General features: G+C 66.5%; 101 protein-coding genes, 1 tRNA gene, 3 rRNA genes, 1 other RNA gene, 2 pseudogenes and 1 riboswitch (1 of these 109 cut by a window edge). Of the genes and pseudogenes, 42 read left to right on the top strand and 66 right to left on the bottom strand.

Features of this window, described 5'->3' with window-relative positions; all coding sequences use genetic code 11:
• Positions 1–592, top strand: the 3' portion of a protein-coding gene (locus CAURIS_RS03250) for a DUF3239 domain-containing protein (protein ID WP_353959245.1). The gene continues 65 nt to the left of window position 1, outside the view; 592 of the gene's 657 nt are visible here — the last part of the coding sequence; the start codon falls outside the window, past its left edge; it ends in the stop codon at positions 590–592.
• Positions 593–766: 174 nt separating this feature from the next.
• Positions 767–2,890, top strand: a complete 2,124-nt coding sequence (locus CAURIS_RS03245) for a YhgE/Pip family protein (RefSeq protein ID WP_290342794.1) — start codon at positions 767–769, stop codon at positions 2,888–2,890.
• A 74-nt stretch (positions 2,891–2,964) separates the two neighbouring features.
• Here the strand turns inward: CAURIS_RS03245 and CAURIS_RS03240 are convergent, their stop codons facing one another.
• The 4 genes from CAURIS_RS03240 to CAURIS_RS03225 form a co-directional block, all read right to left on the bottom strand.
• Positions 2,965–4,791, bottom strand: coding sequence for a purple acid phosphatase family protein (locus CAURIS_RS03240; RefSeq protein ID WP_290342793.1), 1,827 nt, complete (start codon positions 4,789–4,791; stop codon positions 2,965–2,967).
• A 597-nt stretch (positions 4,792–5,388) separates the two neighbouring features.
• Positions 5,389–5,506 (bottom strand): 5S ribosomal RNA (rrf, locus tag CAURIS_RS03235).
• A gap of 123 nt (positions 5,507–5,629) precedes the next feature.
• Positions 5,630–8,714 (bottom strand): 23S ribosomal RNA (locus CAURIS_RS03230).
• 344 nt (positions 8,715–9,058) lie between these two features.
• Positions 9,059–10,574: ribosomal RNA gene (locus CAURIS_RS03225) — 16S ribosomal RNA — on the bottom strand.
• The 16S, 23S and 5S rRNA genes sit together here, the layout of an rRNA operon.
• Positions 10,575–10,596: 22 nt before the next feature.
• Between CAURIS_RS03225 and CAURIS_RS03220 the strand changes: the two genes are divergently transcribed.
• Positions 10,597–11,085: a hypothetical protein gene (locus tag CAURIS_RS03220; protein WP_290342792.1), complete on the top strand. Its 489-nt coding sequence runs from the start codon at positions 10,597–10,599 to the stop codon at positions 11,083–11,085.
• A gap of 81 nt (positions 11,086–11,166) precedes the next feature.
• On the opposite strand, the gene CAURIS_RS03215 is transcribed toward CAURIS_RS03220, so the two are convergent.
• From CAURIS_RS03215 to CAURIS_RS03155, 13 genes are all read right to left on the bottom strand, one after another.
• Positions 11,167–11,922, bottom strand: coding sequence for an iron ABC transporter ATP-binding protein (locus CAURIS_RS03215; RefSeq protein WP_290342791.1), 756 nt, complete (start codon positions 11,920–11,922; stop codon positions 11,167–11,169).
• Positions 11,919–12,932 carry an iron chelate uptake ABC transporter family permease subunit gene (locus CAURIS_RS03210; RefSeq protein WP_290342790.1) on the bottom strand — a complete coding sequence of 338 codons (1,014 nt, stop codon included), beginning with the start codon at positions 12,930–12,932 and terminating at the stop codon, positions 11,919–11,921. Before CAURIS_RS03210 ends, CAURIS_RS03215 begins: the two co-directional genes overlap by 4 nt.
• Positions 12,922–13,887, bottom strand: coding sequence for an ABC transporter permease (locus tag CAURIS_RS03205; protein ID WP_290342789.1), 966 nt, complete (start codon positions 13,885–13,887; stop codon positions 12,922–12,924). The genes CAURIS_RS03210 and CAURIS_RS03205 overlap by 11 nt, the downstream gene beginning before the upstream one ends.
• Complete coding sequence (locus CAURIS_RS03200; RefSeq protein ID WP_290342788.1) at positions 13,887–14,906, bottom strand: siderophore ABC transporter substrate-binding protein; 1,020 nt, start codon at positions 14,904–14,906, stop codon at positions 13,887–13,889. The genes CAURIS_RS03205 and CAURIS_RS03200 overlap by 1 nt, the downstream gene beginning before the upstream one ends.
• A 127-nt stretch (positions 14,907–15,033) precedes the next feature.
• Positions 15,034–16,023, bottom strand: coding sequence for an LLM class oxidoreductase (locus CAURIS_RS03195; protein ID WP_290342787.1), 990 nt, complete (start codon positions 16,021–16,023; stop codon positions 15,034–15,036).
• Between the two features lie 103 nt (positions 16,024–16,126).
• Positions 16,127–16,506: a transfer-messenger RNA gene (gene ssrA / locus CAURIS_RS03190) on the bottom strand.
• A gap of 51 nt (positions 16,507–16,557) precedes the next feature.
• Positions 16,558–17,190: an SDR family oxidoreductase gene (locus CAURIS_RS03185; protein WP_290342786.1), complete on the bottom strand. Its 633-nt coding sequence runs from the start codon at positions 17,188–17,190 to the stop codon at positions 16,558–16,560.
• Complete coding sequence (gene smpB / locus CAURIS_RS03180) at positions 17,187–17,678, bottom strand: SsrA-binding protein SmpB (RefSeq protein WP_290342785.1); 492 nt, start codon at positions 17,676–17,678, stop codon at positions 17,187–17,189. The genes CAURIS_RS03185 and smpB overlap by 4 nt, the downstream gene beginning before the upstream one ends.
• Before the next feature lie 21 nt (positions 17,679–17,699).
• Positions 17,700–18,602, bottom strand: coding sequence for a permease-like cell division protein FtsX (gene ftsX / locus CAURIS_RS03175; protein ID WP_290342784.1), 903 nt, complete (start codon positions 18,600–18,602; stop codon positions 17,700–17,702).
• The gene (locus tag CAURIS_RS03170; protein ID WP_290342783.1) at positions 18,602–19,294 is read right to left on the bottom strand and encodes a cell division ATP-binding protein FtsE; all 693 of its coding nucleotides are present in this window, start codon (positions 19,292–19,294) and stop codon (positions 18,602–18,604) included. Before CAURIS_RS03170 ends, ftsX begins: the two co-directional genes overlap by 1 nt.
• 116 nt (positions 19,295–19,410) lie before the next feature.
• Complete coding sequence (locus tag CAURIS_RS03165) at positions 19,411–20,784, bottom strand: NAD-dependent succinate-semialdehyde dehydrogenase (protein ID WP_290342782.1); 1,374 nt, start codon at positions 20,782–20,784, stop codon at positions 19,411–19,413.
• Between the two features lie 46 nt (positions 20,785–20,830).
• Entirely contained in the window at positions 20,831–22,063 is a 1,233-nt protein-coding gene (locus tag CAURIS_RS03160; RefSeq protein ID WP_290342781.1) for an oxygenase MpaB family protein, read from the bottom strand.
• A 35-nt stretch (positions 22,064–22,098) separates the two neighbouring features.
• Entirely contained in the window at positions 22,099–23,475 is a 1,377-nt protein-coding gene (locus CAURIS_RS03155) for an oxygenase MpaB family protein (RefSeq protein ID WP_290342780.1), read from the bottom strand.
• 398 nt (positions 23,476–23,873) lie between these two features.
• On the opposite strand from CAURIS_RS03155, the gene CAURIS_RS03150 reads away from it, so the two are divergent.
• Positions 23,874–24,833, top strand: a complete 960-nt coding sequence (locus tag CAURIS_RS03150) for a PDR/VanB family oxidoreductase (RefSeq protein WP_290342779.1) — start codon at positions 23,874–23,876, stop codon at positions 24,831–24,833.
• Between the two features lie 16 nt (positions 24,834–24,849).
• Here CAURIS_RS03150 and accC read toward each other — a convergent pair whose 3' ends face one another.
• From accC to CAURIS_RS03135, 3 genes are read right to left on the bottom strand one after another with little or no spacing between them, the layout of a single operon-like run.
• A complete protein-coding gene (gene accC / locus CAURIS_RS03145; RefSeq protein WP_290342778.1) occupies positions 24,850–26,217 on the bottom strand; it encodes an acetyl-CoA carboxylase biotin carboxylase subunit in 1,368 nt (455 codons plus the stop codon).
• A gap of 7 nt (positions 26,218–26,224) precedes the next feature.
• Positions 26,225–26,737: an acetyl-CoA carboxylase biotin carboxyl carrier protein gene (accB, locus tag CAURIS_RS03140; protein WP_290342777.1), complete on the bottom strand. Its 513-nt coding sequence runs from the start codon at positions 26,735–26,737 to the stop codon at positions 26,225–26,227.
• A gap of 2 nt (positions 26,738–26,739) precedes the next feature.
• Complete coding sequence (locus CAURIS_RS03135) at positions 26,740–28,302, bottom strand: hydroxymethylglutaryl-CoA lyase-like TIM-barrel protein (RefSeq protein WP_290342776.1); 1,563 nt, start codon at positions 28,300–28,302, stop codon at positions 26,740–26,742.
• Positions 28,303–28,674: 372 nt separating this feature from the next.
• On the opposite strand from CAURIS_RS03135, the gene CAURIS_RS03130 reads away from it, so the two are divergent.
• The gene (locus CAURIS_RS03130; protein ID WP_290342775.1) at positions 28,675–30,003 is read left to right on the top strand and encodes an MFS transporter; all 1,329 of its coding nucleotides are present in this window, start codon (positions 28,675–28,677) and stop codon (positions 30,001–30,003) included.
• Between the two features lie 57 nt (positions 30,004–30,060).
• Here the strand turns inward: CAURIS_RS03130 and prfB are convergent, their stop codons facing one another.
• Complete coding sequence (prfB, locus tag CAURIS_RS03125) at positions 30,061–31,161, bottom strand: peptide chain release factor 2 (protein WP_290342774.1); 1,101 nt, start codon at positions 31,159–31,161, stop codon at positions 30,061–30,063.
• 37 nt (positions 31,162–31,198) lie between these two features.
• Between prfB and CAURIS_RS03120 the strand changes: the two genes are divergently transcribed.
• Both CAURIS_RS03120 and hisN read left to right on the top strand, forming a co-directional pair.
• Entirely contained in the window at positions 31,199–31,996 is a 798-nt protein-coding gene (locus tag CAURIS_RS03120; protein WP_435384020.1) for an inositol monophosphatase family protein, read from the top strand.
• A complete protein-coding gene (gene hisN, locus CAURIS_RS03115) occupies positions 31,989–32,786 on the top strand; it encodes a histidinol-phosphatase (RefSeq protein WP_290342772.1) in 798 nt (265 codons plus the stop codon). The genes CAURIS_RS03120 and hisN overlap by 8 nt, the downstream gene beginning before the upstream one ends.
• An 82-nt stretch (positions 32,787–32,868) precedes the next feature.
• Here hisN and CAURIS_RS03110 read toward each other — a convergent pair whose 3' ends face one another.
• Positions 32,869–33,963: a S1 family peptidase gene (locus tag CAURIS_RS03110; RefSeq protein WP_290342771.1), complete on the bottom strand. Its 1,095-nt coding sequence runs from the start codon at positions 33,961–33,963 to the stop codon at positions 32,869–32,871.
• A 126-nt stretch (positions 33,964–34,089) separates the two neighbouring features.
• Between CAURIS_RS03110 and CAURIS_RS03105 the strand changes: the two genes are divergently transcribed.
• The 8 genes from CAURIS_RS03105 (at position 34,090) to CAURIS_RS03070 (ending at position 41,588) form a co-directional block, all read left to right on the top strand.
• On the top strand, positions 34,090–35,391 hold the full coding sequence (locus CAURIS_RS03105; protein ID WP_290342770.1) for a DUF418 domain-containing protein: 1,302 nt from the start codon (positions 34,090–34,092) through the stop codon (positions 35,389–35,391).
• 3 nt (positions 35,392–35,394) lie between these two features.
• A riboswitch (TPP riboswitch) is annotated at positions 35,395–35,508 on the top strand.
• Positions 35,506–37,305 (top strand): phosphomethylpyrimidine synthase ThiC, encoded by a 1,800-nt coding sequence (thiC, locus tag CAURIS_RS03100; protein WP_290342769.1) that lies wholly within the window; start codon positions 35,506–35,508, stop codon positions 37,303–37,305. (Overlaps the previous riboswitch by 3 nt.)
• Before the next feature lie 20 nt (positions 37,306–37,325).
• The gene (locus tag CAURIS_RS03095; RefSeq protein ID WP_290342768.1) at positions 37,326–37,616 is read left to right on the top strand and encodes a DUF7218 family protein; all 291 of its coding nucleotides are present in this window, start codon (positions 37,326–37,328) and stop codon (positions 37,614–37,616) included.
• Complete coding sequence (locus CAURIS_RS03090) at positions 37,606–38,283, top strand: thiamine phosphate synthase (RefSeq protein ID WP_290342767.1); 678 nt, start codon at positions 37,606–37,608, stop codon at positions 38,281–38,283. Before CAURIS_RS03095 ends, CAURIS_RS03090 begins: the two co-directional genes overlap by 11 nt.
• Positions 38,276–39,433, top strand: a complete 1,158-nt coding sequence (locus tag CAURIS_RS03085) for an MFS transporter (RefSeq protein ID WP_290342766.1) — start codon at positions 38,276–38,278, stop codon at positions 39,431–39,433. Before CAURIS_RS03090 ends, CAURIS_RS03085 begins: the two co-directional genes overlap by 8 nt.
• 64 nt (positions 39,434–39,497) lie before the next feature.
• On the top strand, positions 39,498–40,583 hold the full coding sequence (gene thiO / locus CAURIS_RS03080; RefSeq protein ID WP_290342765.1) for a glycine oxidase ThiO: 1,086 nt from the start codon (positions 39,498–39,500) through the stop codon (positions 40,581–40,583).
• 16 nt (positions 40,584–40,599) lie between these two features.
• On the top strand, positions 40,600–40,803 hold the full coding sequence (thiS, locus tag CAURIS_RS03075) for a sulfur carrier protein ThiS (RefSeq protein WP_290342764.1): 204 nt from the start codon (positions 40,600–40,602) through the stop codon (positions 40,801–40,803).
• A gap of 2 nt (positions 40,804–40,805) precedes the next feature.
• Positions 40,806–41,588 carry a thiazole synthase gene (locus tag CAURIS_RS03070; protein WP_290343293.1) on the top strand — a complete coding sequence of 261 codons (783 nt, stop codon included), beginning with the start codon at positions 40,806–40,808 and terminating at the stop codon, positions 41,586–41,588.
• Positions 41,589–41,977: 389 nt separating this feature from the next.
• Here CAURIS_RS03070 and CAURIS_RS03065 read toward each other — a convergent pair whose 3' ends face one another.
• Positions 41,978–43,792 (bottom strand): BCCT family transporter, encoded by a 1,815-nt coding sequence (locus CAURIS_RS03065; RefSeq protein WP_290342763.1) that lies wholly within the window; start codon positions 43,790–43,792, stop codon positions 41,978–41,980.
• 41 nt (positions 43,793–43,833) lie between these two features.
• On the opposite strand from CAURIS_RS03065, the gene CAURIS_RS03060 reads away from it, so the two are divergent.
• The 3 genes from CAURIS_RS03060 (at position 43,834) to CAURIS_RS03050 (ending at position 47,034) form a co-directional block, all read left to right on the top strand.
• Complete coding sequence (locus tag CAURIS_RS03060) at positions 43,834–44,946, top strand: ThiF family adenylyltransferase (RefSeq protein WP_290342762.1); 1,113 nt, start codon at positions 43,834–43,836, stop codon at positions 44,944–44,946.
• A 284-nt stretch (positions 44,947–45,230) separates the two neighbouring features.
• Positions 45,231–46,100, top strand: a complete 870-nt coding sequence (locus CAURIS_RS03055; RefSeq protein ID WP_290343292.1) for a cation diffusion facilitator family transporter — start codon at positions 45,231–45,233, stop codon at positions 46,098–46,100.
• A gap of 37 nt (positions 46,101–46,137) precedes the next feature.
• Positions 46,138–47,034, top strand: a complete 897-nt coding sequence (locus CAURIS_RS03050; RefSeq protein ID WP_290342761.1) for a hypothetical protein — start codon at positions 46,138–46,140, stop codon at positions 47,032–47,034.
• A 2-nt stretch (positions 47,035–47,036) separates the two neighbouring features.
• Here the strand turns inward: CAURIS_RS03050 and CAURIS_RS03045 are convergent, their stop codons facing one another.
• Together CAURIS_RS03045 and CAURIS_RS03040 are read right to left on the bottom strand one after the other, a co-directional pair.
• Positions 47,037–47,942: a 3-hydroxyacyl-CoA dehydrogenase gene (locus CAURIS_RS03045; RefSeq protein ID WP_290342760.1), complete on the bottom strand. Its 906-nt coding sequence runs from the start codon at positions 47,940–47,942 to the stop codon at positions 47,037–47,039.
• A 180-nt stretch (positions 47,943–48,122) separates the two neighbouring features.
• A complete protein-coding gene (locus CAURIS_RS03040) occupies positions 48,123–49,001 on the bottom strand; it encodes a 3-hydroxyacyl-CoA dehydrogenase (protein ID WP_290342759.1) in 879 nt (292 codons plus the stop codon).
• A gap of 300 nt (positions 49,002–49,301) precedes the next feature.
• Between CAURIS_RS03040 and CAURIS_RS03035 the strand changes: the two are divergent.
• A pseudogene (locus CAURIS_RS03035) lies at positions 49,302–49,475 on the top strand (transposase); the annotation flags it as partial.
• Positions 49,476–49,698: 223 nt separating this feature from the next.
• Positions 49,699–49,991: pseudogene (locus tag CAURIS_RS03030) on the top strand (integrase core domain-containing protein); the annotation flags it as partial.
• Positions 49,992–49,997: 6 nt separating this feature from the next.
• Here CAURIS_RS03030 and CAURIS_RS03025 read toward each other — a convergent pair.
• A complete protein-coding gene (locus tag CAURIS_RS03025) occupies positions 49,998–50,339 on the bottom strand; it encodes a pentapeptide repeat-containing protein (RefSeq protein WP_290342758.1) in 342 nt (113 codons plus the stop codon).
• Between the two features lie 665 nt (positions 50,340–51,004).
• Here CAURIS_RS03025 and CAURIS_RS03020 point away from each other — a divergent pair.
• On the top strand, positions 51,005–52,354 hold the full coding sequence (locus CAURIS_RS03020) for an IS256 family transposase (protein ID WP_290342757.1): 1,350 nt from the start codon (positions 51,005–51,007) through the stop codon (positions 52,352–52,354).
• 61 nt (positions 52,355–52,415) lie between these two features.
• The gene (locus CAURIS_RS03015; protein WP_290342756.1) at positions 52,416–53,555 is read left to right on the top strand and encodes an IS1249 family transposase; all 1,140 of its coding nucleotides are present in this window, start codon (positions 52,416–52,418) and stop codon (positions 53,553–53,555) included.
• A 135-nt stretch (positions 53,556–53,690) separates the two neighbouring features.
• Here the strand turns inward: CAURIS_RS03015 and CAURIS_RS03010 are convergent.
• Together CAURIS_RS03010 and CAURIS_RS03005 are read right to left on the bottom strand one after the other, a co-directional pair.
• A tRNA-Met gene (locus CAURIS_RS03010) sits at positions 53,691–53,764 on the bottom strand.
• A 99-nt stretch (positions 53,765–53,863) separates the two neighbouring features.
• A complete protein-coding gene (locus CAURIS_RS03005; RefSeq protein WP_435384019.1) occupies positions 53,864–56,857 on the bottom strand; it encodes a UPF0182 family protein in 2,994 nt (997 codons plus the stop codon).
• A 90-nt stretch (positions 56,858–56,947) separates the two neighbouring features.
• Here CAURIS_RS03005 and CAURIS_RS03000 point away from each other — a divergent pair, with 90 nt between their 5' ends.
• Complete coding sequence (locus CAURIS_RS03000) at positions 56,948–57,472, top strand: PPA1309 family protein (RefSeq protein WP_290342754.1); 525 nt, start codon at positions 56,948–56,950, stop codon at positions 57,470–57,472.
• Positions 57,473–57,513: 41 nt separating this feature from the next.
• Positions 57,514–58,176, top strand: coding sequence for a hypothetical protein (locus CAURIS_RS02995; protein WP_290342753.1), 663 nt, complete (start codon positions 57,514–57,516; stop codon positions 58,174–58,176).
• Here the strand turns inward: CAURIS_RS02995 and CAURIS_RS02990 are convergent.
• Positions 58,173–59,264 (bottom strand): YlbL family protein, encoded by a 1,092-nt coding sequence (locus tag CAURIS_RS02990; protein WP_290342752.1) that lies wholly within the window; start codon positions 59,262–59,264, stop codon positions 58,173–58,175. The two genes, CAURIS_RS02995 and CAURIS_RS02990, sit on opposite strands and share 4 nt — an antisense overlap.
• Before the next feature lie 103 nt (positions 59,265–59,367).
• On the opposite strand from CAURIS_RS02990, the gene CAURIS_RS02985 reads away from it, so the two are divergent.
• Complete coding sequence (locus CAURIS_RS02985; protein ID WP_290342751.1) at positions 59,368–60,771, top strand: zinc-dependent metalloprotease; 1,404 nt, start codon at positions 59,368–59,370, stop codon at positions 60,769–60,771.
• On the opposite strand, the gene CAURIS_RS02980 is transcribed toward CAURIS_RS02985, so the two are convergent.
• Positions 60,768–61,286, bottom strand: a complete 519-nt coding sequence (locus tag CAURIS_RS02980; protein ID WP_290342750.1) for a M48 metallopeptidase family protein — start codon at positions 61,284–61,286, stop codon at positions 60,768–60,770. The two genes, CAURIS_RS02985 and CAURIS_RS02980, sit on opposite strands and share 4 nt — an antisense overlap.
• A gap of 64 nt (positions 61,287–61,350) precedes the next feature.
• On the opposite strand from CAURIS_RS02980, the gene CAURIS_RS02975 reads away from it, so the two are divergent.
• The gene (locus tag CAURIS_RS02975; RefSeq protein WP_290342749.1) at positions 61,351–62,187 is read left to right on the top strand and encodes a hypothetical protein; all 837 of its coding nucleotides are present in this window, start codon (positions 61,351–61,353) and stop codon (positions 62,185–62,187) included.
• Between the two features lie 14 nt (positions 62,188–62,201).
• Here the strand turns inward: CAURIS_RS02975 and CAURIS_RS02970 are convergent, their stop codons facing one another.
• From CAURIS_RS02970 to CAURIS_RS02940, 7 genes are read right to left on the bottom strand one after another with little or no spacing between them, the layout of a single operon-like run.
• A complete protein-coding gene (locus tag CAURIS_RS02970) occupies positions 62,202–64,250 on the bottom strand; it encodes an ATP-dependent DNA helicase UvrD2 (RefSeq protein WP_290342748.1) in 2,049 nt (682 codons plus the stop codon).
• 11 nt (positions 64,251–64,261) lie between these two features.
• Positions 64,262–65,350, bottom strand: a complete 1,089-nt coding sequence (locus tag CAURIS_RS02965; protein WP_435384035.1) for a potassium channel family protein — start codon at positions 65,348–65,350, stop codon at positions 64,262–64,264.
• Positions 65,351–65,390: 40 nt separating this feature from the next.
• On the bottom strand, positions 65,391–68,669 hold the full coding sequence (locus CAURIS_RS02960; protein ID WP_290343290.1) for an ATP-dependent helicase: 3,279 nt from the start codon (positions 68,667–68,669) through the stop codon (positions 65,391–65,393).
• 19 nt (positions 68,670–68,688) lie between these two features.
• The gene (locus tag CAURIS_RS02955; RefSeq protein ID WP_290342747.1) at positions 68,689–71,757 is read right to left on the bottom strand and encodes an ATP-dependent DNA helicase; all 3,069 of its coding nucleotides are present in this window, start codon (positions 71,755–71,757) and stop codon (positions 68,689–68,691) included.
• Positions 71,758–71,775: 18 nt separating this feature from the next.
• Positions 71,776–72,483: a hypothetical protein gene (locus tag CAURIS_RS02950; protein WP_290342746.1), complete on the bottom strand. Its 708-nt coding sequence runs from the start codon at positions 72,481–72,483 to the stop codon at positions 71,776–71,778.
• Positions 72,484–72,505: 22 nt separating this feature from the next.
• Positions 72,506–73,420: a DUF3152 domain-containing protein gene (locus CAURIS_RS02945; RefSeq protein WP_290342745.1), complete on the bottom strand. Its 915-nt coding sequence runs from the start codon at positions 73,418–73,420 to the stop codon at positions 72,506–72,508.
• A gap of 22 nt (positions 73,421–73,442) precedes the next feature.
• Positions 73,443–73,667: a DUF3107 domain-containing protein gene (locus CAURIS_RS02940; protein ID WP_290342744.1), complete on the bottom strand. Its 225-nt coding sequence runs from the start codon at positions 73,665–73,667 to the stop codon at positions 73,443–73,445.
• 147 nt (positions 73,668–73,814) lie between these two features.
• Between CAURIS_RS02940 and CAURIS_RS02935 the strand changes: the two genes are divergently transcribed.
• Entirely contained in the window at positions 73,815–75,134 is a 1,320-nt protein-coding gene (locus CAURIS_RS02935) for a DEAD/DEAH box helicase (RefSeq protein WP_290342743.1), read from the top strand.
• Entirely contained in the window at positions 75,131–76,348 is a 1,218-nt protein-coding gene (locus tag CAURIS_RS02930) for an Rv3212 family protein (protein WP_290342742.1), read from the top strand. Before CAURIS_RS02935 ends, CAURIS_RS02930 begins: the two co-directional genes overlap by 4 nt.
• 6 nt (positions 76,349–76,354) lie before the next feature.
• On the opposite strand, the gene CAURIS_RS02925 is transcribed toward CAURIS_RS02930, so the two are convergent.
• Positions 76,355–76,831 carry a hypothetical protein gene (locus CAURIS_RS02925; RefSeq protein ID WP_290342741.1) on the bottom strand — a complete coding sequence of 159 codons (477 nt, stop codon included), beginning with the start codon at positions 76,829–76,831 and terminating at the stop codon, positions 76,355–76,357.
• Between the two features lie 524 nt (positions 76,832–77,355).
• On the opposite strand from CAURIS_RS02925, the gene CAURIS_RS02920 reads away from it, so the two are divergent.
• Both CAURIS_RS02920 and CAURIS_RS11680 read left to right on the top strand, forming a co-directional pair.
• Positions 77,356–77,613 carry a WhiB family transcriptional regulator gene (locus tag CAURIS_RS02920; protein ID WP_019194451.1) on the top strand — a complete coding sequence of 86 codons (258 nt, stop codon included), beginning with the start codon at positions 77,356–77,358 and terminating at the stop codon, positions 77,611–77,613.
• Positions 77,614–77,731: 118 nt separating this feature from the next.
• A complete protein-coding gene (locus CAURIS_RS11680; protein WP_100227335.1) occupies positions 77,732–77,806 on the top strand; it encodes a 50S ribosomal protein bL37 in 75 nt (24 codons plus the stop codon).
• Between the two features lie 76 nt (positions 77,807–77,882).
• Here the strand turns inward: CAURIS_RS11680 and rsrA are convergent, their stop codons facing one another.
• Together rsrA and CAURIS_RS02910 are read right to left on the bottom strand one after the other, a co-directional pair.
• The gene (gene rsrA, locus CAURIS_RS02915; protein ID WP_290342740.1) at positions 77,883–78,158 is read right to left on the bottom strand and encodes a mycothiol system anti-sigma-R factor; all 276 of its coding nucleotides are present in this window, start codon (positions 78,156–78,158) and stop codon (positions 77,883–77,885) included.
• The gene (locus CAURIS_RS02910; protein ID WP_290342739.1) at positions 78,158–78,766 is read right to left on the bottom strand and encodes a sigma-70 family RNA polymerase sigma factor; all 609 of its coding nucleotides are present in this window, start codon (positions 78,764–78,766) and stop codon (positions 78,158–78,160) included. Before CAURIS_RS02910 ends, rsrA begins: the two co-directional genes overlap by 1 nt.
• Positions 78,767–78,855: 89 nt before the next feature.
• Between CAURIS_RS02910 and CAURIS_RS02905 the strand changes: the two genes are divergently transcribed.
• A complete protein-coding gene (locus CAURIS_RS02905; protein ID WP_290342738.1) occupies positions 78,856–79,323 on the top strand; it encodes an aminoacyl-tRNA deacylase in 468 nt (155 codons plus the stop codon).
• Here the strand turns inward: CAURIS_RS02905 and CAURIS_RS02900 are convergent.
• Positions 79,296–79,955 carry an SOS response-associated peptidase gene (locus CAURIS_RS02900; RefSeq protein ID WP_290342737.1) on the bottom strand — a complete coding sequence of 220 codons (660 nt, stop codon included), beginning with the start codon at positions 79,953–79,955 and terminating at the stop codon, positions 79,296–79,298. The two genes, CAURIS_RS02905 and CAURIS_RS02900, sit on opposite strands and share 28 nt — an antisense overlap.
• Before the next feature lie 21 nt (positions 79,956–79,976).
• Between CAURIS_RS02900 and aroA the strand changes: the two genes are divergently transcribed.
• Positions 79,977–81,251 carry a 3-phosphoshikimate 1-carboxyvinyltransferase gene (aroA, locus tag CAURIS_RS02895; RefSeq protein ID WP_290342736.1) on the top strand — a complete coding sequence of 425 codons (1,275 nt, stop codon included), beginning with the start codon at positions 79,977–79,979 and terminating at the stop codon, positions 81,249–81,251.
• 5 nt (positions 81,252–81,256) lie between these two features.
• On the top strand, positions 81,257–82,282 hold the full coding sequence (rsgA, locus tag CAURIS_RS02890) for a ribosome small subunit-dependent GTPase A (RefSeq protein WP_290342735.1): 1,026 nt from the start codon (positions 81,257–81,259) through the stop codon (positions 82,280–82,282).
• Here the strand turns inward: rsgA and CAURIS_RS02885 are convergent.
• The gene (locus tag CAURIS_RS02885) at positions 82,256–82,753 is read right to left on the bottom strand and encodes a DUF6912 family protein (RefSeq protein ID WP_290342734.1); all 498 of its coding nucleotides are present in this window, start codon (positions 82,751–82,753) and stop codon (positions 82,256–82,258) included. The two genes, rsgA and CAURIS_RS02885, sit on opposite strands and share 27 nt — an antisense overlap.
• Positions 82,754–83,167: an HAD family hydrolase gene (locus CAURIS_RS02880; protein ID WP_290342733.1), complete on the bottom strand. Its 414-nt coding sequence runs from the start codon at positions 83,165–83,167 to the stop codon at positions 82,754–82,756.
• 147 nt (positions 83,168–83,314) lie between these two features.
• Here CAURIS_RS02880 and CAURIS_RS02875 point away from each other — a divergent pair, with 147 nt between their 5' ends.
• Positions 83,315–83,686 (top strand): hypothetical protein, encoded by a 372-nt coding sequence (locus tag CAURIS_RS02875; protein WP_290342732.1) that lies wholly within the window; start codon positions 83,315–83,317, stop codon positions 83,684–83,686.
• 16 nt (positions 83,687–83,702) lie between these two features.
• On the opposite strand, the gene secA is transcribed toward CAURIS_RS02875, so the two are convergent.
• From secA to CAURIS_RS02830, 9 genes are all read right to left on the bottom strand, one after another.
• Positions 83,703–86,252 (bottom strand): preprotein translocase subunit SecA, encoded by a 2,550-nt coding sequence (secA, locus tag CAURIS_RS02870; protein ID WP_290342731.1) that lies wholly within the window; start codon positions 86,250–86,252, stop codon positions 83,703–83,705.
• A gap of 205 nt (positions 86,253–86,457) precedes the next feature.
• A complete protein-coding gene (hpf, locus tag CAURIS_RS02865) occupies positions 86,458–87,120 on the bottom strand; it encodes a ribosome hibernation-promoting factor, HPF/YfiA family (RefSeq protein ID WP_290342730.1) in 663 nt (220 codons plus the stop codon).
• 97 nt (positions 87,121–87,217) lie between these two features.
• Complete coding sequence (locus CAURIS_RS02860) at positions 87,218–87,823, bottom strand: ComF family protein (protein WP_290342729.1); 606 nt, start codon at positions 87,821–87,823, stop codon at positions 87,218–87,220.
• A 12-nt stretch (positions 87,824–87,835) separates the two neighbouring features.
• Positions 87,836–89,545: an LpqB family beta-propeller domain-containing protein gene (locus CAURIS_RS02855; protein WP_290342728.1), complete on the bottom strand. Its 1,710-nt coding sequence runs from the start codon at positions 89,543–89,545 to the stop codon at positions 87,836–87,838.
• Positions 89,535–91,127: an MtrAB system histidine kinase MtrB gene (mtrB, locus tag CAURIS_RS02850; protein WP_435384034.1), complete on the bottom strand. Its 1,593-nt coding sequence runs from the start codon at positions 91,125–91,127 to the stop codon at positions 89,535–89,537. The genes CAURIS_RS02855 and mtrB overlap by 11 nt, the downstream gene beginning before the upstream one ends.
• Before the next feature lie 28 nt (positions 91,128–91,155).
• The gene (mtrA, locus tag CAURIS_RS02845; RefSeq protein ID WP_290342727.1) at positions 91,156–91,839 is read right to left on the bottom strand and encodes an MtrAB system response regulator MtrA; all 684 of its coding nucleotides are present in this window, start codon (positions 91,837–91,839) and stop codon (positions 91,156–91,158) included.
• 13 nt (positions 91,840–91,852) lie between these two features.
• On the bottom strand, positions 91,853–92,455 hold the full coding sequence (locus CAURIS_RS02840; RefSeq protein WP_290342726.1) for a dTMP kinase: 603 nt from the start codon (positions 92,453–92,455) through the stop codon (positions 91,853–91,855).
• Positions 92,456–92,461: 6 nt separating this feature from the next.
• Positions 92,462–93,913 (bottom strand): adenosylhomocysteinase, encoded by a 1,452-nt coding sequence (gene ahcY / locus CAURIS_RS02835; protein ID WP_290342725.1) that lies wholly within the window; start codon positions 93,911–93,913, stop codon positions 92,462–92,464.
• 186 nt (positions 93,914–94,099) lie between these two features.
• Positions 94,100–94,450 carry a hypothetical protein gene (locus CAURIS_RS02830; RefSeq protein WP_290342724.1) on the bottom strand — a complete coding sequence of 117 codons (351 nt, stop codon included), beginning with the start codon at positions 94,448–94,450 and terminating at the stop codon, positions 94,100–94,102.
• A gap of 256 nt (positions 94,451–94,706) precedes the next feature.
• Between CAURIS_RS02830 and CAURIS_RS02825 the strand changes: the two genes are divergently transcribed.
• Positions 94,707–95,417, top strand: coding sequence for a hypothetical protein (locus tag CAURIS_RS02825; protein WP_290342723.1), 711 nt, complete (start codon positions 94,707–94,709; stop codon positions 95,415–95,417).
• Between the two features lie 14 nt (positions 95,418–95,431).
• On the opposite strand, the gene manA is transcribed toward CAURIS_RS02825, so the two are convergent.
• The 4 genes from manA to CAURIS_RS02805 are packed head-to-tail and all read right to left on the bottom strand — an operon-like array spanning position 95,432 to position 99,474.
• A complete protein-coding gene (gene manA, locus CAURIS_RS02820; protein WP_290342722.1) occupies positions 95,432–96,613 on the bottom strand; it encodes a mannose-6-phosphate isomerase, class I in 1,182 nt (393 codons plus the stop codon).
• Between the two features lie 33 nt (positions 96,614–96,646).
• Positions 96,647–97,609 (bottom strand): hypothetical protein, encoded by a 963-nt coding sequence (locus CAURIS_RS02815; RefSeq protein WP_290342721.1) that lies wholly within the window; start codon positions 97,607–97,609, stop codon positions 96,647–96,649.
• A gap of 19 nt (positions 97,610–97,628) precedes the next feature.
• On the bottom strand, positions 97,629–98,999 hold the full coding sequence (locus CAURIS_RS02810) for a phosphomannomutase/phosphoglucomutase (protein WP_290342720.1): 1,371 nt from the start codon (positions 98,997–98,999) through the stop codon (positions 97,629–97,631).
• A 10-nt stretch (positions 99,000–99,009) separates the two neighbouring features.
• Complete coding sequence (locus CAURIS_RS02805) at positions 99,010–99,474, bottom strand: DUF3499 domain-containing protein (RefSeq protein ID WP_290342719.1); 465 nt, start codon at positions 99,472–99,474, stop codon at positions 99,010–99,012.
• 98 nt (positions 99,475–99,572) lie between these two features.
• Between CAURIS_RS02805 and CAURIS_RS02800 the strand changes: the two genes are divergently transcribed.
• Positions 99,573–100,061, top strand: a complete 489-nt coding sequence (locus tag CAURIS_RS02800; protein WP_290342718.1) for a metallopeptidase family protein — start codon at positions 99,573–99,575, stop codon at positions 100,059–100,061.
• Between the two features lies 1 nt (position 100,062).
• On the opposite strand, the gene CAURIS_RS02795 is transcribed toward CAURIS_RS02800, so the two are convergent.
• The 3 genes from CAURIS_RS02795 to CAURIS_RS02785 form a co-directional block, all read right to left on the bottom strand.
• Positions 100,063–100,311 (bottom strand): WhiB family transcriptional regulator, encoded by a 249-nt coding sequence (locus CAURIS_RS02795; RefSeq protein WP_172812420.1) that lies wholly within the window; start codon positions 100,309–100,311, stop codon positions 100,063–100,065.
• 360 nt (positions 100,312–100,671) lie between these two features.
• The gene (manB, locus tag CAURIS_RS02790) at positions 100,672–101,751 is read right to left on the bottom strand and encodes a mannose-1-phosphate guanylyltransferase (protein ID WP_290342716.1); all 1,080 of its coding nucleotides are present in this window, start codon (positions 101,749–101,751) and stop codon (positions 100,672–100,674) included.
• Between the two features lie 5 nt (positions 101,752–101,756).
• A complete protein-coding gene (locus CAURIS_RS02785; protein ID WP_435384018.1) occupies positions 101,757–102,680 on the bottom strand; it encodes a glycosyltransferase family 2 protein in 924 nt (307 codons plus the stop codon).
• 70 nt (positions 102,681–102,750) lie between these two features.
• Here CAURIS_RS02785 and CAURIS_RS02780 point away from each other — a divergent pair, with 70 nt between their 5' ends.
• From CAURIS_RS02780 to CAURIS_RS02755, 6 genes are all read left to right on the top strand, one after another.
• A complete protein-coding gene (locus tag CAURIS_RS02780; RefSeq protein WP_290342714.1) occupies positions 102,751–104,349 on the top strand; it encodes an LCP family protein in 1,599 nt (532 codons plus the stop codon).
• A gap of 52 nt (positions 104,350–104,401) precedes the next feature.
• Positions 104,402–105,070, top strand: a complete 669-nt coding sequence (locus tag CAURIS_RS02775; RefSeq protein ID WP_290342713.1) for a TIGR03089 family protein — start codon at positions 104,402–104,404, stop codon at positions 105,068–105,070.
• A gap of 123 nt (positions 105,071–105,193) precedes the next feature.
• Positions 105,194–106,462, top strand: a complete 1,269-nt coding sequence (locus tag CAURIS_RS02770; RefSeq protein WP_290343288.1) for an ABC transporter substrate-binding protein — start codon at positions 105,194–105,196, stop codon at positions 106,460–106,462.
• A 77-nt stretch (positions 106,463–106,539) separates the two neighbouring features.
• Positions 106,540–107,538, top strand: coding sequence for a carbohydrate ABC transporter permease (locus tag CAURIS_RS02765; protein WP_290342712.1), 999 nt, complete (start codon positions 106,540–106,542; stop codon positions 107,536–107,538).
• A complete protein-coding gene (locus CAURIS_RS02760; RefSeq protein WP_290342710.1) occupies positions 107,535–108,356 on the top strand; it encodes a carbohydrate ABC transporter permease in 822 nt (273 codons plus the stop codon). Before CAURIS_RS02765 ends, CAURIS_RS02760 begins: the two co-directional genes overlap by 4 nt.
• 15 nt (positions 108,357–108,371) lie before the next feature.
• A complete protein-coding gene (locus CAURIS_RS02755; protein WP_290342709.1) occupies positions 108,372–108,563 on the top strand; it encodes a PEP-CTERM sorting domain-containing protein in 192 nt (63 codons plus the stop codon).
• 184 nt (positions 108,564–108,747) lie between these two features.
• On the opposite strand, the gene CAURIS_RS02750 is transcribed toward CAURIS_RS02755, so the two are convergent.
• The 7 genes from CAURIS_RS02750 to nrdI form a co-directional block, all read right to left on the bottom strand.
• Positions 108,748–109,248 (bottom strand): YdcF family protein, encoded by a 501-nt coding sequence (locus CAURIS_RS02750; RefSeq protein WP_435384017.1) that lies wholly within the window; start codon positions 109,246–109,248, stop codon positions 108,748–108,750.
• Positions 109,241–109,741: a 5-(carboxyamino)imidazole ribonucleotide mutase gene (gene purE / locus CAURIS_RS02745; protein WP_290342708.1), complete on the bottom strand. Its 501-nt coding sequence runs from the start codon at positions 109,739–109,741 to the stop codon at positions 109,241–109,243. Before purE ends, CAURIS_RS02750 begins: the two co-directional genes overlap by 8 nt.
• Before the next feature lie 2 nt (positions 109,742–109,743).
• Entirely contained in the window at positions 109,744–110,892 is a 1,149-nt protein-coding gene (locus tag CAURIS_RS02740) for a 5-(carboxyamino)imidazole ribonucleotide synthase (protein WP_290343286.1), read from the bottom strand.
• 48 nt (positions 110,893–110,940) lie between these two features.
• Entirely contained in the window at positions 110,941–111,387 is a 447-nt protein-coding gene (locus CAURIS_RS02735) for a hypothetical protein (RefSeq protein WP_290343285.1), read from the bottom strand.
• A gap of 20 nt (positions 111,388–111,407) precedes the next feature.
• On the bottom strand, positions 111,408–112,139 hold the full coding sequence (locus tag CAURIS_RS02730; protein WP_290342707.1) for a biotin--[acetyl-CoA-carboxylase] ligase: 732 nt from the start codon (positions 112,137–112,139) through the stop codon (positions 111,408–111,410).
• Between the two features lie 67 nt (positions 112,140–112,206).
• Positions 112,207–113,226 carry a class 1b ribonucleoside-diphosphate reductase subunit beta gene (gene nrdF / locus CAURIS_RS02725; RefSeq protein WP_435384016.1) on the bottom strand — a complete coding sequence of 340 codons (1,020 nt, stop codon included), beginning with the start codon at positions 113,224–113,226 and terminating at the stop codon, positions 112,207–112,209.
• Positions 113,223–113,711, bottom strand: coding sequence for a class Ib ribonucleoside-diphosphate reductase assembly flavoprotein NrdI (gene nrdI, locus CAURIS_RS02720; RefSeq protein WP_290342706.1), 489 nt, complete (start codon positions 113,709–113,711; stop codon positions 113,223–113,225). Before nrdI ends, nrdF begins: the two co-directional genes overlap by 4 nt.
• Positions 113,712–113,743: the final 32 nt, after the last annotated feature.

The raw sequence follows: 113,743 nt of genomic DNA, 5'->3' as shown, positions 1-113,743 counted from the left end.
GCTGCGCGACACCCGCTACCTCGTCATCTCGGGGGTCGCGCTCTTCGTGCTCTGCCTCGTCGGCGCCGTGGCGGTGTGGTTTTTCGTCGACCCCGCCTCGCCCTGGCGCCTCCTCGGCTCTCTCGGCCTCGCGCTGTTCGGCGTCATGATGCTCATCGTCGGTCTGCTCATCCCCCGCTCCGTGGGCACGGCGCAGTCCCTCTACAGCGCCCACCCCCTCGCCCCGGCCATCATCGCCGAGCACAAGGGAACCGACTACACGCTGCTCGCGCTGGTGAACACGACGGTGGACCCGGACGAGCCAGCCCAGTGGGCGCTTACCACGCAGAACGTGCGTTCGCTGCCACACACCCCGGAGACCGTGGGCGCAAAGGTCCCGGTCGCGGCCGTCGGGGGGCGCCGCTCGGTTCACGAAAAGGGCCGCTGGCAGGTCATCACCCCCATGCCTATTGCCTGGGGCACCCCCAACACCGCGGTGGTGGACGCCGCGAAGAAGGCCGTGCCGCGCGAGCAGTGGCACATCCTTGATCAGGCCCGCCCCCGGCTCGGGGAGGTCAAGGGGGCAAAGAACCGCCTCCTGCCGCTGGAGTAACGGCCCAGGTCACCGCGTTTTGTGACCCGCGATACAATTTTTTCCGGAATATTCCCCGATTCACTTCCAATCCGGACCATTTTTCGATTAATTTAGTTTCCTAAGCAAAAAGCGACCCGCCGGCTATATCAGTTATTGATCACAACGGCGGGTGTGATGTGAAAGGAAACGGCTTTGTCGACGTCCACCACCGCACCTTCTTCGGGAGGCAGGTTCCACCGCGTCCTGGACTGGCGCCCCGCCAGCATCCTGGCGCGCATTCTCATCGTCCTCGCCCTCGTCGTCCCGTTGCTCATCTCGGCGACCTACATGTGGGCCATGTGGGACCCCAGCAAGACCCTGCCCAACGTCCCCCTCGCCATCGTCAACGAGGACGAGGGGGCCGAGAACAACGGCGAGTTCATGGCGGTCGGCGACCAGGTGGTCCAGGGCCTGCTTGAAACCGAATACCTGGACTTCCGGGAGACCGACGCCGAGGAGGCGCGCCTGGGCCTGACCAAGGGCGACTACCTCTTCGTGGTCACCATCCCCAAGGACTTCTCCGCGCGGACCGTCTCCCTCATCTCCGATAACCCGCAGCAGTCCGAGGTCCGGGTCGACTACAACGACTACGGCGGGACAAACGGCGCCGTCCTTACCGCCGGCCTCGTCCCCCAGCTGCAGGCTGAGATCGCAGCGCAGATCACCGAGACCTACGCCAACGAAACGCTCTCCGGCATGAACCAGCTTGGCGACGGCATCCGCCGCGCCGCCGACGGCGCCACCCAGATCGACGACGGCCTCGGCCGCCTCCAGGACGGTACCGGACGCGCGGTCGACGGTATCGGCCAGCTCGACAACGGTGCCACCCAGCTCAACGACGGCGCCAGCCAGCTCGACAACGGCGCCACGGAGCTCAACAACGGCGCCGGGCAGCTCAACGACGGCGCGAAACGGCTCGAGGCCGGCGCCCACGAGCTGAGCGACGGCATGGTCACCCTGAAGGACGGCACCCGCCAGCTTGGCGACGGCGCCGCCCAAATCGACGGCGGTGTCCAGCAGCTCACCGGCACACTGATCCCGCTTCTGGAGCGCGTCCAGGGCGTCGTCGGCCAGGCCGGCCCCATCGTGGACACCCTCTACGCGGTGGGCCTGACCGCGCAGGCCGATCAGCTTGCCGGCACCCTGTCCAAGCTCGATCCCGCCAACGCCGAGAACATGGTGGCGCAGCTGAACCGCCTGCGCGACGGCACGGCGGAGCTGAGCTGGAACCTCAACAGCCCCGAGGCCCCCTACCTCGACGGCGTGAACCGCCTCCTCGACGGCTCCCAGCAGCTCGCCGACGGCTCCACCGAGCTGCGCTCGGGCACCGACCAACTACTCGACGGCACGGTGCGGCTGAAGGACGGCACCGTCCAGCTCAAGGACGGCACGGTGCGGCTGAAGGACGGCACCGTCCAGCTCGTCGACGGCGGCGCACAGCTCAGCGACGGCGTCGCCCAGCTCAAGGACGGTTCCACCGAGCTTTCGGACAAGCTCGTCGAGGGCGCCGAGAACGCCCCGGTCGTGTCCAAGCTGTCCGATTCGGCGCGCCAGATGGCTGTTCCGATCATCTTCGAGGAAGCCAATATGCACCCGACGCAGGCGGTTGTCGACGAGTCCAACCCCACCGTCAAGACCGTCGAAAGCGGTTTCTCCCTCATCATCATGCTCATCTTCGGGTACCTCGTCATGGCCGTCCTGTCCGCGCTGCTGCCCCACATCGTGGGCCGCCGCTCCGACAGCCGTACCGACGCCGGCCCCGTCCTGCGCGCCTTCGGCCTGATCTTCCTGATCAACCTGGGTGTGCTCGCCGTGTTCACCGCCATCTCGGTGATTACCGGGTGGCGCCCGGACAACTGGGCCACGATGGCGCTCGTTGTCGCGCTCATCGCCGCGAACGGTGCGGCTCTGTTCCAGTTCTTCCGCGTCCTCTTCGGCCGCCTCGTCGGCGGGTTGTTCTCCATCGAGTTCTTCGCCCTCGGCTTGTTCGTCTTCGGCGGCGTCTGGCCGCTGCCGACGATCCCGGGCCCGCTGCAGTTCTTCCACGCCCTGCACCCGATGAGCTACGCGCGCTACGCCTTCATCCGCGCCACCGACGGAATCTACGACAGCACTTTCTGGGTCGCGCTCGTGGTTCTGCTCGCGTTCATTGTGGTGCCGCTGATCGCCTCGGTGGTTATCTACAACGCCCGCCGCCACGGCGCCGCCGAGGAGCTGGAGGAGGACCGCCGCGAGAAGCGCCTCGGCGAGGAGCCGCTGACCTCCGTGACCTACTAAGTACCCCGGGGACACTCCATCACCACAGAAAAGCCGGGCAACAGCCCGGCTTTTCTGCGCGCGTCGTGCGTAAGTTACTCCTTCGTGATGCCGTAGGAGTTGTACAGCGTGACTTCGCGGTCCTCGCCGTTGTGCAGGTCGCCTTCGACTTGGTAGAAGTCGATCTTAAAGGTGGTCGGCGTGACCGAGTAGACCGCAAAGCTCTGGATGGTGGACTGCCGGTAGTTCTCGTGCTTGTGGTCGAACTTGGGGCTGTCCTCCGGCTGCTCCGCGACGTCGAAGAGGCTGTTCCACAGGTCAACGTCGTCCTGGGTCATCCAGTCCAGCTTCGGGCGGACGTTGTGCACGTGGTCGGCGCCCTTCTGGTAGATCGCGTCGTAGGTCTTGGTGCCGGAGGTGTTCGGGATGACGTAGGTGACCCCGTCCGGGTTGACGTGGTGCTCCACGCCGTCGATGTCGCGCTTCTCGGTCTCCTCGACCTCTCCGTAGGAGAAGTTATCGGGGCTGTACGTCAACGACTTGGTACGGGTCAGGTTGTGGTCGTGGCCCTGGAGGACGATGTCGACATCGAGCTCGTCGGCCATCTGCACGAACTCCTCGCGGGTGACCTGGACGTCTTCGTCCTGCAACGAGTGGTAGGACGCGGAGTACACCGGCTTGTGGTAGGCCAGGATGATCCAGTTGGCGCCGTTCTCACGCGCCTGGCGGATGTCTTCCTTCGCCCATTCCATCTGTTCGCGGCCAACGGCGCCCTGGTCCGGGTTGTCCTCGGACTCCTTGTTGTCGTTGGTGTTCATCACCACGAAGTGGGCACCGGAGTAGTCGAAGGAGTAGTAGGAGCCACCGTCGATCTTGTCGTTGGTGACGGGAACGTTGGTGTGCTCGTTGAACGAGGTCTCGTGAACGCCGTCCTCCCAGCGCAGGTTGTACTCGTCGTGGTTGCCGGGGGTGTAGGCGTGCGGCAGGTTCAGGTTGGCGTCGCGCGAGGCGTTCAGGTTGTCCACCCACTCGTCCTCCACTGCGGCCGTCTCGACGAAATCGCCGGTGTGCAGCGCGAAGTTCGCGTCCGGGGCGACCTCCATCGCGTGCTCGAGGGTGTCGGCGCCGTAGGCGGCCTCGTTGTTGACGTGCTCGTTCCAGTACGCGTTCTGGGTATCCGTGTAGTGGATAAACTGGAAGGACTCCTCGTTAGGGTCCGAGGTGGTGAAGCTACCGGTCTCGGAGAAACCCTCGGACTCGGAGCCGACCTGAAAGTAGTAGGTGGTGCCCGGCTGCAGGCCGGTAGCGGTCGCCTTATTGGAGTGCTCGGTGACGTCGACGAGCGACAGGTGCGCGAGCTTCGAGCCCTCCGAGGTCCACTGCGAGTTCTCGCGATCGATCTGCTCGTCGGTGAAGTAGCCCTGGATCTCCTCGGGGTTGCCCTGGTCGTCGACAAGCATGTCCCCTTCCTCGTCGAAGGTGACGGCGGCGTAGATGTAGTAGCCGTCTTCGTCGCGCTCCGCGTAGCGGTTGGTCACCTCGGTGGCCTCGGCGACGAACTCCATCGCGCTGGACATGTCCTCCTGCTCGGAGACGCGCAGCATCGAATCCTCGAGGGCGTCCTTGGTGTACCAGTTGAAGCCCATCTCCGTGGAGGTGTCCTCCATGAGGTTCATGGCGATGCGATCGGGTTCGTTGTCGACCTCAACCTCGGCGACCGCCGGCTTCGTGTCCTGCAACTCGATGAGGTCCAGCCCGTTTTCCTCCCCGTACACCGGGTCGACCTCGACGGCCTCGGTCTCCGTCACCGTCTCCTCAGCTTGGTTCTCTGTGTCCTCCCCTTCATCGGCGCACGCCGCAAGGAACAGCGCTGAGCCGGTGAGGAGAGCAATCGTTTTCACGTACTTGGATTTCGTAAACACGTTAGGCCCTTCACAAAGTTATTGCCGAGCTTTTCACTTTTGTTCACTCGGCCCGGTCGCCCCCCACCGTAGAGTGAACGAGCGAACTGGCGGTGGCCACGAAGTTAACCCCGCTCAATTCCAAATAACATTCCCATAACTTTGTCCAAGCGCACGAGGTGCTTCACGACGCCCCCCCCCCCGGCCCCGCACGACTCGCGCGTCCTACCAGCGGCGTGGGCTTAGCCCGGCACCGATGACGTGTCACTTCAGCCCCAAAATGGTCGACCGCAGGGCGCTCTTTACGAGGAGCGCTGACGTGCTAGCGGTTTTTGGGAGCGACCGCCGTATCACGAACAAGACCAGCGCGCTCCTCGTGTTGCATCGAGGTTTCCTTCAGCGCGCCAATGATGAACGTGTCCCCACGGTGCGTGGTTTCGGTGAGGAGGACTTTTCCGCACCGATGCTTCTGTGCGCGGTGGGCCTTTCTTTTACCGACCCGCTCTCAGGTGAAAACGTTAGCGTGTCGACACCCGGCTACGCGGGGTGAGACACAACAAAAGGCAGCGGTCACCCGGTTGGGGTTTTCCGCTGCCTTGTGTTTTTGTGAAGTTGTTGGGTCGGCGGTAACTTACTCTCCCACCCCCTCCCGGGGGCAGTACCATCAGCGCGGGCGGGCTTAGCTTCCGGGTTCGGAATGGGTCCGGGCGTTTCCCCGCCGCCATCAACCACCGACACAGTCGTGGGACTCTATGAACACCATGATGTGTTTTTTGTTGGCCCGCGTGTGTATAGGGGTGGTGTGTCAGATACTGCATAGTGGACGCGTGCACGGTTCGTCGTGTTCTTTTTGTTTGGGTTGTGTTGGTTTTTGGTGTATTAGTACCGGTCACCTTCACGCATTGCTGCGTGTCCAGATCCGGCCTATCAACCCCATCGTCTGTGGGGAACCTCGAATGAAACCTCATCTTAAAACAGGCTTCCCGCTTAGATGCTTTCAGCGGTTATCCCTTCCGTACGTAGCCAACCAGCCGTGCTCCTGGCGGAACAACTGGCACACCAGAGGTACGTCCGTCCCGGTCCTCTCGTACTAGGGACAGCCTTCTTCAAGTTTCAACGCGCGCGGCGGATAGAGACCGAACTGTCTCACGACGTTCTGAACCCAGCTCGCGTGCCGCTTTAATGGGCGAACAGCCCAACCCTTGGGACCTACTCCAGCCCCAGGATGCGACGAGCCGACATCGAGGTGCCAAACCATCCCGTCGATATGGACTCTTGGGGAAGATCAGCCTGTTATCCCCGGGGTACCTTTTATCCGTTGAGCGACACCACATCCACAAGTAGGTGCCGGATCACTAGCCCCGACTTTCGTCCCTGCTCGACTAGCCAGTCTCGCAGTCAAGCTCCCTTGTGCACTTACACTCGCCACCTGATTGCCAACCAGGCTGAGGGAACCTTTGGGCGCCTCCGTTACTCTTTGGGAGGCAACCGCCCCAGTTAAACTACCCACCAGGCACTGTCCCCAACCCAGATCATGGGCCAAGGTTAAGGTATCCACTACGGTCAGAGTGGTATTTCAACAACGACTCCACAACCACTAGCGTAGCCGCTTCACAGTCTCCCACCTATCCTACACAAACCGCACCGAACACCAATACCAAGCTATAGTGAAGGTCCCGGGGTCTTTTCGTCCTGCCGCGCGAAACGAGCATCTTTACTCGTACTGCAATTTCACCGGGCCTGTGGTTGAGACAGCAGGGGAGTCGTTACGCCATTCGTGCAGGTCGGAACTTACCCGACAAGGAATTTCGCTACCTTAGGATGGTTATAGTTACCACCGCCGTTTACTGGGGCTTAAATTCTCCGCTTCGACCACAAACGGCCTAACAGGTCCTCTTAACCTTCCAGCACCGGGCAGGCGTCAGTCCATATACATCAACGTGAAGTCTTCGCATGGACCTGTGTTTTTGATAAACAGTCGCTCCCCTCTATTCTCTGCGACCACACACAGCACCACCACCGTACAAGCAGCGCACCGCACATGGTCCCCCTTCTCCCGAAGTTACGGGGGTAATTTGCCGAGTTCCTTAACCACAGTTCACCCGACCGCCTTAGTATTCTCTACCTGACTACCTGTGTCGGTTTCGGGTACGGGCCGTGTACACACTCGCTAGAGGCTTTTCTCGACAGCATAGGATCACCACCATCACCCACCAGGGGCTACGCATCACGCCTCACACATAAAGGGCCCCGCATTTCACAAAGGCCCGTGCCACACGCTTACACCGCAATCCATTAAACGGCGTGGCTACCTTCCTGCGTCACCCCATCACTGCACTACTACGGATCAGGCCCCACATCACACCACACCACACACAACCAAAGGCCGTGTAAATAGTACAGCGCAACATGGTTAGTATCACCGCCTCGCACTTGGGCGCGTATACACGGGTACGGGAATATCAACCCGTTAACCATCGACTACGCCTGTCGGCCTCGCCTTAGGACCCGACTCACCCTGGGAAGACGAACTTGACCCAGGAACCCTTAGTCATCCGGCGGATAAGATTCTCACTTACCACTCGTTACTCATGCCTGCATTCTCACTCGCACACAGTCCACAACCCCTTACGGTACTGCTTCACCCCATGCACGACGCTCCCCTACCCAAACACACCACAAGGTGTGCCTGCCGCGGCTTCGGCGGTGTACTTGAGCCCCACTGAATTGTCGGCGCGGAACCACTCGACCAGTGAGCTATTACGCACTCTTTCAAGGATGGCTGCTTCTAAGCCAACCTCCTGGCTGTCTTCGCGATCCCACATCCTTTTCCACTTAGTACACCCTTAGGGGCCTTAACCGGCGATCTGGGCTGTTTCCCTCTCGACTATGAAGCTTATCCCCCACAGTCTCACTGCCATGCACCACTTCAACCGGCATTCGGAGTTTGGCTGACATTGCTAAGATGATAGTCCCGCTCAACCAACCAGTAGCTCTACCTCCGGCAAGCTAACATGACGCTGCACCTAAATGCATTTCGGGGAGAACCAGCTATCACGGAGTTTGATTGGCCTTTCACCCCTACCCACAACTCATCCCCTCAGTTTTCAACCTAAGTGGGTTCGCGCCTCCACAACCTCTTACAGCTGCTTCACACTGGCCATGGGTAGATCACCCCGCTTCGGGTCCAGGACATGCCACTAACAACACCCCATGAGGATTCGCTTTCGCTACGACTACCCCACCAACGGGTTAACCTCGCGACATGCCGCTGACTCGCAGGCTCATTCTTCAAAAGGCACGCCATCACACACAAGAGATGCTCTGACGGATTGTAAGCGCACGGTTTCAGGAACTATTTCACTCCCCTCCCGGGGTACTTTTCACCATTCCCTCACGGTACTATCCACTATCGGTCACACTGAGTATTTAGGCTTACCGGGTGGTCCCGGCAGATTCACAACAGATTCCACGAGCCCGCTGCTACTCGGGAAACACAAAACGCCTCCATGCATGCCTTCACGTACAGGGGCTCTCACCCACTACGGCGCACCATCCCAGGCAACTTCCGCTAACACACACACAAACGCGCAGACATGACAGTGCCTGCCCATGCATCCCCACAACCCCACATGCGCAACCCCTGCCAGGTATCACACACACATGGTTTAGCCTCATCCGCCTTCGCTCGCCACTACTAACGGAATCACACTTGTTTTCTTCTCCTACGGGTACTGAGATGTTTCACTTCCCCGCGTCAACCCCCACACAGACTATGAATTCACCTGCGGGTAACACCACACAACCGGTGCCAGGTTTCCCCATTCGGACATCCTCGGATCAACGCTCAGTTGGCAACTCCCCGAGGCTTAACGCAGCCTCACACGTCCTTCATCGGCTCAGCATGCCAAGGCATCCACCGTACGCCCTTGAACAACAAACACAACACAAAAAACACAAGAATAAAGATGCTCGCGTCCACTATACAGTTCTCACACACCACACCCACACCCCCGCACCACCACACAACAGCAGCAGCACACAAGAGCGCAAGCCATGAAACAACACACAACGCGTGAAGTCCCAGACACCCAACAGCGCACCAACACACTCACAATGCTTGCAGGAACAGGTCGCACACCACCCACACAACGCGCGAAACCTATCCTTCCGCGCCGGCATGTGTCCACCCGGACTTTACAAACAGTGGCAGCACCACACACGGGCACTCAACCACCCACACCCCACAAAACCCTTGCAGGGCACACAAAAAACAAAAACTCCTTAGAAAGGAGGTGATCCAGCCGCACCTTCCGGTACGGCTACCTTGTTACGACTTCGTCCCAATCGCCGATCCCACCTTCGACAGCTCCCATGACAGGCCACTGGCTTCGGGTGTTACCAACTTTCATGACGTGACGGGCGGTGTGTACAAGGCCCGGGAACGTATTCACCGCAGCGTTGCTGATCTGCGATTACTAGCGACTCCGACTTCATGGGGTCGAGTTGCAGACCCCAATCCGAACTACGACCGGCTTTCTAGCGATTAGCTCCACCTCACAGTATCGCACACGCGCTGTACCGACCATTGTAGCATGTGTGAAGCCCTGGACATAAGGGGCATGATGATTTGACGTCATCCCCACCTTCCTCCGAGTTAACCCCGGCAGTCTCTCATGAGTCCCCAACCAAATGCTGGCAACATAAGACAAGGGTTGCGCTCGTTGCGGGACTTAACCCAACATCTCACGACACGAGCTGACGACAACCATGCACCACCTGCACACCAGCCACAAAGGGAAAGACCATCTCTGGCCCGATCCAGTGCATGTCAAGCCCAGGTAAGGTTCTTCGCGTTGCATCGAATTAATCCACATGCTCCGCCGCTTGTGCGGGCCCCCGTCAATTCCTTTGAGTTTTAGCCTTGCGGCCGTACTCCCCAGGCGGGGCGCTTAATGCGTTAGCTACGGCACGAACCCCGTGGAAGAGGCTCACACCTAGCGCCCACCGTTTACGGCATGGACTACCAGGGTATCTAATCCTGTTCGCTACCCATGCTTTCGCTCCTCAGCGTCAGTTACTGCCCAGAGACCTGCCTTCGCCATCGGTGTTCCTCCTGATATCTGCGCATTTCACCGCTACACCAGGAATTCCAGTCTCCCCTACAGCACTCAAGTTATGCCCGTATCGCCTGCAGTCCCACAGTTAAGCCATGGACTTACACAAACGACGCGACAAACCACCTACGAGCTCTTTACGCCCAGTAATTCCGGACAACGCTCGCACCCTACGTATTACCGCGGCTGCTGGCACGTAGTTAGCCGGTGCTTCTTATCCAGGTACCGTCACAAAACGCTTCGTCCCTGGCGAAAGGAGTTTACAACCCGAAGGCCGTCATCCCCCACGCGGCGTCGCTGCATCAGGCTTGCGCCCATTGTGCAATATTCCCCACTGCTGCCTCCCGTAGGAGTCTGGGCCGTATCTCAGTCCCAATGTGGCCGTACACCCTCTCAGGCCGGCTACCCGTCGACGCCTTGGTAGGCCATTACCCCACCAACAAGCTGATAGGCCGCGAGCTCATCCCATACCGCAAAAGCTTTCCACCACCAGCACCAACCAGCAGTCCTATCCAGTATTAGACCCAGTTTCCCAGGCTTATCCCGAAGTACAGGGCAGATCACCCACGTGTTACTCACCCGTTCGCCACTCGAGTACCCCCGCAAGCGGGAGCCTTTCCGTTCGACTTGCATGTGTTAAGCACGCCGCCAGCGTTCATCCTGAGCCAGGATCAAACTCTCCACAAAAAGTTTCGACAAGAAACAGGCCGTGAAAAGCCCAAACCCAACCAAAACAAACCAACACCACCACAACCCCACCAACACAGGCAGGACTACAGCAGAACTGGCCATCCAAAAATTACCAACCACCCCCCAACCCGACGAGGGCACAACAAAAAACGGGGGGCGGCACAAAGTATCTGCAAAAACGCGAATCAATCACGCACCACAAACACCAACAAAGCAGCATCCCATCAATGGTTCAGACACCACCCGCCGGCACACACCAACCACCACCACAAAACAGCAGCAGCCAGCGCAAGCAGCACACAACCAACCCACAAACAAAAGTACATTGGCACACTATCGAGTTCTCACACAACACACGCACACCCAAGCAACCCAACCGGGCCACCCAAGCAGCAAAGAGTCAATCTACACAACCGGTAACCACAAGTCAAACTCAACGTTAACTCCGGCAACCAACTCTGTAATTATCAACCCTCACTCGCCTCACGGCGACGAAACAAAACACTAACCCCCACCCCACACACAACACAAACCCCCAGCACAACCCACAAAAAACAACACACCACACACCACGTCGACAAGCGAGGGCTCAGTGGTACGCGGCGATGGGGCCGTGCGGCCCGTCGATCACTTTGATCTCGGTGTTGAAGATCTCCGTGAGCAGGTCGTCGCGCATGATCTCGGCGGGGGTGCCAAAGGCGGCGATCTGCCCGTCCTTCGCCGCGCAGATGTAGTCGGCGTAGCGCGCGGCGTAGTTGATGTCGTGCAGCACGATGATGATCGTGCGCCCCAGGTCACGCGCCGCGTCGTAGAGGTGGCGCATCATGTCCACGGAGTGGGCGATGTCCAGGTTGTTCAGCGGCTCGTCGAGCAGGACGTACTCGGTTTCCTGGCACAGCACCATCGCTACGTAGGCGCGCTGGCGCTGACCGCCGGAGAGCTGGTCGAGGTAGCGGTTCTCCAGCGGCTTTAGCCCGAGGAAGTCGATGTATTTCGAGATGATTTGCTCGTCTTCGGCGTTGAGCCGCCCCTGCGTGTAGGGGAAGCGGCCGAAGCCGACGAGCTGGCGCACCGTCAGGCGGGTGACGAAGTGGTTTTCCTGCCGCAGGATCGAGATGATCTTGGCCAGGTCTTTCGACTTGGTGGACGTCACGTCCATCTGGGCGATCTCCACGGTGCCGGAGTCGACGGCGAGCAGGCGCCCGATCATCGTGAGCAGCGTCGATTTCCCCGCGCCGTTCGGCCCGACCAGGGCCGTGATGCCCCCGGCGGGGATCTGCAGGTTGACCGGCCCGATGGCGACGTCGTCGCCGTAGTCCTTGCGGACGTCGGTAAGCGTAATCACAAGCGGCCCTTTCTGAGGATGACGACGAGGAAGGTAAGGCCCCCGACGAGCTCGATGATGATGGACACCACGCCCTGCGCGTAAAAGATGTGGTTCATGATGAAGTACGCGCCCGAGAGGATGACGAACCCGAGTAGGAAGGCCATCGGCAAGATATAGCGGTGATCGTAAGTGTCGCTGAACTGGTACGCAAGGGTCGCCACGAGGAACCCGAGGAAGGTCATCGGCCCCACCAGGGCGGTGGAAACGGCCATGAGCACCGCGACGAGCACCAGTGTGAAAATCGCGTGGCCCCGGTGGTTAACCCCCAGGTTGAGCGCTACGTCGCGCCCCAGCGCAAGAACGTTGAGTCGGCGCGAGTTGGCGTACATCAGCGCCACCGCGACGATGACAAGCGGCACGGCGACCGGGTAGTAATCCGGGTCGGCGTTGTTGACCGAGCCGAACATCCGGGCCGTCAGCACGTCGAACTCGCTGGGGGTGAGCATGCGCTGCATAAACGTCGACAGCGAGGCCAGGCCGCCGCCGAGCACCACGCCGACCAGGAGCATGGCGTGCATGTTCGAGTTCGAATCCAGCAACAGCCACGTGTACAAGATCAGCGAAAGCCCCACCATGAGCACGAGCTGCACGACGAAGGTGGTCGTCGTACGGGCGTTGATCAGACCGGCGGCACCGAAGAAGTAGACGGTGGCTGTGTGGATGGTCACGTACAGCGCTTCGAACCCCATGATGGAAGGGGTGAGGATCCGATTGTTGGTCACGGTTTGGAAGGCCACCGTGGCCACGGCCTGGCACAAGGCCACGATCGCCATGGCCACCACCGAGTTCATCCGCCGCTCCACGATGAGCCAGTAGCCGGCGGTGCCGTACTCCACCGGGTTTTCGTACGCGATCAGCCCGACGACGAAAAACACGGCCAGGAGCACCAGGAGCCCGAAGACGACCCAGTACCGCCTCTTGCTTGTCGACGTCTGAAAGGCGCCGACATTCCTCACGCTACTTCCCACGACGCGTCTTCCTCACAATCAAGACGACGAACACGACAGCACCGACGACCCCGAGGATCACCGAAACCGGCATCTCGAAGGGGGCGATGATTGTCCTTCCGAGCAGGTCACACACCGTCACGATGGCGATACCGAGCAGGCACACCCACGGCAGGTTGGAACGCAGGTCGTCGCCACGCGCCATCGAGATGAGGTTGGGCACGATGAGCCCGAGGAAGGGCAGGTTGCCCACCACGACCGTGACCACGCCGGTGGCCACGGCGACAAGGCCCGTACCCACGAGCACCACGCGGTTGTAGTTCAGCCCCACGTTGGTGGCCACGTCCTCCCCCAGCCCGGCGACGGTGAGCTTGTCGGCGTAGAAGAACACGGCCACCACCACGATGAGCACGATCCACAGCACCTCGTACTGCCCGGTGATCACGCTGGTGAACGAGCCGGCGAACCACACGCCGAGCGACTGCAGCAGGTTCGTCTGCAGCGCGAAGAACGTGGACACCGAGCTGACCACGGCCCCGAGCATGATGCCCACGATGGGCACGATGAGCGAGGAGCGCAGCTTCACCCGGCGCAAAAACGCGAAGAACACCATCGTGCCCACGAACGCGAAGGCGACGGCCACGATCATGCGCGTGAGGATCGATGCCCCGGGCAGCAGGATCAGGGTGGTCAACAGGCCCAGCCCGGCCCACTCGGTCGTGCCGGTGGTCGTCGGCTCGACAAAGCGGTTCTGGGTGAGCATCTGCATGATCAGCCCGCTCATCGCCATCGCGGCGCCCGCGAGCACGAGCGCAATGGTGCGCGGGACGCGCGTGGCCTGGAACATCTCCCAGCCGTCGGCGTTACGCCAGATGTCGTACTGGCCCACGAACAGGGAGACGGCGAGCAGGGCGACAACAGCGGCAACACCCGCTGGAAGCTTCCAGCGGGTGTCGGTGGTGGTCGTGCGTGACATTAGTTAGCGGATTCGAAAGCCTCAGCCAGTGCGTTGAGGATCTCAGTGTAGGTGATGATCGACTCGTTGGTGTAGGTGTCGTTCGGGGCCACGTAGATCTGGCCATCCTGCACGGCGGTCACGTTCTGCAGCGGAGCGGAATCCGAGATGACCTGCAGGGCCGCCGGGGAGCCCTCGTCCGTCCGGGTGCCGGCGTCGCGGTCGAGGATGAGCAGCCAGTCCGGGTTGGACTGGGCGATGGTCTCCACGGAGATGTCATCACCCTGGTGATCGTCGGTGGCGTTTTCGACCTCGAGGGCCGGCGTCAGGCCGAGCAGGTCGAAGATCGGCCCCCAGGTGCGGCCGACGGTCGGGGCGACGTAGCCGATCTCGCCGCCGGAGACGTTCAGGGCCATGACGGTCTGCTCGGGGTTGTAGGCGTCCTTGGCTCGTTCGATGGCGGCATTGAAGTCGTCGACAAGCTTCTGGGCCTCCTCCTGCTTGTCGAAGACCTCGCCGAGGGCCTGGGCGTGGCGGATGAGCTCGGCGTCGAAGGGCTCGCCGTCGCGCGGCTCGAAGTCGATCACCGCGGTCTCGGGGACGAGGCGCTCGATCTCCTCGTTGTGCTGCTGGAAGCGCTGGCCGGAGACCACGACGTCCGGGTCGGCGGCCACGATGGCCTCCAGGTTCGGCTCGCGGTGGTTGCCGATGTCGACGATGTCCTCGTCGTCGCCGATGCCCGGGATCGTGGTGGGCACGATGGCGCGCGCGGCAGCGACGGGCTGGATGCCCCAGTTGTCGAGGATCTCGAAGGAGCGGTTATCCAGGGCGACGACGCGCTCCGGCGGGCTGGGCACCTCCTTGGTGCCGGTGTTGTCTTCGACGGTGACGGTGCCCTGGGCTTCGGCGCCCTGCTCCTCGGCGCTCGACGTGGTCGGCTCCGCCTGCTGCTGCGCACCATCGTCGGCGCAGCTGGCCAGGCCGAGCGAGGTTGCGACGGCAACCGCCAGCAGCGCCATGCGCTTAGGGAAACGAGACATGGATCGTACTCCTTCTTTTCGTACAGGTGAGTAGTAACTACCCAGCAAAACTTACAGCCCCGCCATAGCTAAGCCAAACCTTACCGCCGGCGGGATACGTATTTACAGTACACGAGTGTTTCTAAAATCAACGTGCGGGGGTAAAGGCCGGCAGGACGTGCTCGGCGAACTCCTCGATCTGCTCCTCCGCGTCACGCGCGGACGCCCGGAAGTTGACCATCACGTGGCTCATGCCGATCTCGCGCTGCGCCTCGAGCAGCCGCCGCAGCGCGTTGCGCCCCAGCCGGTACCCGAAGGTGTGCCCCTCCGCCGGCGCGTCGGGGTCCGGGTGGAGGTCCACCCACAGCGATTCCGCGAAGGGCTTCCACTGCCCGCCGGCCTCGACCACCGCCTCGTTCCAGTTGCGCACGTTCACCTTCTGCACCTCAAGGCCTTTGTGGTACATCAGCCAGCCGTGCGTATTCTCGGCGCGCCAGCGCATCGACTGCTGGAGCGAACCCGTTGCCAAAAGCGGCACCTCGCGCGCCAGGGGCTTCGGCACCACATCCGCGCCTCCCATCTTCCCGCCCGACCAGCGCAGCGGCGTCCAGCTGGTGGTCAGCGCCTCGGTGTAAACGCGCAGGTGCTCCGCGAGCACGTCGCCCCTGGTCCCCCGGTCCTGCCCGAACGCCGGGAACTCCTCGGGCCGGTCGCCGGTGGCGACCCCCATGAGGAAGCGCCCAGCGGAGAGGCGGTCGAGCGTCGCGGCCCTCTTCGCCAGCAAGAGCGGATGCTGGAAGGGCACCACGATCGCCGCCGTCCCCAGAGCGATCTCGCGCGTGCGCGCCGCTAGGTACGACAGGTACATCCACGGGTCCCACACCTGGCCGACGTCGCCGAAGGTCTCCACCCGCAACGGGATGTCGCGCACCCACACAGCCGCAAAGCCCGCCTGTTCCGCCTTGCGCACCAGCCGCACCTGGTTTTCCAGGCCGTCGAGCGGGTCCGCCTCCGCACCGGCCTCGATCGGCAGCGTCAGCCCCACCGTCAGCTCGCCGCGCCGGAACGTCCGGGCGAAGCCGGGCAGCTGCGTGTGCGAAAGGTCCGACAGCGTAAAAAGCGGGTTCGTCTCAACCATAGGGCCAGGATACGAGCAACCGGGGCCAACGCTTTTCGAAGTCTCCCCCGGCCGGCCCAAATAGAAGCAGCCCCAGGCCATTGCTGGCCTGGGGCTGCTTCACGCGTGGAGATGCCGGGAATTGAACCCGGGTCCTCCGTCACCGCACCAGGGCTTCTCCGTGCGCAGTTTGCACTGCGCCTCTACTCGGCCCTCCGGATCAGGCAAACATGTCCGGATGACGGGCCCAGTTGGCGTGAGGTGTCCCTTCCGAGCCCCACCAACAAGGCCGGAAGGCTAGTCCCCTAAGTCGATGCCAGGTACCGGGACGGGGACGAGCCCGGCCTGACAGACACGCGGTCGCTACTTAGGCAGCGAGGGCGTAGTCACGCTGAGAGTTCTTCTCTGCGTTTATTGTTTGCTGCGACGCTCACGGTGGTCTCCAGCCTGCACCGGCACGCTTCCCCTGGTTTGGTCAACGGAGTCGAAACCAAAATCATCCCCATTGCCTACGGCGGGTCATGCATGAACCGTAGGAGAGATAACTCTAACCCGTCAGGGAGCAATACGCAAGAACTCGACGGTCGCCTCCGCGTCAACCGCCAAGCGGGCGGCCTTGGCCACCTCTGTAGCCGACATCTTCGAGCCCGACTGATCGGCGGCGATCATGTCCGTATCCGTGCGGCCGGGGTGGAGGGACGTGACGCGGATGCGCCTCTTTTCCTCCAGGCGCAGCGCCTCGGTAAAACCGCGCAGCGCGAACTTGGAGGCGCAGTAGGCAGTCCCGCCGTCGACCCCCATAAAGCCCGCACCCGAGTTGATGGTGAGCAGCAGCCCGTTCGAGCGCCGCAGCGCGGGCAGCAGGGCGCGGGTGAGCTCGATACCGGCGAAGACGTTGACCTCGAAAGTCTCGCGCCATTGGGCGTCGGAAAGCTCTGCGAAGCTCCCCTTGGGAAACAACCCGGCGGCGTGGATAAGCACGTCGAGGGAATCTATGTCGGCGGCGGCGCGGCGGATGGCGGCCGCGTCGCGCAGATCCACCTCGAAGGGCTCCGCGGACGGCAGCGCGGCCACGATCTCGCTCGCGTCGCTGCTCGCCCCAGCGTAGATGTGGTGGTCGCGTCCCAGTTCCTCGGCGATCGCGCGGCCGATGCCTCGCGACGCCCCCGTGATGAGTGCCTTCTTCATGCCTTAATCCCCTTGAACTTGCGCCCGAGGTCGCGGGCGATCTCCCGGTCCTCGGTGCGGCGCTTGATGGCCTGGCGCTTGTCGTAGTCCTGCTTGCCTTGGGCGAGGCCCAGCTCGACCTTCACCTTGCCCTCCTTGAGGTAGAGGGAGAGGGGCACGAGCGTGCGGTTGCCGTCCTTGATCCTGCCCTCGAGCGAGTCAATCTCGCGGCGGTGCAGCAAGAGCTTGCGGGTCCGCCGCGGGCTGTGGTTCGTCCACGAACCGCGCGAATACTCCGGGATATGGAGATTGCGCAGCCACACCTCGCCCTTGTCCACAGTGGCGAAGGCCTCCACGAGGCTGGCACGTCCCTCACGCAGGGACTTGATCTCCGTGCCCACGAGCGCGATCCCTGCCTCGTAGGTGTCCAGGATGGTGTAGTCGTGGCGCGCCTTCCGGTTGGAGGCGATCACCGCCCCAGGCGTCTTCTTTATCTTCTTCTTGGCCATGGTCCGTGCCAGTTTACCGGCTTACTTGCGCACGTAACTACGCAGTGCCACCTGCGCTGCGACCCCGCCGATAACCACGGCGGCGAGGGTAACCAGCGGCATGATCACCCACACCGCTGAATCCGGGGTGGGAGCAATCAACTGTGCCGCGTACAGGTCGCTCAGCATAGGATCCACCACGAAACGCTTGCCCGCCCACGCCAGCAGCGTGCCCAGCACGCCGCCGATGAGCACGGAGAGAACCGCCTCAAGGACGAAGGGAGCCTGCGTGAACCAGCGGGAGGCGCCGACCATGCGCATGATGCTGATTTGCTCGCGCCGGTTAAACGCTGCCAACTGCACCATATTGGCGATGAGCAGGACCGCGGCGAGCGCCTGCGCCGCCGCGACGAGGAAGGCGACGTTGCGGAAGGTGTCCATGGTCCCCGCGGCTTCGCGCACCGTATCGGCCTGGTCGGTGACGGTGGCCACCTGGGGCAGGTCGCGGATCTCGTCGATGGGCGCCGTATCCGAGGGGTCCACCAGCCGCACGTGCAGCGCCGCCGGCAGAGCCTCAGGGCTCGTCTCGCGCACGAGCTCGGGCTCAGTATCTTGGAACAGCTCCACGAAGCGCTCGTAGGACTGCTCGCGCGAGCGGAAGGTCACCTGCTCCACGCGCTCGTCGCCCTGCAACTGGTCGCGCACTTCCTGGCACTCCGCGCTCGAGCACTCGGTGTCGGTGGCCGAGGTCGCCTCGTCGAGCTCGATCATGACCTCCACGCGGTCGAGGTAGAGGTCCTTCGTATCCGCGGTGGCCTGGGAGATCATGATGCCGGCCCCCACCAGGGTCAGCGACAGCGCCGTGGTGATCACCAGGGCGATCGTCATCGTGATGTTGCGGCCCAGGCCGCGCGCACCCTCGCGGAAGATAAACCCCCAGTTCATCAGCGTCCCTCCGTTCCGTAGACCCCGTGGGCGTCATCGCGGACCAGCTTGCCCAGGTGCAGCTCCATGACGCGCCGGCGCATGTCGTCGACGGCGCGCGCGTTGTGGGTGGACATCACCACCGTCGAACCAAGGCGGTTGATGCGCGCCAGAAGGACCATGATCTCGTCGGCGGTGGCGGGATCCAGGTTGCCCGTGGGTTCGTCGGCAAGCACGAGCGGCGGCCTATCGACGAAGGCGCGGGCGATAGCCACGCGCTGCTGCTCACCGCCGGAGAGCTCGTTGGGCATGCGTGTCGCCTTGGCGTCGAGGCCGACGAGCTCCAGCGCCTCGGGCACGAGCTTGGCGATCTTCGCCTTGGACTTGCCCGTCACCTCCAGCGCGAACGCCACGTTGTCGTAGACGCTGAGCTTGGGCAGCAGGCGGAAGTCCTGGAAGACGTAGCCGATGGATTGGCGCAGCCGGTTGATCTCGCGGCCCTTGAGCTCGTTGACGTGGAAGTCGTTGAAGTAGATGTCGCCGCTGGTGAGGTTCTCCTCACGGATCATCAGCTGCAGGAAGGTGGACTTTCCCGAGCCGGACGGGCCGATGAGGAAGACGAACTCGCCGTCCCCGATCTCGAAGGAGACGTTGTCCAGCGCCGGCCTGGTCGAGGTCGGGTAGATCTTGGTAACGTCCGAAAACCTAATCACCCGTTTCACCCTACCTGTTACGGGTGGGCCGGTAGTTAATTGAAAAGCGCCCCGCCCCCGGCACGTGACTACTTTTCAGTGCGGGAGGCGGGGCGCGCAGAAGCGGGCTGGCTGCTCTAGTCGTTGACGTAGAGGTACTGCTTGTTCACGAACTCGTCGAGAGCAAACACCGACAGCTCACGGCCGAAGCCGGAGCGCTTCACGCCACCGAAGGGCAGCACCGGCGAGAAGGCCTGGCCGAGGTTCACGTGGATCATGCCGGTCTCGATCTGGTCCGCGACCTTGACCGCGCGGTCAGTGTCCTCCGAGAACACGGCGCCGCCGAGGCCGTACAGGGAATCGTTCGCCAGCGAGACGGCTTCCTCCTCCGAGGAGACCTTGTAGATCTCGGCGACGGGGCCGAAGAACTCCTCGTAGTAGGACTCGCTGCCCACCGGCACGTCGGTGAGGACCGCCGGGGAGAAGTACGCCGTCGAGTCGTCGATCTCGCCGCCGGTGCGCAGGTTCGCCCCCGCGCCCACCGCGCGCTGCACCTGCTCGTGGAGCCCCTCGGCCGCGTGGCGCGAGGACATCGGGAAGTACTCGCCCGCGCCCGGGGTGCTGGGGTCACCCTTGGTGTAGCTCTGGGCGATGGCAACCATCTCATCGACGAACTGATCGTAGATGTCCTCCATGACAATGATGCGCTTGTTGGAGGTGCACGCCTGGCCGGCGTTGGAAACGCGCTTGTCCCACGCGTCCTGGGCCGCAGCCTTGACGTCTGCGGCGTCGAGGATGATGTACGGGTCCGTGCCGCCGAGCTCGAGGACGACCTTCTTCAGGTTCCGGCCCGCGATCTCCGCGATCTTCTGCCCGGCGCGCTCGGAGCCGGTGAGGGACACTCCCTGGACGCTCGGGTGCGCGATGATCGTCGAAATCTGGTCGTGCGTGGCGTAGACGTTGATGTACACGCCGTCCGGCAGGCCGGCGTCCTTCAGCAGCTGCTCGAAGGCTGCGGCGGACTTCGGCGTGATATCCGCGTGCTTGAGGATGATGCAGTTACCGTTCATGAGGTTCGGGCCCGCGAAACGCGCGATCTGGTAGATCGGGTAGTTCCACGGCATGATGCCCAGAAGCGTGCCCAGCGGCAGGCGGCGGACGACGGCCTTACCCCCGGGGATGTCCACCTTCTTGTCGGCGGAGTGCTCCGCGGCGTGGTCCGCGTAGAACTGCAGGATGTCGCCGGAGAACTCCATCTCCCACGCGCCCTCAGGGACGGGCTTGCCCATCTCCTTGGCCGCGATCTCCGCCAGCTCATTCGCGCGCTCCTTGAGAAGCTGCGCCGCCTTGCTGACGATCTGCGCGCGCTCCTCGTAGGAGGTCCGGCGCCACGTCTCGAACGCCTTCTCGGAGCGGTTCAGGATGTCTTGGATCTGCTCGTCGGTCGCGGTCTCGAAGGTCTCGAGGACCTCGTTGTTCACCGGGTTTTGGACGCGGTACTTGTGGGACATTGGTTTCCTTTCGGTAGGGAAAGTGGTCTTGGATGTGAACTATAACTCAAGATGCGGTCCGATATGACCCATCACTCATTTTTATGCCCTCGTCTTGCCCCATGTAGGGAGTGTCGTGGGTCAACGCGTCGAGCAATGCTTGGTGATTTCTCTGCACTTCCTCCCCCAGCGCCTGCGGGTTGGCGCGCAACAGGTCGAAGCGCTGCTGCACGAGAGGCAGCTCCAGCTCGGTGAACGGCCGCGAGGCGGCGTGCGGGACGTCGAACACGTCGGCTACGGCATCCCCGTGCATGATGCGGGTGGCCGCGTACATCCAGTCCTCGACGGCCTCGTCAGAGAAAGGCAACAGGGACTGGACGTTGACGCGGAACCCGTTGAACAGCGCCTGCACGAGGGCTCGCGAGGCGTCGTTCGGATCGCCGCCCACGAAGTGGATCGCGTCGATGGTTTCCTGGGAGGCGTCGATATCAGTCTCCGGCTCCAGGATGTCGCCCGGGATTCCCAGCATGAGGCCCACAATCTTCCAGAGGTAGAACAGGTCCTGCTCCTCCTCCAGGGTCAGCCTGTAACCGAGATTGCGCAGGTATGTAAAGGCGATGTAGGTGAAGTCGAACCACGTGCGGAGCATGTCTAGCTCACTGATCGGCGCACCCCAGTCGGAATGGTCTAGCCCGAGCTGCGTTTGCACGCGGCGCACATGGGCGTGCATGGCGCGGACCATGCCGGTATGTATGTAGCTCACGCTGCCTGGTTTCAACCCGTCCTTCAGATACACCGAGTAGATCCAGTTGGTGGTGTAGGCGAGGCGCTGTACCGCCCCCTCGGTCAGCTCGCCGGTGTTGACGAGGATGTTCGCGATCGGCGGCGTGGAGTAGGTATGCAGCAGCGCCCCAGGCCCCAGTGAGAGGTTCTGCGCCAGAACCGGGATTGCCAGCGCGGCCCTCTGCCCCCGCTCAAGGCGCTCCCAGTCGACCCCGTCGAGGGCGGCATTCATGTCGTCGATAAGCGCCTTTACTTCGGGCAGGGTGTCCTCGCCCGCCTCCCCCCGCGCCAGCGCCTCGCGCAGGTTCGGCATGATAATCCTGCTCTTGTTGCCGCTAGTGTATAGCGCGTCCGCAACGGGGTCCATCGCCCAGAACGCCTGCTCAAACCGCCGAGCGCGCGTCTCGCCGAACCGCGCCACGAAGTCTTCGCGGCTACCGCGAGCTGCTGGCCAGTCCGCGCGGTTGTAGTGGTCCCGCGCCAGCGGCTGTTCGGTGTATGTCTGTGTCGCAGTCATAGTTTTCCTCTTTTCCGTAGAGTCCTCGCCGCGCGCTAACGCAGGCCTTCCTTCGAGGTGTCGTGCAGGGTGTATTCGGCCTTTACGTGCGGGGCCTTTTCCGCGACGTAATCCTCGATCTGTTTGAACACGTCTGACCACGGCGGCTTGCCGTCGGCGGCCTTCGCTACCTTCGCCGCCCACGCGCCCGGCAGGGCATCCCGCAGCCGGTAGAGGGCGGCCTCCGCCTTCGCTTTCAGCAAGAACGGCACCTTCCAGTGCAGATACTTAGTCCCCTCAAAGCGGGAGCCCTTCACCATGAACTTCGTGTCCTCATCGCCAATGATCAGCGACAGCGCGCCAAGCACCTGCCCAGGCATCTTCGGATCCAAGTCCTCGAGAATGCCCATCAAAGCGGTAGCGACGCGCACGTGGTACTCGGAGGAATACCCGCCGTTGGCGTAGATAAAGTCGGTCATCTTGCGCATCTCATCACCCGTTTTCGGGATGAGGCGCTCCTCCGCCCCCATGAGGTAGAGCACCCAAGCCCAGTACATCGCGACGTCGTCCCACTCCTGCCCACTGTGGGGCCGACCAAAGAACTCATCCACGCCGATGGGCATGAGGGCAAACCAGCCCTCGCCCGAGACAAGGAAAGACGACCCGATCGGCCGACCGAACTCGTTGTAGTGTTCGGGCCCCCAGAGTTTTTCCAAGCCGCGGTTGGCCTGCGCGTGCAGAAGCCGCACGCGCACGGCCGCCTTCAGCCCGTCGCTGTAGCGGTGGAACACGCCGTCCCGGCCCAGGTCGACGAAGAACTTCACCGTCTCGATGATGCGGGTGAAGGACTCGATCTCAAACATTCCCGTCTCACCCGTCGCCGCCGAGGTGCGGTCCTCCATCGTCGTGGCCCAGAAGGCAAAGGCAATGGAGAGCAGCTCCGCCGACGGGGTGACGTTGTAGTAGGCGACGCGTCCGCGCTCCGCGGCCTCCAGGTCGATCCAGTCCGGGATGTTGTCCACCTCTGCGAAAAAGGCTACGAGCTCAGGCGAGGGGTCGTCGACGGTGTCGATCCCCTCGTTCAGCGCCTTTTCGAAGTCCGCGCGGGACTTCGCTGCGCCGTCTCGGCGGAACGCCTCGGCAAGCTTCCAGCCGGTCTCATCGGTCTGCCACATGTGGTCGTCGAGAAGCTTTGCTTGAAAGCTTGTGAAGTCTTCCCACTCAGAGGCGACGGCGTGCCACTTTTCGAAGAGGTTGCGGCGCAAAATAGCCCACCCCGGTTTGCGCGTCCGACGTTTCGGAGCTGGGCGCAGCGGCATGCCATCGCGGTAGAAGTAGCGGAAATCCCCGTAAGGGTTATCCGACATCGGAAGGATCTCCGGATTCTGCTGCAGACGATAATGACCGTCCCAGACACCCGTGCTGGCAGTCATATTTTTCCTTCCTCGGGAAAGGCCCGTTTCCGGCGCCGGCCCAGTGCGCAGCCGCCGCCTGCGAAGTATGTGATGGACGGAAAGCGGCTGTTGTTACCCAGAGCCAGAATCAACCCTGCTGTGTAGCAGATCACTTTTCCGTGGAGTTATGGTATCCCTTACATATAGTCTTGGCAAGCACTTCCGCTGGTCAATTGCCACGAACATTCCGCACTGGAGGGCACATGAGGCACGGCGCAGGAATCGGGCGTTTTTCGTCCTTGTTGCGGGCCACTCGGGACCGGTCCGACCCGAACGCCGCCGACCGCCAGGCAGCTTTGCAGGCCAGGCAAGGGCGCAGCCCCAGTGGCGCTCATATCGAGCTCGTAGCCACCCATGTCGAGCGCGCCCACGGCGTAGTGCTCATCACGTTCGAAACCGATGACGGCTCTCCCCTCCCCGGCTACGAGCCCGGCTGCCATGCCGACTTTTTCCTGCGGTCGCCCGATGGCGTAGAGATTGTCCGCCAATACTCGCTTTTCCCCATGCACCACCTCGGCTCGGAGGGGCAGACTCCCGCGCAGTACGGCATCGAGGTGACACTCGAGCGCGATTCACGCGGCGGCTCCCTCGCCGCGCACAGAATCCAGCCGGGGGACACCGTTCGCATCCTCCCGCCACGAAGCAATTTCCGCTTGGCGACGGGCGCTCAGCGCTCGGTCCTCGTGGGCGCCGGGGTGGGAATTGCCCCCATCTTTTCACTGGCCCGCGAACTACAGATCCAGCGGGCCGACTACGCGGTCCTCTACTTCGCGTCCAGCCGTGAACGGGCTCTGATGCGCCATCTCATCGACACCTACCTTCACGGGCAGACTCGCAGCATCTTCGCCTCTGGTGAACGCGAGAAGCAGTCCGCCTACATCGCGGAAGTGCTCGACGCATCTAGCGTTGCGCCCGAGAGCACTCATCTTTACGTGTGCGGGCCGCAGGGATTCATGGACGGCGTTATCGAGGCTGCGGCTTCCTTCGTCCCCCGAGCCAACATCCACGTAGAGGCTTTTCGCGCTACCCAGGAGACACTGGCGGGCAACCACCACGCGGATGGCCCCTTCGAGGTGAGTCTCAACGGGGAGAGCTACACCGTGCCGGCGGGCACGTCCGTCCTCGACGTGCTCGAGGACGAGGGCGTCCCGATCATGTCGCAGTGCGCCGAAGGAACCTGCGGAACCTGTGTCATGCGCGTGATCGCCGGGACCCCGGACCACCGCGACAGCATCTTCACGGAGGAGCAGCACGAAAACGGGGCCTTTGCCACGTGCGTCTCCCGCTCCCATTCCCCGGCACTCACCCTGGAAAGGTGGAAGAACGTGCGCGGATGACCCCGCCGGCCGGCCCCTAGCCTTTCTTCTCCAGCATCTTGCCCACGTAGCCGGTATTGAACTCCCCGCTGCGAAACTGCTCGCTGCCGATCAGCTGAGCCTGGAACGGTGCGGTGGTGACGACGCCCTCGACTGTGAGCTCGCCCAGGGCGCGCAGGGTGCGCGCTATCGCATCCTCTCGCGTCTCCGCCCAGCAGATTAGCTTGCCCACCATCGAGTCGTAGAAGGGCGGAATGGTGTATCCCGTCTCGATGTGCGTGTCCATCCGCACGCCGAACCCGCCCGGGGCGCGGTAGTGGGTGATGGTGCCGGGGCGCGGGGCAAAGTTTTCGTTCGGGTCCTCGGCATTGATGCGGCATTCGATCGCGTGACCGCGAATCCCGATGTCGTCCTGGGTGAGCCTGAGCTTCTGCCCGGAGGCGATCCGCAGCTGCTCTTGGATCAGGTCCACGCCGGTGATCATCTCCGTCACGGGGTGCTCCACCTGGATGCGTGTGTTCATTTCGATGAAGTAGTACTTGCGCTCGATGTTATCGAAGACAAACTCGACGGTACCGGCGTTGGTGTACCCCACCTCCTTGCACAGATTGATCGCGGCCTGCTGGAGGCCCGCCCGGAGCTCATCGTCGATTGCGGGCGAGGGCGCCTCCTCGATGAGCTTCTGGTTGCGTCGCTGGGACGTACAGTCGCGCTCGCCGAGTGCAATAGCATTTTCGCCGTCCGCGAGCACCTGGATCTCAATGTGGCGAATATCGGTGAGGTAGCGCTCGATGTAGACCGAGGAGTCGTTAAACGCCGATTGCGCCTCGTTCATGATCTCGTTGAGGTCCTTTTCCAGCGTCTCTTCCGCTTCCACCACGCGCATACCGCGGCCACCGCCGCCGGCTGCGGCCTTGATCAAGAGGGGGAAGCCAGTTTCTTTGGCCACGGCGAGGGCCTCGGCAAACTCGGTGACTACCCCGTCTGAGCCCGGCACGGTGGGTACTCCGGCAGCCTGGGCGATTTTCTTCGCCTCAATCTTGTCACCCATACGCCGGATGTGCTCCGACGATGGGCCGACGAAGCCGATGTTTTCTTCCTCGACCATTTTGACGAAGTCGGCCTTCTCAGAAAGGAAACCATAGCCGGGGTGGATGGCGGCAGCCTTGAACGCCAGCGCCGCCGAGACGATCATCTCGGGGCTGTTGTAGCTTTTTGCCGCGTTCGCCGGGCCGACGCACACCGCCTTGTCCGCCTCCCTCACCGGCAGCGAGTCCCGGTCTCCCTCCGAGTACGCGAGGATGCTCTTGATGCCGAGCTCCTTGCAGGCTCGGATAACGCGCAGCGCGATCTCCCCGCGGTTGGCGATGAGCACGCTGTCCAGCAGTTTTTCAGAATCCGCCATGAGTGACCTACTTCGGCTCGATGACCATGAGCGTCTGGCCGTGCTCGACTGCTTCCTCGTTGGCCACGAGGATGTCCGTCACGGTTCCGGCGGTTTTGGCCTCGATGTTGTTCATCAGCTTCATCACCTCGACGATGCAGAGCACCTGCCCGACCTCCACGGCGTCGCCGACCTTTACAAACGGGTCAGCGCCCGGCTTCGGAGCGGCGTAGAAGGTGCCCACCATCGGCGCCGTGACCGCAACACCGCTGCCGGTGGGCGCGGCGGGAGCCTGCCGTGCGGGCGCCTCCTCCTGCGTAGCTGGGGCGGGAGTTGGGGCGGGAGGCTCAGCCCGGGGAGCGTCCGGGGCGGGAGCAGCGGGCGCCGCCGGAGCAGCCGCGCGGCGGCTCAGCCCGCCCGGGGTTTTGGACATCGCCAGCTCGATATCGCCGTACTTGATGCTCAGCTCTTCGAGGTCACCGGATTGCTTAACCCACTCGAGGAGGGATTTCAGTTCATTGAAGTTGGTGGGGTGCGACACGTTTACTGCTCTCCTTTTTTGGTGAGGTTGATTTCGAGGTCGTTGGTCTTGAGGCGGAACACGCCTGTGGTGGCGGTGTCGTAGATCTGCTGCACCAGCTTGGTCAGCGCGCCGCCCGGCGCGCCTTCGCCCTGGCCAGCTCGGCCTTCGGCAACAAAGCGCCGCATCTCATCCACGTTGTTTCCCGGGATATTGGCGCGCAGCAGCAACGTATCGATGTCGTCGTCCGGATACTGCTCTTTCAGGCCCGGCAGGGCCGGTTCGAGGTCGGGTCGGCCCTCTTTAATTTCGGACGACCCGTTGGCCTTGATCTTTTCCAACGCCTCTGGGTCGAGCGGGGCGAGCGGTTCGCCGTAGTAGCCGAGCGCATACTTCTTGATCTCATTGGGCACCACCGAGTAGCGCTCGCCGGAAATCACGTTCATCACAGCCTGGGTCCCCACGAACTGGGCGAAGGGTGTGATCATGATCGGATATGCCAGCTCCTGCCGGACGCGGGCGGTCTCATAGAGCAGGTCCTCGAACCTGTCGGACAGGCCGGCGGTAGCCAGCTGGGACTCGAAGTTGGTGAGCATCCCACCCGGGAGCTGGTGCATGTAGTGGACGCCGTCAAAAGCGCGGGGCTTTCCCACAGGCTTGCCCTCGCGCTCCGCGATCGCCTCAAGCTTCTTGCTGGCGCTGTCCACGCGCTCGTCGTCAATGTTGACGGTGTACCCGAGAGCGCGGAGGTCGCGCGCGAGTGCCTGCGTCGCCGGCTGCCCCTGGCCATTTGCCAGTGGGGCGATGGAGGTGTGGATCGAATCCGCCCCGAGCTCGGCCGCGTAGATGTAGGTCAGCGGGGACAGGCCGGTCAGTGAGTGGGTGTGGATTTCCAGCGGCAGCTCATCCCCAACCGCCCCGCGGATAGCCGGAATCAGCGTCTTCATGCGGTCCGGGGTGAGCAGCCCGCCGGCGTCCTTGAGCATGATGCGGTCTACATCCGTGCGCTCCACCAGCTCCTGTGCTTTATCGATATAGAGCTGGTCGGTGTGTACCGGGCTCAAGCAGTAGGACAAACAGCCGTAGGTCTCGGCCCCAAGCTCCTTCGCCAGGATCAGGGTGTCCGCGATGTTGTCGATGTCGTTGAGCCCGTCGAAGGCGCCGATGACGCGGAAGCCGTGGGCGTAAAGGCGTTCAACCCACGTGTGGATGACGTCGTCCGGCAGGAAGTCGAAGGATGCGAGGTTGCGGGAGCGCACCATCGCGCGAAACTTCGTTCCCGGCGCCGCTTTCTCGTGAACGAGGCGCACGCGCTCCCACGGGTCTTCCCGGAGGTAGCGCACCGGCACGTCGAACTGGATCGGAGCAACCAGGTCCACGTGTTCGAAGCCAGCGTTTGTGACGTCGTCAAGCAGTTCGAGGATGTGTTCGGTGCGCATGCGCGTCGCCCAGATGGACTGGTGGGCATCGCGCAACGTGGTGTCGATGATCTTGATTTCGCGCTCGCTGTCGGCGGGTCGACCACCCGCGGCAAAAATTTCAGCGAGGCTTTCCGTGCTCAGTTCTTCCGGACTGAGTGCAGCCATGGTTCCTCCTTGGAAAAGCCGGACGGGGCAGTGCCGAATGGCAAGCCGCCGTTGCGCTAAATGTACGCGCACAAAACTGTGATGCGCGACTCATTCTGGAACAAAGTTGTCGGATCACACTCACTGCCCCCCGCCGAACTGAGGTGTCCACCCCCACATTAGGGTAGGGCAGGGGCCACGGAAGGGCTCTTCGTCCGCACATTTGCGCACGTAGAAATATTTCCGGGCGCTAAGGTTTCCTATCCCCCCAAAAAGACGCGCAACCAGCTCAAGAATGTGACATAAATCATTTTTGTCACATAACAGTGATGCGGTCTATACAGTTCCGCCGAAACACACCGTGGCGTCCAGAGGACGTCCAAAGGAGGACACATGAGCGTCACACAGCGCTTCGACATGGGCACCACACACATCGAGGCAGAACGCCCCGCCGACAAGAAGTCCCTCGGCGCCAGCCTCATCGGCCAGCTGCTCGAGTGGTTCGAATGGAGCTCCTACGCGGTCTTCGCCCCATTCATTGCCGCAGCTTTCTTCGACAAAACGGACCCCACCTCGGCCCTACTTTCCACATTCGGGGTCTTTGCTATCGGCTTCCTCGTCCGCCCGCTGGGCGGCATCGTCTTCGGGCGCATCGCCGACCGGGTGGGCCGTAAGAACGTGCTCCTGAGCACCATTGTCATCATGGCGCTGTCTGCAGTGCTCATCGGCGTCATGCCGACCTACGGGCAGATCGGCATCTGGGCCTCTGTCGTCCTGCTCTTCGCCCGAGTGGTGCAGGGCTTTGCCCACGGGGGCGAGTCCGCCACCGCAAACAGCTACATCCCGGAGATCGCCCCAAAAAACCGGCGCGGCATGTGGGGATCGATGGTCTACATGTCCATTTTCGGCGGCTCCGTCATCGCCTACACGCTCGGCGGCGTGATCACGCTCGTGCTTAGCGACGACCAAATCGGCGCTTGGGGCTGGCGTATCCCGTTCTGGCTGGGCGCAGCAGCGGCGCTCGTTGCCCTCTACCTGCGCCGCCATATGCAGGAATCCGAGCACTTCGCGGAGCTCCAAGAAGGAGGCGTTGACTCCTACGACAACCTCGCTGCAGCCCGCCCCAAGACACCGCAGCGCCCGAACTGGGTGAACATCCTGCTGGTCATCGGCATGGTTTCCGGGGTCACCTCAGCCCACTACACGTGGACCTCCTACATCTCCACCTACGCCATCACCCACGAGGGCATGTCCACCCAGGGAGCCTACTGGGTCTCGGTCTTCGCGCAGACCTGCGGTCTGATCGCCCTGCCCCTGTGGGGCGCGCTGTCCGACCGCATCGGCCGTAAACCGGTGATGTACACCTTCGCCATCGCAGTCGGCGTCCTGCAAATCCCGCTGATGGGGTTCATCGACGCGCAGCCATGGACGTTGCTTGTTTCCGCCACCGCCGCCGTCATCGCGGTCGCGGCCGGCGGAGCGCTACTTGCCCCGGTGATGGCCGAAGTCTTCCCCACTTCACAGCGCACCAGCAGCATCGGTTTCGCGTACTCGCTGTCGGTCGCTGTCTTCGGCGGTACCGCCCCGTACATCTTCCAGTGGTTTACCACCCATGACCTGACGCACATTTCCGGCACCTACGTCGTGGTGCTGTGCGTTCTCACCCTCGTCAGCATGAAGATCCTGCCGGAGACGAAGGGCATCGACCTGCGTGACGCCTAAGAAGCGGGGCGACACCAGGCGCGCGGAAGGCGTGTGCAGCGCAATGAGGAAGCTCCGCTAGCTCTCCTGCTGCTCCGCCATACGCCAGCGGATGCCGGACTCCAAAAAGCCGTCGATGTCGCCGTCGAGCACCTTCTGCGGGTCCCCCACCTCGTAGTTCGTCCGCAGGTCCTTGACCATTTGGTACGGGTGCAAAACGTAGGAGCGCATCTGGTTGCCCCAGGAGGCGTTGCCGCCCGCGCCCAGGGCGTCGAGCTCGGCCTTTTCCTCCTGGCGCTTGCGCTCCAGGAGCTTCGACTGCAGCACGTTGAGCGCCGAGGCCTTGTTTTGAATCTGCGACTTCTCGTTCTGGCAGGTCACCACGATCCCGGTGGGCAGGTGAGTGATGCGCACGGCGGAGTCGGTGGTGTTCACCGACTGCCCGCCGGGGCCCGAGGAGCGGTAGACGTCGACGCGGATGTCCGAATCTGGGATGTCGATGTGGTCCGTCTGCTCCACCACCGGCAGCACCTCCACCTCGGCGAAGGAGGTTTGGCGGCGGCCCTGGTTGTCGAAGGGAGAAATGCGCACCAGGCGGTGCGCGCCCTGCTCCACCGAGAGCTGGCCGTACATGTAATCGCCATGGACGACGAAGGTAGCGGACTTGATGCCCGCCTCCTCCGCGTAGGAGATGTCGTACACATCTACCTTGTGATCGTTCTTTTCCGCCCAGCGCACGTACATGCGCATGAGCATCTCAGCCCAGTCGGCCGCGTCGACGCCGCCCGCGCCGGAGCGGATGTTCACCACCGCCTCGCGCTCGTCGTACTCGCCGGAGAGCATGGTCTGGACCTCCAGGGAGGAGACCGCTTCTTCCAGGGCGGCGAGTTCGTCGTCGGCAAGCGATGCCTCCCCTTCTTCCTCGGCGAGCTCGTACATGACGGGGAGATCGTCGAGCCGGGAGCGCAGGGAGGTGACCTTACGCAGGCGGGCCTGGACGTTGGATAGCTCGGTGGTGACTTTCTGCGCGTGATCCGGGTCGTCCCACAGGGAAGGATCCCCCGCCTGCTGCTCCAGCTCGCGCGCCCGCGCCCCGAGGGCGTCAAGATCCATGACCTTCTCAATCGTCGTCAACGTCGAATCGAGGTCCTGAATGCGCGAAGAAGTCTCGGGATGCATAAGGCCCCACTGTAGCGGAGCACCCATAATGGGAATCATGCCAACCTCCCGAGAGTTCATCCGCGCCCACTCCTCCTCCACCGATGCAGAGCTCGCCGCCGCGCTGGTCACGCACGCGGGCTCGCTCGCGCTGCGCATGCGCGCGGCGGGTCTTGAGACCGACTACAAAACCTCCGTCTCTGACGTGGTCAGCGACGCCGACCGCGCCGCCGAGGAGTTCGTCGCCGAAGCGCTCGCCGCGCTGCGGCCGGAGGATGGCATCCTCGGAGAGGAAGGTGCCTCACGGGACTCGCGGAGCGGGCGGGTGTGGGTGATCGACCCGGTGGACGGGACCTTCAACTTCCTCCAGGGCTCGGACTACTTCTGCTCCGCTGTCGCGCTGACCCGCGACGACGATATTTTGCTCTCCGCGGTGCACCGCCCGGCGACGGACACCACCTGGGTCGCCGCAGACGGCACCGCCACCCGCAATGGCGAACCGCTCGCCCCGCTCCCGGAGGCACCGCTGCAGGAAAAGGGCCTGGCCACCTACCTCCACCCCACCTCCATGCGCGACGACGCCATCCGCGAAACGTGGCTGCGCGCCGCGCGGGATGCGGCCACGGTGCGCATGCTCGGCGCCGGCTCGGTTGACCTGGCCAACATCGCCTCCGGCCAGCTCGGCGCGTGGCTGCAGCACAGCGTCGCGGACTGGGACTGGCTGCCCGGCAAGGCCCTGGTCGAGGCGGCGGGAGGGGCTGCGATCAAGGTCGACGCCGGCGGGGTGACCTGGTGCGTCGCGGGCAACCGCCAGATCGTCGAGGACATTGCGGCTAGGCTTGGCGGGCATGTCTAACACCCCGAGTTACGCAGACGACCTCGCCCTCGCGCTCGAATTGGCCGATATCGCCGACGCGATCACCCTGGACCGATTCGAGGCCGCCGACCTGCACATTGAGGCCAAACCCGACATGACTCCGGTCTCGGACGCCGATCTTGCCGTCGAGAAGGCCCTGCGCGCCCGACTCGACGAGGCCCGCCCCGCCGACGCCGTGATCGGCGAAGAGTTCGGGGGCCAGGCCGCCTTCGAGGGCCGCCAGTGGGTCATCGACCCCATCGACGGCACCAAGAACTTCGTGCGCGGCGTTCCCGTCTACGCCACGCTCATCGCATTGCTTGTCGACGCCACCCCAGTCGTCGGGGTCGTCTCCGCGCCCGCCCTGGCCCGCCGCTGGTACGCCTCCTCCGGCACCGGCGCGTGGCGCACCTTCAACGGCGGGCCCCTGAAGCAGCTCGCCGTCTCCGGCGTCACCGAGCTTTCCGACGCCTCCCTGTCCATGTCCTCCCTCGCCGGCTGGGACAAGCGCGGGCTGCAGGAAAACTTCCTCGCCCTGACGGAAAAGACGTGGCGGCTGCGCGGCTACGGCGACTTCCTGTCTTACTGCTTCGTCGCCGAGGGTGCCGTGGACATCGCCGCGGAACCGGAGGTCTCGCTGTGGGACCTCGCCGCCCTGTCCGTCTTGGTAGAGGAGGCGGGCGGGCGCTTCAGTTCGCTGGAAGGTGTCGATGGCCCCCACGGCGGCGATGCCGTGGCCACCAACGGGCACCTGCACGAAGCCGCACTCGAGGCCCTTTCACGGCGCTAGCGCGCCTCTCCCTCTACCGTTTTGCGCGAGGCTTTCCGCTGCGTGGTCCGCTTCGTGGTCCGCGAGGCAGCGGGGCTTTTAATCAGTTCGGCAGGTGGAATCCCCGGCCCGGCGCGGGGCGCGCGTCCATGTCGCTGAGAACTGAATCCATGCGGGTACTCACCGTCGGGGCGTGCAGCGCGCCCTGCAGCGGGGTGTAGCACGCGAGGTTTGCCTCGGCTGGCAGGGCGCCCCCGGTGACCAGGCCCACCAGCCTGTCGCCGACCATGAGGGGGGCGCCGGAATCACCGTACATCGCGCACACCTGGCTAATGTTGGCACGGCCCCCCTCGTGGAAGGTCATGCCGCACGTGTGGCCCGAGGCGACGCCGTTTTTGCACACGATGGCACCCGGGCGTTGCGGCGCCCCGCCGAGGGAGTTGACGGTCACGCCGTTGTAGGTGCGGGTGACCTCGCTGTTCGACCCGAGCTCGATGACGGAGTAGTCGAGCGCCGGGTTGGTGGACACCACGGTCCCCGACACACCCACCTGCGGCGAGTCCGCCGAGGCGACCGGGGTGCCCGGCGCACCGCAGTGCCCGGCCGTGATGGCGACTTTGCGCCCGGCTTCGTCGTAGCCCGCCGCAGCGACGGTGCACATACTGTCCCCGACGTACACCGGGGTGCCCGGCCCGTAGAGGGAGGTACCGCGCCCGCGCGCCTGCTCCGACTCGGCTGGGATCGCCGGCGCGTCGTGGAAGGAGCCGGGGACGCGGTGGAGCACCCTCTCACTGAAGGGCTTGCCCGCCAGTATCCGGGCCGGCAAGCCGGTGCGCCAGACGTAGTTGGGGTCGACGAAGTCGGCCTCCTGGGCGCTGGCGGGCGCGGCGGGGTCCGCGTAGGTATCGGCAGCCGCCGGAACCTCCGGTTCGCGTGCCGGCTCAGGCGGCGCAGGCGGCCCCGGCAGCTCTGGCAGCGTGGGGAGTTCGGGCAGTGCGGGTAATGCGGGTAGCTCCGGCAGCTCAGGCAGCTCAGGAACGTCGAACGCGCCGTGAAGGGCCTCAACCACCTGCGACGCTGACGGCAGCTGTATCTGCTGCGCCTGCGCAGCGGGAGCGCCCGCCGCGCCGGTTGTAACTGTCGCAATTGCAGCGGCGAGCGCCAGCTTCAGGCTGCGCCCGCGGAAACGGTGGCCCATTGATCCCGCTTTCCTCGTTTGGTCTCCCGCGTCTGAACAACATTCACTTTGCCACACTCGGGCCACTTTGTTCCCCCTTTTCTCCCCCGGCTCCCCCCGCCTGAAAATCCTGTTAGGTTGTCCTTTGTGGAAGCAGCACGGAAAAACAGCCCCCGGCTTATCGTCCCCGACCTCGCGCGTGGCCTCGCACTCCTCGGCATCGCTGTGGCGAACGCAAGCCAGGCGTGGATTATCAACGACTACAGCATGGACTCCACCCCCGGCTCGACCCTCGGCGGGGTCCGCCCGGACAGCGCCCTAGATCAGGTGCTCGCGGTACTGTCCGCGATGTTCGTGCACGTGCGCGGCCTGCCGATGTTCTCCACGCTTCTCGGCTTCGGCATCGGGCTGATCGCCGCGAGCCTCTACCGGAAGAACTACCCGGCAAAGGCCGCGCGCTCGGTGTTGCTGCGGCGCTACCTCTGGCTCGCCGCGTTCGGCGTGATCCACCTCGTCGCGCTCTTCTACGGCGACATTATGACGACCTACGGCATCGCCGGGGCGATCGTCGCGCTCATGCTCACGCTTTCCACGAATGCGCTGCGCATCATCGCCTACGCCCTGATTGCCCTTTCGGTCGTGATGTTCACCGCCAGCGCGGGACTGCTCGCGGTGATGGACCTCGGCATCGTTCTCGACGAGATCATTATGCCCACCACCGAGATCGACTCGCTGCCGGAATACCTGCAGGAAAACGCCGCCTTCAGCCTCCTTGTCCTCACCAGCCAGCCGGTGAGCGCGTTCATGCTCGGCGGCCTCGTTCTCATCGGCTTCATTTGGGCCCGGGAGGGCTACCTTGTGGACGTCGACAAGCACCGCCGGGTCCTGGTCAACTGGGTGATCGTGGCTGCGGCGGTGGTCATCCTGGTGGGGCTGCCGCTGGGCCTGTCCGCGATCGGGGTGATCGACCCGGGCTACGAGCTCGCCTTCTCCACCCTCAACTACGGGTGGGGCCTATTGACCGGGCCGGGCATCCTCGCCGCGCTGGCGCTCGTGGTCAACCCGGTGCAAAAGGAGATGCACCGCCGATACGCGGAAAGCGGTGACGCCTCCGCCCCTGCGTGGGCCTACCCCTTTGTGGCGCTGGGCAAGCGCTCGATGTCGGGCTACCTCGCGCAGTCCTTCCTCTTCATCGGCCTGACCATGCCCTTCGCCCTGGGATGGGGCGCGGAATCCTCCATCGCCGGCAAGACCGCGGTCGGCGCGTTGATCTGGCTGATCACCCTGCTTCTCGCATGCGCGCTTGAAGCCGCGGGCTGGCAGGGTCCCTTCGAGAAGGTGCACCGCAGGCTCGCCTACGGGCGCGCCGAGCGGATCGAGCCCTACTCGGCTGAAAACTCGGCTGAACAAAACTCGGCTGCGCAAAACGACCCGAAGCAGCTACCCTGACCTATGACCGAACACGGGCGCCCCACGGCGAGGGGCTGAGACCGCGCTACTGCTCGCGCGGGCACCGTTTGAACCTGTCTGGTTAGCACCAGCGAAGGAAGTTGAAGGAGTGTCATGGCAGACATCTATGCGTCCGAAATCCACCCCAAGCACCGCTACGCGCCCGTAGTCAAAGACGGGCTTGAGGTCCCCGAGACGGCCATCGACCTGGATGATTCGCCCACCGGCCCGAACCCCCCGTTCAGCATCTACCGCACGCGCGGGCCCCACGCCGAGCCCGAGGACGGCCTGCCGGGCCTGCGCACCGAATGGGTCACGGCGCGCGGCGACGTCGAGGAGTACGAGGGGCGCGCACGCAATTTGCTTGACGACGGCACCCGCGCCGCCAAGCGCGGCGCCGCCAGCGAGGAGTGGCGCGGGGCGAAGCGCGCCCCGCTGCGTGCCAAGTCCGGCCAGCGCGTGACCCAGATGCACTACGCCCGGCGCGGCGAGATCACCCGGGAAATGGAGTTTGTGGCGCTGCGCGAGCACTGTGACGTCGAAAAGGTGCGCGAAGCGGTGGCGAGCGGTCGGGCGATCATCCCGAACAACGTCAACCACCCGGAGAGCGAGCCGATGATCATCGGCAACCAGTTCCTGACCAAGATCAACGCCAACATCGGCAATTCCGCGGTGACGAGCTCGATCCGCGAGGAGGTGGACAAGCTGCGCTGGGCCACCCGCTGGGGCGCGGACACAGTCATGGACCTGTCCACCGGCAACGACATCCACACCACCCGCGAGTGGATCCTGCGCAACTCCCCCGTGCCCATCGGCACCGTGCCCATCTACCAGGCTCTGGAGAAGGTGAACGGCGAGGCCGAGGCGCTGACCTGGGAGATCTTCCGCGACACCGTCATCGAGCAGGCCGAACAGGGCGTCGACTACATGACGGTCCACGCAGGCGTGCGCCTGCCGTTCGTGCCGCTGACCTCCAAGCGCGTCACCGGCATCGTCTCGCGCGGCGGCTCCATCATGGCCGGCTGGTGCCTCGCCCACCACAAGGAGTCCTTTCTCTACGAAAACTTCGACGAGCTCTGCGAGATCTTCGCCGCCTACGACGTCGCCTTCTCGCTCGGCGACGGCCTGCGCCCCGGCTCCATCGCCGACGCCAACGACACGGCCCAGTTCGCCGAGCTGAAGACCATTGGCGAGCTGTGCGCCCGCGCCTGGGAGCACGACGTCCAGGTGATGATCGAGGGCCCCGGCCACGTGCCGCTGAACAAGATCCAGCTCAACAACGAGAAGGAAGAGGAGTGGTGCGGCGGCGCCCCCTTCTACACCCTCGGCCCGCTGGTCACCGACATCGCGCCCGGCTACGACCACATCACTTCCGCCATCGGCGCCGCCAACATCGCCGCCGGCGGCACCGCGATGCTGTGCTACGTCACCCCGAAGGAGCACCTGGGCCTGCCCAACAAGGACGACGTGAAAACCGGCGTGATCACCTACAAGCTCGCCGCCCACGCCGCGGACGTGGCCAAGGGGCACCCGAACGCCCAGGCCTGGGACGACGCGATGAGCAAGGCACGCTTCGAGTTCCGCTGGCACGACCAGTTCGCCCTCTCCCTCGACCCGGACACCGCGCAGGCCTACCACGACGAGACCCTGCCCGCCGAGCCGGCGAAAACGGCGCACTTCTGCTCCATGTGCGGCCCGAAGTTCTGCTCCATGCGCATCAGCCAGGATATTCGCGACGAGTTCGGCGACAAGATCGACGAGGCGCTCGCCGACGAGCAGGCAACGCTCATCGCGGACCTGGGCATGCCCACCCTCAGCCCGCGGATGAGCCGGGCGGAGGGCGAGGAGGAAATGGCCGCCCAGTTCCGCGACCACGGCTCCCAGGTCTACCTCGCCGAGGGCAAGAACGCGTAAGCGCTCGTACACTTGCCGTCATGACTAAGGACACACACCCGGAAAACACCGCCGGCGGGCCGAGCGTCAAGGACGGCAAGCTCTACGAGAAGCTGCGCGACGAGGGAAACTCGAAGTCGAAAGCGGCGGCTATTGCCAACCAGGCCGCCGCCACCTCCCGCTCCGCAGTGGGCAAGAAGGGTGGCAAGGCGGACTCCTACGAGGACTGGACGCGCGACGAGCTCTACGAGCGCGCCCAGGAGCTCGAGATCGAGGGGCGCTCCTCCATGACGAAAGACGAGCTGATCAAGGCGCTGCGCGATGGTCAATAGCGGCCTTGACCTGCGCTGCTACTTTGTCACCGGCGCGGGCCCGGGCGCCGATGTAGTCGACCGGGCGCGCGCGGCGGCGCTTGGCGGGGCGGGCCTGATCCAGGTCCGCAGCAAGCCGATCTCGGCGCGCGATCTCTACCACCTCGGTCGCGAGGTGGCCACAGCGGTGCGCGAGGTCAGCCCGACCGCACGCGTGCTTATCGACGACCGAATCGACGTCGCCTTGGCCCTGCGCGAACACGGGGTGGCCGGCGTCCACTTGGGCCAGGACGACCTCGACGTCCGCCTCGCCCGGAAGCTGCTGGGCCCCGAAGCCGTCATCGGCCTGACCACGGGCACGCTCGAACTGGTGCGCGCGGCCAACGAGGTCGCAGGCCTCATCGATTACATCGGCGCCGGGCCCTTCCGCGCCACCCCCACGAAGGATTCCGGGCGCGCGCCCCTCGGGCTGAGCGGCTACCCGGAGCTGGTGCGCGCCTCGAAGGTCCCCGTCGTCGCCATCGGCGACGTGACCGCCGAGGACGCCGCAGACCTCGCCGCCACCGGTGTGTCCGGGGTGGCGCTCGTGCGCGCCATCATGCACGCCCCCGACGCGCGCGACTACGCGCAACGAGTCGTCAGTGAGTTCGAGCGCGGGCACCGGGTGTTAAATAGAACACATGAGTAGCCGCAGAGTCTTCGCCAGCGTCCTGGCTTTTTTGGTTGCCGCTGGCTGGGCGGCGAACCACTTCGCCTCCGTGATCGTCCTTTTGCGCGAGGAGCTTAACCTCTCCGCGCTGCTGGTCAACGGCGCCTACGGCATCTACGCTCTGGGCCTTCTTCCCTCCCTGCTGGTCGGCGGCGTGCTCGCCGACCGCTTCGGCGGGCGCCCCGTGGTGATCACCGGCAGCACCATCGCCCTGCTGGGCAACCTGGCGCTGATGATGTTCCACGGCCCCGCCGGCCTCCTCGTGGGGCGCCTCGTCGTCGGCCTCGGCGTGGGACTGGTGGTCAGCCCCGGCACCGCATGGGCGGCGCGCCTTCGCGGGGCGGGCGGCGCCACTGTCGCCGGCATCGCCCTGACCTCCGGGTTCGCCATCGGCCCCGTCGTCTCTGGCGCCGTGGCGACGTTCTCGGCCCCCATCTGGCTGCCTTTTGCACTCAGCATCGCGGCGTCCATCGCCGCCATCGCTTTCTCCGCCACCACGGGGGATCTCCCCCTCGGCGCGACGGGGGTGCAGGAGGGCGCCCCCACCCCGCTCGAGCCGGGGGCCTCGCCGGGTAAGGCTCTGGCCACCGCCGTGCCGGTTGCCATGTGGGTCTTCGCGGCGATCATCTCCTCCGTCGTCGTTTTGGCCTCCCGCGTCTCCGGCTACTTCTCCACCGGGGTCTTTTTGCCGGGCGTGGCGGCGGTGTGCGGCTTCGGCACGGGCATGATCGTGCAGGCGCTCGGGCGCGCCTACAACTGGGGCCCCCTTTCCGGGGTGATCGGTATCGTCCTGGCCACCGGCGGCTTCCTCCTCGTGGCCGCAGGCGGGCAGGAACCTTCCCTGCTGCTGTTCTTCGTCGCCACCGTGTTGCTGGGCGGGGCCTACGGCCTGTGCCTTCGCGACGGGCTCCTCGACGTCAACGCCTACTCCCCTCCCGCGTACCGCGGCCGCGTCCTCGGCGCCTACTACGCGGCCACCTACATTGGTTTCGGCCTGCCTCCGCTTTTGGAATCCATCGAGCCCTACACTGGCCCCACCCTGCCCTACTTCGTTCTCGCCGGCGGGGCGGCCGCGGCGGCTCTGCTGCGCACGTGGCAGATCCGCTCGGGTTACCTCGCGCGGGCGTAGAATAAGACGGGATGATTTCCTTATCTGCGCTTGATTGGTTTCACCCCCAGCGACGGTGGGGCGCATGACGCGCGAGCTCGACGTCGCGGTCATCGGGGCAGGCATTATCGGCCTATCCACGGCACTGACCCTCGCCGACCGCGGGCACAGCGTCACCGTCTACGACCCCGCGCCGCTGTCCGGCGCCTCGCACCACGCGGGCGGGATGCTCGCTCCCGCGGCCGAGGTGGTGTACAAGCAAGAGCCGCTGTTTCCGCTCATGCTGCGCGCCGCCGAGTGGTACCCGGAGCTCATTGAGCTGACGGGCAAGTACTCCCCCGCCCACACGGGCTACCGCATCGAGGGCACCCTCGTTGTCGCCCGCGACCGCGCCGACCGCGAGCACCTGGACAACCTGCGCGCCTACCAGCACGAGCACGGGATGGACGTGGACCCCCTGACGCTGCGCCAGGCGCGTTCTTTGGAGCCAGCGCTCTCCCCCGCCCTGGCCGGGGTGGTCCGGCTGCCCGGCGACCGCCAGGTCCAGCCGCGGCAGTTCACCCGGGCGCTTCTCGCCGCCTGCGCCGCGGCCGGTGTGCGCTTCGTCTCCGAGGCCGTCACGGACGTGCGTGACCTGCCCGCCGAGCAGGTGGTCATCTGCGCCGGCCTCGGCGCACGCGACATCACCGGGTGGTACGAAGGCTCCAACCCGCTGCGGCTGCGCCCCGTCTACGGCGACGTGCTGCAGCTGCGCGTGCCCGCCCACCAGCACCCGCTCCTCGGCCACGTTGTGCGCGGGTACGTGGAGTCGCGCCCCGTCTACCTCATCCCGCGCGGCGACGGCACGCTGACCATCGGGGCGACCAGCCGCGAGGACGAGCGCCCGCACCCCCAGGCGGGCGGGGTGCACCAGCTGCTTCGCGACGCCATCGAGATCGTCCCCGCCATCGAGGACTGCGACTTCATCGAGGCAACCACCGGGGCACGCCCCGGCACCCCCGACGACCTGCCCTACCTCGGCCGCGTCAACGACAAGGTAGTCGTCTCCACCGGGTACTTCCGCCACGGCATCCTGCTCGCCTCGGTGGCGGCCAGGTGCGGTGCTGAGCTCGTCGAGAAGCAGTCGCCCTCCCTAGACTTGGCTGCGTGTACCGTCGTGCGTCACGCGTAAACATTTGGAGGTTGTTGTGAAGATTACGTTCAATGATGAACCCCGCGATACGTCCGCACAGAACGTCGAGGAACTCGTGGCCGAGGCCCTCGGCGCCGTGCCCGAGGCGGGCACCGCGGTGGCCTTCGACGGCGCTGTCGTCCCGCGCTCCGCGTGGGCCGAGACCCCTCTCACCGACGGCGCGCGCGTGGACCTGCTCACCGCCGTCCAGGGGGGTTAATGGTGCTAAAGATCGCAGAGCGCGAGTTCGGCTCGCACCTCATCATGGGCACGGGCGGGGCAAGCTCCATGGACATGCTTGAAAAGGCGCTCGTCGCCTCCGGAACCGAGCTGACCACGGTGGCCATGCGCCGCCACGCCGCCACCGCGGGCGCGGGCGAGTCCGTCTTCGAGTTGCTCACGCGCTTGGGCATCGACGCCTTGCCCAACACCGCGGGCTGCCGCACGGCGCGCGACGCTCTCATTACCGCCCGCCTCGCCCGCGAGGCGCTCGGCACCGACTGGGTCAAACTTGAGGTCATTGCCGACGATCACACGCTGCTTCCCGACGTCGTGGAAACCGTCGACGCCTGCGAAACCCTCGTTGACGAGGGGTTCACGGTTCTCGCCTACACCTCCGACGACCCCGTCGCGGCGCAGCGCCTCGCAGACGTGGGCGCCAGCGCCGTCATGCCGCTGGGTGCGCCGATCGGCACCGGCCTGGGGATCCTCAACCCCCACAACATCGAGCTCATCTGCTCCCGCGCCGAGGTGCCAGTGCTTGTCGACGCCGGCGTGGGCACCGCCTCCGACGCCGCCCTCGCCATGGAACTCGGCTGCTCCGGGGTCCTGCTGGCCAGTGCGGTCAACCGCTGCCAGGACCCCGAAGCGATGGCGCGAGCGATGCGCCTGGCCGTCGAGGCCGGCGCGCTGGCCCGCGGGGCGGGGCGCATCCCGAAACGCGAACACGCCGTAGCCTCCTCGAGCTTCGAGGGTCTCGCCAGCTGGGCGGACCAGGTGCTGTAGGGGCTGGCCCTGGCGCGTGCCAGGTTTTCGTTACGGTCGACCTCAGCGTGTTTCTGGGTTCCGCCACCTGGGGTTTTGCCCCCGGGATTTCCTTGCGGTCGACCACGGTCGACCCCAGCGTGTTTCTGGGTTACGCCACCTGGGGTTTTGCCCCCGGGATTTCCTTGCGGTCGACCCCAGCGTGTTTCAAGGTCACGCCACCTGGGGTTTCGCCCCCAGGTTTTCCTTGCGGTCGACCACGGTCGACCCCAGCGTGCTTCAGGGCCACGCCACCTGGGGTTTTACCCCCGAGATTTCCTTGCGGTCGACCACGGTCGACCCCAGCGCATACCAAACTGCAGCGCCAACCCACACGAACAAAGCCCCCTCCCCACAGCGGGGAAGTACACCTAGTCGTGTTTGCGCGGGGACTGCTCGTTCACGATGGTGAAACCGGGGTCCGCCCCGGTGTTCGGGTCCCAGTCGTTGTCGACCTCACCGCCGATGGCGAGGTCGCCCTCGATGATGAGGGACTCGCTGAGCTTCCAGCGGCCCTGGTCCTCGTCGTAGACAAGCTCCGGCAGGTCGAGCTCGTTGCCGTCCGCGTCGTAGCCCGGGGCGGGCTTGTTCTCGCCCGCCTCCAGCTTCTCGGGGCTGTCGGTCTTCTCCCACTGGCGGGTGCGCACCCGGCGGTTGGCCGCCGAGTCGTCGTTCATGGCCTTGATGAGGGCGAACATGATGAAAAAGTAGGCGAAGAAGAACGGCAGGGCGATGATGATCACCACTTCCTGCAAAGCATCGATGCCGGAGTCGTTGATGAACAGCAGCGCGGCGGTGACCAACGCGATGGCAATCACCCAACCGACCCGGTAGTACACCGGCGTCTTGTTCTCCTCGCCGGCGGAGAACATGTCCATGACCATTGCGGCGGAGTCCATAGAGGTGACGAAGTACAGGATGAGCGTGATCAGCGCGACGGTGCCAACGATGCCGTAGAGCGGGTACTGCTCCAGCAGGGTGAACAGGGCCTGCGGGGTGTCGTCCTCGACGACGACCGGCTGGGTGAGGATACCCGGGTTCTGCTCCTCTTCCTCAATGGCGGCGCGGCCGAAGATGGAGAACCACACCAGGACGAAGGCGGTGGGCAGAAGCAGCGTGCCGCCGATGAAGGAGCGCACAGTGCGCCCCCTGGAGATGCGGGCGAAGAACATGCCCACGAACGGGGCCCAGCAGATCGTCCACGCCCAGTAGAACGCGGTCCACGTCGCGTGCCAGCCGGGGTTGTCGTTGAAGGAGTCCACCCAGAACATCAGCTCGGGCAAGGAGTCGATGTACATACCGAAGGACTCGGTGACCTGCCCGATGAGCCGCAGCGTGGGCCCGGTGAGCAGGACGAAAATCATCAGCGCGATGCTGGCACCAATGTTGACGTTGGAGAGGATCTTAATGCCTCGGTCCAGGCCCGACGCAACGGATATGCAGGCCGCGACGGTGATCGCGAGGATGATGAGCAGCTGGACCGGGGTGACCAGCGGCACGTCCCACATGATGTTCATACCGGCCGAGATCTGCAGGACGCCGAGGCCGACGGAGACGCCGATGCCGAACACGGTGCCGATGATGCCGAGGGCGTCGAGCAGCTTGCCCGGCCACTCGTAGATGCGGCGCCCCAGCAGCGGGGAGAACAGGGAGGACAGGCGGGCGGGCATCTTGCGCTTGTAGCTGAAGTAGCCCATGGCCAGGCCCGGCAGGGCAAAAATGACCCACATGTGGATGCCGAAGTGGTAGTAGGAGAACTCGAACGCCTGGGTGATCGCGCCGCGGCTCATCGACTCAACTTCCCCCCGCGGTGGGTTGAAGGCGTGGTGCAGCGGCTCGGCGGCACCCCAGAACAGCAGCGAGGCGCCCATGCCAGCAGCGAAGAGCATGGCGAACCACACAGGGACGCTATACTCGGGTTCCTCGTCATCCTCCCCGAGACGCAGGTTGCCGTACCTGGACACGAAGACCACGATGAGGAAGATGAACACCGCGGAGATTCCGCCGATGTAGAGCCACGCGAGGTTGTTCATCAGCACCTCGGAGACGGAGGAGTAAGCCTCGCGGGCCCGCTCCCCGAAAGCGAGGGTGATAATAACGAAGAGGGCGATGAAGCCCGTGGATGTAAATAGGATGAGCGGGTCGGCTTGCAGCCGCCGGCGCTTCCCTGCGTTCTGTGTTGCCATGACAGCGAAGCTTACCTAAGACCCGTACTAAGGTGGAACCGGTGAGTGACTTGCCGCATAGCGAGCTGCGCCGCACCGCTCGCCAGATGAACCTCCCGGGCTTCGGCCTGGACCAGCAAAAATCCCTGCACAACGCCCATGTTTTCGTCATCGGCGCCGGGGGCCTGGGGTGCCCCGTCATGCAGACGCTTGCTGCCACGGGGATCGGACGGATTTCCGTCATCGATGACGACCTTGTGAACATCAGCAACATCCACCGCCAGATCCTTTTCGGGGCCGCAGACGTCGGCCGCCCAAAGGTCGAGGTGGCCGGAGAGCGACTTCGCCAGCTGCAGCCTGGCATTGAACTGGGGCTTTACCGGGACCGTTTCACTCCCGCCAACGCCGTCGAGCTGCTCGAGGGCGTCGATGTGCTTATCGACGGCTCAGATACGTTTGCCACCAAATTCCTCGCCGCCGACGCCGCCGAGATCACCGGGACCCCCCTTGTGTGGGGGTCCGTGCTGCGCTACCGGGGCGACGTCGCCCTGTGGTGGACCGGCCCGGGCGCCCCTGACGGCGGGGCCGGTCTGCGCGATCTCTACCCCACCCAGCCGGCGGCCGACTCCGTCCCCGACTGCGCCACGGCCGGCGTGCTGGGCGTGACCACCTCCGTCGTGGGCGGGCTTATGGCCACCGAGACCGTCAAGCACATCGCCGGCGTGGGCGAATCGAAGGTGGGGCGGCTCCACATCTACGACGCGCTGACCGCGAGCGTCAGGGCGTTTACTGTTCCCCGCGACCCGCAGCGAGCGCTGGTCCGAGAGTTCTCCGAGTACGAGCCCGCGGCGTGCGCGATGCCCGGGGCGGACGAGGAGGACGTCGATAAGCTCCTGCTCCTGCCCTCGATCGACGTGCGTGAGCCGCATGAAAAGGCGCTGCGCGACATCGCGCGGCCCGGGGTGAACCTGCCCACGAGCGTGTGGGAGGACAACCCGCAGGAGGCGGTCGGTCTGGCCGCGCGCTTCGACGCGGGCGACGAGGTCACCGTCTACTGCGCCTCCGGGGCACGCTCGGCGCGCTTTGTCGAGCGGTTTGAAAAGGACTTCGCCGAACGCGGCATCACGCTGCGTAACCTGCCGGGCGGGGCGAACGCCCACGGCCACGACATCTGAGCGAGCGGGCCTTGACACGCGTGCTAGGATGACGCCCGATGAAGGGGAGTAGCTCCCTCCGCGCGGCAGCCAGCCGGGCGGTTGTGGCTGGTCGACACACTGGCGTTCGCGCCCGGCCCGCCAGCTCGACGCCGCCGCGCGGCGCGGGTGAACGAGACCTTCGGCCCGCATGACCGCGGCGCCGAAAGGTCATTTCCTGGCCGTGCGGCGCCCCGACCCGGAGGTTGCCCTTGTCAGACCCGGTACGCACGCCACAGCAGGAGCAGAAGCTCCTTGAACGCTTCATGTGGCTGTCCATCGCCGCCTCTCTGGCCACGATCGCGCTCAAATTCGCCGCGGCCCTGGTCACGGGCTCTGTCGGTTTTCTTTCCGACGCCATCGAGTCCATCATCAACGTCATCGCCGCGATCGTCGGCCTTTGGGCGCTGAAAGTCGCGGCGAAGCCCGCCGACGACAACCACAACTTCGGCCACGCCAAAGCCGAGTACTTCTCCGCGCAGGTCGAGGGGGCGATGATCCTCCTCGCTTCCGTCGTGATCATCTACACGGCCATCGAGCGCATCATCAATCCCCAGCCCATCGAGCAGCCTGGCCTCGGCCTCGTGTTCTCCGGCGTCGCGGCCCTCATCAACCTCGCGGTCGGCCTCATCTTGATGCGCGCGGGCAAAATCTACCGCTCCGCCACCCTCGACGCCGACGGGCGCCACCTCATCACCGACGTCTGGACAACAGCCGGGGTCATCGTCGGCATCGCTGTTGTCACCCTCACGGGGTGGCAGGTCCTCGACCCGATCATCGCCCTCGCCGTCGGCATCAACATCCTGTTCACCGGCTACAGCCTGCTCAAAAACTCCATCCTCGGCCTGCTCTCCCAGGCACTGCCCGAAGACGAGCTTTCGCTTATCGACGCCTTCCTCGAGCGCTTCGCCTCCGCCCACGGCGTCACCTTCACCAGCGTGCGCACCGTCGCCTTCGGCCGCGACCGCCTCGTCAACGTGGTCATGCAGGTCCCCGGGTCCTGGAGCGTGGAGCGCTCTCACGACTACGCCGACCTCGTCGAAGCCGGCATTGCCACGGAACTCGGCGGCGCCGAAACCGTCGTGCACATCGAGCCGCTGGGAGTAAAAACCCAGGTCGGTCCGATGTGGGCGTAACCCCCGGCCGGCAGAACTTCCCGCTAGGATAACCCCCATGTCCCGCCCCGCCATTGCTCTGCTCACGGCCGTCCTCGCTACCGCGGCCCTGGCCACCCCGGCCCAGGCCGCGCCATTCCCCGACCGCATCGGGCAGACCCCGCCGCGCACGGCCATCTCGTTTACGCACTCCCCCTCCGGCTTTCAGGCCGGCACCCCGAACCAGCACGAGGCCCGCTCCGGGCTATCCATAGTGAAGCTCTACATCGCCGACTACGTTTTCGACCACGGTTCGAGCGCCGACCAAGCAGCGGCCGTGCAGATGCTGCGCACCTCCGACGACGCGATCGCCTCCGCGCTGTACGCGCGCTACCCCGACTCCATCGCCGCCACCGCCCGCAAATACGGGCTGCGCAACACCCACGCGGGTGGCTCCCGGGGGTACAGCACAACCTCGACCCACGACGCTGCTGCGTTCCTCGAGGCCCGCAAGCGCAACCACGGACTCGGCGATCCGATCCTCGCCGCCCTAGCCACCGCGACGCCTGTCGCCGCCGACGGCTACCGGCAGGACTATGGCACCGCCCAACTCCCCGGGGTGATCGGCACAAAGTGGGGCTGGTCCGACGACCGCACCAGCGCCCACGCCAGCGTCTCCTACGGCACTGACTTCACCGTCGCTGCCCACACGTACGGCCCCGCGGCCCAGCTCACGGCCGACGTGGCCGCGGCCTTCGACGCCCCGCCCGCGGCGTCGCCAGCCGAGCGCGCGATCACGGACGTCGCCGCCGCGGCCCACGCCGCCGTGGATAACGCTACAGACGCGCTGGCCGGCGCGCTCGGCTCCTCCGCGCCCGCGGCCCGGACCGTGCGCGACGCAGCAAAGGGCCCGCACGCCAGCATCAACGATGCCGCCGCGCGGGCCCTTGACCTAGCCCAGCTCAGCTCACGCTAGGACTAGTTGCCCTTCTTCGGGTTGTTCTTGTCCGGGCCGGTCTCGTCGTAGAAGCCCTTGCCGGACTCCCAGCCGTAGCGGCCCTTGTCCAGGTATTCTTCCTTCAGAGTCTTGACGAGGCGCTCCTGCCACTCCTCCGCGTTGCCCTTTTCGACAGTGTTGGAGTTAATGGCATACAGCGTGCGCAGCCCGACCATGTCCATGAACTCGAAGGGGCCCATCGGTGCGCCCGTGGAGACCTTCCAGTCCTTGTCGATGTCCTCGATGGTGGCGTACCCCTCGATCCAGAGTTGCAGTGCAGCTCGGTGGAACGGGATGAGCAGGGAGTTGAGGATGTAGCCGCCCTTCTCCTTCTCCAGCACGGCCGGCACCATGCCGATCTCCTCGGCGAACTCCTTCATGATGTCCACCAGGCCGTCCTTGGTGCCCTCGTGCGGCATGACCTCAGCGATGTTGAGCACCCAGATGTTGTTAGCGAAGTGGAAGTTGAGGAAGTCCTCCTCGCGCCCGCTGGTCGGCGCAATCTGGGACGGCAGCATGGTCGAGGAGTTAGAGGCGAGGATGGCGCCCTCCTTGGCGGCCTTGCCCACCTTGGACCACACATCGTCCTTGATGTCGGCCTTCTCCGGCACGGCCTCGATGATGAGGTCGGCCTCCTTCACGGCCTCCTCCAGGTCCGTGGACTGGGTCAGACGCTCACGGGCCTCGGCGACGCCTTCCTTCGTCGCGTCCTCGACGTCGCGCAGGTAGCGATCCTCGAAAGAATCGAAGCGCTTCTTCGCAGCCTCCACCGCGTCATCGTCGATGTCCCACGACGTCACGTTGAAGCCCTTGTAAGCGATCTGGAAGGCAATCTGAGCGCCGAGGACGCCAGCGCCAAGAACGGTCACTTTCTTGATGTCAGTCATTAATCAGTCTCCTTAGCTTTGCTAATTTGTCGGACACTGCCACGCTATGTCCGTCATCGTGCACTCTGCAACGTTTTTAACGAAACGCCTGTTCAGTAAGCGCCAAACCGAGCGGGCCTTCGCCAGAGGGTGTCGTTTTTCCCTCTGCCAAAGACCCGCGCGTCTGCCTCTTTGGGGACATTACTTGGAGGCGTCGTCGTAGAAGCCCTTGCCGTTCTCCGAGCCGTAGCGGCCCTGGTCCAGGTAGTCTTCCTTCAGCGTCTTAACGAAGCGCTGCTGCCACTCCGGCGCATCGCCCTTTTCCACCGCATTGGACTCAATGGCGTAGTAGGTCCGCAGTCCAATCATGTCCATTGCCTCGAACGGGCCCTTCAGCATGCCCGTGGAGACCCTCCAGTCGGTGTCGATGTCCTCGATCTTTGCATAGCCTTCGATCCACAGCTGCGCGCCCGCCCGCAGCCACGGAATGAGCAGGGAGTTGAGGATATAGCCGTCCTTTTCCTTTTCCAGTACCGCCGGGATCATTCCGATTTCCTCGGCGAACTCGGTCAGCGTCTCCACGAGCCCGTCCTTGGTGCCCTCGTGCGGCATAATCTCGGCGATGTTGCGCACCCAGATGTTGTTGGCAAAGTGCAGGTTGAGGAAGTCCTCCTCGCGCCCGCTGGCCGGCGCAATGTCGGAGGGAACCATGGTCGAGGAGTTGGAGGCAAAGATCGCCCCCTCCTTGGCGGCCTTGCCCACCTTGGACCACACATCGTCCTTGATGTCGGCCTTCTCCGGCACGGCCTCAATAATGAGGTCAGCCTCCTTCACGGCCTCCTCCAGGTCCGTAGTCTGGCTCAGGCGCTCGCGAGCCTCGGCGATCCCTTCCTTTGTCGAATCCTCGACGTCGCGCAGGTAACGGTCCTCGAAGGAATCGAAGCGCTTCTTCGCTGCCTCCACCGCGTCATCGTCGATGTCCCACGAAATAACATCGAAGCCCTTGTAAGCGATCTGGAAGGCAATCTGGGCGCCGAGGACGCCGGCGCCCAGAACGGTCACTTTCTTAATGTCAGTCATGGATCAATCTCCTTGAATGCGTGTTTTTGCTTACACCACCACGCTAGGCGTGTCAGTCACCATCTCGCAACAACATCAGGACTTCCTTCACCTTCACACCGTCCACCATCGTGTCTGAGGTCGCCCCCGTATCGTGAGCGCCCCGCCACCGCGCCTTCCGGCAGGATGCTCACATCTCCCATAGGTCAGCGATGCCGCGAGCCTGGTCCCCGGTCGCGGGCAAAGGATCCGGGCGGCCGCCCCGCACCTCGGCCTCGGCGAGCAACTGCTCGCTCGCCGGGCCACACGAAGGGGCGGGGTAGGTTGCGTCTGTTGGCGTTTACGAACGCCCCGAAAGCGGTGTGGACGAAGGTGTGGTCACACAACCCCACCGAAAGGCTCAACCGGGAGATCAGACGCCGCACCGACGTCGTGGGGATCTTCCCCAACCGCGACGCCGTCATGCGTCTGGTCGGGGCGGTACTCGCCGAGCGACACAAGTGAGAAGGATCAAACAGAAACGCTGCATGTAACTGGCTAGTCTCGAGCAGACCACAGGCATCGCTGCTGCCGGCACGATCGATGCCGCCCCAGCAGAAGGAAACGAAACCGCCGCATGTTCACACCCCCACCCCAGCCCCGAGCCAGGCCGTGACAACAAGCCCCCAAACATCACCACAATTCGAAACCAGATACACCACCACCCAGGACTTGACCGATGATGACCGACAACGGTGCGTGCTACCGTTCCACGGCGTTCAACGCTGCCCTGGGCACGATTAAGCATATCTACACCAAGCCGTACCGCCCGCAGACCAACGGCAAGGTCGAGCGGTTTAACCGCGCCCTGATGCAGGAATGGGCCTACGCACGCCCCTACAGCAGCGAAAAAGCCCGACAGCAAACGTACGCGGAATTTATCCACGACTACAACTACCATGAGCCCACACCGCCACCGACGGCCTAACCCCCGCACAACGCGTTCACAACGTCACGGGAAAGTACAGCTAACACTCGCTATTTTACATCTGGACTGTGTATATCAACGGAGGCTGTGGCCAGTCCTATGCTGTTTCGAAACTGCTCAGGTTCAGCATAAACCGGTAGAAGACAAGCGCCGAAAAACTTCGCTCCATCGAGTACCGCACCCCGAAAATCAACCTCGTTAAGGAATGCGCCTTCAAAGTCTGCATCAATTAGATTCGCATTTCTCATACTAGACCACGCCAGCATTGCTCCCCGGAATGAGCATCCCTGGCACTGGGAACCTTCAAAATCAACGGCGGATAAATCATAGTTTGAGAAATCTTTACCCCTCAGGTCTTTTCCTCGTAATTCTCGACGAGAGGATTCAGACATTTCTCTGTACATCGAGCACCTACTTCAGCTGAGGAGAATTGACTACCCAGTCAGGACAGCGTCCCTGTACCCATGGACAGTATGTTGTAACAACACCATATGGTTGCCCATCGGTAACCTTGTTGAACCCGACTACTGCCAGAACATCCCGAGTCTCCAGTTTCTGGCATTTCCTGGTCGGCCCCCATCCCTCACATCGAATATGATCCATCGGCAATCGGTATTCGACCCTATCTCCGCCGTTAAAAGTTTCAACCTTGGGAGCATACTGGGTAACTACTCGCGGCGCATTAGCACTAAGCCCGTGTTTTGACTGAATCTTTGATCGAGCACGCTCACGCATCACTACTCGTCGGCCATTCTTGTCGTCCCACTTCCCGACAATCCGATAGCCGTCTCCCCCGCCTGACATAAAGGCTGTTCTAGTAGGGTTAAGGGTCAAAATGTGTGTCCGGAATTGGTGATTTCCGGTATCTGACCTCGGCGATTTCCGGAAGTATATGCCCCAAGAGCGTATATCCGCTGTGGTGGTCGTATATCCCCGGTGTGGCGTGGTTGATGTGGTAGGGGCCGGTGGTGTGGTGGCTCAATGCCGAAGAACCGCCACGCGAGGGTGTCAGGTGTTTTGTGTGTGAGGCTCTGATCCAGAAGGAGTTTCACTGATAATGACTACCGTGTCACCGAAGAAAGGCCATGACCCGAGCAGGGTCAATGAGATCAGCGCGAAGCTGATGGAAAACCCGGAAATCGCCGCACTGATCGGCGAGCTGTCGACCTCCGTCGACGATGCCAGCGACCTGGTCAAAGGTCTATTGCAAGCCTCGATCAACGCGGGTCTGCAGGCGGAGATGGACGCCCATTTGGGGTACGGACACTCAGATCGCGCGGCGAAAGCCCAGGTAAGCCCCTCAAACGGTGGCAATCACCGTAACGGGTCGTACACCAAAACTGTGGGCACCGGCTACGGCCCGGTGGACATCACAGTGCCTCGGGATAGAGCGGGCACGTTTCACCCGGTCATGGTGCCGAAAGGGGCACGCCGGCTGACCGAGCTCGACGACATGATCGTCTCGCTCTACGCCGGCGGAATGACGGTACGCGATATCCAGCACCACCTGGCATCGACCCTGGCGGTAGACATCAGCCCGGATACCATCAGTACCATCACCGATGCGGTCCTCGATGAGGTGATGGTGTGGCAAAACCGTCAGCTCGACGAGTTCTACCCGGTCATTTTCCTCGACGCGCTGCGGGTGAAAATCCGCGACGGCCACCGTGTGGTCAATAAAGCCTGCTACATGGCTGTCGGCATCGACATCGACGGGACCAAACACATCCTGGGACTATGGATCGCCGACAATGAAGGGGCTGCATTCTGGGCATCCGTGTGCGCGGACCTGGCGAACCGTGGAGTCAATGACGTGTTCATCGTCTGCTGCGACGGGCTGAAAGGCCTGCCTGAGGCCGTGGAAGCGACCTGGCCGAACTCGATGGTACAAACCTGCATCGTGCACCTGATCCGGGCTGCCAACAGGTGGGTGTCCTATAAGGACCGCAAATCTGTATCCAGCGCACTGCGCAAGGTCTACACCGCACCGAATCAGGACGCCGCTTGCGCCGCCCTCGATGCCTTCGAAGCCTCGGAACTGGGGCGGAAGTACCCCCAGTCGGTGAAGGTCTGGCGTGATGCGTGGGAGAGGTTTATACCGTTTCTGCAGTTCCCGCCGGCTGCTCGCCGGGTGCTCTATACCACCAATGCCATCGAGTCGCTTAACGCTGAGCTGCGGAAAGCGACCCGCAACCGTGGCCAATTCCCCACGGATGCTGCGGCGTTGAAGACGCTGTGGTTGATGGTCTGCAACATCGAGGACAAACGCGCCGCCCAACGCGCGAAGAAAGCGAAGCGGGCAATCGACTGCAACGGCTATATTGAAGGGGCGAAAACCGCAGGGTGGAAACAAGCCATCAACCAACTATCCGTGGCCTACCCAGACCGGTTCGCCAACTACCTGTAAACCAAGCCCCCACACACAAACAAACGGACACTCTCGACCACGCTGCCACTGCGGTGGGGAAATGAAACGCAACGGAACCACATCCAAGGGCACCGCTCGGTGGCGCTGCAAAATCTGCGGTGCATCAACCACCAAAACCCGCAGCGATATCACCAACCAAGCGGTGTTTCGACAATTCATCGAGCACTGCACATCGACCACCGCCCTGAGGCAGATCGCAGGAGACGCTGGGATCAGCCACTCCACCATGAAACGGCGGTTTTCGTGGTGCTGGCTCATTGATGTGCCCGATCCCACACTCGCGCATACCGGGCGGGTATACGACCAGGTGTTCATCGACGGCACCTACACCGCTGGCGGATGTCTCATAGTTGCCGCCACCTTGGATCACGTCATCGCCTGGCACTGGTGCACACACGAAACCACCCGCGACTACCAGCAACTGTGTGAACGCATCCCCGCGCCCCTGATCGCCGTGATCGACGGTGGACAAGGCGCAGCCAGCGCAATCAAAAAGTGCTGGCCTAACACCAAGATCCAACGCTGCCTTGTCCACGCCCAACGTGTGGTGCGCCGCTACACCACCTCCCGCCCGCGCACGGATGCTGGACGAGCGATCTACCAACTCGCGCTTAACCTCACGAAGATCACCGATCTTGATGAGGCGGCCGCGTGGGGTGCCAAGCTCCACGAATACGGCAACGTCTACCGCGGCTGGATGAACCAGAAAACGTGGACAACCGACCCATTGACGAAACAACGCACCTGGTCGTGGACGCATGAGCGCACCCGCAAGGCCTACAACAGCCTCAACCACCTGTGGCGCAACAACTTGTTGTTTGTCTACCTCGACCCACCCGCTGGTGTGATCAACCCCGGGCGGATCAAACCGACGACTAACAGTCTTGAAGGCGGGATCAACGCCCAGCTGAAACTGCTTGCCCGCACCCATCGCGGCAGATACGGTGAGCATCAACGCCGGATGCTCGACTGGTGGCTTTACCTGAAAACAGAACTGCCTGACGACCCAGTCGAGATCGCCAGACAGTCCAACTGGGGTCAGGACCAACTCGCCAAAGTTTCAACCCTGCCCCACAACGAGAACCACGCCGACCACGAAACAGGACGACCAGCCCTCTACGACAACGCTATCGACACCAACTACACCCACTCAATCGGCATCCAAAAAGGCCACATCTAACCCCCGCGACACGCCGACACCAGACACACATTTTGTCGTTTAACCCACACATTTTGACCCTTAACCCCATAACGAGAATCTAGCGCATAAGCGAAACCCCCTATCAACAGATTTGCTGGTAGGGGGTTTCCTTTGTAGCGGGGGCAGGATTCGAACCTACGACCTCTGGGTTATGAGCCCAGCGAGCTACCGAGCTGCTCCACCCCGCGACGGGTGATATTTACTTCACCTGCTGCCATTTCCCGGCAACGTGTTATCACTATAGGGTCGTCGCCGGGAAAGGCCAAATCGCCTGGTAGGAGCGCGATTTACTGGGCGTTGCGGTAGCTTTCCACCGCCCTATCCAGCTCGTCGAGGGCGCGGCCGTACTCCTCGAAGGAGCCGTCGCGCGCGTTGTCCAGGCCGGTCAGTGCGTCGTCGATACGCGACAGCGCCTCGTCGAGGTTGGCCGGGGCGGGAGAGGCCTCTCCCGCGTCCTCGGGCTGGTTGTCGCCCTCGGCCTCGGCGCTTTCGACCGGGGCGGAGTCGGAGCCCGCTCCGGCACCGGAGTCGGTGGCTCCCTCGTCGACGATGTCGATCTGCTGGGCTGCCGAGGAGTCGATGCCGACCTGGTTCAGCGCCTGGGACACCGTCGGCGCGTAGCCCACCTGACCGCGGTAGAACACGAGCACGCGCAGCAGCTTCGGGAACGCCGAGGCCTGGTCCTTGCGCTGCGAGTAGATCGGCTCGACGTAGAGGATGTCGCTGTCGCCGACCGGCAGAGTGAGCAGGTTGCCGTTCTTCAGGTCGTTCGAGCCCTCCCACAGGGTGCGGTCGCGGGCCACCTGGTCCGAAGACATCAGCGCGTCCTGCGCCTGCTTCGGGCCCTGCGTCTGCGTGTTCGTGGGCAGCACCCGGACCGTGATCTGGCCGTAGTTGTCCGGGTCGGAGGCCACGGACATGTGCGCGGAGAGGAACTCACGGTTCAGGCCGCGGTACGGGGTGATGAGCTGGAACGAAGGCTCGTTCGTCTCCGGGTCGGCGGCGACGACGTAGTACGGCGGCTGGTTCAGCTCCTGGCGGCCCTCCGGGGCCGTCGGGTCGTTCGGCACCGACCAAAAGGCGTCGTTGTTGAAGAACACGCCTGGGTCGTCGACGTGGTAGCGGGCGAGCAGCTCACGCTGCACCTTGAACAGGTCCTCCGGGTAGCGCAGGTGCTCGCGCAGGTTGTCGGAGATGTCCGCGGCGGGGCGGACGGTGTCGGGGAAGACCTTCATCCACGCCTGCAGAACCGGGTCGGATTCGTCGAAGGCATACAGGTCGACGGTGCCGTCGTAGGCGTCGACGGTGGCCTTCACGGAGTTGCGGATGTAGCCCAGGTTGTTGTTCACCAGGCGCTGGGTGGTGCCGTCCGGGTTGAGGGCGTCCTGCGTGGTGTCCGTGAGCGAGGTGCGGGTGGAGTACGGCAACTCCGACAGGGTGGTGTAGCCGTCCACGACCCACTTGATGCGGCCGTCGACGACCGTCGGGTAGGTCTTCGAATCCGTCGTCAGCCAGGGCGCGACGCGCTCCACGCGCGTGCGCGGGTCGCGGTCGTAGAGGATCTTCGACTCGGAGCCAACGCGGTCCGACAGCAGCAGGTTGAGCTCCTGGTACTTAATCGCGTACGCCAGCCGGTTGATCACGTTGCCCACGTTGACGCCGCCCTCACCGGAGTAGGTGTAGGTGGAGTTGTCGGTGTCGTACTCCACCGGGCCCTGACCGTTGTCGCCGACGATGGCGTAGTCCAGGCCGTCCTGGGCACTGGCGATGACGGGGCCGTAGTAGATGCGCGGCTCGTCGACGCGGATCCCCAACTCTTCCGCCTCGTCGCTGGCCTCTGCCTGGGCGTTGGTCTGCAGGTCGGAGACGGTGAAGATGGGCAGACCACCACGGGTCGAGCCGGCGTCCTGCGCCGCCTCGTCGACGGTGTTCGCCTGCGCGGCGACGAAGCCGTTGCCGTGGGTGTACACGGTGTGGCGGTTAATCCAGTCCTGCTGGTTTTCCTGCAGCGCGTTCGGGTCGAGCTCGCGGGCGGCGACGACGAAGTCGCGCAGCTCGCCGTCAACCATGTAACGGTCCATCGCGAGTGTTTCGGGGAAGCCGTAGAAGTTGCGCAGCTGCTGGTTCTGCGTAAACGTCGGCGCGATGATGTCCGGATCGAGCAAGCGGATGTTGCTGAGCGTCGCGGCGTCGGCGGCGACCTCGTCGTTCGAGGTGCCGCCCGCACCCCAATCCCTGTCGTAGGTCACGTTCTCCTCGGTCAGCCCGTACGCCTGGCGGGTGGCCTCGATGTTGCGACCGATGTAGTCGTACTCCTTGGCCTGGCGGTTCGGCTTGACGGAGAACTGCTCCAGCAGGGCCGGCCACACGCCGCCGACGACGAGGGAAGAGACCAGCATGAGGACGGTGGCCAGCACCGGGATGCGCAGGTCGCGGTAGACAATGGAGGCGAAGAAGGCCGCGGCCACGATGATGGCAATGACCATGAGGATGATCTTCGCCGGCAGGGAGGCGTTGATCGCCGTGTAGGACGCGCCGGTGAAGATGTCGTTTTCCTGGTACAGCAGCCCGTAGCGCTCGAGCCAGTACCCGCCTGCCCTAGTCAGCAGCCACAGCCCCGCCGTCAGCGCCAGCTGCGCGCGCGCCGCCGGGGAGATGTAGCCGGACAGCCCCGACACGTTGCTGCCCACGCGGATACCGCCGAGCAGGTAGTGCCCCACCAGGCCGATGAGGAAAGCGATGATGAGCAGCGTGGACAATGTGCCGACAATCGCATTCAGGCCGGGCAGCGCGAAGGCGTAGAAGCCCAGGTCCTTATCGAACTGCGGGTCGGTGACGCCGAAGTCGCCCCCGTTGATCCACAGCATGAAGGTGCGCCACAAGTTCTGGCCCGTCAGGCCGGCAAACAGCGCAACCGCCAACGGCACCCACACCAGCAGGACGCGGGCGCCGGATTCGACCGCCGCCTGGTTTGGGTTCGCCCGCGCGAAGGGGTCCCCCTCCGTCGTGTTACTCGGCCGGGTCCGCCACGCGAAGTAGGCCGCGGCGAACGCAACACCGCCGCCGAGGAGGGCGAAGAGCAGGAACAGGACGATACGAGCGATAATGACCCTGCCGAACACCCCCCGGTAGTCGAGCTCGCCGAACCACAGCCAGTCCGTGTAGAAGCCGACGAGGACCGGGATGACGAAAAGAAGGACAGCGACGACGGCGATCGCCGCTATCAACCCCTTATTCTGTTTATTTGCCCGCGGTTGAGGACGGGTTGTGCGGGTAGGCAATCCTGCTCCTTCGGAAATAGTTCTTGGTGGAACGCGTACTAATGTCCTAGCTTAAAATGACCAACGGCCGAGCCGACGGAAGGGTTCCCGATGCTGTCCCAGCAAGCACTGAACAAGGCGATGATGGAAGCCGTGGAGTTCGTCCACGCCGAGGGGTGGGACGCCGGGCCAACCCTGTTCGCCCTCGTCCCCACCGAACTGCTCGTCGACCAGATCGAGGAGCTTCAAAGCGGCTCCCCTCTCACCCTCGTGGTGCAAGACCTCCCCGACCACATTCAACCGGGCTCGGAAGAACTTGCCGAATACGTCGCGCGATTGGCCTGGCCGCGGGATGTCGAAGGCGTTGTGCTGGCCCAGGAGATCCTCTTCCGCGATGCCTCCGCCCCCGAGGCCGCCGCGCCGCGGGCCGCGCGCCTGTTCTCCGGGGTCCTGCGCGGCGAGGAGCTCGAGCTGACGCTTTTGCAGCTGCGCCCCACCGAGAAGGAGCTGGAGGAAAAGGGCCCCTTCGCGCAGGACGACATCGAGCTGCGCGGCGGGCCCGGCGTCGCCCCGCACGTCATCGCCGCCCTGCGCTTCGGACTCGAGCAGGACCCCGACGAAGCTGAACTAAACTAGGAACTGTTTTGCCGCACACGCCAGCCCAAGGAGATCAGATCGTGCACCGCCCCCGTTCCGCCCGCCGCCTCGCCGCCGCCGCGGCGTTGCCCGCGCTCCTGCTCGCCGGCTGCGCTGGCGAGCCCGCCGGCGGCTCCGGCGTGGAGACCACGAACACCACAACCAGCACGGAACAGACCACTGTCTCCTCCCCCTCCTCGGCCACAAGTTCGGCGCGCGCAACGGAGACGTCGTCAAGCGAAAGCGAGCTTGTCAGCGACGTCGCCGAGCACTTTTCGACGCTCGCGCCGGCGAGCCTGTTCGAGGAGCTCGAGACGTGTAACGCGACCGACGTCGACGGGTCTTTCGACTGCTCGGGGCCCGATATCGGGCAGTTCCAGTTCTTCGACTCGGAGTCGAAGGCGGCGTCGACGACCCAGCTGCTCACGGAGCTGCGCAGCTCCCGCATCGTCGAGGACGACGGCGAGCGCGTGGTGGGCTGGTCCACCCTCGGCACCTCGGCGATCATCACCGTCGTGGACAACGACAAGGGCCAGGTCATGCAGCAGCTGATCTCTACGGACCAGGAGGACCCGCGGGAGCGGATCGAAAAGCTGGGGCTGGTCAACAACCCGGAGGCGACCTCCGAGCCAGCCCCCGAACCGGCAGACGGCCAGAGCCAGGAGCAGGGCCAGGCCGCCGAGGAGGAAAACCCCGCCGCCTAGCCCTGCGCCTGGCAGCCGACTACCTCGCGCCCGGCGTCGAAGTCCTCCATCGCGCTCACGGCGTCCTCGAGAGTGGCCACGCGCGCCACCGTCATGGAGCCCGCGTCTGCGCGTGCCGCCTCTCCGCAGTTGCCGGCGGGCGCGAGGAAGAGCTCGGCGCCCTCGTTCTTCGAGGCCTCGATTTTGTGGGTGATGCCGCCGATCGGGCCGACGTTGCCGGCCTCGTCGATCGTGCCGGTGCCCGCTACGAACGCCCCGCCGTTGAGCGCGCCCGGCGACAGCTTGTCGATGACGGCCAGGGAGAACATCATCCCGGCGCTTGGCCCTCCGATGTCCTGGAGGTTATACGTCACGCTGATCCCCTCGGCGGGGGCCGAGGTCATGAGGATACCCAGCTGCGGCACCACCGCGTCTTCGGGACTTTCCCCGAGCCGCACCGCGAGCTCCTCCTCGGCACCGTCGCGCGTGACGCTAAGCTCCAGCTCGTCGCCCGGGGACAACGAGCGAACGGCGTCGCGCACCTCGCCGGGCTCGCTGACCTCGCGCTGGCCCACCCGCGTGATCGTGTCCCCCGGCTGCACCACCCCCTCGGCGGCGGAGCCCTCAACCGTGTCGTGGACCACCACGGTCGTCGGGCGGCCCAGGAAATTCATCGCGGCGACGGTGGCGGAGGCCTCCGAGGCGACGAAGGCCTGCTGATTCGCCTCCCGCACCTCCTCCTCGCTGACGTTGGGGGGCACGACCTGCTCCAACGGCACGATATTGTCACCGGCGCCGAGCCAGCGCCCGAGCGCCTGGGCGAGCGTCATGTTCGTGCGCACCGACACGGTGGTCATGTTGAGGTTGCCCGCCGTCTCCTGGGTCGGCGCGCCCTCCACGTCAACGACCGGCTCCCCGTTGACCTCCCCGAGAGTGTTGAACGTCGGCCCCGGCCCTTCGGCGGCATAGGGCACAGTCAGCGAGATATCCGTAAACGGGACGTGGTCGAGCGAGAGCGCCAGCGCCAGCGCCGCGACGGGCACGGCGCCCAGCACCAGCGTCCGCCGACGGCGCACCTGGTGCGCCGGCACATCTGTTACGGAATTCACGGAGAGATACCTTACCTGCCCGCCCAGCGCGTTCGCTTACAGCGCCCACAAGGTGCCCACAAGGCCCCACAGGCCCCGCAGGCACCTAGGTAGGGTGGAACGCATGAACAACGGATTCGGGTTCACTTTCCCCTTCAACGGCCGCGACGACGACAACGAGGGCGACGACGACAAGCGCCGCGACAGCGGCGATAACCCGTTCGGCGGCTTTGGCGGCGGCAACGCTAACTTGGGCGACCTGCTCAACCAGTTCGGCCAGATGCTCTCCGGCATGGGCACCACCATGAACAACCGCAACGAGGGCGACGCGGTGAACTTTGACCTCGCCCTGCGCATGGCGCGGCAGCGCCTGGGGGACAGCCCGTCCGTGCCCTCCTCCGAGGCGCGCGCCGTCGCCGAATCCCTCCAGCTCGTCGACCTCTGGCTCGACGGCGCAACGACGCTTCCGGCCTCCGGCGCCCAACCCGCCGCCTGGTCCCCCGCCGACTGGCTGGGCAACACCATGCCGGCGTGGAAGCGGCTGGTTAACCCCGTCGCAGAGCACATGAACCGCGCCCAGATCGAGGCAATGCCCGCCGAGGCGCGCGAGATGCTCGGACCGATGGCCGGGATGTTCAACCAGATGAACGCCATGAACTTCGGCATGCGGCTCGGCCACGCCCTCGGCGACCTCGCGCAGCAAGCGCTGACGGGCACCGACTTCGGCCTGCCCATCGCCCCGGCAGGAGTCGCCGCCATCCTGCCGCGCAGCGCCTCCGCGATGGCGAAGGAGCTCTCGCTGCCCGGCCAGGAGATCCTCGTCTACCTCGCTGCCCGCGAGGCCGCGCGCCAGCGCCTGTTCAAGCACGTGCCGTGGCTCGTCGAACGGCTCGTCTCCTCCGTGGAGGAATACTCAGCCGGCCTCGAGCTGGACACCTCCCACCTGGAGGAAATCGCCCGCTCGCTCAACCTCGAGGCCGGCGACCCCCAGCAGATCCAGGAGAAGCTCAACGAGCTCCAGGGCCAGGACCTGTCCCCCCGGGTGACCTCCCGCAACGCGGGCGCCACCTCGCGGCTGGAGACGCTGCTTGCGCTCGTCGAGGGGTGGGTCGACGTGGTCGTCGCCGAGGCGCTGGGCGAGCGCATCCCCTCCGCGTCCCGCCTCGCCGAGGCGTGGGCGCGCCGCCGCGCCACCGGTGGCTCCGCCGAACAGGCCTTCGCCAACGTCGTCGGCATCGAACTCGGGGCGCCCAAGGTGCGCGAGGCCGCGGAGCTGTGGCGCCGCGCCGGCAACGCCGTCGGCCAGTCGCGCCGCGACTCGGTGTGGGACCACCCGGACTTTTTGCCCACCGCCGAGCACCTGGACAACCCGGCGGCGTTCATCGACACGCTTCTCGACGACAACCCCGACACCAACTTCGACGAGGAGCTGAGCAAGCTGGAGGAAGAGCTGCGCAACAACCCGGAGCTCAAGCGCGACGAGGACGACGGCAAGGACGACGGCCGCCAGGACGGCACCGAACTTTAACCCGACGCGGTACCGTAGCGCTGCAGCGCTTCCAAGTACCCTTTCGCCCGCTCCGCGCGCGGCGCTCGGTCGGCCCACCGCCAGAACTGCTCGCTGTGCCCCGCGATAAACGTGTGCGTCAGTTCGTGGACGATCACCGCGTCCAGCACGTACTCCGGAACATCACGCAGCCTGTCGCTGATGCGGATATCCCCCGTCGCCGTCGTGCATGAACCCCACCTGTGGTTTTGGTTGCCCACCCAGCGGATCGAGCCGACGCGAGCGCGCCCCTCGAGGACATTCTGGTTCAGTGTTTCTGCGCGGCGCGCCAGGTCGGCGTCGGAAAGCGGCGAAGCCGACTGGGAACGCCGCAGCTTACTCAGCATCTGCTCCACCGCCTCTTCTTCCTCGCGCGCACTCATCGCCGCCGGGATGCGCACCTCGACGACACCGTCGACCCATCGTGCCTGAACAGTGCGACGTCGACGCGGGGAACGGATGACGCGGACCGGGGGTGGGGTGCTGGCAGGGCGCATGACAAGCGAGTCTAACTGTGCTGCAATAGGACGCGTCAGTTCGTCTCCGGGGGGGGAGATCACCGTGGACTCACCGATTGTCCAATTCGCACCGGGGGTCACCGTTGTGCTGCGCGGGCCGGGCACGATCCAGTTCGGCGTCGACGCGACGCGCAGCGGGGTCATCGAAACGCCCGCCGCCGCAGAGCTTGCGCGCACACTGCAGTGCCTGCGCTTTCCCACCCGGGTAGAGCTCCTCGCCGAACGCGCGCGGCGCGAGTGCGGCCTGAGCGAGCACGACACCGCCGGGCTTGTTGCCGAGCTGATTTCCTATCGGGTCCTCGTCGCCGCCGCCCCGAGCCCCGCCGCGCTCATCGGCCGCGGACCACTCGCCGCCGCGATCCGGCCGCTTTTGACGGCGGCACGCATCCCCGTACGCGCGCCGCTGCGCGGGGAATCCTCCGAGCGCTTCCTCGACGGCTGCGACCCCACACTCCCCCTCGCCGTTGTGGACGAGCTCGCCACCGCGACCATCCTCGCCCACGCGGCGCGCCGCCGAACCGGCCCGGTCCTTTCGGCATCGCTTATCGACGCCCGAGTCTTCCTCGGCCCCCTCGGCAGCGGCCCCGCCGGGCCCTGCCTGGAGTGCGCCCACCTGTACCACACCGACCGCGACGCCAACTGGCCCCGCATTGTCCGCCGCGTCCGCGACAACCCGGCGCCGCCCGACCCGCTCGTCGTGGCCGCGGGCGCTGCCGCTGCGGCAGGCATCATCCGGCGCTTGTGCGGGGCGCCCGACCCCCCCGGCGTCTCGGCGCCCGCGCCGCGGCGCGGCTCGCTCGTTATCGTCGATCCCTTCGGCCCAGCCCCCGTGACGCACCAGACTCTCGCCCCGCACCCGGCGTGCCCGATGTGCTATTAGCACCCAGCGCCGCCTCAGCGGAACTGCGCGATCGTTTCCAAAACCCCCTCGCCGAAGCTGCGCAGCTTCATCGGCCCGACGCCGCTGACCTCCAGCAGGTCCTCCGGGGTAGCGGGCATCTGCTCAACGATGGCGAGCAGGGTGGCGTCGGAAAACACCATGTACGGCGGGACCCCGCCCTCGCGAGCGACGTCGAGGCGCCACGCCTTGAGCGCCATGAAGGCGTCCTCGCTGTACTCGGGCTCGCACTCGGCGTGCCTGCCCAGCGACTTTTCTGCCGGGGTGTCCAGCGGGTACCCGCACACCCGGCAGGCCCGGGCGCGCTTGAGGCGCTGCGGCGTCTTTTCCACCTCCAACTCCGGGGCGATGCCGTCGAGGAAGCGGGAGCGCGAGCGGGATTTGCGCCCGCCCTCCTGGCGCGCCAGCGACCACGACAGGCGCAGGTGCTCCCGCGCCCGCGTCACGCCGACGTAGAACAGGCGGCGCTCCTCCTCGATCTGCTCCTCGCCCGCCTTGATGGCGTGGGAGATGGGGAGAGTATTTTCCACGAGGCCCACGAGAAAGACGGCGTCCCACTCCAGGCCCTTCGCGGCGTGCAGGCTGGCCAGGGTCACCCCGTCCACGGCCGGGGGTTGTTTCGCCTCGGCGCGCTGGCGCAGGGAGCGCAGGACGTCGACTAGCGTGGCGGCCTCGCCGCGCTGCACGATCTCCTCGACGAGGTCCACCAGCGCCCGCAGCGCCTGCCAGCGCTCGCGCGCCTGCGCGCCCTCCGGCTCCTTCTGTGTCAGGCCCAGGGGCGCGAGCGCGGCGCGGGCCACCGCGACGGGGTCCTCCGGCAGGTCGTCGCGGCGGGCGGCGGAGACGAGGGCGGAGATGGATTCGCGGATCTCCGGGCGCTGGAAAAAGCCCTCCCCGCCGCGGACCTGGTAGACGATGCCGGCCTCAGACAGCGCCGACTCGAAGGCAGCGGACTGGGCGTTGATGCGGTAGAGCACCGCAATTTCCCGGGCGGGCACCCCGGCGTCGAGAAGCGAGCGGATGGCGGCGGCGACTTCCCGGGCCTCCGTCGGCTCGTCGTCGTAGGAGGCGAAAGTGGGCTCGGGCCCCTTCGGGCGCATGCCCTCGAGCTCGAGGCGGGTGCCCGCGACGCGGCCGGTGGCCTTGCCGATCACCTTGTTCGCCAGGGCCGTGACTTGCGGGGTGGAGCGGTAATCGCGTTGGAGCTTCACGACGGTGCCGTGGCGGTAGGTGCGGGAGAAATTGAGCAGGTAATCGGGGGTGGCCCCCGTGAAGGAGTAGATCGTCTGGTTGGCGTCGCCGACGACGGTGAGGTCGTCGCGTTGGCCCAGCCAGCCCTCCAGCACCCGCTGCTGTAGAGGGGTGACGTCCTGGTACTCGTCGACGACGAAGCTCTGGTACTGGGAGCGGAACTCCTCGGCCACGGCCGGGGCGTTCTCGAGTGCGCCGGCGACATGCAAGAGCAGGTCGTCGAAGTCGAGGAGCATGCCTTCCGGACTGGTCTTCGCCTCCTCGTACATGCGGTAGACGTCGGCGACCTTGGTGGCGTCGGTCGGCGGGGTGCGCTTGCTCCCCGCGACGCGCGCGGCGTAGTCCTCGGGGCCGATGACGGAGGCCTTCGCCCACTCGATCTCGCCGAGCAAGTCGCGCACCATGTCTTTGCCGGAGTCGAGCCCCGCCGCGCGCGCCGCCCGGCCGACGAGGGGGAACTTGTTGTCGATGAGCCGCCACGGCAGGTCGCCCGCGATCTGCGGCCAGAAGTAGCGCAGCTGGCGCAGCGCCGCGGCGTGGAAGGTGCGCGCCTGAACCCCGCCGATGCCCATGGCGCGCAGGCGGTCGCGCATCTCACCGGCGGCGCGCTGGGTGAAGGTCACCGCGAGCACCTTGTTCGGCGAGACCATCCCCTGGTCGATGAGGTGGGCGATGCGGTAGGTGATCGTTCTTGTCTTGCCCGTCCCGGCACCGGCGAGGATGCACACCGGCCCGCGCGGGGCGGTGGCGGCGACGCGCTGGTCGTCGTCGAGAAGCGAAAGGTCGATGGTCATGTCGCTGGCGTCTACTCCCCCTGGAAGATCGTGTCGGAATCGGACGCTGTGTCGCGGCTGTGGCGCACGTAGAGCAGGCGGTCGCCCGGCTCGACGGTTTCAGCCTCCGGCGAGTCGATGCGGTAGAGCTCGCCGGAGCGCACGACGCCGAGCACCACGTCAGCCAGGTGGCGGGGGTTCGCCCCGACCTCATCGTCGCCGATGGGCCGTTCCGCCACCGCGAAGCCCTCGTCGGGGCTGAGCAGGTCCTCCATCATCGCCACCACCGGCGGGGTGACGGTGGCCAGGCCGAGCAACCGGCCCGCGGTTTCGGAGGAAACCACCACGGAGTCCGCCCCCGACTGCATGAGCAGGTGCTGGTTCTCGCTCTCGCGGACGCTGGCGACAATCGTCGCCGCCGGGGCGAGCTCGCGCACCGACAGGGTGACCAGCACCGCCGTGTCATCGGAGGAGGGGGCGACCACGACGGAGCGGGCACGGCGCGCACCGGCGATGTTGAGCACGTCCGACTTGGTGGCGTTTCCGTGCACGGTGACCAGGCCTCGCTTTTCCGCGTGGGAGAGCACCGCCGGGTCGGCGTCGATGACGACGATGCTCGACGGCGAGGCGCCGTCCGCAAGCAGCGCGTCCACCGCGGAGCGCCCCTTCGTGCCGTAGCCGATGATGATCGTGTGGTTGCGCACGGTTCTCCTCCACTGCTGAATCTGGAGCGTCTTGCGGGAGTCCTCGGTGAGGACGGACAGGGTGGTGCCGACCAGGAGCATGAGGAAGGCGATCCGCAGCGGGGTGATGACGAGGATGTTCATCAGCCGCGCGCCCTGGGTGACCGGGGTGATGTCGCCGTAGCCCGTCGTCGACAGCGACACCGCCGAGTAGTAGGTGGCGTCGATGAAGGTCAGAGGCTCGCTGTAGCCGTCCTTGTCGAAGTAGACGGCGACGGAGACCACGATCACGATGAGCGCGGCGTAAATGAAGCGCCTGCTGATGAGCAGCCACGGCGAGGAGCGCGCGGAGGCGGGGATCCGGACGACGTCGAGGAGCGTGTGCACCGGCGTATCCGCAAGGTGCGTGTCCCCTTGCAGCCTGTCGCGCCACGTCATGTGCGGCATCACACTACCGAACCACTTCACCTGGGCCCCCTCACTGTTGAGCACTGCCTAGGAACTCTAGCCCCTGACGCGAAGAATCCCGAAGCAACTGCTCCAGCTCGTCGAGCCCTGGCAGGCCCGACGGGGAGTAATTTTCCCCCGTGCGCACGTAGAAGAACACCGCGTGCACCTCGCGCCCGTCGTCAGCGATACGCCGCCAGGCCTCGCGGTAGACCGCCAGCTGCAGCTTCAGCGCTTCCATCTCCCCGGCAGCCGGTTTGCTGCCCGTCTTCCAGTCCACAACGGTCCAGCCGCCCTCGCCGTCGAACACGGCATCCATCCGCCCGCGCACCACCGAGTCCCCGAGCGCGAGCTCGAAGGGCTGCTCGACGAAGGCGGGGGTGGCGTTGGCCCACTGGCTCCGCGCGAAGTTCTCCTTCAGGCGCTCGAGCGTGCGCTTATCGACGTCCGGCTCCTCACCACCCGGCAATTCGTCCTCGGTCAAAAGCGGCCGCGCCCCGTAAAACTCCTCGACCCACTCGTGGAAGGCGGTGCCGCGCTTGGCGTAGGCATTCGGTTTGAACGGCACCGGCCGGCGCGCGCGCCGCGCGAATTGAGCCGGGTCGGCCTTAAGCGCCACGATGTCGGAGGCCGTCAGCTCGCCCGGGATAACCACCGGCACCGCGGCGCTCGCGTTCGCCTCGTGCTCCTGGATCAGTGCCTCTGTGTCGCGTTCCCACAGCGAGTACAGCTCCCCCTCCGCGACCGGGGGCAGGTCAGCTCGTGCAGCCGCGATGTCTCTGGCGGCGCGCGCCTGGTTATCGTCAACGGAGTAGTGCGGCCACACTCCCTCACTGACGGGGGCCGTCGCGCCGTCGCCCTCGCCGTCTGGCGTGTCGCCCTCGTCCCACGCGGCGATGCTGTCCTCTCCCACCAGCCCGCGGAGGGCAGCGAGGTGCTCGTAAGGCTCGCGTTCCTTGGTTGCCCCTGGGCTCCGCCGCGCCCCCGTGACGAGCAGCTTGCGCTCGGTGCGGGTCAGCGCCACGTAGAACAGCCGCGCGGATTCCTCGGCGAGCTTCGCCCGCTCGTCCGCCAAGTAGGCATTGGCGGCCTTTTCGAACCCGGAGCGGTCCTCCGCCTCCTCAAAGGCCGTGAAATCCTCCCCCGGCAGGCGCTTGACCTGGGTGAGGAAGGTTTCCGCTTTCGCGTTGTAGGTGGCGGAGTCGGCGTGCACCACAGCCACGGTATCCCATTCGAGGCCCTTGGCCTTGTGGGCGGTAAGGATCTGGACGCGGTCGGTGCGGATAGGAACCGAGCCCGGCGCGAGCCCGTCTTCGTGGGTGCGCGCCAGCGCGAAGTAGTCCAGCAGCGCGTCGACGCTGTTGCCGGGGTAGTTCGCGATCTCGTCGAGCAGGCGGTCGAGGTGGACGGTCCCGGCGGCGGAGTCCCGGGCGAGGACCTCGGTGCGGATGCCGAAGACGGAGATGATGTCGGCGAACAGATCCGGCAGGCGTTTGCCCAGGCTGCGGGTGCGCAGCGTGCGAAGCTTCGAGGCGGTCGAGTGCAGGCGCGCCAGCCCCTCCGGGGAGTAGCGCTCCGGCTCGCCGAGGTCGGCCACGGCGTCGGTCAGCCCGGCGGGGCGGTCGCTCCCCGCCATGATCTCCTCCGCTTCCTCCACCAAGTGAGCGAGCTGGGCATGTAAGTGCCCGGTGGGGTCGTCGTCGGCGGTGGGCTCGCCCTCAGGTTTTTCGCTGGCGCTGCCGCGCAAGTTCGCCGCGCGTCGCGCTAGGGCGTCGAGGTCTTTCAGGCCGAGGCCGACGGCGGGGCCGGTGAGGACGCGCAGCGCGGCGGCGGAATCGTCGGGGCGCACGAGCATCGTGGCGATGGCGATGGTGTCGGCGACCTCGGGGACGTCGAGAAGCCCGCCGAGGCCGACTACTTCGTAGGGCACCCCGCGCTCATCGAGTGCCGCCGCAACCTCGCTAGAGGTTTTGTTCTTCCGCACCAACACCGCGGCGGAAAAGCCCTCGCCCCCGTCGCGGGTGCGCGCGTACTGCTCGGCGAGGTTGTCCGCGACATAGGAGATTTCTTCCTCGGCGGTGGCGAAGAAACCGAGCGTGACGTCTCCGGCCGCTGCGCCATCGCGGGGCGCGAGCGGGGCGACCGCGCGACCCGGGCCAGTGCCGAGCAGGGCGTCGGAAACGGTATTGGCGAGGTCGAGCACCTCCTTCGGGTTGCGCCAGGACGTTGTCAGCTGCTTCTTCGGCGCGGGCGAGCCGTCCGGCCCCGGGAAATCCTCCACGAAGGCGGCGAGGTTGGCGGCGGTTGCGCCGCGCCAGCCGTAGATCGCCTGCATGGGGTCGCCGACGGCCGTCACAGTCAGGGGATGCGCGTGAGATTCCGCGTCGCCGCGGCCCTCTCCGAAGAGGCTGCGCAGCAGAACGCGCTGGGCGTGGGAGGTGTCCTGGTACTCGTCGAGCATGACCACGCGGAAGCGGCGCCGCTGCGACTGGCCCACCTGAGGGTGAGCGAGGGCGAGGCGGGCGGCCACCGACATCTGCTCGTTAAAGGTCACCACGCCGCGCTCTCGCAGCCGGGCACCGAGCGCGTCGACCAGCGCCAGGTACTGCGCGCGCCCCTCTTGCGCGGCGCGCCACTTCAGCATGGTGGAGTTGAACGCGTCTTTCTGCCGCGGCCCCTTCGGAAGCTCCTCGGTTTCCTTGAGGAAGGTCTCGGCGTGCTCGCGCACGTCGGCCGAAGCGGCGAGCTCGTTGCCCAGAGAGGAAACGAGCGCCAGCAGGGTGTCCACAACAGTGCCGACTGCCGAGTTCGATCCCTCGGCGGCAAGCAGTTGCCCCGAGTAGTCGGTGACCACCTCGTGGGCGATGTCGTGCAGCTCTGCCGCGGTGATGAGCCGCGCGTCCGGCTCGACGGGGACCAACAGCCCGTATTCGCGGACCAGCTCGCCGGCGTAGGAGTCGTAGGTAGATACCGTGGGCGCAATGACGCTGAGCGCCCCCGCGAGCTCCCCGCTTGGGTCGAGGCGGCGCACGAGGTCCTGGTTCGCGGCAAGAGTAGACAGGCGGTCCCGGATGCGTTTGCCCAGCTCGCGGGCGGCTTTCCTGGTAAAAGTCAGCCCGAGTATCTCCTCCGGGCGGGCGTAGCCGTTGGCCACGAGCCACACGACGCGCGCCGCCATCGTTTCCGTCTTGCCGGCCCCGGCTCCTGCCACCACGAGGAGCGGGCCGGGGGCGGCGCCGATGATATCCGACTGTTGGTCGGTGGGCGGGAACTGCTGGCCGAGGTAGCGCGAGAGCACCTTCGGGCTCATGTCTTCGCGCGCTGCGGGGCTAGGCACGGTAGATCACCTGTCCTTCGGGTTGTACGGGGCACAGCGCGCGCACCGCGCAGTGCTCGCAGTGCGCGCCGGCGCGCGCGATAAGCTCCGGCCCCGTCATCTCTGCGGGCAGGGGGCTAATCTCCGCGATGAACTCGTCGAGTTCCTCTTGCGTTTTGCGCGCCTGCTCGCGCGTTGTGGGTTTCTTGGAATCTTTACGTGGGAAGAGCAGCACCGCTCCCCCAACTTCGAGGGGTGTATCGCCCTCTGCGGCTGTCACGACGGACCGCCCGCGCACGACGCCGCGCGAGAGCGCGAGCTGATAGGCCTGCAATTGCGGGTTCTCCGCCGTCTCCTTCTTCGTCGCCTCGGCACCCGTCTTGAGGTCGACAACGTGGTGCGCGCCGCTGGGCTCGCGCTCGAGGCGGTCGATCCTGCCGGTGATGCGCAAGTGGGGCGCTACCTCCACGTCGACCTCGGCCTCCACGGCGACTTGCTCAAAGGCGCCGCGCGTGTCGCGTATCCACTCGGCGGCCCTGCCTAACATCGCCTCGAAGTCCTCGATGTCACGCTGCGTCTTCCAGGCCGGTGAGTCGTCGGCGCGGCGACGTGCCTCCACAGCCGCGCGGCGCGCCACCACCTCGTCGACGCCGTTGCCCAGCGCCTCGAAGTAGGCGTGAGCGATCGACCCCCAGACCATGTTCAGCGAGGAGTCGAGCTCGACCATCCGCTCCAGCACCGAGCGCATGGGGCACTGCAGAAGGCTCTCGATGCGCGAGGGCGACAGCCTGTTGCGGGCCGGCAGAGCCTCGCGGGTCGTTGCCTGCGTTGTTGTCCACCACTCGCTGGGGTCAGCTCCGGCCACCCCGGCGTCCGCCAGGCGCGCAAGCTGGCGTGCGGCCTGGAGGCGAGTGGACTCGTCGCTGCCTTCAGCGACGAGCGCGCGGCGCAGCTCGGCGATCAGCTCGTCGTGAGCCAGCACGCGCAGCGTGGGCACCTGGCTGGCTTCCGCGCTTTTTTCGATCTGGTAGTCACCGGCCCTGCGCTCTTCCACCTCGAGCCCGTGCTCGCGGCAGAACTCCGCGAGGAAGCGGGAGGGCTCTACGACGTCTTCGCCCTCGTCGGCATCGACCGCGGTGACAAGGAGGTCCTCGGTGGCGCGGCTTGTTGCCAGGGCGAAAAGTCTGCGCTCTTCGGTCAGACGCTCCGTCTTGCGGGAAACCGGCACGGCGGGGTCCACGCCGTTGTCAATCAGGTCGACGAGGTCCTCCTGGCCGAACATGGTGCCCGTCTCCCCCAGCGAGGGCCACGAATCCTCCTGCACGCCGGCCACGATGACGCGGCGAAACTGCCGCCCGGCCACGCCGTGCGCTGTGAGCAGGGAGACCGCGTCGGGGGTGGCGGTGCGCCGGTCACGCACGCCGGTGGGCAGGACCTGTTCGAGGGTGTAGGTGACAAAGGACTCGACTCCCGCGAAGGCGCGACGCTCAGTGAAATCGCCCGCCGCGTCAAAAAGCGCCATGGCGGCGTCGAGGTCGCGGTCCGCCTGGGAGCCGCTCGCCCCGCCGCGCAACGCGGTGGCGAGAAGCCTATCCGCCAGGCCGGTGGCGTTCCACACAGCCCAGAGGACTTCCTCGACGGTGCCGCCTTCCTCCTGGGCTGCGCGCCCGGCATCGAGAATCTCGCGCACGTGGGAGAGGATGTTCAGCTCGCGGTCGGTGAGCATCTCTCCAAAGTCGGGCAGGGCGGCGCGGCTGACCAAGATCTCGCGCAGGGTCTCCTCGGCGCGCCGCCCGGGTTCCCAGCGGCGTAACCCGCGCAGGAGCCGTCGCAGCGTGACGGGGTCGGTGCCCCCGACGGGGCCGAGCAGGAGTTCACGCCACTGTGAGGCCGTGAGGTCCTCATTGAGTGCGCGAAGGCCCAGCAGGAGCGAGGCGACGATGCGCTGCTCGCTCAGCACCACGTCCGTGGGGTTGAGCACCGCCGGGACGCCAGCGTGCACGAGGGCGTGGCGCACGGGTTCGAGCATGCCGGTCGAACGCACCACCACGGCCATGTCGCGGTACGGGACCCCCTCTTCCAGGTGGGCGCGGCGCAACCGGTCGACGAGGACGGCGTTCTGGGTGGCGGCCGAGTCCGCATGAACCACGTGGCGGGCCGGCGCGCGGCGCGTCGCACCGAGGTCGATGACCTGGTGCTCCAGCCCACCGAGGGTGCGCAGGAACTCGGGGGTGGCGCCGCGGAAGTGGAAGACCGTCTGGTCCGCGTCGCCGGCGACGACGCCGAGCTGCGCCGACTCCACCAGCCGTCGCGCGAGCTCCGCCGCGGCCGGGTCGAGGTGCTGGGCGTCGTCGACAAGCACCGTGTGCCAGGGGCTCTCCCACGGCACCCGCAGCGCCTCGGACACCAGCTCCGAGGCGGAGAGGTTGCGCGCCCCCGACAGAGCCATCACCTGCTGGTATTCCCGCAGGAAGTCACCCGCGGCGGACCAGATGGGCCGACGGTGGAGGCGCCCGAGCTCGCGCAGCTCCTCCGGGCCCAGGCGGCGCTCGACGGCGCGCAGCAAAAAGTCGCGCAGCTGGCGGGCGAAACCGACCAGTCCGAGCGCCGGGCGCAGCTCCGCCGGCCAGGTGCCGCGCCCATCCGCGGCGTGGCCCTGGAGCAGCTGGCGGAACACCGCGTCCTGCTCAGCGCCCGAGATGAGGCGAATCGGCTCCCTGGCTGCCTGCCGCACCAGCGCGAAGGCGAGCGAATGCACGGAGCGCACCAGAGGGGCCTCCGTGACAAATCCGCTGCCCGCCAGTCGGTCGGACAACTCAACGCGCAACCGGGAGGCGGACTCCTTCGACGCGGTCAGAAGCACCAGCCCGCTTGGCTCGGCCCCCTGCTCGATGGCGTGCACGGCGGTGTCCACGAGAAAGCTGGACACGCCCGATCCAGCCTCGCCCGTGACCTTCCACGTCCCGCGCAGCGGCAGGTCATAGTCCCACTCACGCGGCTGGGTGTGGCGCGGGCGGGGGACGAGGAAAGCGCGAGGAACGGCCGGCAGGGACGCCCCGGGAATAGTGGTAGCTGATTCCATGCCCGTTATTGTGTCAGGCTATGCCGACACGAGCAGTGCCCGCACCCGCTCAACATCCGAACTAATGTTCGATTTTGCGCCCGCGGCCAGGATCTCCCGGTATTCCAGAGCCCTCAGGCCCAGCTCGCCAAGGCCCGGGATGTGCGCCCACCGGGCGAGGACCTGCTCGTCGACGGCGCGGGCCAATAGGCCGTCGACAAGCGTGAGCGCGGCCGTGTAGCCCGCTGGGCGGGCCTCGGCGGTGGGCGAGATATCGGTGAGCAGAGGCGGCAGGGAGCCGGAGAACACGCAGCTGAAGAAGAAGTCGGCGTGGGCGAGACGGGTGGGTCCGCTCACCTCGACGTCTCGCCACGCAGCCCTGTCCGCCTCCGCGAAACGGTCCGCGCGCTCGATCGCCGGGGCCGCAATGTCTCCCACCGCGTCCTCGAAGGCAAGCGCAGCGGCAATGGCCTCGTCAACGCGGGTGCCCACCACCCCCTCGGCGAACTCGCTGGCCTTGAACCCCCCGACGACGAAGCGGCCGTCCGTGGAGCGCACCGGGCGCGCAACGCGCAGCCCGTCGACGCTGACGCGCTCGCGCACCTTCGCCGCCCAGGCCGCGGTGGGGGCAGCCGCGGAGACAACGACGCGCCCGAAGCGCACACCGTTATCCCAGGCAGGGCCGACCGGGGCGGACGCGACGTCGTCCACCTGGAAAGCCGAAAGAACGTGCTGGGGTATCTCCACGGTGTGTGAGCCTACAAAACTGTTACTGCGCCGGGGGCTGGGGGTACGGCCACGGGTTGGCCAGGCACGTCTCCGGCGTGTCCGGATAGACCTCCTCTGGGTCCAGGGAGTGCAGCTCGGCGTTGTTCAGGCTCAGCGTCTGCTGCATCATCACCGGCGCCAGCTCGCCGTCGGCGGGGCAGGGCTCGTGCTCGGCGAAGCCGATCGCGTGGCCCACCTCGTGGTTGATGAGGTACTGCCGGTACCGGCCCAGATCCCCCTCGAAGGGGCGAGCGCCGCGCACCCAGCGAGATTCGTTGAGCACCACGGTGCTCTCACCCGTAATGGTCGTGCGGCAGCTGACCTCCATCTCCAAGTTGCCGCCGCAGCGCTCGGCGGTCGTTCCCACGGAGGTCAGCTGGATGCGCAGGTTGGGATCGTCAGCGGCGGTGACCCGCTCGAAACGGAAGCGCGGGTCGTTGGTCCATCCTCGGGGGTCGGCGAAGGTGGCGTCGATAAGCGTGGCGAAGGCGTCATCGCCGCCGTACGTCGCGGTATCCACGCCGTCCTCGACCTCGACCACGTAGCGCACCACCAGCTCCTCGCCCTGCCCCACGGCTGCGCCCGGCGCGCCCACCTCGCGGTACGTCCCGGCGCCCTGCTCGGTGTACGGGCCGCCGGGGGGCAGCTCATCGAGGGCGGGGACGGACTCCGGCAGGTCCACCATGGTGCGCGCCGCCTGCTCCTCGTGGGTGTGTCCCGCCCCACCCTCCTCCTGCGTTGCCGCGGAGGGCGCCGCCACGACCCTGTCGCCGGGGTTGTTAACCATGTTGACCAGCACGAGGACCGTCACCACGGCGAGCACCGGAATAGCGTAGGCGCGCCAGCCGTACTCCCTGGCAAAGCGCACGAGGAAGGGCTCGCTGTGTCCTGGTTCGGGCGCGTGGCGTGGGGTCATGGGGACCTAATGTATCCCGGCCTTAGGAGGCGAAGCCAACCGTGCGCGCGGTGGCGCTGCCGACCTCGGCGTAGGAGATGCGCTCGGTGCGGATGACGAAGCTGCGGCCGCGGTCGTCGGTAAGCGTCAGCGTGGGCTCCCCGCCCTCGATGGCGCGGGAGATGCGCCCCAGGATTTCCTCCTGGTCGCCGGAGCTGGTGATCACGAGTTCGCGGGGGCTTTCGGCGAGCCCGATCTTGATGTCCATGGGTGCTGAATCACTGTCCTTCGACTAATAGATTTTCCGTTGCGCTAGCGCTTCCAGGGGCGCTTCCAAGAACGCTTCCAGGAGCGCTTCCAGGCGCTGCAAAACAGCAGTGTCCCCATTGTAACGACCGCCGGTTAGGATACGGGTGTGCCCCACCCAGCCGATCGTCCAACACCCCCCGGCCAGAAGGCCACGTTCGCGCAGCTCGGCGTTGCCGCCGAGATCGTGGACGCGCTCTTTGCGCGCGGCATTACCGCCCCCTTCTCCATCCAGGAGCTGGCGATCCCGCTCGCCCTCGAGGGCCGCGACCTGATCGGGCAGGCCCGCACCGGCATGGGCAAGACCTACGCCTTCGGCGTGCCCCTGCTCGACCGCGTCTTCGACGACGCCGACATCGCCGAGCTCGACGGCACCCCCCGCGCCCTGATCGTTGTACCCACGCGCGAGCTCGCGGCCCAGGTCACGGAGGATCTCGCCGCCGCGGCCGAGCAGACGCCGCTTCGCGTGACGACGATCTATGGCGGGCGCCCCTACGAGGAGCAGATCGCGGCCCTGGACGCGGGCGTGGACGTGGTGGTGGGCACCCCCGGCCGGCTCATAGACCTCCACGAGCGCGGCGAGCTGCGCCTGGACAAGGTGGCCATTTTCGTGCTCGACGAGGCGGACGAGATGCTGGACATGGGCTTTTTGCCCGACATCCAGAAGCTGTGGTCCGCGCTCACGCCCCCGCTGCAGGCGATGCTCTTTTCCGCGACGATGCCGGGCCAGATCCTCTCCCTCGCGCGTTCGCTGATGAACCGGCCCGTCCACATTCGTGCGGAAACGGGCGACGCCGCCCCGACCCACACGACGACGCGCCAGGTGGTCTTCTTCTCGCACCGCATGGACAAGCCCGAGGTCACCGCCCGCATTTTGCAGGCGCGGGGGTGCGGCAAGACGATTGTCTTCGCCCGCACGAAGCGCACGGCCGCGGACGTTGCCGCGGACCTCGCCTCCCGGGGCTTTGCCGTCGGCGCCGTCCACGGCGACATGAGCCAGGAGGCCAGGGAGCGTTCGCTCGCCGCGTTTCGCAGCGGGGAAACAGAGATCCTCGTGGCCACCGACGTCGCGGCCCGCGGCATCGACGTTGACGACGTCACTCACGTGATCAACTACCAAACGCCCGACGACCCGATGACCTACGTCCACCGCATCGGCCGCACCGGACGCGCGAACAACTCCGGAATTGCGGTCACCCTGGTCGGGTTCGACGAGGAGCGCAAGTGGGAGGCGATCAACAGCGAGCTCGGCCTGGGCATGAGCGACCTGCCTTCCTGGTTTTCCACCTCGCCCGAACTCTTCGAGGCGCTCGATATCCCGGCGGGCGCCGGACCCTCCGTCGGCCCGGCCCGGGACGTGCCCGCCTCCCAGGTGCCCAAGGAGCAGAAGTCGCGGGGCTCGCGGGGCGGAAAGCGGGGTCGCCGATGAACTCCCCTCTGCGCCGCACCCGCGGCGACCTTATCGCCACCGGCGCGATCGCCGCGCTCAGCGCTGCCGCTGTCGCCGCCGCCGTTTTCACGGCACCCATCCGCGACGCCGAGCTCACCCCCGCCGCCGCCGACCTCTCGGACCAGCTCGCGGAATCAGGCACCCTTACCGCCGCCCCAACCACGCTGACGGAGGCATTCAGGCTTCACGACGACTCCCCCGGCGCCCGCCCCGTCGTTGCGGACGGGCTGATCATCACTCACGCCGACGATACGCTCACCGCGACGACACCCGCCGGCGAGACCGCCTGGACCTACACCCGGGATGCCGAGCTGTGCTCCCTCGCGCAGGCGTGGGGCAAGGTGGTGGCCACCTACCGGGGCCCGGCCGGCTGCGGAGACGTCGTCGCGCTTACGACACTGACCGGCGAATACGCGGGGACGCGCTCCGCCGTCGCACCCGATAACGTCGCGGGGGTCGTGTCCAACGACCGCATCGGTTATGCCTCCCCCGCCCGCACGGAGCTGTGGCGCTCCGATCTGGTGCGCACGGTGGAATACGGAAACGTCGAAGCTCCGCAGGAGGCGGGCATGCAGCCACACCAGTGCACGCACACCTCGGCGCTGACCCGCACAGAGCTGCTCGCCGTCACAGAGCGCTGCGCGGACGGCACCCACCTGCGCCTGCAGCAGGCCACCCCGGAGGACTCGCGGGCGCCCGAAATCTCGGCGGACGTGGAACTTCCCGCCGGGGCCTACCTCCTCGCCGTGGGGCAGGACTCCGCAGCCGTCTACGACCCGGCTACATCACTCGTGACCAGTTACAGCGACGGGGGGGACCTGCTGTGGTCCGGCCCCGGACCCGCCCTCGCCGAGGGCGAGTCCCTCGGGGACGCACTGCACGTGCTCAACACCGCGGACCTCCCCCACCACATGACCTACTCGGACGGCACCCAGCTGCTCTTCTTCGACCCCGCCGACCTGAGCCTGACCGGCACCTTCGACGGAGCCCTGGGCACCGGCGTAGCCGCCGGCGAGCGGGTGCTGGTGGCCACGCCCGAAGGCGTGGCCGTGGTGGACTGGGCCGATGCGACCGCAGAGCGGGTCATCCCGGTCGACCGCGGCGGGTTCACCGGCCCGGTGAGCATCTCCTCGGCGGGCGCGGGGGTCGTCGAGAAGCGAGGCTCGGAAATCGTCTACCTGGCCGCGCAGTAGCGCCGCTTAGCGCCCGGTCTTGCGCGCGTACACCTGGCGCAGGTGCTCGCCGGAGGCCGGGTGGAACACGCCGACGACCGCGAGGACCGCGGAGAGCAAGGTAGCCAGGCCCAGCGCCCAGGCCCCGCCGCTGAACATGTAGAACGCGACGCCGACGAGGATGGCCTCCAGAAGCACAATCGCGCCCGTCCCCGACGTGGTGCCCCGCATGAGGCGCACGGCGCAATAGGCAACGAAGCCGAAGATGATGAAGATGAACACCGCGGTGCCAATGCCCACGTAATCCACGGCCGCCGAGTCGGACGTGAGGCTGTCATCGGCCACCCCGCTCAGGTTGGCCACGACGAGCCAGATCCCGTACACGTACGCGGCGAGGCACTGCAGCAACACCACCACCGAACCGAAACGCAGGGGCGCGGGCACTTTAGCGGCGCTCTCGGGCGCAGGGATGGGGTCCGGGGTTGCGTTCGTCTTCTCGCTCACGGCGCCAGTGTATCGCCCCCGGATGTCGGCCCGGCCGCCCGGCACCACAGCGCGGGCACCGCTATACCCGGGGAGGTGAACAACACGTAACGCGCAGGGGGGAACCCACCCGCGATTTGCCCTAAGCACCTTCGACGTGTTCCACAGGGAAACAACATACCGGCAGGTAGACGAACCGTCTACCGCGTCCCACACCTGAAACGGGCGCCTTACCCCCCGCCGTGCCCTCAATTCCATGCGCGCACCCATTATGATATGCGTCACTTTTTGGCGTTTACCTCTAGCGCGCTCGCCGTTTACGTGCCATCATTCTCGGGTAGCAAAAATAAAGACTCGGTTGCCCAGGACTTAACGCCCGGCCGATACCGAGTTAACTCCAGGAAAACGAACGTCGGCCCCCGGAGCCTCGGGCGCGCCGCGCGAAAACCTGGAGGCGCCGCCAGCACTCAGCACCACCTCCATGGGGCTGTTGTGTGACGCGCGCGAACGCGACTCGACCACAGACATACAAAGGAGATTTCACCATGGATTGGCGCCACGAAGCAATGTGCCGCGACGAAGACCCCGAGCTGTTCTTTCCGGTTGGCAACTCCGGCCCCGCCCTCGCGCAGATCGCGCAGGCCAAGCTGGTATGCAACCGCTGCCCCGTGACCTCCCAGTGCCTGAAGTGGGCCCTGGAAACCGGCCAGGACGCCGGTGTGTGGGGCGGACTGTCCGAGGAGGAGCGCCGCGCCCTCAAGCGCCGCAACAAGCAGCGCGCCCGCCAGCGCCTGAGCGCCTAAGACGGCTGCCGAAAGGCGCGAAGAGCAGGCACCCAATTTTTCGGCGCGTGCGCGGGAGCTATAAAGTAAAGTTCCTGTTCACCAATCACCCCGGCTACACAGAGCAAGGAGGCCCCCGATGAGCAAGCGTGGTCGCAAGCGCAAGGATCGCCGCAAGAAGAGCGCTAACCGCGGTAAGCGCCCGAACGCTTAAAGCGTTCACCCGCTTAAAGCACGACGCCCCTGCTGGGCCTGTACGGTCCGGCAGGGGCGTCTCACATTGTGCAGCGTCAGGGCTGAAGGCGGTAGCGGGTGACGGAGACGGTGGTCAGCGACGTGATAATGCGCTGGCGCAAGGGCTCGGGGGCACGGACCTGACCGCAGCACTCGCGCACGAGCCCGCGCACCTCCAGCTCGGCAGTGAGCTGGCCGAAGCACTCGGGGCAGGCGCTCAGCTGCCGCTTGATGGCGGTGGCCCGGGCGGGGGCGGGGTTGCCGTCGAGAAGCTCAAGCAAAAGCTCCCTCGCCTCCTGACAGCTCGGATTGTGCTGGTCTCCGGCTCCCATTAGTTCCCACTCCTTGAATCTGTGCTGTCCTTGGGCTCTAGCCCGATGCCTTGTTCGTTAGCCACGTCCTTCAACATCGCGCGGAGCTGTTTTCTTCCCCGGTGCAGGCGCGACATCACCGTTCCGAGGGGGATGTCCATCACCTCGGCGATCTCCTTGTAGGCCAGCCCCTCGACGTCGGCGTAGTAGACCACCATGCGGTAATCCTCGTTGAGCTCGTTGAGGGCCTGCGAAATCCGCGTGTTCGGCATGGCCTTCAGCGCCTCCACCTCGGCGGATTCCAGGCCCGTGGAGTCGTGAGAGCTGGAGGTGTAGAGCTGATGGTCGGTGATGTCGTCGGCGGAGGTCTCGAGGGGCCGGCGCTGCTTCTTGCGGTAGGTGTTGATGTACGTGTTCGTCATGATGCGGTACAGCCACGCCTTCAGGTTCGTGCCCTGCTTGAAGCTGTCAAAGGCGTTGAACGCCTTCAGGTACGTCTCCTGGACGAGGTCCTCCGCGTCCTGGGGGTTGCGCGTCATCCGCAGCGCGCCGCCGTAGAGCTGGTCCAGCAGCGGCATCGCCTCGTCGGTGAAACGCTCGCGCAGGTCAGTATCGGCTGTGTCGGCCATGTCGGCTATTGTAGGCCACCCCCGCACCGGGCGCCGCACCCCTCTGCGATGATGTGGGAACACACGCTACCGGCCCCAAGGAGAAAAGAGTGGCCCGCAGAACACGCGCCCTCGAGGTGCTCGCCGGCACCGCGCACGAGGTGCTCACCTACTCCCCCGGCCGCAGCGACTTCGGCCGGGATTCCGCCGCAAAGCTCGGGCTCGACGCGGGCGAGGTGGCGAAGACTCTGGTGATCGCGGGCCCAGACGGCTCCCTCGCCGTGTGCTGCGTGCCTGTCTCGCGCCAGCTCAGCCTCAAGCGCGCCGCCAAGGCCCTCGGCTGGAAGCGCGCTGAGATGGCCGAGCCTACCCGCGCGCAACGGTCCACGGGCTACATCGTCGGGGGCATCTCGCCGCTGGGCACGCGCACCCGTATGAGCACGCTTATCGACGCTTCCCTCGCCGCCCTCGACACCCTCACCGTCTCCGCGGGGCAGCGCGGCCTGTCCGTGCGCCTGGCCCCGGGTGCCCTCGCCGAGCTGACGGGCGCTCAGTTCGCCGACATCAGCTCCGCGTAGTCGTTGCGCACGTTGCCGACCTCCGCCGCCGCCTCACGCGCCTGAAGCCGGCCCGCCACCCGCGAGGGGTGCACCAGCTCGAGGGCCTCCTCCGGGGTGCCGTGGACCCACTGCTCGACCTCCCCCGGCTCGAGGAAGAGGGGCAACCGGTGGTGCAGCCACCGCATCTGCTCGGCCGCGTCGGTGGTCACCATCGTCGTGGACAGCCGCTCGCACCCGGTATCCCACAGCGCCGCCGCGAACAGCAGGCCGGTGTCGGGGGCGACGTAGAAGGGCTGCTTGCCCTCGCCCTCCTGCTTCCACTCGTAGTAGCCGTCGAGGACCATGAGGCCGCGCCGTGCCCGAAACGCCGAGCGGAAGGAGGGTTTTTGCGCGACGGTCTCGCCGCGCGCGTTGAACAGGGCGGGGCCCTTATCGTCCTTCTTCCAGCTCGGTAGAAGCCCCCACCTCGCGGCGTCGAGCCGGGCGCCGTCCTCGCCGAAGCGGACAAGCGGCACCTGCTGGGTGGGCGCGATGTTATAGCGCTTCGGCGGGGTGCCGTCGGGGGCGGCAACGGTACCCGCGCCGGGCAGATTGCCGATTTCCTCGAGGAGGTCGCGGCCCGAGGTAAACAACACGAAGCGTCCACACATGCCTCCATTATGATTGATTCCATGACTGACTTGTGGCCTGCGCCGTTCGCCCCCGCGCCCTTGACGCACACTCAGCCGGTGCCGGGGTCGAAATCGATGACCAACCGCGCCTTCATCCTGGCGGCGCTGGCGGACGGCCCGTCACGCATTGTCGGCGCCCTGCGCTCGCGGGACACCGACCTCATGCGCGCCGCCCTCGCGGCACTCGGCGCGGGTTTCACGGACGAGGCCGACGGCTCCATCCGCGTCACCCCGGCGCCGCTGCACGGCGCGGAGATCGACTGCGGCCTGGCGGGTACCGTCATGCGCTTCGTCCCCCCCGTCGCCGCGCTCGCCGAGGGCACAGTGCTTTTCGACGGCGACGAGCAAGCGCGCTCCCGCCCCATGAACACCATCCTCGACGCCCTGCGCGCCCTCGGCGTCGAGGTCACCGGCGATTCGCTGCCTTTTAGCGTCTCCGGCCGCGGCCGGGTCCCCGGCGGCGCCGTGGACATCGACGCCTCCGGCTCCTCGCAGTTCGTCTCCGGCCTGCTGCTCGCGGGCGCGCGCTTCGATTCCGGGCTTACCGTGCGCCACACCGGCGCCAACTTGCCTTCGGCACCCCACATCGAGATGACGGTGGCCATGCTCGCGCACGCGGGCGTGACCGTAAACGCGGCGGAAAACTCCTGGTCCGTCAGCCCTCAACCCATCGGGGGGCGCACCTGGATCATCGAGCCGGACCTGTCTAACGCGGCCGCCTTCCTCGCCGCCGCGGCCGTCACGGGCGGCGTGGTGCGCGTGCCCAACTGGCCGGCCGCGACGACCCAGCCCGGCGACGCGATCCGCGGTATCCTGCGGCGCATGGGCTGCGAGATCGAGCTCCACGCCTCCGGCGCCACCCATGACCTCGAGGTGCGCGGCCCGCAGCGCGGGACGCTGCGCGGCATCCGCGTCGACATGGGCGACATCGGCGAACTGACCCCCACCGTCGCCGCCGTGGCCGCGCAGGCCACGGAACCCTCCGAGCTGACCGGCATCGCCCACCTGCGCGGCCACGAAACCGACCGGCTTAAGGCGCTCACCGAGGAAATCAACAAGCTGGGCGGGCACTGCGAGGAGCTTTCCGACGGCCTGCGCATCCACCCCGCCCCCCTACGCGGCGGCACGTGGGCCTCCTACGCCGACCACCGCATGGCCACCGCCGGTGCGATCATCGGTCTGACCACCCGCGATGTCCGCGTGGAAAACATTGCTACCACCGCGAAGACGCTACCCGGCTTCGCGGACATGTGGACCGACATGGTGGGGGTGTAAGGGGCGTGGCGCGGCGGCTGGCCGACTACGACGAATCCGACGTCCGGGTTCGCCCCGGGAAGGGCTCACGCCCGCGCACCAAGGACCGGCCCCGCCACGCGGACGCGGTCTCCGGGATGGTGATTACGAAGGACCGCGGGCGCTGGGGCGTCGCCCTTTCCGAGACGGGAACCATTGTGCAATGCATGCGCGCCCGCGAACTCAAGCGCGTCTCCGTGGAGGTCGGCGACCGCGTCGGCGTGGTGGGCGATACCTCCGGGGCAGAGGGCTCGCTCGCGCGCATCGTCAAACGCGAGGAGCGCACCTCGGTGCTGCGCCGCACCGCTGACGACACCGACCCCTACGAACGCATCATCGTCGCTAACGCCGAGCTATTGCTCATCGTCGTGGCGGTGGCCGACCCTCCCCCGCGGACCGGTTTTGTCGAACGCGCCCTCATCGCCGCCTTCGTCGGCGGGGTGACCCCCGTCGTGTGCCTGACCAAGTCCGACCTCGCCGACCCCGCGGTCTTCCGCGCCGAGCTCGAGGACCTGGACGTCGAGGTCGTGGAGGTAGGCATCGACGACCCCGTCGACGAGGTGCGCCGCCTGATCCGCAACAAGCTCTCCGCCCTGATTGGCCACTCCGGTGTCGGCAAGTCCACCCTGGTCAACCGGATCGTCCCGGATGCCGACCGGGAGACTGGCGAGGTCTCCGGGGTGGGCAAAGGCCGTCACACGTCCACCCAGTCCGTCGCCCTCGAGGTGCCCGGCGGCGGCTGGATCATCGACACCCCCGGCATCCGTTCCTTCGGCCTCGCCCACGTTGCTCCCGAGGAAGTCGTGCGCGTCTTCCCTGATCTCGAGGCGGCCGCCGAAAACTGCCCGCGGGGCTGCACCCACCTCGGCCCGCCCGCCGACCCGGAGTGCGCCTGGGACGAGCTCGACCCGGGCAGCGTCACGCGCCGACGCGCCCTCGCCGTGCGCCGCATGCTGGAGGCGCTGCGCTCCAACAACGAGTGGGACTTAAAGCAGCTCGACGAGGAACGCTAGCTCGCTCGGGTCGTAGAAGGCCATGTAGTTGTCTTGGGCGTCGCCGACGGCCAGCTCCGCGTCCTCGTCACCGAGCTCAGCGGCATCGATATTCTTGATTGCTTTGGCCGTGGCCTCTTCGGATTCGGCGATGTCCACGTGGATCGCGGCGACCTGCTCGAACTCGACCGGGCCGTTGAGCTTCACCACGGACTCCCCCATCTCCGGCGCCCCAGTCACCCCATCCACGTCGGCGGAGACAACCACGCGGCGGTGCGGGAACTGTTCCTCGTCGCCGACGGTGAGCAGCCGGATCGACGTGCGCGAGGCCTCGTCGAAGGCGACCTCCTCGAGCTCCTCCTGCGACCCGGAGGCGTAGAACTCGATCAGCTGCGGGGTCACAGCGAAGGCCCAGCCGTTGCGGGCGTGCAGCACGCCCTCGGACGACAGCGTCTTGAGCATGCCGAAGGTGGCAGGGACGTAGACGCGCACCTAAAACTCCCCCGCGATGTCGAACAGGGACTGGATCTCCACGGCAGTGCGCTCAAAGGCCGTGTGGAGGATGCCAATCATGCCGTGCTCCACGGCGGCGCGGACGTTCAGGATGTCGTCGTCAATAAGCACGCAATCCACCAGCGGGGCGTCGATGGCGTTGGCGGCCGCCTGAAACGCCGCGCGGTCGGGCTTTTCGTACCCGATCTCCCCGGACAGCAGGGCGGCGTCGACGGTGCCGCGGAACTCCCACTCGCGGATCGCGTCGGCGGCCGGCCCCTCGGCGCCCTCGTTGGACAGGATCGCGGTGGCAATGCCCTTGTCCTTGACCGCGGCAATCAGCGCGCTCCAGCGCTTCTGCTCCTCGGCGTCGAGGTCGAGGACCCCCGCGTAGTCAATGATCAGTCCCTGCATTTCGCTACAATCCGTCTCTTTCGTGCTTACTATAGTGTGCCGATTTTAAGGCGCGACGGCGCGCGCGAGTGCCATAATACTACTCACCCCACACCGCGTCTGCCCTCCCGAGAGCGCCCCCGAGCGCCCGCAGAAGAGGAGGAAACCATGTACTTCCCCGTCCCCGGCCACCAGCACATCAAGGTCCTCGTGCCGCCCGCTGCCGTGGCTCCGCTGCCCGCCCCGCGGTCCCCGGCACGCGGTACGGATCGACCCTCTCCGCTCGTCGCCATCGCCCTCGACGCGGCTTTCGGCGTGCGTGAGGCGTCCTCGCTCGCCCACGCGCAGTACGCCGCCCGGGTTCGCGGCCACATCGCGGCGCGGCGCCGGGCGAACCGCCCCACGGGGCCGGTGCGCATCATCTCCTGCCACGCCCGCGAGGGTGGCGAGTTCTTCGGCACCGTGCAGTCGGGCCAGCGCCGCTTCGCCTACGTCGCGCGCATCGCCGAGGGCAAGCTCGTCTCCTTCAAAGTGCTCTAAGGCCCCGCGCGCCGACTTAAGCCGAGGTCGTGCCCTCCTGCTCGGCCGGCTGCTGCTCGAACTGGCGGCGCATCATGAACAGCTGGCGCACCGTCTCTTCCTGGATCGCCTCGTTCATGGCGTTGAACATGTCGCCGCCCTCCTTCTGGTACTCAACCAGCGGGTCGCGCTGGGCCATCGCGCGCAGGCCGATACCTTCCTTGAGGTAGTCCATCTCGTAGAGGTGCTCGCGCCACTTGGTGTCGATGATCGGCAGGATCACCATTCGCTCGAGGTTGCGCATCTGCTCCTCGCCGCCAATCTCGGCCACGTTGCTTTCGAGCGCGTCGTACTGCTTCTGGGCATCCTCGACGAGCGCGCTGCGCAGCTGGGATGCGGAGATTTCGCCCGGCCGGCCGAACTCGCTGCCCTCGACGAGCTCCTCGGCCGTGACGGAGGGGCCGTAGAGGGAATCCAGGGCGGACCACAGCTCGCCCAGGTCCCAGTCCTCCACGTAGCCCTCCCGGGTGGCACCGTCGACGTAGGCGCCGACGGTGTCGCCGATCATGCGGCGGACCTGGTCCTTGATGTCCTTGGAGTCGAGGATCTCGAGGCGCTCGCGGTAGACCACCTTGCGCTGCTCGTTGAGCACCTCGTCGTACTTGAGCACGTTCTTGCGCATCTCGAAGTTCTGGTTTTCCACGCGCGCCTGCGCGCCCTTGATGGCGTTGGAGACCATCTTCGCCTCGATCGGGACGTCGTCAGGCACATTGAGGCGGTCCATCATGTTCTCGAGGGACTGACCCACGAAGCGCACCATGAGGTCATCGCGGATAGACAGGTAGAAACGGGTCTCGCCCGGATCCCCCTGGCGGCCGGAGCGGCCGCGCAGCTGATTGTCGATGCGGCGCGACTCGTGGCGCTCGGTGCCGATCACGTACAGGCCGCCGCTGGCGCGGACCTGGTCGCCGAGCTGCTTGGAGCGCTCCTTCGCCTGCGGGAGCTGCTCGTTCCAGGCCTCCTGGTAGCGCTCCTGGTCCTCAAAGGGGTCGAGCCCCTGCTCCTGGAGCTTCGCGTCGAGGAGAACCTCGGGGTTTCCGCCCAGCACGATGTCGGTACCGCGCCCGGCCATGTTCGTGGACACGGTGACCTTGCCGGGCAGGCCGGCCTCGGCGATGATGCGGCCCTCCTCCTCGTGGTGCTTGGCGTTGAGGACGTTGTGCTTGACGCCCTTGCGCGTCAGCAGCTGCGACAGGTACTCGGAGCGCTCCACGGACGTGGTGCCCACCAGCACGGGCTGGCCCTTCGCCACGTGCTCGGCGATGTCCTCGGCAACCGCCGCGAACTTCGCCTCCTGGGTCTTGTACACCAGGTCGTCGCGGTCGACGCGCTGGTTGGTCTTGTTCGGCGGGATCGCCACCACGTTGAGCCCGTAGATCTGGTGCAGCTCGGCGGCCTCGGTCTCGGCGGTACCGGTCATGCCGGCGAGCTTGTCGTAGAGGCGGAAGTAGTTCTGCAGCGTGACGGTTGCCAGCGTCTGGTTCTCGTTTTTGATCTCGACGTTTTCCTTCGCCTCGATCGCCTGGTGCATGCCTTCGTTGTAGCGGCGCCCCGAGAGAACGCGGCCGGTGAAGCTGTCGACGATGAGCACCTCGCCCTGCCGGATGATGTAATCCTTGTCGCGCTCGAACAGCTCCTTCGCCTTGAGGGCGTTGTTGAGGTAGCTGACCAGCTGCGAGTGCTCGGGCGCGTAGAGGTTATCGATGCCGAGCTGGTCCTCGACGAACTCGACGCCCTCCTCGCTCACGCCGACGGTGCGCTTGCGCCTGTCCACCTCGTAGTGGATGCCCTCGCGCATGCGCGGGGCGAGCTGGGCGAACACATTGTAGAACTGGCTCGAGCCGTCCACCGGTCCCGAGATGATGAGGGGGGTGCGGGCCTCGTCGATCAGGATGGAGTCAACCTCGTCGACGATGGCGAAGTTGTGGCCGCGCTGCACCATGTCCCCCGTCGAGCGGGTCATGTTGTCGCGCAGGTAGTCGAAGCCCAGCTCGTTGTTGGTGCCGTAGGTGATGTCCGCGGCGTAGGCGGCCCGACGCTCCGGCGGGCGAAGCTCCGACAGGATCACGCCGACCTCCAGGCCGAGGAAGTGGTGGACACGGCCCATCATCTCGGCGTCGCGCTTGGCCAGGTAGTCGTTGACCGTGACGATGTGCACGCCCTTGCCCTCCAGCCCGTTGAGGTAGGCGGGCAGCACGGAGGTCAGGGTCTTGCCCTCGCCGGTCTTCATCTCGGCGACGGATCCGAAGTGCAGGGCGGCGCCGCCCATGATCTGCACCTTGTAGTGCTTCTGCCCCAAAACGCGCCAGGAAGCCTCCCGGGCGGTGGCGAAGGCATCAAGGAGGATGTCGTCGAGCGTCGCTCCCTCGGCGAGCTTTTCTCGGAACTCCGCTGTTTTGGCCATGAGCTCCGCGTCGGTGAGCGCGGCGTACTCCTCCTCGAGGTCGATGACCTGGTCGGCGATCTTGCTCAGGCGCTTGACGGTCCGGCCTTCGCCGGCGCGCAGCAGCGTTGACAGTCCAAACACGTGCGATTCGTCCTTTGTTCGGGGATGCGTTCGAGTTAGTTTCCGAGTGTGCCGGGGTGGCTCCCCGGGGCCCGCCGCTAGCGGACCAGTACCAACCCGCTATTGTACGCACGGCCCTGACCACCAGCCCCCTCAGCGCTGTCAGGAACCTAAGAAAACCCGCCCCGTACTCCTTCAGGAGGCAACGGGGCGGGCAGCTACCGCGCTAGTCGGTGTCGAGCGCGATCAGGCCGTAGTCGTAGGCGTGGCGCCGGTAGACCACGGAGGGGCGCGAGGTTTCCTTGTCGATGAAGAGGAAGAAGTCGTGCCCCACGAGCTCCATCTCGGACAGGGCGTCGTCAACGCTCATCGGGGTGGCGGGGTGTTCCTTGCGGCGCACGATCTGGCCAGGCTGGAAGTCCTCGACGAGGTGGGCGTAGGGGTCCGCCCCAGCCTCCTGCTCGGCCGCGGAGCGTGCCTCGCGGGCCTCGGCCTCGAGCTGCGCGGCGATCTCGCCAGCGGACTTCGGGGCGCGGTGTCCCGAGCGAGAGATCTCGCGGCGCACCTTCACCTTGCGCAAGGAGCGCTCCAGCTTGCCGACGGCCGACTCGAGCGCAGCGTAGAAGCTGTCCTCCTTCGCCTCCGCGCGGGCGAGGTGGCCCTTGCCCGTCGCGGTGATCTGGATGCGCTGCGCGTGCGCTTCGCGGCGGGGGTTGGGCTCGTGCTGCAGTTCGACGTGGAAGAAGGTCAGGGTCGGATCGAGCTTTTCGATCTTGGCCAGCTTCGCGTTCACACGATCCTGGAAGTGCTCAGGGACCTCAACGTTGCGGCCAGTGATGGTCACCTGGGCCTCGGGGCTCAGGACTTCGTTGCTGCCTGCAGATGTCATCTGCTTCCTCCCTGGGGTTGTCGGAACGGGGGACTACCCTCACTATACAAGTGGTAATAACCAATTGGGTGGGAAATAGGTGTGAACCCGAACGCCCTCACGCGGCACACAGTACGAGGCACGCCACAACGTCCCCACCGAGCGCAAGCAGCTTTTCGACGCTCGCCTGCAGCGTCGCCCCCGTCGTCACCACGTCGTCGACCACCACGAGCGCCCCGGCCGGCGCCCCCGTCGCCGCGACCCGTCCCGACAGGTTCTCCCGGCGCTGCTGCGCCCCGAGCGTCGACTGGTCGGCGGTGCCGGAGGCAAGCGAAAGCACCGGCCACGTCGGCCGCCCAGAGGCGCGGCACAGCGCCTCCACGGGGTCTCCCCCGCGCGCCCGCGCCGCCTTCGCCCGCGTCGGCGCCGGCACGAGGCCCACCTTTTCGGGGATCTCCCCACGCGCCGCCAGCGTCTCCAGCCCCGCGGCGAGCACCGCGCCGGCGTGGCGGCGCACCGCCAGGTTGTTGCGCTCCTTCATCGCCAGCACCAGCCCCCGGTGGGCGCCGACGTACGGCCCGAAGGCGAAGACGGGCACGTGCGGAAACGTGGGAGGGCTGACCCGCTGCGGCGGCGCGCTCAGCGCCGCGCGGCAGGCGCCGCAGAGGTGTTCGCCCGGCGCGGCGCAGCCGGCGCAGCGCCGGGGAAGCAGCAACTCCAGCACGTCGGGGCTTTCCTACCTGGCCACGATGGGCAGCGAACGCACGCCCTGCAGGCCGGGTACCTCTCGCCAGTTCGGGTTATCGGGCGTACCCGAGGAAGGCAGCTGCAGCGTACCGTTCGCGTCGGTGGCGAAGTACATGCTGCCGGAGGACGCGACCGCGACCACCGGGGCTGTGAGGTTGCCGCTGGAGAGCACGGTCGCCGAGGAGCCGTCCTGCTCCACCCGCACCACGGGCGCCCCGGCGGAGTTCGTGCCCACCAGCAAAGACCCGTCTAGGTTCCAGTCCGCCGCGATGACGCTGCCGCCCAGGTCAGGCGCGTACTCAATGACGTTGACGAGCCTGCGCGCCCCGGCGCCGTCGACCGCGACGACACCGGTGTACAGGTGCCCGTCGATGACGAGGACGGCGCGCGCCCCCGTCTGAGACAGGCGCAACACGGACATATTGCCCTCCACACCCTCGGGCAGGTCGACGTTGACCTCGCTGGCGGAGACCTCCCCGGTGGCCGCGGAGCGCACCGCTCGCAGAACCCGCGTGCCGTCCGCGACCACCCACACCGCGGCGCTTCCCATCTCGAAGGTGGGCCGCGTGAAGCTGCCGGCGGTGGCGACCTCCGTGAGGGGATCCGGCAGTTTCCCGAGCTCGAGGCGCTGGTTTCCCTCTTGCCCGGCGACGACCGCGACGTCGCCCGCGCGGTTCACGTCCGCCGACACGATCTCCCCGCTGCTACCGAGCGGGCCGGCGACCGATTCGGCCTGGCCCCCGCTGAGCTGGAACAGGCTGCCGCCAAATAGCGCGTAGGCACTCTGCTCCCCGGCCGCGTCGCTCATTGGGTGGACGTCCGCGAAATCGTCGGTGGTGAAGCTGTCGATGCCGGGCACCAGCGGGTCGCCGTCGGCGGTAATGCTGATCGGCCCGTTCGTCCCCGCCTGCGCCAGGACCCACACCACCTGGGCGGCGAAGCGAAGCCGATCCGCCTCGCTCACGGAGCCGAAGCCGGTGAAGTTGTACGCCCCGTTTTCAAAACCTGTGAACCCGACGTCGGCCGGCAGGGTGAAGCTCACTGCGGGTTGGAGGCGCTCGGATGGGCCGTCGATAAGCAAATTGAGCAACACGGAGCTCAGCGAGTCCCACTCGGCGAAGATCCACCTGCGGTCGGGGACGAGCACGGCGGCGTTCGGGTCGTAGAAGTACAGGTTGTGGGGCTGGTACTTGTTGCGCAGCTCGGTGCGCTCGATGACAACCCCGCTGGGCAGCGAGGAGATGCGCCACTCCCCGTCGACCTGCTCGAGCTCTATGGTCGCGTCGTACAGCGCGCGGGCCGGCGTGAACACGCCGCCGACGGTGACTTCGCCGATGACGTTGCCCTGCACGCTGAAGGCGCGCCGACCGGCGCCGCCGCCTGCCACCGTGGTGATGTTGAGCCGGTCCACGACGAGGATTTCGCCCGTCGGCTGCCAGGCCTCGCGCGTTCCCTCGCGCAGGAAGTTGCGCGCCGCCTCGTAGTTGGCGGTGGGCACGGCGAGCGCAGCGAAGAAATCACGCAGAAGCAGGTCCGGATCGCTGCCGGGCTGCGGCGCGATTTCCGGGGCCTGGGCAGCCTGCGGCTCGAAGGAGCGCAGCACGTGCGGCTCCGTATTCGACGGCAGCGTCGCACACGAGCCCAGGGCGGTCGCGGCCGTCGCCACAACTGCGACGGCCGCCAGCCTCCTAGTGCGCATTTGTGATCTCCTCGTCGCTTAGTGTGTCGTCTTCTGCTACGTCCTCCTGCGCTGCCCCGCCCGGCGCCTCCAGCTCGACGGGCGCGGTGCCAAAGCCCTCCTCCGGGTCGCGGGGCAGGACCAGACGGAACTGCGACCCCACCCCGAACGTGCCGGCCGCGTCGAGCGTGCCGCGGTGCAGCAGCGCGTCCTCACGGGCAATGGCCAGGCCCAGCCCCGTGCCGCCCGAGTGGCGCTTGCGCGACTTGTCGGCGCGCCAGAAGCGGTTGAACACCAGCTCCTCCTGCCCCGGCTTGAGGCCCACTCCGTGGTCGGTGACCGTGATCGCCACCGCCTCCTGGTTGGCGGTCAGCGCCACCTGAACGGGGTTGCCCTCCGAGTGGTCTATCGCATTGGCGAGCAGGTTACGCACGATGCGCTCGATGCGGCGCGGGTCGCCCTCGATGAGCACGGGCTCGTCCGGCATGGAGAACTCTACCTCGACGTCGAGCTCGACGGCCAGATGCTGCGTCTGCTCCCACGCCGAGTGCACCGGGGCCTGCGCGTCGAGCTTCGTGATGGCCAGGTCGGCCACGCCGGCGTCGTGGCGGGAGATCTCCAGCAGGTCGCCCAAAAGCTCCTCGAAGCGGTCAAGCTCGCGCGTCATCAGCTGGGAGGCTCGGCGGGTGTGCCCCTCGAGGGAGTCCTCCTCCGCCGCGATCATGTCGGCCGCCATGCGCACCGTGGTCAGCGGGGTGCGCAGCTCGTGGGAGACGTCGGAGGTGAACTGCCGCTGCAGGTCGCCGTACTCCTCGAGCTGGTTGATCTGCCGCGAGATCTTGTCGGCCATGTTGTTAAAAGACATCGCCAGCACGGCCATCTCGTCCTCCCCGTCGACCGGCATCCGCTCGCGCAAGTGGCCGGCCGCGAAGCGCTCGGCGGTGCGCGAGGCAGAACGCACCGGCGAGACGATCTGTTGCGAGGCAAGCCAGGCGATACCCACCAAGAGCACCACGACGACTATGGACGCCGTGGCTAAAAGCCCCTGCATGAGGGCAAGCGTGGCGGCCTCGTTTTCCATGTTCATCACGAGGTAGAGCTGCAGGTCAGGCACCTCGGCGCTCGTGGGTGTGCCGACGATCAGGGCGTTGTAGGCACTGCCGTCTACTCGGTCCGCGGAGGCGAACTGGTAGGCGACGTTTCCCTCGGCCACGAAGTTCTGCAGCCGCTCCGGGATGGTAAAGCCCTCCGGGGAGGCCATAACGGGCCCGCCGGCGCCCCGGATGATCAGGACGGGCTCGTAGACCGTCAGCGCCTCCGTGTTCTGCTGCGAGCTCTGAGTCACGGCCGTGCGCGCGGAGTTGAGGCGCGTCTGCAGCGAACCCGAGGTGCCCGAGCTATTGATCTGCTCCTCGACGACGGCGCGGGCGCGCTCGACCTCACCGTTGGCCAGGTCGATCTTCGTCGAGCTGATGCGCTGCGTCATCACCGAGGCCAGCGTGAGGCCGAGCACCAGCATCACGATGGTGGAGACGATGAGCACCGTCCCGACGAAGCGGACCTGCAGGGACGTGCGCCACGACTCGGAAACTCCTTCCCGCAGCCGTCGCAGATGGTTGACCTTCAGCGGGCTACACCCCCGGCTTGCCTGTCTTGTAGCCCACGCCGCGGACCGTCAGGATGATCTCGGGGTTCTCCGGATCCCGCTCGATCTTCGCGCGCAGCCGCTGGACGTGGACGTTAACCAGCCGGGTGTCGGAGGCGTTGCGGTAGCCCCACACCGTCTCCAGCAGTTCCTCGCGCGTGTGCACCTGGTTCGGCTTGCGGGCCATCTCCAGCAGCAGGTCGAACTCCAGGGGCGTCAGCGCGATCTCCTCGTCACCGCGGGTCACCATGTGCTGCGGAACGTCGATGGTGAGGTCGCCGATCTCGAGGACCTCCGCCGGCTCCTCGTCGGTGCGGCGCAGCCGCGCCCGGATGCGGGCGACGAGCTCTTTCGGCTTGAAGGGCTTGGTGATGTAGTCGTCCGCGCCCGACTCCAGGCCCAACACCACGTCGACGGTGTCGGTCTTGGCGGTGAGCATGACGATGGGCACGGCGGACTCGCGGCGGATCTCCTTGCAGATATCCACACCGTTCATCCCCGGGAGCATGAGGTCGAGCAGGACGAGGTCCGGGTCGTAGTCGCGGAACGCCGAGACGGCGGCGGCGCCGTCCATGATCGGGCGCGACTCGAATCCCTCGGATTCCAGGACGATCGTGAGCATCTCGTTGATGGCGGGATCGTCGTCGACCACCAAAATCTTCGGCGTCATCGCTGCTCCTTACTCACAAGTTCTCAACTGCTTGAATGATAGTGTCCGCTTGCGTCGTGCGCACCCACCGGCCTGCCCAGTTCCGCGCCGCGAGCTCCTCGTAAGCCGCGAACGTTCGCTGTTGCAGCGCCGTGTCGCGCTCGTAGCGGTCCCGCGCGCGCTGCGTGTCCTGCTGCTCGCGGCGCTGCGCCCGGCGCCCCGCCTCCTCTGGGGGCGTGTCCACCAGAACCTGCAGGTCGGGGCGGGGCAGGCCGAGGCGCTCGAACTCGAGGGCGTGGACCCACTCCGCCGCCGCGGGGTCGCCGGTGCGCGCGGCTGTGTAGGCGGCGTTGGAGGCCACGTAGCGGTCCAGGACGATGGTGCGGTCCGGGGCGCCGGCGTAGGCGTCGAGAAGCTGTTTGGCCCCGGCCCTATCGAGCGCGAAGAGGGTGGCCATGCCGTAGGCCGACTCCGTCAGATCCCCCATCCGCCCGTGCAGGGCGTCGCGAGCGAGGTCGGCGTGGATGGAGGCGCCGTAGCGGGGAAAGCTGAGCGACTCCGCCCGCACCGCGCGGCACAACTGCGCCGACAGGGTGTTCTTGCCCGCGCCGTCGATTCCTTCGATCGCGATGATCATGGCTGCCTAGTAGCGGTAGTGCTCGGGCTTGAAGGGCCCGGCGACGTCGACGCCGATGTACTCGGCCTGCTCCTTCGTCAACTCGGTCAGCGTTCCGCCGAGGGCCTCGACGTGGATCCGGGCGACCTTCTCGTCGAGGATCTTCGGCAGCCGGTAGACCTCGTTGTCGTATTTGCCGGGGTTGGTGAACAGCTCGATCTGGGCGATGGTCTGGTCCGCAAAGGAGGTGGACATGACGAAGGAGGGGTGCCCCGTGGCGTTGCCGAGGTTGAGCAGGCGGCCTTCCGACAGGACGATGATGGAGCTGCCCGACGGCAGGGAAAACAGGTCCACCTGCGGCTTGATGGGGGTGCGTCCCACGTCGTCGCGGTGGATGAGCGAGTGCATGTCGATCTCGTTGTCGAAGTGGCCGATGTTGCCCAAAATGGCGTGGTCCTTCATGCGCAGCATATCCTCGAAGGTGATGATGCCGAGGTTGCCGGTGGCCGTGATGACGATATCGGCCTGCTCAATCGCCTCGTCGACGCTGACCACGCGGTACCCGTCCATGAGCGCCTGTAGCGCGTTGATCGGGTCGGCCTCGGTGACGGAGACGATCGCGCCCTGCCCGTCGAGCGCCTCGGCGACTCCCTTGCCCACGTCGCCGTAGCCGCAGACGAGGGCCTTCTTGCCTGCGATGAGGACGTCGGTGCCGCGGTTGATGCCGTCGACGACGGAGTGGCGGGTGCCGTAGCGGTTGTCGAACTTCGACTTGGTCACCGCGTCGTTGACGTTCATCGCGGGGAAGGGCAGGATGCCTTCCTTGGCGAAGTGGTAGAGGCGGTGCACGCCGGTGGTCGTCTCCTCGGTCACTCCCTTGACCTGGTCGGCTATGCACTGCCACTTGGTGTTGTCGGTGGCCAGGACCTCGCGCAGCATGGCGTAGAAGGCGACCTGCTCGTCGGCGTCGCCCGGCTGGGGCTCGGGCACGGCCCCGGCGCGCTCGAACTCGCTGCCCTTGATCACGGCCATCGTAGCGTCGCCGCCATCGTCGAGGATCATGTTGGGAAAGACGCCCTCGCCCCAGGAAAAGACCTGGTTGAGGCACCACCAGTACTCGTCGAGGGTCTCGCCCTTCCACGCGAACACCGGCACACCGCGAGGATCCTCCGGCGTGCCATGCTTTCCGACGACCACAGCGGCCGCAGCCGGGTCCTCCGTGGAAAAGATGTTGCACGACGCCCAGCGCACCTCGGCGCCCAGGGCCGTCAGCGTCTCGATGAGCACTGCGGTCTGGGTGGTCATGTGGATCGACCCGGCGATGCGCGCGCCCGCCAGGGGCTGCTCCGCCTCGTATTCGCGGCGCAGCCGCATCAGGCCGGGCATCTCGTGCTCCGCGAGGTCAATCTGCTTGCGGCCTGCCTCGTACAGCGTGATGTCGGCGATCCGGTAATCGCTCACGCGCGGCGCATCTGCCATTGTGTGCACTCTCCTGCTTTGTCTCTCGGTTGCTTCGTGTCTCGGTTGCTTCGTATCTCGCTAGTGGTCCCGATGTGCAGCACACGCCACCGCATGCGCTCACCAGTTCACCCCACTGTAATAGGGGCCGCGGACACGCCCTCCCGCGACGCCTTTAGGGCAGTGTCTCTTTAGGGCAGCGCCTCCCTAGGACAGCGCCTCGATGAACTGGTCAACGTCCTCTTCGCCCTCGACGTCTTCGAGCAGCGCGAGCGCGACTTCGGCGACTTTCTCGTCGACCTGCGCCGCGCCGTTGCGGAGGAACCCGTAGGTATCGGCGATTTCCCCCGCACTGAAGGGGGCCCCGGCCCAGATTGCGGCGATGGTCGCCGCGGCGCGGCCGTTGTCCACCTCCTCGGCCGTTGCGGACTGGCTGGCTGCAAGCAGGACCGCGTCGCGCACCGCGGCCTCCACTTCCTCGATATCGAGCTCCGCGAGGTCCTCGAGGAACTCGGCGTTGGCCTCGGCGGTGAAGATTTCCGTATCCCAGGTGCTCATGTGGTCCTCCCTATCGGTCGTCGCTTGAATGGTGCGGGCACCGGCCGACCCCAACAATAAGGCCAAAACGGCCCGGTCGGGCGATGGAGGCCGCGCACGCCATGGCCGATCTCACAGTCGAAGCCCCCGCCGGGGAGTTTTGTAGGGGCATGAACTGTGCTAAAAGAAAAAGCAAGACTGTTATAAGTTTGTGACGTCCGCACAGGTTCAAGCAGGTTCAAGCAGGTCCAAGCAGGGAGCGACAAGGGAGAGGGACATGGGCAATTCACGACGTCGTGTTACAGCGTTCATGGCCATCGGTGTGCTCACCGCGATCCTCGCCGGCCTCGCGGTGTGGAGGCTTTCCCTTCCCGCCTCCCCGGGAGGCCCCTACAGCGCCGGGACCGTCGAGACCACCGGCGATTCAACCCCGGCCCCGGCGACGACGGCGGCGCCGGCCAGCTCGACGCGCGTCACCCACGCTGACGAGACGCCCGCGGGCGAGGACATGCGCCCGGACACCACCCCCGGCGACGGCCGGGAGGACCCCGCCCACGACCCGCTGCTGCCGCCGAACGCCGTGGTCCACCCGGCGCCGCCCGCCTCGGCCCCGACGCAAGTCTACCGCCCCTCCAACGTCGTTCCCCTGGCGCCCGCGCCGCAACTGACCCCGCCGACCGGCGGCGAGATCGCCTCGGAGCCGGTTCCCACGCCCGAGCCCACCGCACCTGCCGCACCGGCGGAGACGACGACGCCCACGGCCCCGGCTCCGAACGCGCCCGCTGCGACGGATGGACACCAGCCGACTCAGCCACAGAGGGTTCCCGACGGCACCGCCGCGAACACGAAAACAAACACGGTACCGGCGCAGACCCAGCCACAGCCGCAGCTGCCCCCGACCGAGCCGGCCCCGCAGCAGCAGCACCTCTCCCCCGGGTCCGAGGCGCAGAAGTGGTGGACCCGCCTACGCGAGTCCCTGCCTTTATAAGAACCCCTGCCCGCTTACGCCGTGGCGTAAAACAGCTCGCAACCCTGCCCGCCGGCCGCGATGCGGACCTCGGCGTCGACGGCTGGGATCCAGGCCGCCTCGCCTGGGGCTAGCTCGACGCCGGAACCGCACACGCACCCGCCGGCAGTGCACAACAGGATGGCCGGGCCGTCCGAATCGACTGCGCACTCCTCCCCCGCCGCGAGGTCGTGGCGGCGCAACGAAAAGTCGGCGCACGGCGCCTCGAAGCGCACGGCGCCGCCCTCCTCCTCGACGGCGCCGACGAACGGCTCGCGCAGGGCGCGGAAGTCGAGGATCCGCACGAGCTCGGGGACGTCGACGTGCTTCGGGGTCAGCCCGCCGCGCAGCACGTTGTCGGAGTTGGCCATGATCTCCACCCCCATGCCCCGCAGGTAAGCGTGGAGCTGGCCGGCCGCAATGAACAGCGCCTGGCCGGGGTGCATCTCCACGTGATTGAGCAGCAGGACTGCGAGGACGCCGGCGTCTTTCGGGTACTGCTCCGCAATGGAGAGGAAGTTGCGGGCGGTGCGCCCGATCCAGGTCCTCTCGGACGCGAGCGGCTGGGCGCAGTCGCGCACCTGCGCGACCAGGTCCTCGCGCTGCGCGGCGGGGATGGAGATCCACGTGGTAAACAGCGCCCGCAGGCTTGCCTCCTCGCACGCCGGGTCGATCATCGCGGCGTAATGGTCGAGGGCGGGGCAAGAAAGGGCGTCGAAAAGCGTGCGCGTCTTGTCGAAGGGACGAAAACCCACGAGGGCGTGGAACTCGGTGAGCGCGACCAGAAGCTCCGGCTTGTGGTGCCCGTCGCGGTAGTTGCGCGACGGGCTGTCGAGGGGGATACCCGCGCCGTTTTCGCGCTGGAAGCCCTCGCGGGCCTGGGAGGTGGAGGGGTGCGCCTGGATACTCAGCGGCTCGTCGGCGGCGAGGAGCTTCAGCAGGAAGGGAAGCCTGTCGCCGAAGGCCTCGCGCACCCGCGGGCCGAGGGTGGCGGCGGGGTCGGCGGCGACGATGTCGTCAAGCCCCGTGCCTGAAATCGTCGAGGGGGCGCTGGGGTGAGCGCCGAACCACAGCTCAGCCTCGGGCTTTCGGGCGGGCACCTCGGCGCCCCGCAACTCGGCAAGGAGGGTGTGCGAGCCCCACGGGTACGCGCGCAGGACCCCCTCAAGCTTCTGCATTGTGTGTGTTCGGTCCTTTCCTAACGGGGCCGCTCAGACGTCCATCGCGGTGGCGGCGTAGGCGCGCGCGACGAGCCGGGCGGTCGTTGATGCCTCGCCCAGCCCGGTGGGCTCGGCGTACTCTGCACGGGAGGCGGGCAGCGCCGTGTCCGGCGCCGCCCACACAATGGTCCTCAACGGTACCAGCGCGGAGGGGCCGTCGATGAAGGGATCGTGAAAAATATCCTCCGCGGGGGCGTTATCCAGCGGCTCTTCGGTGTACCCGGAGGCGATCCCCGTGGCCGTCCACAGTTGCGCCGCGAGAGCGGCCACGGCCAGCCCGCCGCGGTCGTGGCCGGTGTGCACCACGTTCGCCGCGTCCGCGAAGGCCCGGAGCTGTCGGGCGGCGTTGACCGTCTCGTCGCGCTGCGGCGAAAGCGCCTCGAGCTCCGCGTCCACCTCGCCCGCCAGCGCGCCGAAAAACTCCGCCGTGAGCTCGGCGGGCTGGGCCAGCGCGTCGAGCACAGCCCACACCAGGGCCATCGCCCGCAAAGGCGAAGCTCCCGCGGTGGTGGGCAGGGCGGGAACGACGTGGACGGAATCGGGGGCGTCCTCGAGGATCGGGCCGCGCGCGGGGCCCGCCAGGATCGTCTCGGCGCCGCGGCGCGCGGCGGTACTGAGCGAGCGCGTGTCCCGGCCCGTCTCAGCGTCGTGCACGCACTCGCCGAGCACGATGACCACGTCGAGGGGCCCGACGTAATCGGGCAACACGGCGGAGACCACGACCGGCAGCGGCAGCGGGGCGCGCAGCTCCAGCGCTGCGCGCGCGGCGGCTCGTGAGACCTGGTCAGTGCCCACGACCACGACGCTGCGCGGATCAAGGCCGCGCAGGCGCTCGAGCCGCTCGGACTGCTGGGCGATGCCGCGTACCTGCGCGCCCTCGTGCGCCACGTCGAAAAAGCGCACCGTTTCCCGGTCGTAGCCGCCGGCGCCTGTGAAGTAGTCGCTGCTGTCCATGCGGTTCAGGATACGGCGCTTAGGCGCGAATGAGGCCGAGCACTTCCTCCACCAGGGCGTCGACCTCAGCGCGCGTCGGCGCCTCGACGTTGAGCCGCAGCAGCGGCTCGGTGTTGGAGGCGCGCACGTTGAACCAGGCCTTGGTGCCGGCCAGGCTCACCGTCACGCCGTCGAGGCGGTCCACGCTGTCGGCGCGGGCGGCGAACGCGTCGAGGACGCGCTGGGTCGCCTCCGCCTGGTCCGCGACCTCCGAGTTGATCTCCCCCGAGGCCACGTAGCGCCCGTAGCGCGCCATGAGCGCGGAGACAGGCCCGTCCTGCTCGGCGAGGGCGGCGAGGACGTGCAGCGCGGCCAGCAGCCCGGAGTCCGCGTTGAAGAACTCCGCAAAGTAGTAGTGGGCCGAGTGCTCCCCGCCGAACAGCGCGCCTGTCCGCGCCATCTCTGCCTTGATGTAGGAGTGCCCCACGCGGGTGCGCACGGGCGTGCCGCCGAGCTCCTCGATGATCTCGGGCACGGCGCGCGAGGTGATGAGGTTGTGGATGATCGTCGCCCCCGGGTGTTCGGCGAGGGTGCGGGCGGCGACGAGGGCCGTGATCGCGGACGGGGGGACCGGGCGGCCGCGCTCGTCGACGACGAAGCAGCGGTCGGCGTCGCCGTCGAAGGCCAGGCCGATGTCGGCCTGCTGCTCGACGACGAAGCGCTGCAGGTCCTCGAGGTTTTTCGGGTCGAGCGGGTTGGCCTCGTGGTTGGGGAAGGTCCCGTCGAGCTCGAAGTAGAGCGGGCGCACGTCGCAGTCCGCGAGCACCGCTGGCACGGTCAGCCCGGCCATCCCGTTGGCCGCGTCAACGGCGACGACGAGCGGGCGCCGCCGCGGCACATCGACCAGCCCGCGCAGAAACCCTGCATAGTCGCCCAGCACATCGCGCTTTTCGACGCCCCCAGGGCTGCCCTCGTACTCGGGGACGCCCTCGACGAGCATGCGCGCGATCTCGCCGAGCCCGGTGTCCGTGCTCACCGGCGTCGCGCCGGCGCGGCACAGCTTGATGCCGTTGTAGCGGGCCGGGTTGTGCGAGGCCGTGAACATCGCCCCGGCGCAGCGGAGGGTCCCGGCTGCGAAGTAGAGCTCGTCGGTGGAGGTCAGGCCGAGGTCGAGGACGTCGAGGCCGCGCCCGCTGGCGCCACGAGCGAACGCCGCTGCGAGCGCCGGGGAGGAGGGACGCATGTCGTGGCCCACGGCGATGCGGCTCTCGCCCTCGCCGCGCAAGATGGTGGCGTAGGCGGCCCCGACGTCGGAGACGAACTCCTCGTCGATGTCCTCGCCGACGATGCCGCGCACGTCGTACGCCTTGATGATGTGGGAGATGCTCTCGCGATCGCGCTGGATTGCCATGCCGGCGATCTTAGTTCTCGGGATCCGGCACCACGCGCAGGTGTGCCCGGCGTACCGCCTTGGCCGCGGCGACGTGCTCCTCGATGCGCTTCGTGCGGTGCACGGGGTGGTTTGAGGTAGCCGGGTCGTTGAAATCGCGCGTGGGCTCGTACTCGATGGGGTCCTCCCCCGTCTCTACAAGCCCCGTGGTCACCCGCCCGGCCTCGCGCACGGCGGCGGCGAGCGCGGTGAGGTCCTCCTCGCTCATGGCGTCGAGTTCCTCATCCTCAATCTCGACCTGTTCGACGCGGACGAGCTCCCAGCCGACGGGGGCGGTGATGTGCGAGGAGTGGCGCTCGCACAGGTCCCAGGCGTGCGGGTCCTGGACGGGGGCAAGGGGGCCAACAACGGCCGTCGATTCCGCGTAGGCGTAGATGAGCGTGGCCACAGCAGGCCTGCCGCAGCCGGGACGGCAACAACGACGGAAGCTATTCACGCTGGCCAAGTCTAAACCTCTCCTCGAGATTTTGCTGGAGACACGCGGCCCGCGCGGCCGGGCCCGCTTTGATACAACCCGGTATAGCATCGTAGCCCATGAGCTCCACGAGTGAGGACAGCCACCAGCCGCTCCACCTGCGCCCCGCGCTCGACCGGCACGCCCGCGGCATCCGCGGGCCCCTCCTGCCGGTCGGGGTGCCGCGCTACCGCACCCGCTCCATGGCCTTCGACCAGCTGGTACTCGAGGCCTACGCGCCGCTGCACAACGCGTACTTCGAGCAGCTGTCAGGCGTCGACCTCGCCGTGGATACCATCCCCCGCATGCAGCTGCGGGCGGATAGCTCGGTACTGCCGGACGAGATCGTGGCGGACGGGCCCGTCCCGCTCGGCCGGGTGCTTCAGGCCGGCGTGGATAGGCACGGCAACCCGACGCGGGCCCGTTTCGTGGTCTTCCGCATGCCGGTGGAGCGCCGCGCGAGGACGAAGGCGGAGCGCTCAGAGCTGCTGACGTGGGTGCTGACCGCCCTGGTGGCGGACTACCTCAACCTTGACCCCCGCGACATCGACCCCGATTTCCCCTGGTAGGTTAGCCGATCTGCTTCTTCAGGCGGCGGCGCTCACGGTCCGACAGGCCGCCCCAGATGCCGAAACGCTCGTCGTGCTCCAGGGCGTACTCCAGGCACTCGTCGCGCACGGGGCACGCCTTGCAGATGCGCTTCGCCTCGCGCGTCGAGCCCCCCTTTTCCGGGAAGAAGGCCTCCGGGTCGGTCTGGGCGCACAGCGCCTGCTCCTGCCACTCCTGCTCGACGGTGCCAAACAGTTCATCAAGGGTCATCCCGCCCGCAGCTGCGCCACGGAGAATGGCGTTCCCAGCAACTTCGTCCACGCCGTCCCCTTCCTCCGTTGTAGTTGGTCTGTCCTTGGCCGATCCCTGTGATGCGAACCGCTGAGCGGGCGGCGCTCGAAATCCACGCTTACATCACTGTGATTACACACGCGATTACACACCGAAGCACTACATAGCTGCAACATTGTGCGCACCATCCGGGGAGGATTTTTCCCAAAGCGCACGTCACACACCACTCCCGTCACACAAGTAACACGGGGGCGAAAGCGGGGGTAGGAGGCGGGGGTACCACATCTTGTGCCCCTACCCCCGCCTGGCAACTATCCGGCATCCCCTCCGGCGTGTCGCCTACGCGTCGGGCGAGAAACGCACTCCGGAATCCGGGATCTCAACTCCGGGCCACACGCGCATCCCGCCCTGCAGCTCGCAGCGGGCGCCGATCCGCGCGCCCTCGCCGATGACGCAGTCGTAGATCCGGGCGTTCGCCCCGATACGCACACCCGAGGCAATGATGGAGTGGCGCACGACCGCCCCCGGTTCGATGGTGACGCCGTCGAAGATGACCGAATCGTCCACGCGCGCGCCCGCCCCGATGTCGCTGCCGCGGCCCACGGCCGTGCCGCCGATGAGGATGACTCCCCCGGCGACGCCCGCAGAGGCGTCGACAAGCGACTCGCCTGTCCTGCCCTCAAGAAGCGGCGAGTAGGCGATGCCGCGGACGAGGTCGGACGAGCCCTCGATGAAATCGCTCGGTCGGCCCATGTCGCGCCAGTAGGAGGTGTCCACGTGCCCGGCGACCTTCGCCCCGCTTTCGAGCAAGCCCGGGAAGGTCTCGCGCTCGACGGAGACCACGCGCCCGGCCGGGATCGACTCGATCACCGAGCGCTTGAACACGTAGCAGCCCGCGTTGATCTGGTCGGTGGGCGGGTCCTCCGTCTTTTCCAGAAACGCCAGGACGTTTCCTTCGGCGTCCGTGGGCACCGAACCGAAGGAGCTCGGGTCCGGCACCCGCACCAGGTGAAGCGTCACGTCCGCGCCGCACTTTTCGTGCGTGGCCAGGATGTCACGCAGGTCCGCCCCCGACAGCACGTCCCCGTTGAAGACCATCACGTTTTCGTGGCGGAGCTTGTCGTAGACGTTGCGGATCGCGCCGCCGGTACCCAGCGCCTCTTCCTCCACGACGTACTCGATCTCCAGCCCGAGCTCGGAGCCGTCGCCGAAGTACTCCTCGAACACCTCGGCGCGGTAGGACGTGCCCATGACCACGTGGGTGATCCCGGCCCGGGCGATCCGCGCGAGCAAGTGACTCAGGAAGGGAAAGCCCGCAGTGGGCAGCATCGGCTTCGGCGTGGCCAGGGTCAAAGGCCGCAGCCGCGTGCCGCGCCCGCCCACGAGCACCACCGCGTCGGTATTCTTCGGGTCCGCCATGCGTTTTACCTTTCTTCTCCGCGGCGCCGCGCAGCAACCGCGCCACGCACCTTCAAACCGGCCCACAGCGCCGCGCGCAGCGGGCCCTGCCACCACCGCGGGTGGCGGTCCGCCTGGAAACGGTACGCCGAGGCGTGGTGCGCGGGCACCGTGACACGCGAGTGCTTGCCCGCCACGTGGCCCTGGTCGTGGGCGATCACCGACCGAGGGCAGTACACGTTCTCCCAGCCCGCCCTGGCCAGGCGGTCGCCGAAGTCGATGTCCTCCAGGTACATGAAGTAGCGCTCATCGAAGCCGCCGACCTGCTCAAAGGCGTCCCAGCGCACGAGAAGGCAGGCGCCGGACAGCCACCCGGCGCTGCGCTGGGTGTCCATGTCCTGCCCCGCCTTGTAGGCGGCGGTGAAGGGGTTGGAGGGCCAGACCCGGGACAGCAGCGCGTGGCCGGCGCCCGTGACCAGCCCGGGCACCTCGCGCGCGCTGGGGTAGACCGAACCGTCCGCCTCCTCGATGCGGGGGCCGACAGCCCCGGCCCCCGGCGCGTCCTCGGCGCAGTTCACGAGTGCGTCGATGCTGCCGGGGTGAAAGCGCACGTCCGGGTTCGTCACCAGGAGGTAGCGCCCGTCGATCTCCCCTGCGTCGCGGCGCGGCCGCAGGGCGCGCACCGCCGCGTTGATCGCGGCGCCGTAGCCGACGTTGCCCCCGGTGGGAAGGAACTCCACGTCCGCCCGCTCGCGGGCCAGACGCTCGGCGACCCCGTCGGTAGAGCCGTTGTCGGCGCAGACGAGAAGCGTCGGGCGCGCCGTGGCCGCGTCCAGCGAGTCGACGAGCCGACCCAGGTGCTTGCCTGGCGAGTACGTGACCGTAATCGCGGCCAGGGGTGCGTGAGCGGGATCTTTGCTATCAACCTGTTCCACAATGCGCAACAGCATACCCACCGGGACCGACATCCCCGGCTCACGGCGCACGGTCGTTCGGGGGGTATGTCGTATACTTCCACGCGTGAATGACAGCTACAGGCGTGCCCGCGACATCCGGCCAGCGCCCTCGCGCGCGAGGGACGTGACCCAGTCTGGACACCCCGCGCTCAAGGGGCTGCTCGCCCTGGGCTCCGCTGTCGTCCTCGTCGTCTCCGGGGTGGGCCACTTCTCGGTGGGCCAGCTCGGCAACTCGCTGTCCGCCTCGGAGCTGACTATTAACAAGGACGAGGACTCCGTGCTCGACGGCGCCGTGGACATCCTCTTGGTCGGCTCCGACTCGCGCACCGACGCCCAAGGCAACCCGCTGAGCGAGGAGGAGCTCGAACGCCTCAACGCCGGCGTCAACGAGGGCGAGATCAACACCGACACCATCATGGTCGTCCGCGTCCCGGAGGACGGCTCCCGCGCCACGGCGGCCTCGATCCCGCGCGATACCTATATCCACGACGAGACGCACGGCAACATGAAGATCAACGGCGTCTACGCCGCGTACGCGGCCGACAAGCGCGAGGAGCTCGAGGCGCGCGGCATGGAGCCCGGCCCTTCGCTGGAGCAGCAGGTCGCCCGCGCCGGCCAGGAGGGGCTCATCGAGGCCGTCGCCAACCTCACGGGGGTGGAGGTCGACCACTACGCCCAGGTGGGGCTGCACGGCTTCGCCCTGCTTACCGACGCCGTCGGCGGCGTCGACGTGTGCCTGAACGAGCCGGTCGACGACCCGCTCTCCGGCGCCCAATTCCCCGCGGGCGAGCAGACCTTAAACGGCGCCGAGGCGCTCTCCTTCGTGCGCCAGCGCCACGGCCTGCCGCGCGGCGACCTCGACCGCATCGTGCGCCAGCAGGCCTACATGGCCTCGCTGGTGCAAAAGATCCTCTCCGCGGGCACCCTGACCAGCCCCGGCACGCTGCGCGAGCTGGCGGAGGCCGCCGGGCGCTCCGTCACCCTCGACCAGGGGTGGGACGTGGTGAGCTTCGCCCAGCAGATGTCCGGCCTGGCCGGCGGCAACGTGGAGTTCACCACCATCCCCGTGACCTCCGTCAACGGCGTCGGCGACTACGGCGAATCCATCGTCACCGTCAACGTCCAGCAGGTACACAACTTCATGGAGGGCCTCGTGCCACCCGAAACGGACGGCGCCGAGGATAACGGCGACTCCCCCAGCGAGGAGCCCGGGGCCCCGGGCGAGAACGAGCCCGGCGAGCTCCCGCCCGCCCCGGCGCTGCCCGGCACGGAGGTCTACTTGCTCAACGCCGGCGAAACGGCCGGGCTCGCCTCCGCCGTCGGCGCTCACCTGCAGGAGCAGGGCGCCCACGTGGCCGACGTCTCCAACGCCCAGCCCGGCATCTACAGCTTCTCCCAGGTGGTCGCGCTCGACCCGGCGGACCCCGCCGCGATCGAGCTGGCCCAGCTGCTCGGCGGCCTGCCGATCACTGCCAACGACGGCCTGGAACCGACCAGCCTCATCGCCGTGGTGACGGACGACTACCCGGGCCCGCGCTCGGACGCCGAGGACTTCACCTCGGAAGCGGAAGAAACCGTGGGCACTCCGGGCGAGGACTTCGGCGCTGCCGAGACGGGCCCCGTGATTGACGCCGGCGGCGACGGGCCGCGCTGCGTTAACTAGCGCGGCGCTCGCTCACACAGCCCGAAGTGAGACGCCCGTATGATGGGCGCCCATGAGCATCCTCACGCCCCTTCTGCGCACGAACCCCTCCGGTCCGCGCCTGACGGTCTACGACGAGGCCGCGGGCACCCGCATGGAGTTTTCCGCCGTCACGCTGGAGAACTGGGCAAACAAGGTGGCCAATCTGCTCGATGCGGAGTTCGAGCTAGCCGGGGACGCCACAGTGCTTATCGACGTCCCCGCCTCGTGGCAGGCGGCCGTCATCGCCCTCGGCACCTACAACTCCTCCCGCACGCCCTCCTTCTCCGACACAGAATCCGGCTCCGCCCCGGACGTGGTGTTCACCACCCTCGAGCGTGCAGCGAGGTGGTCGGATCTTCCCGATGTGGTTGTGGTCTCCGCTGACCCCTTCGGCCGCGGCGTCGTCGAATCCGGCGGCGAGCTGCCGCTGGGTACCGTCGACTTCGGGCCCACCGTGCGCTTCTACGGTGATGACTACCCCGGCGCCAGCCCCCGGCTGGGCACCTGGGCGCGCGAGGGGACCGGCCCGCAGCGCTACCGGGTCGATCCGTGGACGAGCCGCGCCGAGTTCGAGCACAGCATCATGGCCCCTTTGGCCGCCGACGGCTCGGTTGTGCTGGTCACGGGCCTGGCGCCCGTGGAACGCATCAGCTCAATCGAGTCCGCCGAGAACGTCACCGCGCACCTTTCCGCACGCTAAAACCGGGCGGGGGGATGCCCGCTTTCACCCCCGAAAACGGGCAATTTTTCCCGTTTTTTCCGTACGGCCGCGGCCCAGTCATTACATTTAAGGCACCCATCTCAGTGAAAGGTGCTTTTGATGATGTTCACGGCTACACGTAAGTCAGGCGCGTTCTTGTGCGCGGCGGCCCTCGCCTCCGCAACCCTGGTCGGCTGCTCCTCGGACGGCGAGCAGGAGGCCGAGAACTCCGAGGAGCCCGCCGCCACCGGCGAGGCCGCGGAAGGTGAGGGCCGCGGCCCGATCACCTTCGCCATGGGGCGCAACGACACGGACAAGATCATCCCGATCATCGACCAGTGGAACGAGGAGCACCCGGACGAGCAGGTCACTCTCGCCGAGCTCGCCGGTGAGGCTGACGACCAGCGCGACACCCTCGTGCAGTCGCTGCAGGCCGGCAACGACGACTACGACGTCATGGCGCTCGACGTGGTGTGGACGGCCGACTTCGCCGCCAACCAGTGGCTGGAACCGCTGGAGGGCGACTACGCCGTGGACACCTCGAACCTGTTGCCGGCGACGGTGGACTCCGCCACCTACAACGGCACCCTCTACGCGTTGCCGCAGAACACCAACGGCCAGCTGCTGTTCCGCAACACCGACCAGGTGCCCACCGCCCCGGACACCTTCGACGACATCGTCTCCGCCTGCGAGGAAGTCGAGGGCGACTGCCTGACCACGCAGCTCAAGCAGTACGAAGGCCTCACGGTGAACACGCTCGGCTTCATCAACGGCTGGGGCGGCGAGGTGCTCGACGACAACGGCGACCCGGCCGTCGAGTCCGACGCCGCGAAGGAGGGGCTGCAGGCGCTTGTCGACGCCTACGCCGACGGCACCATCGCCGAGTCCTCCACCGCCGCCACCGAGGAGGAGACGAACATCGCCTTCACCGAGGGCAACACCGCCTTCGCCATCAACTGGCCCTACATGTACACCAACGCCGTCGAGGCCGGCGTGAACTTCGAGGTCCAGCCCCTGGTGGGCAAGAACGGCGTGGGCGTGTCCACCCTCGGCGGGTACAACAACGGCATCAACGTCAACTCCACGAAGAAGCAGACCGCCAAGGAGTTCATCGAGTTCATCATCTCCGAGGAGAACCAGCGCAGCTTCGCCGAGCAGTCCTTCCCGCCGGTGCTGGCCTCGATCTACGACGACGAGGCGCTCATCGAGGAGCACCCCTACCTGCCGGCGCTGAAGGAATCCCTGGAGAACGCGCAGCCGCGCCCGGTGTCCCCCTTCTACCCGGCCATTTCCAAGGCCATCCAGGACAACGCTTACGCGGCGCTGACCGCGGGCAAGAGCGTTGACGACGCCACCCGCGACATGGCCTCCGCCATCGTCCAGGCCTCCTAGACCGCAGCGAGACACGGCGCCGCCCGCACCCGGATTTCCCCGGTGCGGGCGGCACGACGTTTGTGGAGGAACACATTGTGACCACAGCCATCAAAAAACCCCACTCTCGCGACACGGCCAAGGCGGCCGGGCTCGTCGCCCCGGCGCTGATCGTCCTCGCCGCCGTCATCGGCTACCCCATCGTCCGCGCGGTCTGGCTGTCCTTCCAGGCCAACCGACGCCTGGACCCGGCGACCGGCGTGTTCACCGAGGGCGGCTTCGCCGGGCTGGACAACTACCTCTACTGGATCACCAACCGGTGCATGTCCCCCTCCGGCATGGTCGGGCCGTGCCCGCCCGGGGTGCTGGCCACCGACTTCTGGCCGGCGGTGCGCATCACGCTGTTTTTCACCGTGGTCACCGTCCTTCTCGAGACCATCCTCGGCCTAGTCATGGCCCTGGTGATGAACAGCGAATCCCGCGGCCGCGCTGTCATCCGCGCCGCGGTGCTCATCCCCTGGGCCATCCCGACTGCCGTCACGGCGAAGCTGTGGCAGTTCATGTTCGCCCCCGCGGGCATCGTCAACTCCCTGCTGGGCACCGACATCGCCTGGACCACGGACCCCTGGGCGGCGCGCGGCGCCGTCATCATCGCGGACGTGTGGAAGACGGCGCCCTTTATGGCCCTGCTCATCCTCGCCGGGCTCCAGATGATTCCCAAGGATGTCTACGAGGCGGCGCGTGTCGACGGCGCGACCAGGTGGCAGCAGTTCACCCGCATCACACTGCCGCTAGTGCGCCCGGCGCTCATGGTCGCGGTGCTTTTCCGCACACTCGACGCCCTGCGCATGTACGACCTGCCCGTCATCATGATCTCCGGCTCCTCGAACTCCCCCACCGCCACCATCTCCCAGCTCGTGGTCGAGGACATGCGCCAGGGCAACTTCAACTCCGCCTCGGCGCTGTCCACGCTCATCTTCCTGCTCATTTTCGCGGTGGCGTTCATCATGATCCGTTTCCTGGGCGCAGACGTGCGCGGCGCACGGAAGCCGTCGAAGCGGCTGTGGTGGCGTCGTGAAGCGAAGGAGGCGAAATGAGAAAGCTCGGGCACTACGTCGGCGTGCTGTTCATCATGTTCTGGGGCCTCGCGCCCTTCTACTGGATGCTGGTCACTGCGCTGCGCGACAAAGCTCACACCTTCGACACCACCCCGTGGCCGACGCACGTGACGCTGGAGAACTTCCGCGACGCGCTGGCGACCGACAAGGGCAACGACTTTCTGGGCGCGATCGGCAACTCGCTGATCATCTCGCTGTCGACGACCGCGCTCGCCGTGCTCGTCGGCGTGTTCACCGCGTATGCCATCGCGCGGCTGGATTTCCCCGGCAAGGGCATTATCACCGGTATCATTCTCGCCGCCTCAATGTTCCCCGGCATCGCGCTGGTCACGCCGCTGTTCCAGCTCTTCGGCGACCTCGGCTGGATTGGCACCTACCGGGCGATGGTCATCCCGAACATCTCGTTCGCGCTGCCGCTGACGATCTACACGCTCATCTCCTTCTTCCAGCAGTTGCCCTGGGACCTCGAGGAGGCAGCGCGTATCGACGGAGCCACCCGCGGCCAAGCCTTCCGGCTCGTCCTTCTGCCCCTGGCGGCGCCGGCGCTGTTTACCACCGCCATCCTCGCCTTCATCACCACCTGGAACGAGTTCATGCTCGCGCGCCAGCTGTCCACCACCGCGACCGAGCCCGTCACCGTGGCCATCGCCCGCTTCTCCGGCCCGAGCGCCTTCGAGTACCCCTACGCGGCGATCATGGCGGCGGGCTCCCTGGTCACCGTGCCGCTGATCATCATGGTGCTCGTCTTCCAGCGCCGCATCGTCTCCGGCCTAACTGCCGGCGGAGTCAAGGGCTAGCTAGGATAAGCACCCGTGAATTCCCGCACGGACCTCCTCTGGCAGAGCGCGATCGGCTTCCTCGGCTTCTTCGCCGCCCTCGCGCTCATCCAGGCGGTGATCAACCTGTTTCGCCCCGAGCCCGCCATCTGGCCCGGCCTGCTCGCCGGCGCACTCGTCGCGGCCACATGGCTGATGGTGCGGCGGTGGCGGCGCCTGCGCGCCTAAGGAATGTAGCTGGAAAAGGGCACCGCGCTCGCGGCTCCTCCCAGGGCGGCGCCTTCGCCCACGGGTCGTCCCCGGGCGGGTGTGCCGGGAGAGTCCGCAGTGCGGACTCTCGGAACCAGCCGGGCACGCCCACCGTCACTGCGGCGCCCGATACGCCGCCTCGTGTTTGCGGACCCATTGCGCGTTATTGCCCTGGGCCAGGCCGGTGGCGGGGCGAGGCTCGACAACTTGCGCGCACGCGTCGCCACACCACCCGCGCAGCGGAGTGCGGCAGGGCCACGACCTCCCGGGCGTAGTTCTTCGCCCGCGAGCGCCGCGGGGTCGGGGCACCCACCACCTGCACCGGGATGCCCAGGTGCCAGGCCCACACGCGGGTGCGGGCGACGTGGAAGGCGTTGGTGACCACCACCAGGTGGTCGGCGTCGGGGAAGAGAACGCGCGTCTTCTCCAGGTTCTCGTTGGTGGAGCAGGCGTCGGGTTCGAGGGTGATCGCCTCCCGCGGGACTCCCCGTTCGGTGAGCCAGCGGGACATCGCCTCGGCCTCTCCCCTGCCGCTGACCACGAGGGGGCGCTGGGGGTTGCGGAGCCAGAGGGCATGAGCCGTCGACAAACGAGCCTCAAGCATGCGGCAGGGGCGCCCGTCGATAACGCGGGCGCCGAGGACGAGGATGGGCTGGCTATTCACCCATCAGGCGGGTGCGCAGCGCCTCGTCCTTGCGCTCCACCTCTGCGGCCATGTCCGCCTGGTAGTCGGACATCTTCTTCAGCACCGCCGGGTCGGAGGCGCCAATGATGCGCGCGGCGAGCAGCCCGGCGTTTTTCGCCCCGCCGATGGAGACCGTGGCCACGGGCACCCCGCCGGGCATCTGGACGATGGACAGCAGCGAATCCAGGCCGTCGAGGTCCTTCAGCGCGCGGGGGATGCCGATGACCGGCAGCGGCGTGGCCGCGGCGACCATGCCCGGCAGGTGCGCCGCTCCCCCGGCGCAGGCGATGATGACCTTCAGCCCGCGCGTGTGCGCCTCTTTGGCGTAGGCCAGCATCTTCTCCGGGGTGCGGTGGGCGGAGACGACGCCCACCTCGAAGGGAAGGCCGAACTCGGCGAGGACCTCGGCCGCGGGGGCGACGGTGTCCCAGTCTGAATCGGAGCCCATGATCAGGCCAACGAGCGGCTGCATGCTTACCTCCATTCCGCGTTGACGATGAAGTGCGCGGCGTCCTCGGCCACCGCGCGCACGGCGCCCAAGTCGGTGCCGGTGACGTTGACGTGGCCCATCTTGCGGCCCGGGCGCCAGTCCTTGCCGTAGAGGTGGATCTTGGCCTCGGGGTAGCGGCGCATTACTTCGGTGACACGCTGGCGCATCGGCATCTCCGGGTCGTGGTCCCCGCCGAGGGTGTTCACCATCACGGTGTACGGCGCCACCGAGTCCGTCGCTCCGAGCGGCCAGTCGAGGACGGCCCGCAGGTGCTGCTCGAACTGGCTGGTAACACAGCCGTTCTGGGTCCAGTGGCCGGTGTTGTGCGGGCGCATGGCCAGCTCGTTGACCGCGATGGTGCCGTCCACTTCGAATAGTTCGACGGCGAGCACTCCGGTGACGTCCAGCTCTTGGGCGATGCGCACGGCGAGGTCCTGGCACTGCGCGGCCAGCTCGGCGCCGAGGTCGGGCGCGGGCGCAATGGCCACGCGGCACACGCCGCCGTCCTGGATCGACTCGACGACAGGCCAGGCGCGGACCTCGCCGGAGCGGGTGCGCGCGACCATGGCGGAAAGCTCGCGGTCGAAGGCGATTTTGCGCTCGGCGTAGAGGGGCGTGGAGTGCCCGAGCAGCTCCTTGGCTAGGGACTCGAACTCCTCCGCGGAGGCCGGGAACCACACGCCGTGGCCGTCGTAGCCGCCGCGGGTAGCTTTCAGGCACACCTCGCCGTCGACGAGCTCCCAGAAGTCGCGGGCCTCGGCGGCTGAAGTGATCGGGGCGAACTCAGGCACCGGGGCACCGATGGCGCGCAGCTTCGTGCGCTGCTCCAGCTTGTCCTGGGCGTAGAGGAGGGCTTCGGGGCGGGGCTCGACGGTGACGTGTTCGCCGATCAGCGTCTGCAGGTGTTCGTTGGGCACGTGCTCGTGGTCGAAGGTGACCGCGTCGGCGCCCTCGGTCACCTGCTCCAGCGCTTTAAGGTCTGTGTAATCGCCCAGGCTCACCTCGCCGAAGACCTGGGCGGCGGAGGCGTCCTCGGCGCCGGCCAGAACGCGCATCTCCAAACCGAGCTCGATCGCGGCGGGGTGCATCATGCGGGCGAGCTGGCCGTCGCCGATAACGACGACAGTGGGCATGTCTGCTGAATCCATCACGCCCACCCACATTAGTGCCCAGGGCCGACACTAGCGGTAGCGGGGCGAGCGCACCTGGCCGTTGAGAATCTTCTGCACCTTCTTCGCCCGCCCCACCGCCGGGTACAAAAGCGGCCGGTCAAGGCCGTGGACCCACAGCGACAACCCCGCGCGCGAGCGCCGCACCGAATGGATCTGCTCCAAAGGGATCGAGTCCACGCCGCCGGACCCGCTGCGCGCCAGCACCCGCTGGTTGGTCACCATGAAGCGGCGCCTGCGCGACGCCACGACCGGGCGCACAAACCGCAGCACGACCAGCACCGCCCACAGCGCTACAACGAGGTTTCGAAAGCCCGCCGCTATACCGTTCGCGTCCATCCACCCGATCGCTATCCAGCACACTCCGGTGACCACGATCGTTTCCAACAGCGGGAAGACCAGGCCGGAGGTGGGCTCGCAGGTATCGGCAAGGACGACCTCGCCTTCCCGCACCTTCATCCCAGTCACAGGCGGTTATGTTAGTTCGCCGGGCGCAGGTGAGTCACGTCGCCCGCAGAGTAGGCGGTGCCGTCAATGAGGATTTCGCCGGTCTCGCTCACGCCGTCCACCGTGCCCTCGACGTCGCCGCCCACGCGCTCGAGGCGCACACGCTGCCCGATCGTCGCGCAGACTGCGCGGTAGTCCTGCAGCAGCTGCTCCGCGTCCTCGCGCCACTGGCGCACGCGCTCGCCGAGGGCCAGCAGGATATCAGCGGCAAACGGGTCCCACTCCACGTCGATGCCCTCGAGGTTAAGGGAGGTCGCCGTCTCCACCGGCAGCTCCTCGCGCCGCCACGCGACGTTGATGCCAACGCCCACGACGACGCGTGGGGTCGCGGCGTCGAAGTCCGCCTCGGAGAGGATGCCGGCCAGCTTCCTGCCATGTATCAGCACGTCGTTAGGCCACTTCAGCCGCGCCTCGGGGATGACGTCCGCCACCGCCAGGCCCGTCGCCAGCGGCAGGAGGCCGAGCCGCTCGGCTGGGTCGGCCTCGAGCAGCGCACTGAAGCACAGCTGCGAGCCGCGCGGAGTGACCCAGTTGCGCCCCTTCCGGCCGCGCCCCGCGGTTTGTTCGTCGGCAATAAGGATGTCGCCGGGCGCGCCGCTGGCAAGCAGCTCCGCGTTCGTCGAACCGACCGACTCGACCCACCGCACGTCGCGCCACGTCTCGGCGACCTTGTCCTGGATAAAAGAGATGTCTCGAACTGTCATGCGTTCGAGCATATTGCTTTTCGACGCCACCTCGCCCGCGCCAGCTAGCTTTCCAGTAGGTCCGCCGCTAGAAGTCCCAGTCCTCGTCGTCGGTGTCTTCGGAGGTGCCCATCACGTAGGAGGAACCGGAGCCGGAGAAGAAGTCGTGGTTTTCGTCGGCCCCCGGGGATAGGGCGCTGAGGACCTCGGGCGCGACCTCGGTGTCCTCGGGCGCGAAGTAGGCGGGGTAGCCGAGGTTCATCATCGCCTTGTTGGCGTTGTAGCGGATAAACACCGCCACCCCGTCTGCTAGGCCCAGCGGAGCGTAGAGCTCGCGGCTGTATTCGAGTTCGAGTTCGTAGAGCTCGTCAAGCAGGTCGTGGACGAAGGTGCCCATTTCCTTCCGGCGCGCAGCGGGCTCGGCGTCCAGGCCGCGCTGGTATTTGTACCCGGAGTAGTAGCCGTGCACCGCCTTGTCGCGCAGGATGAGGCGGATCATATCGGCTGTGTTCATCAGCCGCGAGCGCGCCGCCAGGTATAGGGGCAGGTAGAAGCCGGCGTAGAGCATGAGCGAGGAGCACAGAGTGGAGGCCGCCTTCCGCTTCAGCGGGTCCGGGCCGAAATAATGCTCGAGGACCTTCTTCGCGCGCGCTTGCAGCACGTCGTTGCCCACGGCCCAGGCGTAGGCGTCGTCGATCTCCGGGGTACTGGTGAGTGTGGAAAACACCGAGGAGTAGGACTTCGCGTGGATCGACTGCATGAACGCGATGTTGGTGTAGACGGCCTGCTCGTGTTCGGTTTTCGCGTCCTGGATCTGGACGATCTCGCCGACGGTGGCCTGCACGGTATCCAGCATGGTCAGGCCGGTGAACACGCGGATGGTCTGGCGCCGCTGGAGCTCGGGAAGCTGCTTCCAGTCGGGCAGGTCGTTGGACAGCGGGACCTTCTCCGGCAACCAGAAGTTCGCGGTGAGGCGGTTCCACACCTCGAGGTCTTTTTCATCCTGGACGCGGTTCCAGTTAATCGGGCGCAGGCGAGCGCGGGGATCGCGGGCGAACTGCGGGGGCGTGAGGGAGGCGTCGAGAAGCGAGTGCTTGATGGCGCTCACAGGGAAACTTCCTTTCGTGGGGAGGGTTCGGCCGCGGGGCCGAAGAGGGAACACAGAATGCGGTTGGCCGTGTCGACGTCGCGCGGCGTGCCAAGGAGCTCAAAGCGGTGCAGCACGGGGACACCGCACTTTTTCGCGATGATGGGCCCGGCGATGCAGTAGTCGGCGCCGAAGTTGCGGTTGCCGCCCACGATGACGCCGCGGAGGAGGGCGCGGTTGTGGGCATCGTTGAGAAAGGCGATCACCTGGTGCGGCACGGCCCGGGCGCGCCGGCCTCCCCCGTAGGTGGGAACGACCAGCACGTAGGGCCGGTGCACCCGGATCATGCCGTCTTGCCGGGGGCGCAGGGGGATCCGGTTGCCGGGCCGGTCGAGCCGGGCGACGAACCGGTGGGTGTTTTCGCTCACCGAAGAGAAATACACCACGTCACAGCCTTGTTCGCGCGGAATGTCGCGCACGGTGGGGGCGGATGTCCTATCGGTCATACGGGTACGGTAGCAGCCCCGCGCGCCCTTTT

Source organism: Corynebacterium auris (genome assembly GCF_030408575.1).
GTDB classification, from domain to species: Bacteria; Actinomycetota; Actinomycetes; order Mycobacteriales; family Mycobacteriaceae; genus Corynebacterium; species Corynebacterium auris.
This window is presented reverse-complemented; position numbering and strand designations above follow the sequence as displayed.

What these genes read in the sequence shown, in the direction of transcription:
- CAURIS_RS03205 (WP_290342789.1), bottom strand. Translation starts at nt 13,887, where the DNA reads ATGTCACGCACGACCACCACCGACACCCGCTGGAAGCTTCCAGCGGGT.
- CAURIS_RS03200 (WP_290342788.1), bottom strand. Translation starts at nt 14,906, where the DNA reads ATGTCTCGTTTCCCTAAGCGCATGGCGCTGCTGGCGGTTGCCGTCGCA.
- CAURIS_RS03195 (WP_290342787.1), bottom strand. Translation starts at nt 16,023, where the DNA reads ATGGTTGAGACGAACCCGCTTTTTACGCTGTCGGACCTTTCGCACACG.
- CAURIS_RS03185 (WP_290342786.1), bottom strand. Translation starts at nt 17,190, where the DNA reads ATGAAGAAGGCACTCATCACGGGGGCGTCGCGAGGCATCGGCCGCGCG.
- smpB (WP_290342785.1), bottom strand. Translation starts at nt 17,678, where the DNA reads ATGGCCAAGAAGAAGATAAAGAAGACGCCTGGGGCGGTGATCGCCTCC.
- ftsX (WP_290342784.1), bottom strand. Translation starts at nt 18,602, where the DNA reads ATGAACTGGGGGTTTATCTTCCGCGAGGGTGCGCGCGGCCTGGGCCGC.
- CAURIS_RS03165 (WP_290342782.1), bottom strand. Translation starts at nt 20,784, where the DNA reads ATGTCCCACAAGTACCGCGTCCAAAACCCGGTGAACAACGAGGTCCTC.
- CAURIS_RS03160 (WP_290342781.1), bottom strand. Translation starts at nt 22,063, where the DNA reads ATGACTGCGACACAGACATACACCGAACAGCCGCTGGCGCGGGACCAC.
- CAURIS_RS03155 (WP_290342780.1), bottom strand. Translation starts at nt 23,475, where the DNA reads ATGACTGCCAGCACGGGTGTCTGGGACGGTCATTATCGTCTGCAGCAG.
- accC (WP_290342778.1), bottom strand. Translation starts at nt 26,217, where the DNA reads ATGGCGGATTCTGAAAAACTGCTGGACAGCGTGCTCATCGCCAACCGC.
- CAURIS_RS03135 (WP_290342776.1), bottom strand. Translation starts at nt 28,302, where the DNA reads ATGGCTGCACTCAGTCCGGAAGAACTGAGCACGGAAAGCCTCGCTGAA.
- CAURIS_RS03130 (WP_290342775.1), top strand. Translation starts at nt 28,675, where the DNA reads ATGAGCGTCACACAGCGCTTCGACATGGGCACCACACACATCGAGGCA.
- prfB (WP_290342774.1), bottom strand. Translation starts at nt 31,161, where the DNA reads ATGCATCCCGAGACTTCTTCGCGCATTCAGGACCTCGATTCGACGTTG.
- CAURIS_RS03120 (WP_435384020.1), top strand. Translation starts at nt 31,199, where the DNA reads ATGCCAACCTCCCGAGAGTTCATCCGCGCCCACTCCTCCTCCACCGAT.
- hisN (WP_290342772.1), top strand. Translation starts at nt 31,989, where the DNA reads ATGTCTAACACCCCGAGTTACGCAGACGACCTCGCCCTCGCGCTCGAA.
- CAURIS_RS03110 (WP_290342771.1), bottom strand. Translation starts at nt 33,963, where the DNA reads ATGGGCCACCGTTTCCGCGGGCGCAGCCTGAAGCTGGCGCTCGCCGCT.
- thiC (WP_290342769.1), top strand. Translation starts at nt 35,506, where the DNA reads ATGGCAGACATCTATGCGTCCGAAATCCACCCCAAGCACCGCTACGCG.
- CAURIS_RS03095 (WP_290342768.1), top strand. Translation starts at nt 37,326, where the DNA reads ATGACTAAGGACACACACCCGGAAAACACCGCCGGCGGGCCGAGCGTC.
- CAURIS_RS03090 (WP_290342767.1), top strand. Translation starts at nt 37,606, where the DNA reads ATGGTCAATAGCGGCCTTGACCTGCGCTGCTACTTTGTCACCGGCGCG.
- CAURIS_RS03085 (WP_290342766.1), top strand. Translation starts at nt 38,276, where the DNA reads ATGAGTAGCCGCAGAGTCTTCGCCAGCGTCCTGGCTTTTTTGGTTGCC.
- thiO (WP_290342765.1), top strand. Translation starts at nt 39,498, where the DNA reads ATGACGCGCGAGCTCGACGTCGCGGTCATCGGGGCAGGCATTATCGGC.
- CAURIS_RS03065 (WP_290342763.1), bottom strand. Translation starts at nt 43,792, where the DNA reads ATGGCAACACAGAACGCAGGGAAGCGCCGGCGGCTGCAAGCCGACCCG.
- CAURIS_RS03055 (WP_290343292.1), top strand. Translation starts at nt 45,231, where the DNA reads ATGTGGCTGTCCATCGCCGCCTCTCTGGCCACGATCGCGCTCAAATTC.
- CAURIS_RS03050 (WP_290342761.1), top strand. Translation starts at nt 46,138, where the DNA reads ATGTCCCGCCCCGCCATTGCTCTGCTCACGGCCGTCCTCGCTACCGCG.
- CAURIS_RS03045 (WP_290342760.1), bottom strand. Translation starts at nt 47,942, where the DNA reads ATGACTGACATCAAGAAAGTGACCGTTCTTGGCGCTGGCGTCCTCGGC.
- CAURIS_RS03040 (WP_290342759.1), bottom strand. Translation starts at nt 49,001, where the DNA reads ATGACTGACATTAAGAAAGTGACCGTTCTGGGCGCCGGCGTCCTCGGC.
- CAURIS_RS03025 (WP_290342758.1), bottom strand. Translation starts at nt 50,339, where the DNA reads ATGTCTGAATCCTCTCGTCGAGAATTACGAGGAAAAGACCTGAGGGGT.
- CAURIS_RS03020 (WP_290342757.1), top strand. Translation starts at nt 51,005, where the DNA reads ATGACTACCGTGTCACCGAAGAAAGGCCATGACCCGAGCAGGGTCAAT.
- CAURIS_RS03015 (WP_290342756.1), top strand. Translation starts at nt 52,416, where the DNA reads ATGAAACGCAACGGAACCACATCCAAGGGCACCGCTCGGTGGCGCTGC.
- CAURIS_RS03000 (WP_290342754.1), top strand. Translation starts at nt 56,948, where the DNA reads ATGCTGTCCCAGCAAGCACTGAACAAGGCGATGATGGAAGCCGTGGAG.
- CAURIS_RS02985 (WP_290342751.1), top strand. Translation starts at nt 59,368, where the DNA reads ATGAACAACGGATTCGGGTTCACTTTCCCCTTCAACGGCCGCGACGAC.
- CAURIS_RS02980 (WP_290342750.1), bottom strand. Translation starts at nt 61,286, where the DNA reads ATGCGCCCTGCCAGCACCCCACCCCCGGTCCGCGTCATCCGTTCCCCG.
- CAURIS_RS02970 (WP_290342748.1), bottom strand. Translation starts at nt 64,250, where the DNA reads ATGACCATCGACCTTTCGCTTCTCGACGACGACCAGCGCGTCGCCGCC.
- CAURIS_RS02965 (WP_435384035.1), bottom strand. Translation starts at nt 65,350, where the DNA reads ATGACGTGGCGCGACAGGCTGCAAGGGGACACGCACCTTGCGGATACG.
- CAURIS_RS02960 (WP_290343290.1), bottom strand. Translation starts at nt 68,669, where the DNA reads ATGAGCCCGAAGGTGCTCTCGCGCTACCTCGGCCAGCAGTTCCCGCCC.
- CAURIS_RS02955 (WP_290342747.1), bottom strand. Translation starts at nt 71,757, where the DNA reads ATGGAATCAGCTACCACTATTCCCGGGGCGTCCCTGCCGGCCGTTCCT.
- CAURIS_RS02945 (WP_290342745.1), bottom strand. Translation starts at nt 73,420, where the DNA reads ATGACCCCACGCCACGCGCCCGAACCAGGACACAGCGAGCCCTTCCTC.
- CAURIS_RS02940 (WP_290342744.1), bottom strand. Translation starts at nt 73,667, where the DNA reads ATGGACATCAAGATCGGGCTCGCCGAAAGCCCCCGCGAACTCGTGATC.
- CAURIS_RS02930 (WP_290342742.1), top strand. Translation starts at nt 75,131, where the DNA reads ATGAACTCCCCTCTGCGCCGCACCCGCGGCGACCTTATCGCCACCGGC.
- CAURIS_RS02920 (WP_019194451.1), top strand. Translation starts at nt 77,356, where the DNA reads ATGGATTGGCGCCACGAAGCAATGTGCCGCGACGAAGACCCCGAGCTG.
- rsrA (WP_290342740.1), bottom strand. Translation starts at nt 78,158, where the DNA reads ATGGGAGCCGGAGACCAGCACAATCCGAGCTGTCAGGAGGCGAGGGAG.
- CAURIS_RS02910 (WP_290342739.1), bottom strand. Translation starts at nt 78,766, where the DNA reads ATGGCCGACACAGCCGATACTGACCTGCGCGAGCGTTTCACCGACGAG.
- CAURIS_RS02900 (WP_290342737.1), bottom strand. Translation starts at nt 79,955, where the DNA reads ATGTGTGGACGCTTCGTGTTGTTTACCTCGGGCCGCGACCTCCTCGAG.
- aroA (WP_290342736.1), top strand. Translation starts at nt 79,977, where the DNA reads ATGACTGACTTGTGGCCTGCGCCGTTCGCCCCCGCGCCCTTGACGCAC.
- CAURIS_RS02880 (WP_290342733.1), bottom strand. Translation starts at nt 83,167, where the DNA reads ATGCAGGGACTGATCATTGACTACGCGGGGGTCCTCGACCTCGACGCC.
- CAURIS_RS02875 (WP_290342732.1), top strand. Translation starts at nt 83,315, where the DNA reads ATGTACTTCCCCGTCCCCGGCCACCAGCACATCAAGGTCCTCGTGCCG.
- hpf (WP_290342730.1), bottom strand. Translation starts at nt 87,120, where the DNA reads ATGACATCTGCAGGCAGCAACGAAGTCCTGAGCCCCGAGGCCCAGGTG.
- CAURIS_RS02855 (WP_290342728.1), bottom strand. Translation starts at nt 89,545, where the DNA reads ATGCGCACTAGGAGGCTGGCGGCCGTCGCAGTTGTGGCGACGGCCGCG.
- mtrA (WP_290342727.1), bottom strand. Translation starts at nt 91,839, where the DNA reads ATGACGCCGAAGATTTTGGTGGTCGACGACGATCCCGCCATCAACGAG.
- CAURIS_RS02840 (WP_290342726.1), bottom strand. Translation starts at nt 92,455, where the DNA reads ATGATCATCGCGATCGAAGGAATCGACGGCGCGGGCAAGAACACCCTG.
- ahcY (WP_290342725.1), bottom strand. Translation starts at nt 93,913, where the DNA reads ATGGCAGATGCGCCGCGCGTGAGCGATTACCGGATCGCCGACATCACG.
- CAURIS_RS02830 (WP_290342724.1), bottom strand. Translation starts at nt 94,450, where the DNA reads ATGAGCACCTGGGATACGGAAATCTTCACCGCCGAGGCCAACGCCGAG.
- CAURIS_RS02825 (WP_290342723.1), top strand. Translation starts at nt 94,707, where the DNA reads ATGGGCAATTCACGACGTCGTGTTACAGCGTTCATGGCCATCGGTGTG.
- manA (WP_290342722.1), bottom strand. Translation starts at nt 96,613, where the DNA reads ATGCAGAAGCTTGAGGGGGTCCTGCGCGCGTACCCGTGGGGCTCGCAC.
- CAURIS_RS02815 (WP_290342721.1), bottom strand. Translation starts at nt 97,609, where the DNA reads ATGGACAGCAGCGACTACTTCACAGGCGCCGGCGGCTACGACCGGGAA.
- CAURIS_RS02810 (WP_290342720.1), bottom strand. Translation starts at nt 98,999, where the DNA reads ATGGCAATCCAGCGCGATCGCGAGAGCATCTCCCACATCATCAAGGCG.
- CAURIS_RS02800 (WP_290342718.1), top strand. Translation starts at nt 99,573, where the DNA reads ATGAGCTCCACGAGTGAGGACAGCCACCAGCCGCTCCACCTGCGCCCC.
- CAURIS_RS02795 (WP_172812420.1), bottom strand. Translation starts at nt 100,311, where the DNA reads ATGACCCTTGATGAACTGTTTGGCACCGTCGAGCAGGAGTGGCAGGAG.
- manB (WP_290342716.1), bottom strand. Translation starts at nt 101,751, where the DNA reads ATGGCGGACCCGAAGAATACCGACGCGGTGGTGCTCGTGGGCGGGCGC.
- CAURIS_RS02785 (WP_435384018.1), bottom strand. Translation starts at nt 102,680, where the DNA reads ATGCTGTTGCGCATTGTGGAACAGGTTGATAGCAAAGATCCCGCTCAC.
- CAURIS_RS02775 (WP_290342713.1), top strand. Translation starts at nt 104,402, where the DNA reads ATGAGCATCCTCACGCCCCTTCTGCGCACGAACCCCTCCGGTCCGCGC.
- CAURIS_RS02770 (WP_290343288.1), top strand. Translation starts at nt 105,194, where the DNA reads ATGTTCACGGCTACACGTAAGTCAGGCGCGTTCTTGTGCGCGGCGGCC.
- CAURIS_RS02760 (WP_290342710.1), top strand. Translation starts at nt 107,535, where the DNA reads ATGAGAAAGCTCGGGCACTACGTCGGCGTGCTGTTCATCATGTTCTGG.
- purE (WP_290342708.1), bottom strand. Translation starts at nt 109,741, where the DNA reads ATGCAGCCGCTCGTTGGCCTGATCATGGGCTCCGATTCAGACTGGGAC.
- CAURIS_RS02740 (WP_290343286.1), bottom strand. Translation starts at nt 110,892, where the DNA reads ATGCCCACTGTCGTCGTTATCGGCGACGGCCAGCTCGCCCGCATGATG.
- CAURIS_RS02735 (WP_290343285.1), bottom strand. Translation starts at nt 111,387, where the DNA reads ATGAAGGTGCGGGAAGGCGAGGTCGTCCTTGCCGATACCTGCGAGCCC.
- CAURIS_RS02730 (WP_290342707.1), bottom strand. Translation starts at nt 112,139, where the DNA reads ATGACAGTTCGAGACATCTCTTTTATCCAGGACAAGGTCGCCGAGACG.
- nrdI (WP_290342706.1), bottom strand. Translation starts at nt 113,711, where the DNA reads ATGACCGATAGGACATCCGCCCCCACCGTGCGCGACATTCCGCGCGAA.